104 protein-coding genes (2 of these 104 running past the window's edge) are annotated in these 112993 nt (G+C 66.1%); 55 read left to right on the plus strand and 49 right to left on the minus strand.

The window, feature by feature from the left end; genetic code table 11:
* The 4 genes from PNI01S_RS06660 to PNI01S_RS06675 all read right to left on the minus strand — a co-directional run.
* Positions 1-286: the 5' portion of a c-type cytochrome gene (locus tag PNI01S_RS06660; protein ID WP_084357661.1), read on the minus strand. 941 nt of this gene lie to the left of the window's left edge; only the first 286 of its 1227 coding nucleotides appear in the window; the start codon lies at positions 284-286; its stop codon lies off the left edge, out of view.
* Positions 283-2046, minus strand: coding sequence for a GMC family oxidoreductase (locus PNI01S_RS06665; RefSeq protein WP_024762364.1), 1764 nt, complete (start codon positions 2044-2046; stop codon positions 283-285). The genes PNI01S_RS06660 and PNI01S_RS06665 overlap by 4 nt, the downstream gene beginning before the upstream one ends.
* Positions 2047-2053: 7 nt before the next feature.
* Complete coding sequence (locus PNI01S_RS06670) at positions 2054-2800, minus strand: gluconate 2-dehydrogenase subunit 3 family protein (RefSeq protein WP_084357662.1); 747 nt, start codon at positions 2798-2800, stop codon at positions 2054-2056.
* A 395-nt stretch (positions 2801-3195) separates the two neighbouring features.
* Entirely contained in the window at positions 3196-3954 is a 759-nt protein-coding gene (locus PNI01S_RS06675; protein ID WP_037010652.1) for an SDR family NAD(P)-dependent oxidoreductase, read from the minus strand.
* 140 nt (positions 3955-4094) lie between these two features.
* Between PNI01S_RS06675 and PNI01S_RS06680 the strand changes: the two genes are divergently transcribed.
* On the plus strand, positions 4095-5018 hold the full coding sequence (locus PNI01S_RS06680; RefSeq protein WP_084357663.1) for a LysR family transcriptional regulator: 924 nt from the start codon (positions 4095-4097) through the stop codon (positions 5016-5018).
* Here the strand turns inward: PNI01S_RS06680 and PNI01S_RS06685 are convergent.
* On the minus strand, positions 5015-5656 hold the full coding sequence (locus PNI01S_RS06685; protein WP_084357664.1) for an HD domain-containing protein: 642 nt from the start codon (positions 5654-5656) through the stop codon (positions 5015-5017). The two genes, PNI01S_RS06680 and PNI01S_RS06685, sit on opposite strands and share 4 nt — an antisense overlap.
* Before the next feature lie 290 nt (positions 5657-5946).
* Here PNI01S_RS06685 and PNI01S_RS06690 point away from each other — a divergent pair, with 290 nt between their 5' ends.
* From PNI01S_RS06690 to PNI01S_RS06700, 3 genes are read left to right on the plus strand one after another with little or no spacing between them, the layout of a single operon-like run.
* The gene (locus PNI01S_RS06690; RefSeq protein WP_084357665.1) at positions 5947-7113 is read left to right on the plus strand and encodes an aromatic ring-hydroxylating oxygenase subunit alpha; all 1167 of its coding nucleotides are present in this window, start codon (positions 5947-5949) and stop codon (positions 7111-7113) included.
* Positions 7114-7116: 3 nt separating this feature from the next.
* Positions 7117-8775, plus strand: a complete 1659-nt coding sequence (locus PNI01S_RS06695) for a choline dehydrogenase (RefSeq protein ID WP_084357666.1) — start codon at positions 7117-7119, stop codon at positions 8773-8775.
* A gap of 9 nt (positions 8776-8784) precedes the next feature.
* Positions 8785-9807 (plus strand): GlxA family transcriptional regulator, encoded by a 1023-nt coding sequence (locus tag PNI01S_RS06700; protein ID WP_084357667.1) that lies wholly within the window; start codon positions 8785-8787, stop codon positions 9805-9807.
* Between the two features lie 206 nt (positions 9808-10013).
* On the opposite strand, the gene PNI01S_RS06705 is transcribed toward PNI01S_RS06700, so the two are convergent.
* Positions 10014-10769, minus strand: coding sequence for a class II aldolase and adducin N-terminal domain-containing protein (locus tag PNI01S_RS06705; protein ID WP_084357668.1), 756 nt, complete (start codon positions 10767-10769; stop codon positions 10014-10016).
* Between the two features lie 132 nt (positions 10770-10901).
* Positions 10902-12089, minus strand: coding sequence for a BaiN/RdsA family NAD(P)/FAD-dependent oxidoreductase (locus PNI01S_RS06710; RefSeq protein ID WP_024762309.1), 1188 nt, complete (start codon positions 12087-12089; stop codon positions 10902-10904).
* 202 nt (positions 12090-12291) lie between these two features.
* Between PNI01S_RS06710 and PNI01S_RS06715 the strand changes: the two genes are divergently transcribed.
* The 10 genes from PNI01S_RS06715 to PNI01S_RS06760 all read left to right on the plus strand — a co-directional run bounded on the left by PNI01S_RS06715 (position 12292) and on the right by PNI01S_RS06760 (position 26658).
* Entirely contained in the window at positions 12292-14490 is a 2199-nt protein-coding gene (locus PNI01S_RS06715) for an OsmC domain/YcaO domain-containing protein (protein WP_084357669.1), read from the plus strand.
* Between the two features lie 196 nt (positions 14491-14686).
* A complete protein-coding gene (locus PNI01S_RS06720; protein WP_065083849.1) occupies positions 14687-15187 on the plus strand; it encodes a VOC family protein in 501 nt (166 codons plus the stop codon).
* A 29-nt stretch (positions 15188-15216) separates the two neighbouring features.
* Complete coding sequence (locus PNI01S_RS06725) at positions 15217-15606, plus strand: VOC family protein (protein ID WP_024762307.1); 390 nt, start codon at positions 15217-15219, stop codon at positions 15604-15606.
* A 49-nt stretch (positions 15607-15655) separates the two neighbouring features.
* Positions 15656-16297, plus strand: coding sequence for a LysE family transporter (locus PNI01S_RS06730; RefSeq protein ID WP_065083850.1), 642 nt, complete (start codon positions 15656-15658; stop codon positions 16295-16297).
* Between the two features lie 147 nt (positions 16298-16444).
* A complete protein-coding gene (locus PNI01S_RS06735; RefSeq protein WP_054908929.1) occupies positions 16445-16765 on the plus strand; it encodes a hypothetical protein in 321 nt (106 codons plus the stop codon).
* Positions 16766-16909: 144 nt separating this feature from the next.
* Positions 16910-17410: a thiol peroxidase gene (gene tpx / locus PNI01S_RS06740; RefSeq protein ID WP_024762304.1), complete on the plus strand. Its 501-nt coding sequence runs from the start codon at positions 16910-16912 to the stop codon at positions 17408-17410.
* Between the two features lie 233 nt (positions 17411-17643).
* Positions 17644-18942, plus strand: coding sequence for an MdtA/MuxA family multidrug efflux RND transporter periplasmic adaptor subunit (locus PNI01S_RS06745; protein ID WP_065083851.1), 1299 nt, complete (start codon positions 17644-17646; stop codon positions 18940-18942).
* The gene (locus PNI01S_RS06750) at positions 18939-22061 is read left to right on the plus strand and encodes an MdtB/MuxB family multidrug efflux RND transporter permease subunit (protein WP_065083852.1); all 3123 of its coding nucleotides are present in this window, start codon (positions 18939-18941) and stop codon (positions 22059-22061) included. Before PNI01S_RS06745 ends, PNI01S_RS06750 begins: the two co-directional genes overlap by 4 nt.
* Entirely contained in the window at positions 22061-25177 is a 3117-nt protein-coding gene (locus PNI01S_RS06755) for a multidrug efflux RND transporter permease subunit (RefSeq protein ID WP_065083853.1), read from the plus strand. Before PNI01S_RS06750 ends, PNI01S_RS06755 begins: the two co-directional genes overlap by 1 nt.
* Entirely contained in the window at positions 25174-26658 is a 1485-nt protein-coding gene (locus PNI01S_RS06760) for an efflux transporter outer membrane subunit (protein WP_084357670.1), read from the plus strand. Before PNI01S_RS06755 ends, PNI01S_RS06760 begins: the two co-directional genes overlap by 4 nt.
* Positions 26659-26671: 13 nt before the next feature.
* Here PNI01S_RS06760 and PNI01S_RS06765 read toward each other — a convergent pair whose 3' ends face one another.
* The 7 genes from PNI01S_RS06765 to PNI01S_RS06795 all read right to left on the minus strand — a co-directional run bounded on the left by PNI01S_RS06765 (position 26672) and on the right by PNI01S_RS06795 (position 30568).
* The gene (locus PNI01S_RS06765) at positions 26672-26965 is read right to left on the minus strand and encodes a hypothetical protein (protein ID WP_037009208.1); all 294 of its coding nucleotides are present in this window, start codon (positions 26963-26965) and stop codon (positions 26672-26674) included.
* 32 nt (positions 26966-26997) lie between these two features.
* The gene (locus PNI01S_RS06770; RefSeq protein ID WP_037009206.1) at positions 26998-27591 is read right to left on the minus strand and encodes a C40 family peptidase; all 594 of its coding nucleotides are present in this window, start codon (positions 27589-27591) and stop codon (positions 26998-27000) included.
* 146 nt (positions 27592-27737) lie between these two features.
* The gene (locus tag PNI01S_RS28760; RefSeq protein WP_313463729.1) at positions 27738-28397 is read right to left on the minus strand and encodes a C40 family peptidase; all 660 of its coding nucleotides are present in this window, start codon (positions 28395-28397) and stop codon (positions 27738-27740) included.
* 116 nt (positions 28398-28513) lie between these two features.
* Entirely contained in the window at positions 28514-28939 is a 426-nt protein-coding gene (locus PNI01S_RS06780) for a VOC family protein (protein ID WP_084357671.1), read from the minus strand.
* Positions 28940-28959: 20 nt separating this feature from the next.
* Positions 28960-29421: a hypothetical protein gene (locus PNI01S_RS06785; protein ID WP_065083857.1), complete on the minus strand. Its 462-nt coding sequence runs from the start codon at positions 29419-29421 to the stop codon at positions 28960-28962.
* A 92-nt stretch (positions 29422-29513) separates the two neighbouring features.
* Positions 29514-29837, minus strand: coding sequence for an antibiotic biosynthesis monooxygenase family protein (locus PNI01S_RS06790; RefSeq protein ID WP_024762294.1), 324 nt, complete (start codon positions 29835-29837; stop codon positions 29514-29516).
* Positions 29834-30568 carry a CTP synthase C-terminal region-related (seleno)protein gene (locus PNI01S_RS06795; RefSeq protein WP_024762293.1) on the minus strand — a complete coding sequence of 245 codons (735 nt, stop codon included), beginning with the start codon at positions 30566-30568 and terminating at the stop codon, positions 29834-29836. The genes PNI01S_RS06790 and PNI01S_RS06795 overlap by 4 nt, the downstream gene beginning before the upstream one ends.
* 108 nt (positions 30569-30676) lie before the next feature.
* Between PNI01S_RS06795 and PNI01S_RS06800 the strand changes: the two genes are divergently transcribed.
* Positions 30677-31549: a LysR family transcriptional regulator gene (locus tag PNI01S_RS06800; RefSeq protein ID WP_024762292.1), complete on the plus strand. Its 873-nt coding sequence runs from the start codon at positions 30677-30679 to the stop codon at positions 31547-31549.
* Positions 31550-31595: 46 nt separating this feature from the next.
* On the opposite strand, the gene PNI01S_RS06805 is transcribed toward PNI01S_RS06800, so the two are convergent.
* Entirely contained in the window at positions 31596-31970 is a 375-nt protein-coding gene (locus PNI01S_RS06805) for a hypothetical protein (RefSeq protein WP_024762291.1), read from the minus strand.
* Positions 31971-32195: 225 nt separating this feature from the next.
* Between PNI01S_RS06805 and PNI01S_RS06810 the strand changes: the two genes are divergently transcribed.
* The gene (locus PNI01S_RS06810; protein ID WP_024762290.1) at positions 32196-32522 is read left to right on the plus strand and encodes an I78 family peptidase inhibitor; all 327 of its coding nucleotides are present in this window, start codon (positions 32196-32198) and stop codon (positions 32520-32522) included.
* Positions 32523-32588: 66 nt separating this feature from the next.
* Here the strand turns inward: PNI01S_RS06810 and PNI01S_RS06815 are convergent, their stop codons facing one another.
* Together PNI01S_RS06815 and PNI01S_RS06820 are read right to left on the minus strand one after the other, a co-directional pair.
* The gene (locus PNI01S_RS06815; protein WP_024762289.1) at positions 32589-32846 is read right to left on the minus strand and encodes a PA2433 domain-containing protein; all 258 of its coding nucleotides are present in this window, start codon (positions 32844-32846) and stop codon (positions 32589-32591) included.
* Between the two features lie 142 nt (positions 32847-32988).
* A complete protein-coding gene (locus PNI01S_RS06820) occupies positions 32989-33912 on the minus strand; it encodes a LysR family transcriptional regulator (RefSeq protein WP_024762288.1) in 924 nt (307 codons plus the stop codon).
* 122 nt (positions 33913-34034) lie between these two features.
* Between PNI01S_RS06820 and PNI01S_RS06825 the strand changes: the two genes are divergently transcribed.
* Complete coding sequence (locus PNI01S_RS06825; protein WP_024762287.1) at positions 34035-34787, plus strand: 3-oxoacyl-ACP reductase family protein; 753 nt, start codon at positions 34035-34037, stop codon at positions 34785-34787.
* A 31-nt stretch (positions 34788-34818) separates the two neighbouring features.
* On the opposite strand, the gene PNI01S_RS06830 is transcribed toward PNI01S_RS06825, so the two are convergent.
* Together PNI01S_RS06830 and PNI01S_RS06835 are read right to left on the minus strand one after the other, a co-directional pair.
* Positions 34819-35907 (minus strand): FUSC family protein, encoded by a 1089-nt coding sequence (locus PNI01S_RS06830; protein ID WP_024762286.1) that lies wholly within the window; start codon positions 35905-35907, stop codon positions 34819-34821.
* A 78-nt stretch (positions 35908-35985) separates the two neighbouring features.
* On the minus strand, positions 35986-37422 hold the full coding sequence (locus tag PNI01S_RS06835) for an ArnT family glycosyltransferase (protein WP_084357672.1): 1437 nt from the start codon (positions 37420-37422) through the stop codon (positions 35986-35988).
* A gap of 117 nt (positions 37423-37539) precedes the next feature.
* Between PNI01S_RS06835 and PNI01S_RS06840 the strand changes: the two genes are divergently transcribed.
* Complete coding sequence (locus PNI01S_RS06840) at positions 37540-38613, plus strand: metallophosphoesterase (RefSeq protein ID WP_024762284.1); 1074 nt, start codon at positions 37540-37542, stop codon at positions 38611-38613.
* Between the two features lie 91 nt (positions 38614-38704).
* Entirely contained in the window at positions 38705-40768 is a 2064-nt protein-coding gene (locus PNI01S_RS06845) for a putative bifunctional diguanylate cyclase/phosphodiesterase (protein ID WP_038803173.1), read from the plus strand.
* Positions 40769-40773: 5 nt separating this feature from the next.
* Here PNI01S_RS06845 and PNI01S_RS06850 read toward each other — a convergent pair whose 3' ends face one another.
* The gene (locus PNI01S_RS06850) at positions 40774-41640 is read right to left on the minus strand and encodes a LysR family transcriptional regulator (RefSeq protein ID WP_024762283.1); all 867 of its coding nucleotides are present in this window, start codon (positions 41638-41640) and stop codon (positions 40774-40776) included.
* A gap of 122 nt (positions 41641-41762) precedes the next feature.
* On the opposite strand from PNI01S_RS06850, the gene PNI01S_RS06855 reads away from it, so the two are divergent.
* Genes PNI01S_RS06855 through PNI01S_RS06865 form a run of 3 tightly spaced genes read left to right on the plus strand, consistent with a single transcriptional unit; the run spans position 41763 to position 44096 of the window.
* Positions 41763-42398 carry an ankyrin repeat domain-containing protein gene (locus PNI01S_RS06855; RefSeq protein ID WP_024762282.1) on the plus strand — a complete coding sequence of 212 codons (636 nt, stop codon included), beginning with the start codon at positions 41763-41765 and terminating at the stop codon, positions 42396-42398.
* A 25-nt stretch (positions 42399-42423) separates the two neighbouring features.
* Entirely contained in the window at positions 42424-42879 is a 456-nt protein-coding gene (locus PNI01S_RS06860; protein WP_024762281.1) for a nucleoside deaminase, read from the plus strand.
* Positions 42880-42893: 14 nt separating this feature from the next.
* Positions 42894-44096, plus strand: a complete 1203-nt coding sequence (locus PNI01S_RS06865; protein ID WP_051445545.1) for a CynX/NimT family MFS transporter — start codon at positions 42894-42896, stop codon at positions 44094-44096.
* A gap of 50 nt (positions 44097-44146) precedes the next feature.
* On the opposite strand, the gene PNI01S_RS06870 is transcribed toward PNI01S_RS06865, so the two are convergent.
* From PNI01S_RS06870 to PNI01S_RS06895, 6 genes are all read right to left on the minus strand, one after another.
* A complete protein-coding gene (locus tag PNI01S_RS06870; protein WP_024762279.1) occupies positions 44147-44347 on the minus strand; it encodes a hypothetical protein in 201 nt (66 codons plus the stop codon).
* A 118-nt stretch (positions 44348-44465) separates the two neighbouring features.
* Positions 44466-44660 (minus strand): hypothetical protein, encoded by a 195-nt coding sequence (locus PNI01S_RS06875; protein ID WP_024762278.1) that lies wholly within the window; start codon positions 44658-44660, stop codon positions 44466-44468.
* Positions 44661-44896: 236 nt separating this feature from the next.
* A complete protein-coding gene (locus PNI01S_RS06880; protein WP_065083889.1) occupies positions 44897-46324 on the minus strand; it encodes an efflux transporter outer membrane subunit in 1428 nt (475 codons plus the stop codon).
* 5 nt (positions 46325-46329) lie between these two features.
* Positions 46330-49530 (minus strand): efflux RND transporter permease subunit, encoded by a 3201-nt coding sequence (locus tag PNI01S_RS06885; protein WP_024762276.1) that lies wholly within the window; start codon positions 49528-49530, stop codon positions 46330-46332.
* 249 nt (positions 49531-49779) lie between these two features.
* Positions 49780-51015 carry a multidrug efflux RND transporter periplasmic adaptor subunit MexE gene (gene mexE, locus PNI01S_RS06890; protein WP_024762275.1) on the minus strand — a complete coding sequence of 412 codons (1236 nt, stop codon included), beginning with the start codon at positions 51013-51015 and terminating at the stop codon, positions 49780-49782.
* Between the two features lie 330 nt (positions 51016-51345).
* A complete protein-coding gene (locus PNI01S_RS06895) occupies positions 51346-52260 on the minus strand; it encodes a LysR family transcriptional regulator (protein WP_017517481.1) in 915 nt (304 codons plus the stop codon).
* Between the two features lie 314 nt (positions 52261-52574).
* On the opposite strand from PNI01S_RS06895, the gene PNI01S_RS06900 reads away from it, so the two are divergent.
* The 3 genes from PNI01S_RS06900 to PNI01S_RS06910 all read left to right on the plus strand — a co-directional run bounded on the left by PNI01S_RS06900 (position 52575) and on the right by PNI01S_RS06910 (position 56611).
* Positions 52575-53594: a zinc-dependent alcohol dehydrogenase family protein gene (locus PNI01S_RS06900; protein WP_037009194.1), complete on the plus strand. Its 1020-nt coding sequence runs from the start codon at positions 52575-52577 to the stop codon at positions 53592-53594.
* Positions 53595-53897: 303 nt separating this feature from the next.
* Positions 53898-54356, plus strand: a complete 459-nt coding sequence (locus PNI01S_RS06905; RefSeq protein WP_037009221.1) for a (2Fe-2S)-binding protein — start codon at positions 53898-53900, stop codon at positions 54354-54356.
* Between the two features lie 11 nt (positions 54357-54367).
* On the plus strand, positions 54368-56611 hold the full coding sequence (locus PNI01S_RS06910) for a xanthine dehydrogenase family protein molybdopterin-binding subunit (RefSeq protein ID WP_084357673.1): 2244 nt from the start codon (positions 54368-54370) through the stop codon (positions 56609-56611).
* 71 nt (positions 56612-56682) lie between these two features.
* Here PNI01S_RS06910 and ptrC read toward each other — a convergent pair whose 3' ends face one another.
* Complete coding sequence (ptrC, locus tag PNI01S_RS06915) at positions 56683-56880, minus strand: type III secretion system co-regulatory protein PtrC (protein WP_024762271.1); 198 nt, start codon at positions 56878-56880, stop codon at positions 56683-56685.
* A 206-nt stretch (positions 56881-57086) separates the two neighbouring features.
* Here ptrC and PNI01S_RS06920 point away from each other — a divergent pair, with 206 nt between their 5' ends.
* Positions 57087-57422, plus strand: coding sequence for a ribonuclease E inhibitor RraB (locus PNI01S_RS06920; protein WP_024762270.1), 336 nt, complete (start codon positions 57087-57089; stop codon positions 57420-57422).
* Positions 57423-57625: 203 nt separating this feature from the next.
* Here PNI01S_RS06920 and PNI01S_RS06925 read toward each other — a convergent pair whose 3' ends face one another.
* Positions 57626-58285, minus strand: a complete 660-nt coding sequence (locus PNI01S_RS06925) for a DsbA family oxidoreductase (RefSeq protein WP_084357674.1) — start codon at positions 58283-58285, stop codon at positions 57626-57628.
* A 457-nt stretch (positions 58286-58742) separates the two neighbouring features.
* Here PNI01S_RS06925 and fusA point away from each other — a divergent pair, with 457 nt between their 5' ends.
* Positions 58743-60851: an elongation factor G gene (gene fusA, locus PNI01S_RS06930; RefSeq protein ID WP_084357675.1), complete on the plus strand. Its 2109-nt coding sequence runs from the start codon at positions 58743-58745 to the stop codon at positions 60849-60851.
* A 409-nt stretch (positions 60852-61260) separates the two neighbouring features.
* Here fusA and PNI01S_RS06935 read toward each other — a convergent pair whose 3' ends face one another.
* Entirely contained in the window at positions 61261-62736 is a 1476-nt protein-coding gene (locus tag PNI01S_RS06935) for an ATP-binding protein (RefSeq protein WP_084357676.1), read from the minus strand.
* A 359-nt stretch (positions 62737-63095) separates the two neighbouring features.
* Here PNI01S_RS06935 and PNI01S_RS06940 point away from each other — a divergent pair, with 359 nt between their 5' ends.
* The 10 genes from PNI01S_RS06940 to PNI01S_RS06985 all read left to right on the plus strand — a co-directional run bounded on the left by PNI01S_RS06940 (position 63096) and on the right by PNI01S_RS06985 (position 71420).
* On the plus strand, positions 63096-64247 hold the full coding sequence (locus PNI01S_RS06940) for an acyl-CoA dehydrogenase family protein (protein WP_065083868.1): 1152 nt from the start codon (positions 63096-63098) through the stop codon (positions 64245-64247).
* A gap of 30 nt (positions 64248-64277) precedes the next feature.
* Positions 64278-64649 carry a hypothetical protein gene (locus PNI01S_RS06945; protein ID WP_017516776.1) on the plus strand — a complete coding sequence of 124 codons (372 nt, stop codon included), beginning with the start codon at positions 64278-64280 and terminating at the stop codon, positions 64647-64649.
* Positions 64650-64652: 3 nt separating this feature from the next.
* The gene (locus tag PNI01S_RS06950; protein WP_376784775.1) at positions 64653-65153 is read left to right on the plus strand and encodes a nuclear transport factor 2 family protein; all 501 of its coding nucleotides are present in this window, start codon (positions 64653-64655) and stop codon (positions 65151-65153) included.
* Positions 65150-66301, plus strand: a complete 1152-nt coding sequence (locus tag PNI01S_RS06955) for an amidase (RefSeq protein WP_084357677.1) — start codon at positions 65150-65152, stop codon at positions 66299-66301. The genes PNI01S_RS06950 and PNI01S_RS06955 overlap by 4 nt, the downstream gene beginning before the upstream one ends.
* A gap of 10 nt (positions 66302-66311) precedes the next feature.
* Positions 66312-67595 (plus strand): aromatic ring-hydroxylating oxygenase subunit alpha, encoded by a 1284-nt coding sequence (locus PNI01S_RS06960; protein ID WP_024762262.1) that lies wholly within the window; start codon positions 66312-66314, stop codon positions 67593-67595.
* Positions 67592-68089: an aromatic-ring-hydroxylating dioxygenase subunit beta gene (locus PNI01S_RS06965; RefSeq protein ID WP_084357678.1), complete on the plus strand. Its 498-nt coding sequence runs from the start codon at positions 67592-67594 to the stop codon at positions 68087-68089. The genes PNI01S_RS06960 and PNI01S_RS06965 overlap by 4 nt, the downstream gene beginning before the upstream one ends.
* A gap of 10 nt (positions 68090-68099) precedes the next feature.
* Positions 68100-68840, plus strand: a complete 741-nt coding sequence (locus PNI01S_RS06970) for an SDR family NAD(P)-dependent oxidoreductase (RefSeq protein WP_084357679.1) — start codon at positions 68100-68102, stop codon at positions 68838-68840.
* A gap of 409 nt (positions 68841-69249) precedes the next feature.
* Positions 69250-70200 (plus strand): PDR/VanB family oxidoreductase, encoded by a 951-nt coding sequence (locus PNI01S_RS06975; RefSeq protein WP_024762259.1) that lies wholly within the window; start codon positions 69250-69252, stop codon positions 70198-70200.
* 147 nt (positions 70201-70347) lie between these two features.
* On the plus strand, positions 70348-71052 hold the full coding sequence (locus tag PNI01S_RS06980) for a ferric reductase-like transmembrane domain-containing protein (RefSeq protein WP_084357680.1): 705 nt from the start codon (positions 70348-70350) through the stop codon (positions 71050-71052).
* Positions 71049-71420 carry a cytochrome c3 family protein gene (locus PNI01S_RS06985; RefSeq protein WP_084357681.1) on the plus strand — a complete coding sequence of 124 codons (372 nt, stop codon included), beginning with the start codon at positions 71049-71051 and terminating at the stop codon, positions 71418-71420. The genes PNI01S_RS06980 and PNI01S_RS06985 overlap by 4 nt, the downstream gene beginning before the upstream one ends.
* Before the next feature lie 141 nt (positions 71421-71561).
* On the opposite strand, the gene PNI01S_RS06990 is transcribed toward PNI01S_RS06985, so the two are convergent.
* Complete coding sequence (locus tag PNI01S_RS06990) at positions 71562-72350, minus strand: carbon-nitrogen hydrolase family protein (RefSeq protein ID WP_084357682.1); 789 nt, start codon at positions 72348-72350, stop codon at positions 71562-71564.
* An 87-nt stretch (positions 72351-72437) separates the two neighbouring features.
* Complete coding sequence (locus PNI01S_RS06995) at positions 72438-74120, minus strand: flavin monoamine oxidase family protein (protein WP_084357683.1); 1683 nt, start codon at positions 74118-74120, stop codon at positions 72438-72440.
* 79 nt (positions 74121-74199) lie between these two features.
* On the opposite strand from PNI01S_RS06995, the gene PNI01S_RS28610 reads away from it, so the two are divergent.
* Together PNI01S_RS28610 and PNI01S_RS07000 are read left to right on the plus strand one after the other, a co-directional pair.
* Positions 74200-74325, plus strand: coding sequence for a hypothetical protein (locus PNI01S_RS28610; protein WP_256204873.1), 126 nt, complete (start codon positions 74200-74202; stop codon positions 74323-74325).
* A 17-nt stretch (positions 74326-74342) separates the two neighbouring features.
* Positions 74343-74771 (plus strand): Lrp/AsnC family transcriptional regulator, encoded by a 429-nt coding sequence (locus tag PNI01S_RS07000; RefSeq protein ID WP_037006486.1) that lies wholly within the window; start codon positions 74343-74345, stop codon positions 74769-74771.
* Positions 74772-74895: 124 nt separating this feature from the next.
* On the opposite strand, the gene lysA is transcribed toward PNI01S_RS07000, so the two are convergent.
* From lysA to PNI01S_RS07060, 11 genes are all read right to left on the minus strand, one after another.
* Positions 74896-76140 (minus strand): diaminopimelate decarboxylase, encoded by a 1245-nt coding sequence (lysA, locus tag PNI01S_RS07005; protein WP_084357684.1) that lies wholly within the window; start codon positions 76138-76140, stop codon positions 74896-74898.
* Between the two features lie 79 nt (positions 76141-76219).
* A complete protein-coding gene (locus tag PNI01S_RS07010; protein WP_084357685.1) occupies positions 76220-77155 on the minus strand; it encodes a LysR family transcriptional regulator in 936 nt (311 codons plus the stop codon).
* Positions 77156-77269: 114 nt separating this feature from the next.
* Entirely contained in the window at positions 77270-77872 is a 603-nt protein-coding gene (locus PNI01S_RS07015) for a hypothetical protein (RefSeq protein WP_024762251.1), read from the minus strand.
* A 296-nt stretch (positions 77873-78168) separates the two neighbouring features.
* A complete protein-coding gene (locus PNI01S_RS07020; RefSeq protein WP_084357686.1) occupies positions 78169-81261 on the minus strand; it encodes an error-prone DNA polymerase in 3093 nt (1030 codons plus the stop codon).
* Positions 81258-82667 (minus strand): Y-family DNA polymerase, encoded by a 1410-nt coding sequence (locus tag PNI01S_RS07025; RefSeq protein ID WP_024762729.1) that lies wholly within the window; start codon positions 82665-82667, stop codon positions 81258-81260. The genes PNI01S_RS07020 and PNI01S_RS07025 overlap by 4 nt, the downstream gene beginning before the upstream one ends.
* 7 nt (positions 82668-82674) lie before the next feature.
* Entirely contained in the window at positions 82675-83289 is a 615-nt protein-coding gene (gene imuA, locus PNI01S_RS07030; RefSeq protein ID WP_024762730.1) for a translesion DNA synthesis-associated protein ImuA, read from the minus strand.
* 334 nt (positions 83290-83623) lie between these two features.
* On the minus strand, positions 83624-85939 hold the full coding sequence (locus PNI01S_RS07040; protein ID WP_065083878.1) for an ATP-dependent DNA helicase: 2316 nt from the start codon (positions 85937-85939) through the stop codon (positions 83624-83626).
* Positions 85936-87585, minus strand: a complete 1650-nt coding sequence (locus PNI01S_RS07045; protein WP_084357687.1) for a VRR-NUC domain-containing protein — start codon at positions 87583-87585, stop codon at positions 85936-85938. Before PNI01S_RS07045 ends, PNI01S_RS07040 begins: the two co-directional genes overlap by 4 nt.
* A gap of 190 nt (positions 87586-87775) precedes the next feature.
* Complete coding sequence (locus PNI01S_RS07050; RefSeq protein ID WP_084357688.1) at positions 87776-88714, minus strand: class I SAM-dependent methyltransferase; 939 nt, start codon at positions 88712-88714, stop codon at positions 87776-87778.
* A gap of 57 nt (positions 88715-88771) precedes the next feature.
* Positions 88772-89257 carry a P-loop nucleotide/nucleoside kinase family protein gene (locus PNI01S_RS07055; protein ID WP_084357689.1) on the minus strand — a complete coding sequence of 162 codons (486 nt, stop codon included), beginning with the start codon at positions 89255-89257 and terminating at the stop codon, positions 88772-88774.
* Positions 89254-89658 carry a YybH family protein gene (locus tag PNI01S_RS07060; protein WP_256576558.1) on the minus strand — a complete coding sequence of 135 codons (405 nt, stop codon included), beginning with the start codon at positions 89656-89658 and terminating at the stop codon, positions 89254-89256. The genes PNI01S_RS07055 and PNI01S_RS07060 overlap by 4 nt, the downstream gene beginning before the upstream one ends.
* A 271-nt stretch (positions 89659-89929) precedes the next feature.
* Between PNI01S_RS07060 and PNI01S_RS07065 the strand changes: the two genes are divergently transcribed.
* Positions 89930-90550, plus strand: a complete 621-nt coding sequence (locus PNI01S_RS07065) for an eCIS core domain-containing protein (RefSeq protein ID WP_024762737.1) — start codon at positions 89930-89932, stop codon at positions 90548-90550.
* Positions 90551-90552: 2 nt separating this feature from the next.
* Here the strand turns inward: PNI01S_RS07065 and PNI01S_RS07070 are convergent, their stop codons facing one another.
* The 5 genes from PNI01S_RS07070 to PNI01S_RS07090 form a co-directional block, all read right to left on the minus strand.
* Positions 90553-92040, minus strand: coding sequence for an efflux transporter outer membrane subunit (locus PNI01S_RS07070; protein ID WP_084357691.1), 1488 nt, complete (start codon positions 92038-92040; stop codon positions 90553-90555).
* A 10-nt stretch (positions 92041-92050) separates the two neighbouring features.
* Entirely contained in the window at positions 92051-93154 is a 1104-nt protein-coding gene (locus PNI01S_RS07075; RefSeq protein WP_065083883.1) for an ABC transporter permease, read from the minus strand.
* 147 nt (positions 93155-93301) lie between these two features.
* Positions 93302-94432: an ABC transporter permease gene (locus PNI01S_RS07080; RefSeq protein ID WP_024762740.1), complete on the minus strand. Its 1131-nt coding sequence runs from the start codon at positions 94430-94432 to the stop codon at positions 93302-93304.
* Positions 94429-96228, minus strand: a complete 1800-nt coding sequence (locus PNI01S_RS07085) for an ATP-binding cassette domain-containing protein (RefSeq protein ID WP_024762741.1) — start codon at positions 96226-96228, stop codon at positions 94429-94431. Before PNI01S_RS07085 ends, PNI01S_RS07080 begins: the two co-directional genes overlap by 4 nt.
* Positions 96228-97229 (minus strand): HlyD family secretion protein, encoded by a 1002-nt coding sequence (locus tag PNI01S_RS07090; protein ID WP_024762742.1) that lies wholly within the window; start codon positions 97227-97229, stop codon positions 96228-96230. Before PNI01S_RS07090 ends, PNI01S_RS07085 begins: the two co-directional genes overlap by 1 nt.
* A 255-nt stretch (positions 97230-97484) precedes the next feature.
* On the opposite strand from PNI01S_RS07090, the gene PNI01S_RS07095 reads away from it, so the two are divergent.
* Positions 97485-97715, plus strand: coding sequence for a hypothetical protein (locus PNI01S_RS07095; RefSeq protein WP_024762743.1), 231 nt, complete (start codon positions 97485-97487; stop codon positions 97713-97715).
* Positions 97716-97933: 218 nt separating this feature from the next.
* Here the strand turns inward: PNI01S_RS07095 and PNI01S_RS07100 are convergent, their stop codons facing one another.
* The gene (locus PNI01S_RS07100; protein ID WP_024762744.1) at positions 97934-98122 is read right to left on the minus strand and encodes a hypothetical protein; all 189 of its coding nucleotides are present in this window, start codon (positions 98120-98122) and stop codon (positions 97934-97936) included.
* A gap of 221 nt (positions 98123-98343) precedes the next feature.
* On the opposite strand from PNI01S_RS07100, the gene PNI01S_RS07105 reads away from it, so the two are divergent.
* The 9 genes from PNI01S_RS07105 (at position 98344) to PNI01S_RS07145 (ending at position 106194) form a co-directional block, all read left to right on the plus strand.
* The gene (locus tag PNI01S_RS07105; RefSeq protein ID WP_024762745.1) at positions 98344-98736 is read left to right on the plus strand and encodes a DUF3302 domain-containing protein; all 393 of its coding nucleotides are present in this window, start codon (positions 98344-98346) and stop codon (positions 98734-98736) included.
* Positions 98737-98739: 3 nt separating this feature from the next.
* Positions 98740-99699, plus strand: a complete 960-nt coding sequence (locus tag PNI01S_RS07110) for an HlyD family secretion protein (protein ID WP_024762746.1) — start codon at positions 98740-98742, stop codon at positions 99697-99699.
* A 194-nt stretch (positions 99700-99893) separates the two neighbouring features.
* Positions 99894-100874, plus strand: a complete 981-nt coding sequence (locus PNI01S_RS07115) for a quinone oxidoreductase family protein (protein ID WP_024762747.1) — start codon at positions 99894-99896, stop codon at positions 100872-100874.
* Positions 100875-100884: 10 nt separating this feature from the next.
* On the plus strand, positions 100885-101733 hold the full coding sequence (locus PNI01S_RS07120; protein ID WP_024762748.1) for a TauD/TfdA dioxygenase family protein: 849 nt from the start codon (positions 100885-100887) through the stop codon (positions 101731-101733).
* A gap of 34 nt (positions 101734-101767) precedes the next feature.
* Positions 101768-102820, plus strand: a complete 1053-nt coding sequence (locus PNI01S_RS07125; protein ID WP_024762749.1) for a beta-keto acid cleavage family enzyme — start codon at positions 101768-101770, stop codon at positions 102818-102820.
* Positions 102821-102909: 89 nt separating this feature from the next.
* Positions 102910-104199, plus strand: coding sequence for an MFS transporter (locus PNI01S_RS07130; protein WP_084357692.1), 1290 nt, complete (start codon positions 102910-102912; stop codon positions 104197-104199).
* Entirely contained in the window at positions 104199-104864 is a 666-nt protein-coding gene (locus PNI01S_RS07135) for a DsbA family protein (RefSeq protein WP_065086620.1), read from the plus strand. Before PNI01S_RS07130 ends, PNI01S_RS07135 begins: the two co-directional genes overlap by 1 nt.
* Positions 104861-105187: a Rieske (2Fe-2S) protein gene (locus PNI01S_RS07140; protein WP_065086621.1), complete on the plus strand. Its 327-nt coding sequence runs from the start codon at positions 104861-104863 to the stop codon at positions 105185-105187. The genes PNI01S_RS07135 and PNI01S_RS07140 overlap by 4 nt, the downstream gene beginning before the upstream one ends.
* A complete protein-coding gene (locus PNI01S_RS07145) occupies positions 105184-106194 on the plus strand; it encodes a YeiH family protein (RefSeq protein WP_065086622.1) in 1011 nt (336 codons plus the stop codon). The genes PNI01S_RS07140 and PNI01S_RS07145 overlap by 4 nt, the downstream gene beginning before the upstream one ends.
* 234 nt (positions 106195-106428) lie before the next feature.
* Here PNI01S_RS07145 and PNI01S_RS07150 read toward each other — a convergent pair whose 3' ends face one another.
* Positions 106429-107433, minus strand: coding sequence for an AraC family transcriptional regulator (locus tag PNI01S_RS07150; protein ID WP_051445555.1), 1005 nt, complete (start codon positions 107431-107433; stop codon positions 106429-106431).
* Positions 107434-107810: 377 nt separating this feature from the next.
* Here PNI01S_RS07150 and PNI01S_RS07155 point away from each other — a divergent pair, with 377 nt between their 5' ends.
* The 5 genes from PNI01S_RS07155 to PNI01S_RS07175 form a co-directional block, all read left to right on the plus strand.
* Positions 107811-108344 carry an RBBP9/YdeN family alpha/beta hydrolase gene (locus PNI01S_RS07155; protein WP_065086636.1) on the plus strand — a complete coding sequence of 178 codons (534 nt, stop codon included), beginning with the start codon at positions 107811-107813 and terminating at the stop codon, positions 108342-108344.
* A gap of 154 nt (positions 108345-108498) precedes the next feature.
* Positions 108499-110346 carry a DUF1302 domain-containing protein gene (locus PNI01S_RS07160; RefSeq protein WP_084357693.1) on the plus strand — a complete coding sequence of 616 codons (1848 nt, stop codon included), beginning with the start codon at positions 108499-108501 and terminating at the stop codon, positions 110344-110346.
* A gap of 41 nt (positions 110347-110387) precedes the next feature.
* The gene (locus PNI01S_RS07165) at positions 110388-111746 is read left to right on the plus strand and encodes a DUF1329 domain-containing protein (RefSeq protein WP_084357694.1); all 1359 of its coding nucleotides are present in this window, start codon (positions 110388-110390) and stop codon (positions 111744-111746) included.
* Positions 111747-111801: 55 nt separating this feature from the next.
* Positions 111802-112878: a WD40/YVTN/BNR-like repeat-containing protein gene (locus PNI01S_RS07170; RefSeq protein ID WP_084357695.1), complete on the plus strand. Its 1077-nt coding sequence runs from the start codon at positions 111802-111804 to the stop codon at positions 112876-112878.
* 44 nt (positions 112879-112922) lie between these two features.
* On the plus strand, positions 112923-112993 hold the 5' portion of the coding sequence (locus tag PNI01S_RS07175; RefSeq protein ID WP_084357696.1) for an efflux RND transporter permease subunit. Its footprint extends 2365 nt past the window's final position; only the first 71 of its 2436 coding nucleotides appear in the window; its start codon is at positions 112923-112925; its stop codon lies beyond the right edge, outside the window.

Consider the following 112993-nt stretch of genomic DNA (forward strand, 5'->3'; position numbering starts at 1 on the left):
TGGACATTACTGCCTGGAAGTCCTCGAAGCTCCAGCGTCCCAGGCCGGTGTCCGGGTCCGGGGTGATGTTGGCACCGACCAGTTTGCCGAACGGTGTCTCGATGGCCACGCCGCCGGCGAACGGCGCGCCGCCGGGCAGGGTGTGGCAGGCGGTGCAGTCGCCGACGACGGCGAGATAGCGACCCTTTTCCACCAGGTTGTAGGAGTCCGCGCCCGTTCCTGCACTGGCTTGCTGCAGGTTCAGGCCCAGCAGGGCGAGGGTGCCGATGCGAAGGAGAGTCTTCATGCGCTGATCATCTCCCCGGGGCGTTTAAGGTATAGCCTGCGGATCGCATCGGCGGCCTTGAAGGCCAGTGCGCCGACAGTGCCGGTAGGGTTGTAGCCGGGGTTCTGCGGGAAGGCCGAGGAGCCCACCACGAACAGGTTGGGCACGCCCCAGACCTGCAGGTGCTTGTTCACCGAACTGTTCTTCGGATCGGCGCCCATGATGAAGCCGCCGACGATGTGCGAAGACTGGTAAGAGGTATTCGACCAGGGGCCCTTGCGCGGAGCCGGGACTATCTGCTGCGGGTTCATGCTGCGGGCGATCTCTGCCACCTTGTCGGTGCAGTACTGCGCCATCCGCAGGTCGTTTTCCGGGAAGTCGAAGGTGATGCGCAGCAGCGGTCGACCGTGGGGGTCGTTGTAGTTGGGGTCCAGCGACAGGTAGTTGCTGCGCGTGGTGTAGCTGCTGGCCTCACAGCCGATGGACATGTTGCTCAGGTAGCTCTCTACAGTGGCTTTCTTCCATTGGGAGCCCCAGGCAGGCGTGCCGGGCGGAACCGGCCGCGAGTCGATGGGGGCGGCGCCGATCGGGGTCACTCGGGTGCTGCCGCCGCCGACGAAACCCAGGCCGGAGTGGTCGAAGTTGTCGTTGTTGAACTCGTCGATGCCCATGCCGATGGCGCCGCCACCGATGAAGGGATTGAAGTTCTTGTCCTTGAAGAACAGCTTGACGCTGTTGGCCGTCTGGTAGGCGAAGTTGCGCCCGGTGGTGCCGGTATTGGCGATCGGGTTGTAGGGTTCGCCGACGCCCGAAAGCAGCATCAGCCGCACGTTCTCGAAGATGAACGCGGCGACCACCACGATGTCCGCCGGCTGTTCCCATTCCTCTCCGCTGGAGTCGACGTAGACGATACCGGTGGCACGGGAACCGCTGCTGTCCATGGTCACCTTGAGCACTTCGGAGTTGGTCCTGGCGGTGAAGTTGGGTTTGCGGATCAGCGCCGGCAGGACGTTGACGATGGCGCTGGCCTTGGAATAGTTGGCGCAGCCGTAGTTGGTGCAGAAACCGCAGAAGGTGCAGGGCCCCATGGTCACGCCCAACTGGTTGGTGTAGCCCTGGGAGGCCAGTGCCGAGGGCACCGGGAAGGGTTTGTAGCCCAGGTTGCGCGCCGCTTCGGCGAACAGCGTCGGGGCGTAGGTCTGCGCGGTGGGCGGGTTGGGATACTCGCGCGAGCGCGCGCCCTCGAAAGGGTTGCCGCCTTCGACTATCTGCCCGCCCAGATTGCCGGCCTTGCCGGAAACGCCGGCGAGCCGCTCGAAGGCGTCGTAATGCGGCTCCATTTCCTCCCAGGTGGTGCCCCAGTCCTGCAGGGTCAGCTCGGCGGGCACTTCCTTGCCGTAGCGCTCCTTCAGGTGGCTGGCCAGGCGGAATTCCTCGGGCTGGAAGCGGAAGGTGATGCCGGCCCAGTGGTTGCCTGCGCCGCCGGTGCCGTTGCCGGGGTGGAACGAACCCCAGACGCGCATCGGCAGGGCGGTTTCCGACTCCTTGTTGCGCATCGTGCAGGTGTTCTGCCGGGTGCGCAGCATCAGCTCCTGGCGGCGGTTGTAGCGCAGTTCGTCGGCGGCCGAGGCGAGGTTGAAGTCGCTGGCGGTGTCGCGCCAGGGGCCGCGTTCGAAGCCGATCACATCGAGGCCGGCGTCGGCCAGTTCGTGGGCGATGATGGAACCCGCCCAGCCGAGCCCGACAACCACGACGTCGGTGGAAGGTAGTTTCTTGGCCATGGCGTTGTTAACCCTTCTTGGTCCAGGCGGAGCTGCCGACGATGGAGAGCGGCACGAGATTCAGCTTCTGGTTGTGCAGGCCGATGTAGTCGCGGTAGTCGTAGCGCGCGCCGGGGAAGCCGAGCATCTTCCACGACACCATGTCGCGATTGCCGCCATAGATGGGGTCGGCGAAGAAGCCTTCCATGGTGTTGTCCAGCACCTGCTGGAAGAACGCCCTGGCGTCGATGCCGTCGAGGGTGATGGCGCCTTTTTCCAGGTCGGTCAGCACCTGGTCGCGCTGTTCGCCGGGCAGGGCGCTGAACGGCTTCTGGAACTTGCCCTGGCAGTACTTGCCCAGTGCGGCCAGGCCGATGCGATAGCGCTCGCGCGGCACCAGTGGCGACTGGTCGGCCTGCGCGGGGGTGCCCGGCGTGAAGGGCCCGGTCATGTACAGGCGGCCGAAGTCGCCGTAATCGCTCACCAGCTGGCGGTCGATGAACACCGCGCAACCGGCGTCCTTGCCGCTGACGCTCAGGTCATCGGCGGGAATCAGTTGCTCGACAATGGCCTCCACCTCGGTGGCTTCCTCGGCGGTGAAGAACTGCCAGCCGGGGCTGTCGTAGTGCAGCGGGCCGTTGTGGTCGAAGGGCAGCCATTTCGGCGTGCCGATCACGGTGGCGGCCTGGCTGCTGGCGGCTGCGCCGACGGCCAGGGAAGCGGCGGAGGACTTCAGCAGCTGGCGCCGGGTGAAGCCCTTGGAGTGTTCGGTCATTTCGGCTCCTGAGGCAGCACCCGTCCGCCCGTTATCGAGGTGGCAGGAACGGGTAGTGCCAGGTCAGTTCACGGTGATCTGCGCTCGCGGCAGGTGCCGGATGAGCGGAGCGAGGGTGCGAAGTCGTCCCATCGGGGCGCTGTGCAGATCGGCTGAACGGGTCCTTCGCCCAGGCGGAATCTGCGATTCGTCTTCTCCACGCGCGTTTTTAGACTAGAGGCCGTAACAGAATGTTGCAGGAATTTTCGCGGTAAATGTTTATTGCGTATATCGAGAAAGTCCGCAGCCTAGGCGGTCGGACGGGGCAGGAACGGACTCTTTGCGCGATGGGGTCCGGCGCGTTGCGGACCCCATCGCGGACGAATTCCGCTCCCATGATCATGCTGTCGTCCGGATCAGAGGAACATGCCGCCAGACGCCTCCACGCGCTGGCCGTTGATCCAGCGGCCGCCATCGGAGAGCAGGGCGGCAATCACCGCGCCGATATCGTCCGGCAGGCCGACGCGGCCCAGGGCGGTGTTGCTGGCAATCTGCTGGTTCAGTTGGGCGTTGTCGCGCACCACGCCGCCACCGAAGTCGGTCTCGATGGCGCCGGGGGCGAGGATGTTCACCGCGATGCCGCGAGCGCCGAGTTCCTTGGCCTGGTACTTGGTCAGGGTCTCCATCGCCCCCTTCATGGTCGCGTAGGCGGCGTAGCCGGGCAGGGAGAAACGCGTCAGGCCGCTGGAGACATTGAGGATGCGGCCGCCATCGGCGATCAGTGGCAGCAGCTTCTGGGTCAGGAAGAACGGGCCCTTGAGCTGGATGTTCATCAGCTGGTCGAACATCTCCTCGCTGGTCTCGGCGAAGCTGGCGTAGAGGCCGATGCCGGCGTTGTTCACCAGGAAGTCGAAGTTCTGACGGCCAAACGCCTCGCCCAGGGTGGCGCGGATCTGCTCGGCAAAGGCGGTAAAGCTGGCACTCTCCGCCACGTCCAGGTGCAGCATCACGGCGCGGCCGCCGTGCTGTTCGATCTCGGCGGCGACGGCCTGGGCTTCGTCGGCCTGGCTGCGGTAGGTGCCGATGATGTCGACGCCTGCGGCGGCGAGGTGCAGGGCGGCGTTGCGGCCAAGGCCACGGCTGGCGCCGGTGATGAGAGCGATCTTGCGGGTCATGGCGAAGCTCCTTGTTTGCGGTAGCTGGCGGGTGGGGTTGAGGGATAGCTTATTGTTCGATTGAATGGTGATAAACCGGCGGGAATCGGAAATACTGGTCGGCATGAACGAACAATGATCCGCGAACAACAGGCCTGCCCATGATCCGCCCCGACCTCCTGCGTACCTTCGTCCGCGTTACCGAACTGGCCAGCTTCACCCAGGCTGGCGAGCAACTCGGCCTGCCGCGCTCCACCGTCTCCGAGCACGTGCAGGCGCTGGAGGAGCTGCTGGGCACGCGCCTGCTGCAACGCACCACCCGGCGCGTCACCGCAACCCAGGACGGGCTGGTGCTCTACGAGCGCAGCAAGGACATGCTGGCCCAGCTGGACGAGTTGCAGGGCCTGTTCCGCCAGGACGACGAAGCCCTCGGGGGCCGTCTGCGGGTGGACATGCCGACGGTGATGGCGCGCAAGCTGGTAATGCCGCGCCTCGGCGAGTTCCTCGCGCGGCACCCGGCGCTGGAGCTGGAGGTGAGCTGCACCGACCGCCGTGTCGACCTGGTGCGCGAGGGCTTCGATTGCGTGGTGCGGGTCGGTGCGGTGAACGATCCGTCGGTGGTGGCGCGCACCCTCGGGCAGTTCCCGCAGGTGACCTGCGCCAGTCTGTCCTACCTTGCCGAGCGCGGCGTGCCGCAGTCGCTGGACGACCTGGCGGGGCACCAACTGATCCACTACGTGACGGTGCTGGGCGCGCGGCCGCCGGGCTTCGAGTACCTGCATCAGGGCGAGGTGCGCTACATACCGATGGGCGGAGCGCTGTCGGTGAACAACGCCGAGGCTTACGAAAGCGCGGCGATGGGTGGGCTGGGGATCATCCAGGTGCCCATTCATGGCGTGCTGGATGACCTGGAGGCGGGGCGTCTGGTGCAAGTGCTGGGGCACATTCCGTTGCCACCCATGGAAATCTCCCTGCTCTACGCTCATCGTCGCCTGCCGCAGCGGGTACGGGCGTTCATGCAGTGGCTGACGCAGCTGCTGGGCGAGCCCGGTGTGCTGGGCACGCCCCTGGAGGCGAAGCCCTAGCTGGCCCAGTCGGAATTCAGGATCACTTCGCAGAAGTTGCCGCGCACGAAGTCCGCATCCTTCATGGCCAGCACGTCGGCCTTGACGTTGCCGAAGGTGGTTTCCGGCTTGGCTTTGATGCCGTCGTAGAAGGTTTGCAGGATGTCCTGCTTGAACTGCCCGCCGCGGGGGTGGGCGGCGACCACTGCGTCACGCTGGGCGTCGGGGAACTGGTCGTAGGCGATGCCCAGTACGTCCATTTCCACGCCGGCGGTGACCAGGGCGATCTCCGGCTTCATGTGCTGCGGAATGCCCGGCGTGGTATGCAGGGCTATGGCGGTCCACACGGTGTCGATATCACTTTCGGCGATGCCATGGCTGCGCAGGAACTGCGCCGCGCAGTCGGCGCCGTCCACTTCGAAGCGTTCGCACTGGCTGCAATAGCGCGGCATCAGGCCCATGTCGTGGAACATCGCGCCGGCGTAGAGCAGCTCGGCATCGAACTTCAGTTTCTTGCGCGCGCCGGTCAGCGCGCCCCAGTAATAGACGCGGGATGAGTGGTGGAACAGCAGCGGGGTGGCGTTGTCGCGGACCATCTCGGTGATGGCATTGGCGAGACTGCTGTCAGGGACTTTGACACCGTTCAGATCGAGGCTCATGGCGGGCTCCGGGGCAGGGTTTCCAGGGTGCGTCGCGGGCTGCGTCGCGGTCGGTTCCATTGGAAATCCACGGCCTTGTGCGGACAACGAGAGCGAGGGAGTGAATCCGGACAGCCGTCGTTCGTTTGCTGCCAATGGGGAGTCTTCAGGCGAACCGGTCTTGATGCGTCTGACGGAAAACTTGTCGTTTTTCATCAAGAGCCGCCGCAGGCGTGCCCCTAGATTTGTCCTCGAACCGAGCCGCCGGACCATGAGCCGGCCACGCCAGAAGAAGCCGAGGAGAGTCGAACATGTCGTCCATCGAGAGCCTGAAACTGCGTACTTCCATCGACGGCTGGGACCGCCAGGACCCGGAGCAGGCCTTCACCCTGCCGTCGCGCTATTTCTTCGACGAGGCGCTGTTCAAGGCCGAACGCGACAATATCTTCCTGCGCTCCTGGCACGTCGCCGGGCACCTGAGCGAGTTCGCGGAGGTTGGGCAGTACGTGGTCTGCGACCTGTTCGACCAGAGCATCGTCATCGCCCGCAGCCGCAGTGGGAACATCCGCGCCTTCCACAACGTCTGCCAACACCGCGGCAACCGCCTGCTGGAGGAGCGTCGCGGCAACACCGGCGGCATCGTGCGCTGCGCCTACCACTCCTGGTGCTACGAGATGGACGGCGCGCTGCGCAGTGCGCCGCGCTGCGAGCGCATCAAGAACTTCGACAAGGAAGAATTCGCCATCCCGCAGGTGCGCCTGGAGGAACTGGGCGGCTTCCTCTACTTCAACCTCGACCCGAACGCACCGTCGCTGGCCGAGCTGTTCCCTGGCGCCGACGAGGAGATGCACCGGGTGTTCCCGAACCTCGCCGACATGCGCCTGATCGAGGAGGCGGACGTGATCGTCCCGGCCAACTGGAAGGTGATCATGGACAACTCCATCGAGGGCTATCACTTCAAGCTCTCCGGGCCGTGCCACATCGACCTCGCCAAGCTGATCGACTTCAAGGGCTACCGACTGACCAAGCGCGACAACTGGTGGACCTACATCGCCCCGGCGAATCTTGAGGCCGGCGAAGCCTACGGCGTGAAACTGCGCAGCGACCTGAACCCCGACGAGTGCTTCTTCAACATCGGCCTGTGGCCGAACAACACCTTCTACACCTTCCCGTTTTCCGAGTTCCTCGGCACCTTCATCATGATTCCGCTGGACGCCGAGCGTTCGCTGCTGCGCTTTGGCTACTACTCGGCGAACGAGCAGACCGCCGAGGTGAGCAAGGCCTGCATGCGCTGGATGAACGAGGAGCTGGGACCCGAGGACATCTCCCTGAACATCAGCGTGCAGAAGGGCCTGCACTCCATGGGCTACGACCAGGGCCGCTACATGATCGACGCCGAGCGCAGCAACGAGAGCGAGCACCTGGTGCACCACTTCCACCGCCTGGTGTTCCAGGGCATCCACGGCGCGCAGCGCTGAGGAATGGCCATGGACTACGACTACGTCATCGTCGGCGCGGGCTCGGCCGGCTGTGTCCTGGCCAACCGCCTGGGCGCCGATCCGGCCGTGCGCATCCTCATGCTGGAGGCGGGCCCGGCGGACAGGAGCTGGACCATCGACATGCCCTCGGCGGTGGGCATCGTGGTCGGTGGTACACGTTACAACTGGAGCTACAGCAGCGAGCCGGAGCCGTATCTGGATGGCCGGCGGATCGCCACGCCGCGCGGGCGTACGCTGGGCGGGTCGTCCTCGATCAATGGCATGGTCTACATCCGTGGCCACGCCCGCGATTATGACGGCTGGGCCGCGCAAGGCTGCGCGGGGTGGGACTACCAGCATGTGCTGCCGTATTTCATTCGTTCGGAGAACCACGCCAATGGCGCCGACGATTACCACGGCGCGGCGGGGCACCTGCATGTCACTCCGGGTGATATCGACACGCCGCTGTGCGCGGCTTTCGTCGCGGCGGGCGAGGAGGCCGGCTACGGGCGCAGCAGCGATCTCAACGGTCATCGCCAGGAGGGCTTCGGCCCGGTGGACCGCACCACGCGTCAGGGGCGGCGCTGGAGCACATCACGCGGGTACCTGAGCGAGGCGCTGGGGCGCGGCAATGTCACTGTCGCCACCGGGGCGCTGGCGCTGCGTGTGCTCTTCGAGGGTGAGCGTGCCGTGGGCGTGGAGTACGAACAGAACGGCCAGGCACTGACCGCCCGCGCAAGCCGCGAAGTGCTGCTGACCGCGGGGGCGATCAATTCGCCGCATCTGCTGTTGCTCTCGGGCATCGGCCCGGCGGATGAGCTGCGCCAATTGGGCATCGCAGTGAAGCATGATCTACCCGGCGTCGGCCGCCGGCTCAACGACCATCCGGACAGCGTCGTGCAGTTCCGCTGCAAGGCGCCGGTGTCGATCTATCCCTGGACCCGCATGCCGGGCAAGTGGTGGATCGGCGCCCGCTGGTTCGCCAGCCATGACGGGCTGGCAGCGAGCAACCATTTCGAGGCCGGCGCCTTCATCCGCTCCCGCGCTGGAGTCGAGCATCCGGATCTGCAACTGACCTTCATGCCGCTGGCGGTGCAGCCGGGCAGCGTGGCGCCGGTGCCGGAGCATGCCTTCCAAGTGCACATCGACCTGATGCGCCCCACGAGTCTAGGCAGCGTGACCCTGCGCAGCGCCGAGGCACGGCAGGCGCCACGCATTCTCTTCAATTACCTGCAGACCGAACGGGACCGCGCTGACATGCGAGCCGGCGCGAGGCTGGTGCGCGAATTGATGCGCCAGCCGTCGATGCGCGGCCTGGCCGGCGAAGAGCTGACGCCCGGCCCGCTGGCATACAGCGACGCCGAGCTGGACGCCTGGGCGCGCCGGGTGACCGAGACCGGCTACCACGCCAGCGGCACCTGCAAGATGGGCCTGGTCAATGACCCCGAAGCGGTAGTCGATCCACAGTTGCGCGTGCACGGGCTGCAGGGGCTACGCGTGGTGGACGCGTCGATCATGCCGAACATCGTCAGCGGCAACACCAATGCGCCGACGGTGATGATCGCCGAGAAGGCCAGCGATATGATCCGGGGAATGCCGCCGCTGCCGGCGGCCAATGTCCCGGTGTGGCTGCATCCGCAGTGGCAGCACCAACAGCGCTAAGGAGCGTCGATGGCCAGTGTTGCACCGCCTTCCCGGTTCCGCCGCGAACCTTTGCGCGTGGGCCTGCTGTTGTTGCCGTCGTTCCCTGGCCTGGGGCTGGCGGCGGTGGTCGAGCCGCTGGCGATCGCCAACTGGCTGGGCGGCGAGGCGCTGTTCGAGTGGCAGTTGCTGTCGCTGGACGGCGAGCCGGTCACCGCCAGCAACGGCCTGACCAGCACGGTCCACGAGGCCATCGACCCGGAGCGGGGCTGGGATGCCTGCTTCGTCATCGCCAGCTTCGACGTGCACAAGCATGCGCGCAATCGACTGCTGAAGAGCTGGCTGCGCCGGCAGGCGGCGTTCGGCGCCACGCTGGCGGGCATCGAGACCGGCACCGAACTGCTGGCCGCCGCCGGGGTGCTCGACGGGTTTCCCGCAGCGGTGCACTGGGACAACCTGCAGGGCTTCCGGGAGAGTTACCCGAAGGTCCAGGCCCGCGCGCAGCTCTACACCCTCGACCGCCAGCGCCTGACCTGCGCCGGGGCCAGCGCCATCCTCGACCTGATGCTGGGCTGGATCGCCCAGCGGGTGGACACAGACCTGTCGCGGGAGATCGCCATGCACCTGCTGCTGGGCGAAACCCGCGAGCCCGGCGCGCACCAGTTGCAGGGCCGGCAGAGCGACGCTCATGCCCACGGTGGCAAGGTGCGCCGCGCCATCGCGCTGATGGAGCAGGCGCTGGAGGAACCACTGGAGTGCGATGCCATCGCCGAGCGCGTCGGGCTTTCCAGGCGCCAACTGGAGCGGCAGTTCAAGCAGCACACCGGGTTGTCGCCGCTCAAGTACTACATCGTCCTGAGGCTGGGCCGCGCCCACAGCCTGCTGCAGCAGACGCGCCTGAGCGTGGCACAGGTCGCGGCGAGTTCCGGTTTCGGTTCGCTGGAGCATTTCTCCCGCGCGTATCGAGCGCATTTCGGTTGCCCGCCCAGTGCGGACCGCACCCAGACCTATAGCGCTCCGGTGATGCGCCAGCCGTTGGGGCGCGATTCCTAGAAGCAAGGGCCTCTCTCGGACAGGCCATGCCCGGGCTTTCCCTCTCCCTAACCCTCTCCCTGAAGGGAGAGGGGACCGTCCGATGCAGGTTGAAGCAATTGTGTCAGTCGGCATGGACAGCTCCCTCTCCCTTCAGGGAGAGGGCGGGGGGAGAGGGCTGAGGCGCGCAGGGTTATCCCGACGGAGCCCCGGTGCTCCGTCGTATCTCAATCGACGAACGCCGGTTCGCTCTCCAGCAACATCTCCCGCAGCGCCGCGAAATGCCGCTCGGCGAAGCCCGGATACTCCAGCCACTGGTGCATGGTCTTGCGCGCGACCTCGTCGCTGGCGATGCGCAGCGGGCGGCCGGTGGCCAGGGCGGTGAGGTAGACCTCGCAGGCGCGCTCGAAGTAATAGAGGTCGTCGAAGGCCTGGGCCACGCTGGGCGCCGCGACCAGCACGCCGTGGTTCCCCATCAGCAGGATCGGCTTGTCGCCCAGCAGGCGGCTGACGCGCTCGGCCTCATCGCCCAGGCCCATGCCGTCGAAGCCCTTGTCGATGGCCACGCGCTCGAAGAAGCGCATGCTGTTCTGCTCGATGGGCGGCAGCCGTGAGTCGTCCAGGCAGGCGAGGGCGGTGGCGTACTTCGAGTGCACATGCAGGATGCAGCGTGCCTGCGGGTTGTTGCGGTGCAGTGCGCCATGCAGCGCCCAGGCGGTGATATCCGGTGCGTCCGGGCGGTTGATTGCCTCGGGGTCGTCTGCGTGCAGGCGCAGCAGGTCGCTGGCGCGCATCTGCGAGAAGTGCCGGCCGTAGGGGTTGATCAGGAAGTCCCGGCCATCGGCGGACAACGCCAGGCTGAAGTGATTGGCGATGGCCTCGTGCAGGTTCAGGCGTGCGGCCCAGCGGAAGGCGCAGGCAAGGTCGATGCGGCCCTGGCGTTCCAGGCCGGTGTCGAGGGTGCGGCTGGCGAGCGTTGGCATGGCGGCTCCGGGAGCGATGCCCGTGCCGGGCTGGCCGGGCCTGGCTTCCGAGTCTAGGGTTGTGGCGCCACTGGACTTGATGCGGAACGACCGGGCGTGCCGCTCGGCCGGTCGTCGAATGCGTCGCCAGCCCTAGACGAACTGCGCCGCCGCGTAGCCCGAGGCCCAGGCCCACTGGAAGTTGAAGCCGCCCAGGTGGCCGGTGACATCCAGCACTTCGCCGACGAAGTACAGGCCGGGGGATTTCAGCGACTCCAGGGTCTTGGACGACACCTCGCGGGTGTCCACGCCGCCTAGGGTGACTTCCGCCGTGCGGTAGCCCTCGGTGCCGGCGGGCACCAGTTGCCAGTCGCCCAGGCGTTCGGCGATGGCCTTGAGCTCGCCTGGCGTGTACTGCTTCATGGGTTTGGAGACGAACCACTGTTCGGCCAGCAGGCCGGCCATCTTCTTGGTGAACAGCTCGCCCAGCAACGTCTTCAGCTCGCTGTTGGGGCGCTCTCGCTGCTGCTCGGCGAGCCAGGCAGGCAGGTCGATATGCGGCAGGAGGTCGATGCTGAGGGTGTCGCCAGGCTGCCAGTAGGAGGATATCTGCAGGATCGCCGGACCGCTGAGGCCGCGGTGGGTGAACAGGATGTTCTCGACGAAGCTCTGGCCGTTGCAGCTGACCCGGCAGTCCTCCACCGAGGTGCCGGACAGCTCGGTGCACAGGGCCTTGAGTTGCGGATCGGTAAGGGTGAAAGGCACCAGGCCGGCTCGGGTCGGCAGCACGCTGTGGCCGAACTGGCGGGCGATCTGGTAGCCGAAGCCGGTGGCGCCCAGGGTCGGGATGGACAGGCCGCCGGTGGCGATCACCAGGGATTCACAACGCGCCGGGCCGAGGCTGGTCTGCAACTGGTAGCCGCCTTCGTCGAGGCGGGCGATCTCGCTCACCGAGGTGTCCAGGCGCAGGTCGACGCCGGCCTGGTCGCACTCGTCCAGCAGCAGGCCGAGGATGTCGCTGGACTTGTTATCGCAGAACAGCTGGCCGAGCTTCTTCTCGTGGTAGGGCACGCCGTGCTTGGCCACCAGAGCGATGAAGTCCCACTGGGTGAAGCGCGCCAGCGCGGACTTGCAGAAATGTGGATTGTGCGAGAGGAAGTTGACCGGCTCGCAGTACAGGTTGGTGAAGTTGCAGCGCCCGCCACCGGACATGAGGATCTTCTTGCCGGCCTTGTTGGCGTGGTCGATCAGCAGAACCTGGCGACCGCGCGCGGCGGCGCTCATGGCACACATCAGTCCCGCGGCGCCGGCGCCGATGATGATGACCTGGGAGGTGAGCACGGTGGTTTCCTTGTAGTACGGGTTGGCTGACGCTGGAGGCGGCGCATCTTACCCGAAGCACGGGCCTGCGCTCGACCATGCGTCGAGTACGCATCTGCCATGAGGGCAGGCGTCCAGACCGGCGCCGGGTACATCGGGATATCCCCGCGGCGCTTTTGTCCGGATAATGCCGGGCAGTTCGCTTTCTACTGGTAATGCCCGCATGGAAATCAAGGTCAATTTTCTCGACAACCTCCGACTCGAAGCCAAGTTCGACGACTTCACGGTGATTGCCGACCAGCCCATCCGCTACAAGGGCGATGGCTCGGCTCCCGGTCCGTTCGACTACTTCCTGGCTTCCTCGGCGCTGTGCGCGGCTTACTTCGTCAAGCTCTACTGCCAGACCCGCGACATCCCCACGGACAATATCCGCCTGTCGCAGAACAACATCGTCGACCCGGAAAACCGCTACAAGCAGATCTTCAAGATCCAGGTGGAGCTGCCGGCGGATATCTCCGAGAAGGACCGCCAGGGCATCCTGCGCTCCATCGACCGCTGTACGGTGAAGAAGGTGGTGCAGACCGGCCCGGACTTCGTCATCGAGGAGGTGGAAAACCTCGACGCCGACGCCCAGGCGCTGCTGATGCCGAGTGCGAGCGCGGATACCACCACCTACATTCCGGGCAAGGACCTGCCGCTGGAGCAGACCATCGCCAACATGTCGGAAATCCTCGCCGGCCTGGGGATGAAGATCGAGATCGCCTCCTGGCGCAACATCGTGCCCAACGTCTGGTCGCTGCACATCCGCGACGCGCAATCGCCGATGTGCTTCACCAACGGCAAGGGCGCCACCAAGGAAAGCGCGCTGGCTTCGGCGCTGGGCGAGTTCATCGAGCGGCTGAACTGCAACTTCTTCTACAACGACCAGTTCTGGGGCGAGGAGATCGCCAACGCGCCCTTTGTGCATTACCCCGACGAGCGCTGGTTCAAGCCCGGCCCCAAGGACGCGCTGCCGGAGGAAATCCTCGACGAGCACTGCCTGGAGGTCTACAACCCGGACGGCGAACTGCGCGGCTCGCACCTGTACGACACCAACTCGGGCAACACCGAGCGCGGCATCTGCTCGCTGCCGTTCGTGCGCCAGTCCGACGGTGAGACGGTGTACTTCCCGTCGAACCTGATCGAGAACCTCTACCTCTCCAACGGCATGAGCGCCGGCAACACCCTGGCCGAAGCTCAGGTGCAGTGCCTGTCGGAAATCTTCGAGCGCGCGGTGAAGCGTGAAATCCTCGAAGGCGAGCTGGCGCTGCCGGACGTGCCGCAGGAGGTGCTGGCCAAGTACCCGGGCATCGTCGCCGGCATCAAGGGCCTGGAGGAACAGGGCTTCCCGGTGCTGGTCAAGGACGCGTCCCTGGGCGGCGAGTTCCCGGTGATGTGCGTGACCCTGATGAACCCGCGCACCGGTGGCGTGTTCGCCTCCTTCGGCGCGCACCCCAGCCTGGAAGTGGCGCTGGAGCGCAGCCTCACCGAGCTGCTCCAGGGCCGCAGCTTCGAGGGCCTCAACGACCTGCCGCGGCCGACTTTCGAAAGCCAGGCGGTGACCGAGCCGAACAACTTCGTCGAGCACTTCATCGATTCCAGCGGCGTGGTGTCGTGGCGCTTCTTCAGCGCCAAGGCCGATTTCGAGTTCGTCGAGTGGGACTTCTCCGGCCACGGCGAGGACTCCAACGCGCAGGAAGCCCGGACCCTCTTCGGTATCCTCGAAGAGCAGGGCAAGGAGGTCTACATGGCCGTGTACCAGCACCTGGGCGCCACCGCCTGCCGCATCCTGGTGCCCGGCTACTCGGAAATCTACCCGGTGGAAGACCTGATCTGGGACAACACCAACAAGGCCCTGGCGTTCCGCGCGGACATCCTCAACCTGCACAGTCTGAACATCGTCCGCCTCAAATCGCTGCTCAAGCGCCTGGAAGCCTGCGAGGTGGACGACTACACCGACATCACCACGCTGATCGGCATCGAGTTCGACGACAACACGGTCTGGGGCCAGCTGACCATCCTGGAGCTCAAGCTGCTGATCAACCTCGCGGTGAAGCGTTTCGAGAACGCCAAGGAGCTGGTGGAGATGTTCCTCCAGTACAACGACAACACCGTCGAACGCGGGCTGTTCTACCAGGCGCTCAATGCGGCGCTGGAAGTGCAGCTGGACGAGGAACTGGAGATGGCCGACTTCGAGACCAACTTCCGCCGCATGTTCGGCAACGAGCGCATGGACGCGGTGCTGGGTTCGCTGGACGGCAGCGTGCGTTTCTACGGCCTGACACCGACCAGCATGAAGCTGGAAGGGCTGGACAAGCACCTGCGCCTGATCGAGAGCTACAAGAAGCTGCACCAGGCTCGGGCCAGGGCAGTGGCGCGCTGATCGGGCCTCTGAGCAGAAAGGCACCTTCGGGTGCCTTTTTCGTCTGCAGGGTTCCTGCGCGGCGAACCCGGCATACCGCCCGACCGGTCGTCCGGTGAGGCGCGAAAGTCCGCCTAGACTTGTCGATTCCGCCGTCGCCCAGGCGACCAAGCTGCATGCCGGTCACGCCGACCGCGTGAGAATCAGGAGAGTCACCATGTCCAGCCTGCAACGCGTCACCCCCTGCCTGTGGTTCGACGGCAAGGCCGAGGAAGCGGCCAAGTTCTACACCGGGATATTCCCCAACTCGCGGATCGTCCAGACCGCCTATTACCCCGAAGCCGAGAAGGACCGCCACGGCGGCGTGCCCGGCTCGGTGCTGACGGTGGAGTTCGAACTCGACGGCCAGACCTTCATCGCCCTCAACGGCGGGCCGGCGTTCAACTTCACCGAGGCGCTGTCGCTGCAGGTGATGTGCGACAGCCAGAAGGAGATCGACCACTTCTGGGACAAGCTCGGCGCCGGCGGTCCGGTGGAAGCACAGATCTGCGGCTGGCTGAAGGATCGCTACGGGGTGTCCTGGCAGATCTGCCCGCGCCATGTCGGCGACATGGTCGCCGACCCGGACAAGGCCAGGGCCAGCCGCACGCTGCAGGCGGTGATGGGTATGAAGAAGCTGGACATGGCCGCCATCGAGCGTGCCCACGCGGGTAATTGAGGCCGGCACGGAAGAAGAGGGCGCGCGACATGTTCAGCCATATCACCGTCGGCACCAACGACCTGCCGCGGGCCATCGCTTTCTACAGCAAGCTGCTCGAGCCGCTGGGGATCGTCCTCAAGGCGCACCGCCATGCGCCGGAGCGGGCGATCTTCGCCCATCCGGAGAGCGACGTGGTGTTCTGCGTCTACGAGCCCATCGACGGCCAGGCGGCGAGTGCCGGCAATGGCAGCCTGGTGGCCTTCGAGGCGCGTACGCGGCATCAGGTGGACAGTTTCCATGCTCGTGCCATGCAGTTGGGCGGCGTCGATGAAGGGCCGCCGGGCCTGCGTCTGCATTATTCGCCGACCTATTACGGTGCCTATGTGCGCGACCTGGATGGCAACAAGCTGTGTTGCGTCTGTCATCTGCCGGAGTGAGCGGCGAGCGAGGGCGCTAGAATGCGCACTTGCCATCCTGTCGACGAGAATGCCCATGACTGCTGCCAGCACTTTCGCTCCGCTGCTTTCCGTGGCCCTGTTATGGGCCGTGGCGGTGGTCACGCCGGGGCCGAACTTCTTCACCACGGCGCGCATCGCCGCTGTGCATTCGCGTCGCCATGGACTCATCGCCGCCCTGGGAGTTGCCTGCGGCACGGTGATCTGGGGGCTTGCCGGCGGCCTGGGAATCAAGTCGCTGTTCAGCGCCGCGCCCGCGCTGTACATGGGCTTCAAGCTGGCCGGCGGCGCCTACCTGATCTATCTCGGCATCAAGCTGCTCAAGCGCAGGACGCCGGCCGATGGTGGAGAGAGCCTCGCTGAAGTCAGCCGTGAACGCAGTGCCTTCTCGGCGTTCCGTCTCGGCCTGCTGGGCAACCTGACCAATCCGAAGACCGCGCTGTTCGTGGCGACCCTGTTCGCCACCACCATGCCGGCTGCGCCCTCGGCTGCATTGCTGGGCATGGCTATCGCGCTGATGGTGACGCTGTCGTTCAGCTGGTACTGCTGCGTGGTGCTGGTCTTTGCCAGCGAGCGCATGGCGGGCGTCTACCGCCGCTTCCGCCGGGCGCTGGATCGCTTTGCCGGCTGCTGCTACCTGCTGTTCGGCGCGCGGATGGTAGCGACCCACTGACGGTCGCATCTGGCAGATATTTCGAACCTCAGTGCGTAGCGGCCCGTCCAACTCCCTGAGCGCCACAGTCAACCGGCACGCACCGTTCGCCCGACTGCGGCACCGCCAAGCGGCGAGGGTGCGCTCGCCGGACAGGGAGAATCTGCGATGGTCACTCACTACAAGGTCAAAGGCCACCTGGCTTGCGGGCACGCGGGCAAGCACCTGGAATCCACCACCGAGCTGAACCGGGTGAAATGCCGGAGCTGCCGTAACACCGACGTTTACAAGGAGGCCCGCCGCGATGCACGCAACGCCGCGCGCCGTGCCCAGCGCAAGGCCCGCGCAGAAGCCGTGCACAACGACTGGCGCAGCTTCTGGGAGAAACGCCTGGCCGCGATGCCTGGCACCCAGCGCCTGCCGCGTGGGTTCCAGGACCAGGCATTCGTGGGCGCTGCTGCCGGCGCTCCTGTAGCGGCTGCCGCTTGAGCCGGGCCTGAGGGGAGGGTTGGCCGGATGCATGTCCGAGCATTGCGCTCGGGCAAGTCGTGCTAGCATCTGCTCCGGCCCCGAATCCTCCTGCGGCGCTGGCAACCCGCCAGCGCCGCCATCCCTCACAGAAGGACCCAAGCAATGGCTCAAGTCACCCTCAAGGGCAACCCGGTATCCGTCGACGGCAAGCTGCCGCAGAAAGGCGAGCAGGCTCCGGCGCTGTCGCTGGTCGCCGGCAACCTGTCTGACGTCACCCTGGAAACCTACGCTGGCAAGCGCAAGGTGCTGAACATCTTCCCCAGCGTCGACACCCCGACCTGCGCCACCTCCGTGCGCAAGTTCAACGCCGAGGCGAGCAAGCTGGCCAACACCGTGGTGCTGTGCATCTCCGCTGACCTGCCGTTCGCCCAGGCGCGCTTCTGCGGCGCCGAAGGTCTGGAGAACGTGGTGAACCTGTCCACCCTGCGTGGCCGCGAGTTCCTCGCCAACTACGGCGTAGCCATCGCCGACGGCCCGCTGGCCGGCCTGGCGGCCCGCGCCGTGGTGGTGCTGGACGAGCAGAACAAGGTGCTGCACAGCGAGCTGGTCGGCGAAATCGCCGACGAGCCGAACTACGCCGCCGCCATCGCCGCCCTGGCCTGATGACGCTGCTGCTTTCGTGAGAAAGCCGGGCCGGCCCATCCAGGGTCGGCCCACTGGCGGGGAACCCTGCCGGTCAATCCGGGTCGCAATGCCCCGGAATTTCGTAACTCCCGGTAAATCAAAGGTAAATAGCGGGTAAAGAGACTTTGCCTGCGGCCTGGCTGTGCTTATCGTTCAGCCTCGCTATTCTCACTTTTTTGCGTGAAGCCCTCTTTTCAACAAGACAGAGTCCCATGACTGCAAGCAACGGATCGCCCTCCAAACTCCGCAAACTGCGCCCCTGGCTTATCACGGCACTGCTGTTCGCCGCCGTGGTGGGGCTGATCATGTGGCTGCACTCGACCTCCACTGGTGCACCGGCGGCCCAGGGCGGGCGTGGCGGGCGACCGGGGCCGGGGCAGATGGCCGCGGGGCAGGGCGGTACGGCGGTGACCGTCAGCGTCGCGCCGGTGACCAGGGGCGACTTGCCGGTTCACTACCATGCGCTGGGTACGGTGACGGCCTACAACACCGTGAACGTCCGCGCGCGGGTCAGCGGCCAGCTGGTCAAGGTGCCATTCCAGGAAGGCCAGGAAGTGAAGGCCGGCGACGTTCTCGCGGTGATCGACCCGCGTCCGTTCCAGGCCGCGCTGGACCAGGCCCAGGGCACCTTGCTGCAGAACCAGGCACAACTGAAGAACGCGCAGATCGACCTCGCCCGCTACAAGGGCCTGTACGCCGAGGACTCCATCGCCAAGCAGACCCTGGACACCCAGGAAGCCCAGGTGCGCCAGTACGAAGGCACCCTGAAGACCAACCAGGGCCAGGTCGCCGACGCCAAGCTCAACCTCGAATTTACCCAGGTGCGCGCGCCCATCGCAGGCCGCGTCGGCCTGCGCCAGGTGGACGTGGGTAACCTGGTCACCTCCGGCGACACCACGCCGCTGGTGGTGATCACTCAGGTCAAGCCGATCTCCGTGGTGTTCAGCCTGCCGCAGCAGCAACTGGGTACCATCGCCCGCGAGCTGTACAGCAACAAGCCGGTGCCGGTCGAGGCGCTGGACCGCAACCAGAACCAGACCCTGGCCACCGGCGTGCTGAAGACTCTGGACAACCAGATCGACACCACCACCGGTACGGTCAAGCTCAAGGCCGGTTTCGAGAACGCCGACCACAAACTGTTCCCCAACCAGTTCGTCAACGTGCGCCTGCTCGCCGAGACGCTACCGGGCGTGCTGACCATCCCGGCCAACGCCGTGCAGCGCGGTAACGACGGCACCTACGTCTACCTGGTCGGCGAGGAGAGCAAGGCCAAGCGCCAACTGGTCACCCTGGGCACCAGCGAGAGCGAGCGCGTGGTGGTGGCCGAGGGCCTGAAGGAAGGCGACCGCGTGGTCGTCGAAGGCACCGACCGTCTGCGCGAAGGCACCCGCATGAACATCGTCGCCTCCGATGAAAAGGCCCGCGCGGCCGCGACGGAGGAGGGCGACAAGTCCACCGCCAAGCCGTTCGGCTCGGACACTCCGGTCCAGGACAGCGGTAAGAGCGAATGAACCCGTCCCGCCTGTTCATCCTGCGGCCGGTCGCCACCACGCTATTGATGGTGGCGATCCTGCTGTCGGGGATCATCGCCTACCGCTTCCTGCCGATCTCGGCCCTGCCGGAGGTGGACTACCCGACCATCCAGGTGGTGACCCTGTATCCCGGCGCCAGCCCGGACATCATGACCTCCTCGGTGACCGCGCCGCTGGAGAACCAGCTGGGGCAGATTCCCGGCCTGAACGAGATGTCTTCCACCAGTTCCGGTGGCGCTTCGGTGATCACCCTGCAGTTCAGCCTGCAGATCAACCTGGATGTCGCCGAACAGGAAGTCCAGGCGGCGATCAACACCGCGCAGAGCCTGCTGCCCAAGGACCTGCCGAACCAGCCGGTGTACAGCAAGGTGAATCCGGCGGACGCACCGATCCTGACGCTGGCGGTGATGTCCCCGGACATGCCGCTGCCGCAGATCCAGGACCTGGTGGACACGCGCCTCGCGCAGAAGATTTCGCAGATTTCCGGCGTCGGCCTGGTCAGCATCAGCGGCGGCCAGCGCCCCGCGGTGCGCATCCGCGCCAACCCCGGCGCCCTGGCGGTGGCCGGCCTGAGCCTGCAGGACCTGCAGACCACCGTCACCAACAACAACCTCAACGGTCCCAAGGGCAGCTTCGATGGCCCGACCCGTTCCTCGACCCTGGACGCCAACGACCAGCTCAAATCCGCCGACGCCTACCGCGACCTGATCATCGCCTACAAGAACGGCTCGCCTTTGCGCGTGCGTGACGTGGCAAGCGTGGAGGACGACGCCGAGAACGTGCGCCTGGCCGCCTGGGCCAATACCTCGCCGGCCGTGGTGCTGAACATCCAGCGCCAGCCGGGCGCCAACGTCATCGAGGTGGTGGACAGCATCAAGAAGATGCTCCCGCAACTGCAGGCGACCCTGCCGGGCAGCCTGGAAGTAACGGTGCTCACCGACCGCACCACGACCATCCGCGCCTCGGTGGCGGACGTGCAGTTCGAGCTGTTCCTCGCCGTCTGCCTGGTGGTGATGGTCACCTTCCTGTTCCTGCGCAATATCTCCGCGACGCTGATCCCCAGCTTCGCCGTGCCCCTGTCGCTGATCGGCACCTTCGGCGTGATGTACCTGGCCGGCTTCTCGATCAACAACCTGACGCTGATGGCGCTGACCATCGCCACCGGCTTCGTGGTGGACGACGCCATCGTCATGGTGGAGAACATTGCGCGCTACCTGGAGCAGGGCGATCCGCCGCTGGAGGCCGCGCTCAAGGGCTCGAAGCAGATCGGCTTCACCATCATCTCGCTGACCTTCTCGCTGATCGCCGTGCTGATCCCGCTGCTGTTCATGGGCGACGTGGCTGGCCGGCTGTTCCGCGAGTTCGCCATCACGCTCGCCGTGGCGATCCTGATCTCCGGTTTCGTCTCCCTGACCCTGACGCCGATGCTCAGCGCCAAGTTGCTGCGCCATGTCGAGCCGGAGCAGGAAGGGCGCTTCGCCCGCGCTGCCGGGCGCTTCATCGACAAGATGATCGAGCGCTATGCCGCCGCCCTGCGCGTGGTGCTGCGGCACCAGCCGCTAACGTTGCTGGTGGCCATCGCTACGGTCGTGCTCACCGCGCTGCTGTACATCTTCATGCCCAAGGGCTTCTTCCCGGTGCAGGACACCGGGGTGATCCAGGGCATCGCCGAGGCGCCACAGTCGATTTCCTTCCAGGCCATGGCGAGCCGCCAGCAGGACCTGGCAAAGATCGTGCTGCAGGACCCGGCGGTGGAAAGCCTGTCCTCGTTCATCGGCGTCGACGGCACCAACGCCACGCTCAATACCGGGCGCCTGCTGATCAACCTCAAGCCCCACGCCGACCGCGACGTCACCGCCACCGAGGTGATCCACCGCCTGCAGCCGGAACTGGACCAGATCGCCGGCATCAAGCTGTACATGCAGCCGGTGCAGGACCTGACCATCGAGGACCGGATCGCCCGCACGCAGTACCAGTTCACCCTGCAGGATGCCGACCCCGACGTGCTTGCCGACTGGGTGCCGCGCCTGGTGGACCGCCTGCAGCAATTGCCGGAGCTGGCCGACGTGGCCACCGACTGGCAGGACAAGGGGTTGCAGGCCTACATCAACATCGACCGCGACACCGCCTCCCGCCTGGGCGTGAGCCTGTCGAACATCGACAGCGTGCTGTACAACGCCTTTGGCCAGCGGCTGATCTCCACCATCTTCACCCAGGCCACGCAGTACCGCGTGGTGCTGGAAGTGGCGCCGGAATTCCAGATCGGCCCGCAGTCGCTGGAGAACCTCTACGTGCCGTCCAGCGACGGTACCCAGGTGCGCCTGTCGAGCCTGGCCAAGGTGGAGGAGCGCCACACCCTGCTGGCGGTCAATCACATCGCCCAGTTCCCGGCGGCGACCATCTCCTTCAACCTGGCCAAGGGCGTCGCCCTCGGCGAGGCGGTGCAGGCGATTCGCGACGTCGAGGCGCAGATGGAAATGCCCGTCAGCCTGCAGGGCAGTTTCCGTGGCGCCGCCCAGGCGTTCGAGGCCTCGCTGTCCAACACCCTGCTGCTGGTGCTGGCGTCCATCGTCACCATGTACATCGTGCTGGGCATCCTCTACGAGAGCTTCATCCACCCGGTGACCATCCTTTCCACGCTGCCCTCGGCCGGCGTGGGCGCGCTGCTGGCGCTGATGCTGTCGGGGCAGGACATCGGCATCGTGGCGATCATCGGCATCATCCTGCTGATCGGCATCGTCAAGAAGAACGCGATCATGATGATCGACTTCGCCCTGGACGCCGAGCGTAACGAGGGCAAGCCACCCCATGAGGCGATCTACCAGGCGTGCCTGCTGCGCTTCCGGCCGATCCTGATGACCACCATGGCCGCGCTGCTGGGCGCCTTGCCGCTGATGCTCGCCGGCGGCGCGGGCGCCGAGCTGCGCCAACCGCTGGGCGTCACCATGGTTGGCGGTCTGCTGGTCAGCCAGTTGCTGACGCTGTTCACCACGCCGGTGATCTACCTGTACTTCGATCGCCTTGCCGCACGCTGGGCTGCCTGGCGCGGCCGCCACGGCCTGGACGTGAACAGCATCGACCCGGCGGAGCGCACCTGATGGGCGGCCTCTCGCGCCTGTTCATCCTGCGCCCGGTCGCCACCTGCCTGCTGACCCTGGCGCTGATGCTGGCCGGCGCGCTGTCGTTCAGCCTGCTGCCGGTGGCGCCGCTGCCCAACGTCGACTTCCCGACCATCCTGGTGCAGGCCGCGCTGCCCGGCGCCAGCCCGGAAACCATGGCGTCCACCGTGGCGACGCCACTGGAACGCTCGCTGGGGCGCATCGCCGGGGTCACCGACATGACCTCCAGCAGCTCCCTGGGCAACACCACCATCATCGTGCAGTTCGACCTGTCCAAGGACATCGACGGTGCCGCCCGCGAGGTGCAGTCGGCGATCAACTCGGCGATGGGCCTGCTGCCCACCGGCATGCCGAACAACCCGACGTACCGCAAGGCGAACCCGTCGGACATGCCGATCATGATCCTCACGCTGACCTCGGACACCTACACCCGCGGGGAGATGTACGACCTGGCCTCGACCATCGTCTCGCCCAAGCTGGCGCAGGTGAAAGGCGTGGGGCAGGTGAGCATCGGCGGCTCGTCGCTGCCGGCGGTACGGGTCGACGTCAATCCGGACCAGCTCAGCCACTACGGCATCTCCCTGGACACGGTGCGCACGGCGATCAACAACACCAACGCCGATGGACCCAAGGGCTCGCTGGAGTTCGGTGAGCGCCATTGGCAGGTGGACTCCAACGACCAGCTGCGCAAGGCCAGCGAATACGCCCCGCTGATCGTCCATTACAACGCCGAGACTGGCGCAGCGGTGCGTCTGAAGGACGTCGCCACGGTCACCGACTCGGTGGAAGACGTGCGCAACGCCGGCTTTTCCGACGACCTGCCGGCGGTGCTGCTGATCATCACCCGGCAGCCCGGCGCGAACATCATCGAGGCCACCGATGCCATCCACGAGCAGTTGCCGATCATCCAGGACGTGCTCGGCCCGCAGGTGAAACTGTCGGTGATGGACGACCGCAGCCCGTCGATCCGCTCCTCGCTGGAAGAGGCCGAGCTGACCCTGATCATCTCCGTGGTGCTGGTCATCCTGGTGGTCTACCTGTTCCTGCGCAATGGCCGCGCCACGCTGATCCCCAGCCTCGCGGTACCGGTGTCGCTGGTGGGGACCTTCGCGGTCATGTACCTGTGCGGCTTCTCGCTGAACAACCTGTCGCTGATGGCGCTGATCATTGCCACCGGTTTCGTGGTGGACGACGCCATCGTCGTGGTGGAGAACATCGCCCGGCGCATCGAGGAGGGCGACCCGCCGATCCAGGCCGCTATCCGTGGTGCGCGGGAAGTAAGTTTCACCGTGCTGTCGATGACCCTGTCGCTGGTGGCGGTGTTCATCCCGCTGCTGCTCATGGGCGGCATCACCGGGCGGCTGTTCCGCGAGTTCTCGGTGACCCTGGCGGCGGCCATCCTGGTGTCACTGGTGGTCTCGCTGACGCTCACGCCGATGCTCTGTGCACGCCTGCTCAAGCCGGTCGAGCGCGGGCCGAAGAAGGCCTCGGTGGAGCGTCAGAGCAACCGCTACTTCGTCGCCTTCATGCGGCGCTACCGCGCCAGCCTGAGCTGGGCGCTGGAGCACTCGCGGCTGATGTTGGTGATCATGCTCGGCTGCATCGCGCTGAACCTGTACCTGTTCGTGGTGGTGCCCAAGGGCTTCCTGCCGCAGCAGGATTCCGGGCGCCTGCGCGGTTTCGCGGTGGCCGACCAGAGCATCTCGTTCCAGGCGCTGGACAAGAAGATGGCGCAGTTCCGCAGGATCCTCTCCGAAGACCCGGGCGTGGAGAACGTGGTGGGCTTCGTCGGCGGCGGCAAGTGGCAGTCGAGCAACACCGGCTCCTTCTTCGTCACCCTCAAGGACATCACCGAGCGCGACTCGGCAGAAGCCATCGTCAATCGTCTACGCAAGAAACTGGCAGAAGTGCCTGGCGCCAATCTGTTCCTGGTCGCCGGCCAGGACGTGCGCATCGGCGGCCGTCAGGGCAACGCGCAGTACGACTTCACCCTGCGCAGCGACGACCTCACGCTGCTGCGCGAATGGGCGCCGAAGGTCGAGGCGGCGATGAACAAGGTGCCGCAGATCGTCGACGTGAGCAGCGATGCCCAGGACAAGGGCGTGCAGAGCCGCCTGGTGATCGACCGCGACCGCGCGGCGAGCCTGGGGGTGAACGTTGCCGAAGTCGACGCGGTGCTGAACAACTCCTACGGCCAGCGCCAGGTCTCGACCATCTTCAACCCGTTGAACCAGTACCACGTGGTGATGGAGGTCGCCCAGCCGTACCAGGAAACCCCCGAGGAGCTGCGCCAGGTCTACGTGATCAACAGCGAAGGGCAGCGTATCCCGCTCTCGGCCTTCACCCACATCGAGCCGAGCCGCGCACCGCTGGAGGTCAACCACCAGGGCCAGTTCGCCGCGACCACCTTCTCCTTCAACCTCGCCCAGGGCGCGCAGATCGGCCCGGCCCGCGACGCGATCCTGGCGGCGGTGGAACCCATCCATCTGCCGATGGAAATCCAGGCCACCTTCGAAGGCAACGCCGGCGCGGTGCAGGACACGCAGAACGACATGCCCTGGCTGATCCTGCTGGCGCTGGTGTCGGTTTATATCGTGCTGGGCATCCTCTACGAGAGCTACGTGCATCCGCTGACCATTCTTTCGACGCTGCCCTCGGCGGGCGTCGGTGCGTTGCTCACGCTGATGCTGTTCCGCACCGAACTGTCGCTGATCGCGCTGATCGGGGTGATCCTGCTGATTGGCATCGTGAAGAAGAACGCCATCATGATGATCGACTTCGCCCTGGACGCCGAACGCACACTCGGTCTGTCGCCGCGCGATGCGATCCTCGAAGCGGCGATGAAGCGCTTCCGGCCGATCATGATGACCACCCTGGCCGCCATCCTCGGCGCGCTGCCGCTGATCTTCGGCATCGGCGGCGACGCCGCGCTGCGCCGCCCGCTGGGCATGACCATCGTCGGCGGCCTGATCGGCAGCCAGTTGCTGACCCTCTACACCACCCCCGTCGTCTACCTCTACCTCGACCGCCTGCGCCATTGGGTCAACAAGAAGCGCGGTGTGAAAACCGACGGCGCCCTGGAGACACCCGTATGATCCGTTCCCGTTCCCTGCTCACTCCGCTGGCTCTGGCGCTGGCCGTGGCCCTGGCCGGTTGTGCCATCGGTCCGGACTACCAGCGCCCCGAGCTGACGGTGCCCGCCAGCTTCAAGGAGGGCGAGGGCTGGCAACTGGCGAAGCCGCAGGACGGCTTCAACCATGGCGCCTGGTGGGAACTGTACGGCGATGCCACGCTGAACGACCTACAGACCCGACTGGTTGCCGCCAACCAGACCCTGGCGCAGTCGGTCGCTTCCTACCGCCAGGCCCAGGCGCTGGCCAAGGGCGCGCGTTCCTCGTTCTTCCCGACCATCAGTGCCGACGTCGGCAAGACCCGTTCCGGCCAGGGCACCGGCAGCGGCGGCAGCGTACGCCTGCCCGATGGCTCCACCGTCAGCAGTGGTGGCGGCAGCAGTTCGATCAGCAACAGCTATTCGGCGAGCCTGGGCGTGAGTTGGGAGCTCGATCTGTGGGGCAAGCTGCGCCGCCAGCTGGAAGCCGACACTGCCAGCATGGATGCCAGCGCCGCGGACCTGGCCAACTCGCGTCTTTCCCTGCAATCCCAGCTGACCCAGAACTACCTGCAGCTGCGCGTGATGGACCAGCAGATCAAGCTGCTCAACGACACGGTCACGGCCTACCAGCGCTCGCTCAAGCTCACCGAGAACCAGTACAACGCCGGCATCGTCACCAAGGCCGACGTCGCCCAGGCGCGCACCCAGCTGAAAAGCACCGAGGCCCAGGCCATCGACCTGAAGTACCAGCGTGCACAGCTTGAGCACGCCATCGCGGTGCTGGTCGGCGTACCGCCGGCGCAGTTCTCCCTGGCCGCCGTGAAAGGTGTGCCGAGCCTGCCGTCAGTGCCCGCGCTACTGCCGTCGGAGATATTGCAGCGCCGCCCGGACGTGGCCTCGGCCGAGCGCCAGGTGATCTCCGCCAACGCCAAGATCGGCGTGGCCAAGGCTGCCTGGTTCCCCGACCTGACCCTCACCGCCGCCGGCGGCTACCGCAGCGGCAGCTTCCAGAACTGGATCGAGACGCCTAACCGTTACTGGTCCATCGGCCCGCAGTTCGCCATGACGCTGTTCGACGGCGGGCTGATCGCCTCCCAGGTCGAGCAGGCCGAGGCGAGTTACGACCAGACCGTGGCCAGCTACCGGCAGACCGTGCTGGACAGCTTCCGCGAGGTGGAGGACTACATGGTCCAGCTCAAGGTGCTGGAAGAGGAGAGCGGGGTGCAGCAGGAAGCGCTCGACGCCGCGCGCGAGGCGCTGCGCCTGACCACCAACCAGTACAAGGCCGGGACCATCGACTACAGCGATGTCGTCACCACCCAGACCAGCGCGCTGTCCAACGAAAGGACGCTGTTGACCCTGACCGGCAGCCGCCTGACCGCCAGCGTGCAGCTGATCGCCGCGCTGGGCGGCGGTTGGGATGCGGCGAAGATCGCCGAGGAAGGGCAGGCGACGCGGGACTGAGCCCGCGCCGGATTCAATCTTCGATCAGGGCGCTCAGGGGAATCCGAAAACGGTTTTCCCCTTCCAGCGACTTGATGCCACGTGGGCTGGCGGTACTCACCAATACGCTGCCGTCTAGGCGCTCCAGTACTTCGCAATCGATGCGGCCAACGGCCGGCAAACGGTCATCGCTGCTGCCGGTGTGCAGCCGCGCACGCGGCTTGAGGAAGCGCCAGTCACGCCCACCCGCGTCGATCAAGCGGCATTCCGCCCATCCCGGAAAGCACTCTTCGGTGTAGCGCACTATTTCGACCAGCAGGCTGGGCATTGTTCGGAAGGTCCTGTGGTGGAAATTGAATATCAGCCGTTGAAGCGGCGGGCGGTGGTGAAGCTGCGTTCCCAATAATCGCTGTTCAGCGAGTCCATGCGGACTCGTTCGCCGCTGCTCGGGGCGTGAATGAACAGGTTATTGCCGATGTAGAGGCCGACGTGGCTGACATTGCCGCGCCCATTATGATTGAAGAACACCGCGTCACCAGGTTTGAGTTCATCGCGCGCGACATGACGCCCGGCTTCCTCGATCATTTCGCCGGTGGTGCGTGGCAACTGCATGCCAGCCTCCGTCCGGAAGAGGTAGACCAGCAGCCCGCTGCAATCAAAGCCGCTGGCCAGTGTGGTGCCGCCATAGCGGTAGGGCAGGCCAATGAGCTCTCGGGCTCTAGCGACCACTCGCCAGTTGGTCGATGGCACTGCCTTGTGCGCGCCGGTCCGCAGCGGACGCTTCAGTTCCCGGTGCGGGCGAACGTTGTTGCGATTGACCACCTTGGCATGGGTTGTGCGCGACAGGTGGGATGTCGCCTTGTGCGGCGCCGGACGCTTGACTTCGCGCGCTTCGGCAAAGGGCATGGCCAGGGTGAGCAGCAGGGTCGTGCTCAGCAGGGTAAGGAAGCGCATCGTCGACACATCGTGTGGCTAGTTAGCGAAACGGGGCGTTATCTTAGAAATCTCCTGCATCGGATTAACGTGGGGAACCTGCATAGTCTTGTGGGTTTTTTCCGATTAATGAATCTACGAGTGACTCGGTTCGAACGTCTGCCGCCTCAGCCGCTGAAACGACGCGCGGTGGTGTAGCTGCGCCGCCAGTAGCTGTTGTCCAGGGAGTCGATACGAATGGTCTTGCCGGTTCGCGGCGCGTGGATGAAGCGGTCGTCGCCGATATACAGGCCGACATGGCTGGCGCTGCCGCCGCCGTTGTGGTTGAAGAAGACCGCGTCGCCGGGTTGCAGTTCGGCGCGGCTGACTTCGTTCTGGCGCTGGGCAATCATCGAATGGGTGGTGCGCGGCAGCTTGCGGTTGGCGATGCTGCGGTAGAGATAGACGAGCAGACCGCTGCAGTCGAAGCCGTTTTCCTCGCTTTCACCGCCCCAGCGGTAGGGAGTGCCGATCAGCTCGTGGGCGCGCTCGACGATGCGCGAGGTGTCTACCGGGCTGAATTGCCGGCTGCCCAGGTCGTGGTCACGGGAGGCCAGGACCGCGGCGCTTCGTTGGTGTGCTTGTGAGAATTCCCCGTTGCGCTGCATGCGATGGGCCACGCCGCGTTGCTCGCCGCCACGCGAAGCGTGGCCAGCGGGCGAGAAGCTCCGGTCGATCACGGCGCTTTCGTAACGACGCCAGTCTGGCGCGTCGTAATCATCTGCCAGGGCGATGGACGCACCCAGGGTGCAGAACAGGTAAAACGGAATCCAGCGGATGGGGCGCACGTCGAGTCACCTCAGGGTGAGCGTTGGAGACGGGCGTTATCCTAGGAACTGGCTATCAGGTGCTATGTAGGAGATTTCCATGTGGCATGAAGGCGATTTCCACGCCTGACCGACGGTCAGGATGCGAACAGCTGGCCGATATCCTTGAACGACTTGAACTCCAGGGCATTGCCGCAAGGGTCGAAGAAGAAGAACGTCGCCTGCTCGCCCAGCTGTCCCTGGAAGCGCACGTGGGGCTCGATGACAAACTGCGTGCCGTGCTCGCGCAGGCGCTGCGCCAGGCGCTCCCAGTCCCCCCAGTCCAACACTACGCCGAAGTGCGGCACCGGCACATCGTGGCCGTCCACGGCAGTGGTATGCGCGGCCGTCTGGCTGGCTGTACGCGGGTGCAGGTGGATCACCAACTGGTGACCGAAGAAGTCGAAATCCACCCACTGAGCGCTGCTGCGGCCCTCGCCGAGGCCCAGTACCTCGCCATAGAAACGCCGCGCCAGTGCCAGGTCATAGACGGGGATGGCCAGGTGGAAGGGCGACAGGGTCATGGGCATGCTCCTTGTCGGTTTCAGGCCGGTACGGCCAGCAGGCGAGTGATGGTAGCCTTGGCCGCGCTTATCTGACCCTGGCGGGCGAGGCGGGTGAATTCCAGCAGGGCACGTTCGTGCTCGGCGAGTTCGTCGAGTATGTCGCGGTCATCGTCGTCACCCTCGATGGCCAGGCTGTCGTAGCGCTGGACGTAAGGTGCCACCAGGACTTCGAGTTTCTCCAGAGTCTGCGACCAGCCGAGCCCGAGCCAGTCGGCGGCACGTTGCCGGCCCTGGGCGGCGGCATGGGCGGTGTCGCCCAGCGGCAGGCCGTGGCGCTGCAGCAGGCGTGCCATGCGCAGGCCGGTCTGGCGCTCCAGCCGTGCCAGCAGGAGCATTGAGGCTGCGCCTTCGGGCAATTGCTCGGCCAGGCCGAGAAAGAAGTTTTCGCCGCGGACCTCGCCCAGGTAGGCGGCCTGCAGTTCACTGGCTTGTCGGTGCATGCGTCGGTCCCCCTTGCTCAATGGGGACCAGCCTAGACGATGTGTGCCGGGCATCGAACCCGGCATGTCGTGTCTGGGCCAGAACGGGTCGCTCAGCGTTCGAAACCGTACTCGCGCTCGATGCGGCTGATGCGCACGCGGAAGGCGCTGTACCAGTCGCGGCGGCCGGCCTGCTGCGCCAAGCGGTGTTCACTCTGCTGCTTCCAGCTGCGGATGGCGGCTTCGTCGCGCCAGTAGGACACCGTGATGCCCAGGCCATCGGCACCCCGGGCGGACTCGACGCCAAGGAAGCCGTCCTGCTGCGCCGCCAGCTCGAGCATGCGCTCGGCAGTGGCGCCGTAGCCTTCGTCCAGCTCGGTTCGGTAGGAAGTGAAGGTCACGGCGTAGTATGGCGGTTGCGGTGTGCTGGCGATCATGCGGGACTCCCTATTCGGCTGGAATGATGGCGGAACGCGGCGGACAGGAGCGCCTCGGCCAGCGGTACGGCGATGCCGGCCAGGGCCTTGCGCTCGGGTTGAAACAGGGTGGCGATGAAGAACGGATGGTCGGCGGCTTCCAGCGCGCGAATGCTGTCGTCCTCGCCGCGGGCACAGGCGCGCAGCGAGCCGCCGAACAGGACGTCCTGGAACTCGGGGTTCACGCCGTAGCGGCAGCGGTAACCTTCACGAATCTCCGGCAGCCCGTAGATGGCCGCCAGGTTCGAACCGGGCGTGAGACGGATGGTCTCGCTGACTTCCAGCAGGGAGCAGGGCAGCGCATGGACCACCTGTTGCGTCGCCTCCGGCTCCAATTCCCCATGGGCCGCGTCGCTCCAGGCCAGTACATGGCGAGCGCGCTCCAGCAGGGCATGCTGGAAGCCACCGCAGGTACCAAGGAAGGGCACCTCGCGCTCGCGGGCGAAGCGGATCGCGCGCAAGGCACCTTCGGTGTTCAGGTAGGGGCTGCCGGGGATGCACCAGAAGCCCGAGTACCCTTCCAACTCCAGGCCTTCGGCGAGGCGCGGGGTATCCAGCCAGTCCACGCGCAGGGTCCCCGAATGCGGCAGCAGCGATTGCTGCAGGGCCAGGGGTATCGCCCAGTGGGCGGTGACGCGGCTGTCGCGGTCGCCGATCAGGCCGATCCGCAGTGATTTACGACGTTTTCCCATCCGTTGTTCCCCCCGGCGTCGTGGCCCATTGGCGGGCCCATGGGAGGCAATTTATAGTTGCGCAGGCGCAATCGAAAATGGGCGGTTGCGCAACCTTGGAGTGCGTCGATGCAATACCGTCTGGAATACGCCGATCTCGCCCTGGTGCTGGCACTGGTGCGCGGGGGCAGCCTTGCCCGTGCCTCGGAATTGCTCGAGGTAGACGTTTCCACCGTATTCCGTGCCGTGCGCAGGCTGGAGAAGGCGTTGGGTACCGCGTTGTTCGAGAAGGGCCGCAACGGCTACCTGGCGACCGCCACCGCACAGCAACTGGCGACCCAGGCGGAACTGGCCGAGCAGGCGCTAGAAGCGGCACGCCTGGGGCTGGAGCAGGGGCACGACGTGCTCAGTGGCACCGTGCGCCTGACCTGTTCCGATACCGTGCTGCAGGGCCTGCTCCTGCCTGCGCTGGCGCGCTTCATGAAGCGCTACCCGGCGCTCAACCTGGAGCTGACCACTTCCAATGCCTTCGCCAACCTCAGTCGCCGCGATGCCGACATCGCCCTGCGTCTGACCAATGCGCCGCCGGAGCATCTGGTGGGACGCAAGCTGGGTGAGGTGCATTACGTCCTCTGCGCCCATCGCGATTACCTGGCCGAGCAGGGCGAACGTCCCTGGCAGGAAATGAGCTGGATCGCCCCGGATGACTTTCTCCCCGATCACTCCAGCGTTGCCTGGCGTCGCCAGGCTTACCCCTCGGTGCTGCCGGCCTACCGCTGCAACAGCATGCTGTCGGTGCTGGACCTGTGCCGCGCAGGCCTGGGCTTGGCGGCGCTGCCGGCGTTCCTGCTGCGCCCGGACGACGGCTTGCAGGTGCTGGAGCCGGAACTGCCCGGCTGCAGCATCCATCTCTGGCTGCTGACCCGGCCAGACTGCCGGGCCTTGCGGGCGGTGGTGACGTTGTTCGAGGAACTGGCCGGCAGCATTCGCCTGCCGGCCTGAATGAAAGACCCCGCCAGGAGGCGGGGTCTTTTGTCCGTAATGGCTATTACCAGTGACGGTAGTGTCCCGGCGGGCCGTAGTAGCCAGGGCCGTAATAGCGCGGCGGACCATAGTAGCGAGGCGGCCCGTAGTAACGCGGGCCCGGCACCACCACCACCGGGCGGTAGACCGGCTGGTAGACGGGTTGGTAGACCGGCGCCGGTTGGTAGTAAACCGGCTGCGGCGGGTAGTACGCCACCGGGGGTGGCGGCGCGTAATAGGGCGCTGGCGCGGGTTGCGAGCCGGCAACCACTGCACCCCCGACAACGGCACCGACCACGGCGCCGATGGCGGCGGCATCAGTGTTGCTGTTGGCCGCGGCTTGACCTGCGAGGGCTAGGCCAGCGCAGAGCAGGGCGATCTGGGGGAGACGGTGAAGCATGATGCACCTCCTGAGGAACCCGGCGAGGATCCCGGTATCTATGAGACATCGGCCTCGAAAGAATCGTAACGCCGCTGGTGTAAAGGTTGTGTAAATGGTGCTGCAAGGCTCTGCGACGGGCCTGCATGTATCAGCCTGCAATACATCCATCGCGCCGCCGCAGCCCTGGGGCTGGTAAGGTGGCGCCTTTCGCGTTTTTTCCATGAAGAACCAGGGAGACCTTCCATGCCCTTCAACCGAGTGACTCTCTTGTCGCTTCTCGCTGTCGCCGCGCTAGCCGGTTGCAGTTCCAAGGATTCCCCGTCCGATGCCGCCCAGCCGGCCGCGGACAGCTCGCCGGCGATGACCGGCACCTGCAATGCCAAGGCGGTGCAGTCGATCATCGGCAAGGTCGTTACCCCGACGCTGACCGAAGAGGCGCGCCGCGATGCCGGCGCCAGTGTCGCCCGCGTGCTCACTCCGCACCAGCCGGTGACCATGGAGTACAACTCGCAGCGCCTGAACATTGATGTTGACGACAATCAGGTGGTGAAGCAGGTTTCCTGCGGCTGAGCCGAGCACCTGTCAGCACCCATGAAAAAGCCCCGCCTAGGCGGGGCTTTTCCTGTCCAGTGATTATCAGCGGTTGGCGGGCTTCTTGATCACGCGTAGTGCCTGGCTGGACTGGTTGACGCACTCCTCGTAGTTGCCGGCCTTCTTCGCTTCCTCGGCTTTGGCGAGGTACTCATGGACCGCGTTGACCTTTACGCCGGTCGCGTTCTTGCTAGCGGTCTTGAGGAAGTCGTTGATCTGCTGCAGGTTGCCATCGCACAGCGCACTGTCAGCGAAAGCCGGTACGGAAAACACCATGGCCAGGAGCAGAGCGTACTTTTTCATGCAGGTTCTCCTTGCATCTCATTTGCCGAATCGAAGAAATTCGAAATTAAGTTAGCTTGCTAACAATCGACAAGCGCTTTCCCCGCGAATTCATTTCATTTCTGACGCTAGTCAGGAAAATGCCGATCCGCCGTGTCGCTGGTCAGATGGCGCTGAACTTCCGCTCCAGGCCCTGGGTGCGGAAGTGCTCGATGACATAGTCGACGAATACCCGCGTCTTGGCCGGCAGCAGTTTCTGCGCGGCATAGTAGAGCGCCGTGTTGCCGGCATCCACGTACCACTGCGGCAGCACGCGTACCAGGCGGCCGTCGTCCAGGTAGGGCACCGCGTGCTGCATGCTGACCAGGGTCACGCCCAGGCCCATGAGCGCGGCGACGCACGCCGCCTCCGGGTCGCTGAAGGTCATGCGCTCCTTCAGCGCGATCGGCGCCTGGGACTGCTGGCGGTTGGTCAGCGGCCAGGGGCGGACGCGCCCGGTCTGCGGCGAGCGGATGCGGATGCCGTCATGGCTGGGCAGGTCCGACGGATAGCGGATCGCCGGGCGGCCTTCCAGGTACGCCGGCGAGGCCAGCAGCACCAGGTGCGCCGGGCAGAGCTTGCGTGCGACAACGCCGGGCGGCAGTTCGAAGCCGCCTCCGATGGCCGCGTCGAAGCCCTCGGCGATCAGGTCGACCTGGCGATTGTCGAAGTGCCAGTCCGGGCGGATCGCCGGGTAGCGGGCCAGGAAGTCTCCCAGCAGCGGCAGGATGTAATCGCGGCCGAACACCAGCCCCATGCTCACCTTCAGCGCCCCGCTGGGCTGGCCATCGGCGCTGGCCAGGTTGGCGATGGCGCTCTGCAGGCTGGCCAGGCCGCCGCCGGCTTCATCGAGAAATCGCTCACCCGATTCAGTCAGGGTCAGGCTGCGGGTACTACGCTGGAACAGCCGCACGCCCAGGTTGTTTTCCAGGCGGGCGACGTTCTTGCTCACTGCCGCCGGGGTCAGGCCCAGACGCCGCGCGGCCGCCGCGAAGCTGCCGGCTTCGGCGCTGCGGACGAAGCATTCGATACTGATCAGGCTTTCCATGGGTGGTATTCCGGACGTTTGGTATCGACTGAATATAGCGATTGCTGGCTACCGAGTAACGAGTACGAAGGGGAAACTGGCCCCGTCGAACTTAATCCCACTTCCTGTTTCGGAGACGCATCATGACCACCACCACCCAATCCCTTGCTGGCAAAGTCGCTTTCGTACAAGGCGGTTCCCGCGGCATCGGCGCTGCCATCGTGCAGCGCCTGGCCCGCGAAGGCGCCGCCGTGGCCTTCACCTACGTCAGCTCGGCGCAGAAGGCCGAAGACCTTGCCGCCAGCATCGAAGCTGCCGGCGGCCGCGCCCTAGCGCTGAAGGCCGACAGCGGCGACGCGGCGTCCGTGCAGAGCGCCATCGATACCGCCGCCCAGCGCCTGGGCGGCATCGATATCCTGGTGAACAACGCCGGCGTGCTGGCCATCGCCCCGGTGGAAGAGTTCAGCCTGGAAGACCTCGACCGCACCCTGGCAGTGAACGTGCGCAGCGTGTTCGTCGCCACCCAGGCCGCTGCGCGGCATATGGGGCAGGGCGGGCGCATCATCACCATCGGCAGCACCAACGCGGACCGCATGCCCTTCGGCGGCGGCGCGGTCTACGCCATGAGCAAGTCGGCCATCGTCGGTCTGACCAAGGGCCTGGCTCGTGACCTCGGCCCGCGCGGCATCACCGTGAACAACGTGCAGCCCGGTCCGGTGGACACTGACATGAACCCGGCCGACAGCGACTTCGCCGCATCGCTGATGGACCTGATGGCGGTCGGCCGTTACGGCCGCGCGGAAGAAATCGCCGCCTTCGTCGCCTACCTGGCTGGCCCGGAAGCCGGCTACATCACCGGCGCCAGCCTGACCATCGACGGCGGCTTCGGCGCCTGATGGGCTCTTGGTAAGCGCAGCACGGCCGGGCTCAGGCCCGGTCGCGGCTCTGGATGTTCCAATGGGTGGAGGTGCTGGCGAGTTTTGCCGAGAGCATCTCCACCTGCTCGTAGAGGCGCAGAGTCAGCCAGTAGAAGCCCTGTTTCTCGAAGGAATCGGTCAGGTTGTGCGGCCGTGCCGGCAGGTTGTCCAGGCCCTGGCAGGCCTGGACCAGCTTGCTGGTGCGGCTGAACTTCAGGGCGTGGGCCGATTGCAGCAACAGGCGTCCGATGATCTGCCGGTGGGTGTCGAGGCTGGCAGGCACCGGTTCTATCTCCCCGGCCTGGGCGGCGAACTGCCGCGAGGCGATCAGCGATTCCAGGGTGCCCATGATGGCGCGATGGATGCGCTGGAGTATCTCCAGCTCGCGCAGCGGCATGCCCGTTTCCCGCGAGACCGGACCCAGGTGGGCACGCGAAGCCACCAGCCGATGGTCCAGTTCTTCCAGCTGGCGGGCGAAATGCTCGGCGGTAAAGTCGTGGTTGGACGACAACTGCCCGTACATTCGCGCACAGGCGCGCAGGTTGTCCGAGAGCAGGTAGCGCCAGACGTAGACCGCCCGCAACGGGTAGATCTGCGAGAAGACCAAGGCCACCGCGACACCGATCAGCACATTGGCCGAGCGCCACAACCCTTCGGTAAAGCCAGTCTCGCCGGGGCCGGCGACAATGCACATGGTGATCCCCGCCAGCAGCGCGACATAGCCGGGACGGCGAATCGCATAGAAGGCCGAGGCTGCGCCCAGCACCGACATCACCAGGTAGGTGAGGGCGAGCGAGCGCGTGCGGTCGTAGACCGCAATCACGCACAGACCCAGCGCCGCGCCAGCCAGGGTGCCGAGCACCCGTTCGTAGGACTTGCCGCGGATCGTCCCCTGGTGCACCAGCCCGCCCATCACCACCAGCACCGTCACCGAGGCCCAGAGCCCGTGCGGCAGTTTCAGCGCGCTGGTCAGCAGCATCGAGGCGAGCAGGGCGAGGCCGACGCGCACGCAGTGGATCCAGGCGGCGTAGCGATAACGGGTGTAGGGATTGGCCAGGCGGCGGAACGGCAAGGTCAGGATCGAGGGTTGCTTCGCCAAGGGAAGCGGCTCCTGTGCGGACGGTGGCGATGCAGCAAGGTTAGCCGCTCCCGACCGCAACGGTCGGCCCCGGGTCAATCATCTCGATGACTGCTGGCCGACGAAGTAGTAGTCGCGCTCGCCCACTCGGAAGTGCTGCAGCACGCTCAGTGGCGCCTGTGGCACGGTTTGGCTTTCCAGCAGGGCGATGTGCTCATCCGGCTGGCCGAGGAAGGTCGTCAGCTCCTCGCTGGTCTGCAGGGCCGGCAGCAGGCTGCGGCTGTAGAACACGCTGGCGCCGGCCAACCGCTCGCTGGGCTGGTACAGCGCCACCTGGCGCCCGAGCATCTGGTACTGGCGAATCTGCTCGGTCAGCGGCAGGAAGGATTCCTTCAGATCGGCGCGGGGTTCGACCCATATCGCGTATCCCAGGTAGCAGGCGGGTACCAGCAACGCCAGGAACACGGAGGCACGGCGCATCCACTGCGAAGCCCGGGCATGCCAGCGCGTCAGCAGGACATGACCGAACTCGGCGGCGATCACCGCCGCTGCCGGGGCCAGCGCCATCAGGTAGACCAGGCGCTTGCTGGAGGCGAAGCTGAGCAGGGCGAACTGTGCCGCTAGCCACAGGCAGAAGAACAGCAGGTAGCGGTCCCGCGCCAGGCGTTTGCGCAGGTGCCAGAGCCCGAGGTAGAGCAGGATGTTCCACGGCAGGAAGGCCTGCGGCAGACGCACCAGGTAGTAGTAGAAGGGTTCGAAATGCCCGGCTTCGCTGAACGAGCCGCTGAAGCGGCCGACGCTGTTGGTCCAGAGGATTTCCTGCAGGGCTGCAGGCCCGCCATCGTGATAGAGGAACAACAGCCAGGCCAGCAGCGGCAGCAGGCCCGGCAGTGTCCACAGCAGCGGTCGCAGCCAGGTGGAAACTGCCAGGCGGCGCCGCGCCAGGCTGTCCCACAGCAGGCAGGCGAAGATCACCACCCCCGGCAACGCCAGGCCCAGTACGCCCTTGCTCAGGGTGGAGAGGGCGATCCCTGCGGCGAACGCCAGCCAGTGCCCGGTGCGCCCCGGTGGCCTGAGCCAGGCCTGCAGGAAGGACAACAGCGCCAGGGTTACGCCCAGCGTGAGCAGGGCGTCTTCGCCCACCTGGCGTGCATTGGCCCAGAAACTCGCCAGGGTCATCAGCATCAGCGCGGCGAGTAGCGCGAGCGTCGCCGGTCGGCCGCTGCGCCGGAGCGCGCCGTAGAGCAGCAGCACGCAGAACAGCCCGGCAAATGCCGAGGCCAGCCGCACGGACAAGGTGGTCGGACCGAACAGTTGGATGGCGGCAACGTCCAGCCACAGGCTCAATGGTGGCTTTTCCAGGAACGGCTGGCCGTTCAGGCGTGGCGTCACCCAGTCGCGATCCAGGTACATTTCCATCGCGATGCCCGCCACCCTGGGTTCGGTGGAGCCCTGCAACTGGTGATTGCCCAGCGCGCAGAAGAACAGCAGGCCGCCCAGCACGAGCAGGAGGAGTAGATGGCGGCGCTGGTTCATGGCGGATCCCGGGCAGGGGGTTTTAGCCTGCATGTATAGGCGACATTTCGTTAACGCGAAATTAACCTTCTCGGTGCTTCACTGCGACCCTCACCCGGTACTCCCCTGGGGGTCGCCATGTCCGCTCGCCTGCCTGGTTCCCGCGTTACCCCGGCCCCTCGTTCGCGCCGGCGTTATCTGCTGCTGACTCTGTTCGTGCTGATCGTCGTGGCCGGATGCCTGGCCGGCTTCATGGTGCTGGTGCCACCGCCGCCCTATACGCCCTTGCTGGGCCAGAACCCCGCACAGGTCACCTTGCTGGCGCTGGGCGACCAGGGCAGTGGCGACCTGCAGCAATGGCGCGTGGCGGAGGGCATGGAGCGTGTGGCGGAGAGTGATAACGGGGTGAACATGGTCCTGCTGCTGGGCGACAACTTTTACGGCAAGGCGCTGAGCGGTGTCGACGATCCGGCCTGGCAGCTCAAGTTCGAACGCGTCTACCACGGCCGCTGGCTCAGCCATGTGCCGTTCTACGCGGTACTGGGCAATCACGACTTCCCGGCCTCCGCCGCCGTCGAACTGGACTACGCCCGGCAGCGCGCGGGCTCCGGCCGCTGGCAGATGCCTGCTCCCTTCTATACGCGCGATTTCGGCGAGGCAGAGGGGCGCCCGCTGTTACGGGTCGCGTTCCTCGATACCAATGCCGATGCCGCCGGCCGCCAGCGCCAGGCAGACTTCCTGCAGGCGGCCTTTGCCCGGCCGGGGCCTGCACCATTGTGGAAGATGGTGGTGGCACACCACGCGATCCGCAGCAGTGGCGGCAAGCACGGCGATGACGACGCGTTGCTGCAGCAGTTGCTGCCGGCGATGCAGCACAGTGGGGTGGATCTCTACCTGTCCGGCCACGAGCACAACCAGGAGGTGATAGTCCGCCCTGGCGAGCCCGCCTGGCTGGTCTCCGGTGGCGGCGGCCAGACGCTCGACGGCATCAGGCCCGGTGTGCCGGCCGATGGCACCTTGTTCGCGGTCGAACAGCACGGCTTTGCACGGTTGGCCTTCAGCGCGGACCGACTGCAGCTGGCCTACTACAACCCGCAGGGAGACCGCGAGCAGGGCTTTCTCTGGGCGCGGGCCTGCCCCTGGCTGGCCCAGGGCTGCCTGAAGCGGGACGACGTTGCCCAGTTGAAGACGAGCACGGCCACTGGCCAGTAGTTGAGCCATGGGGGTTTTCGCTAGAATCCCGGACTTTTGCGTGCATGGACCGCGCGCGGCCATCAGCGCTTGAGTCCATTAGAGAGCCCCCATGCTTACCGGTAGTTACGATCCCGCCCTCGTCCTGATCTCGCTGTGCGTCGCCATGCTGGCGTCCTACACCGCCCTGGACCTGGCCGGGCGCATCGCGACTACCCGCGGCTGGCCGGTGCTGCTGTGGATCGGTGGCGGCGGGGTGGCCATGGGAATCGGCGTGTGGTCGATGCACTTCATCGGCATGCTTGCCTTCAGCCTGCCGATCCCGCTGGGTTACGACCTCACCCTGACCCTGCTGTCGCTGGCCATCGCCGTACTCAGTTCCGGCTTCGCCCTGGCGCTGGTCAGCCAGGAGCGGCTACCGCTCTGGCAGCTGATCTGCGGCGCGCTGGCCATGGGCGCCGGGATCAGTTGCATGCACTACCTGGGCATGTACGCAATGCTGATGCAGCCGGGCATCGACTACGACCCGACGCTGTTCGGGCTCTCTCTGGCGATCGCCGTGGCGGCGTCCGGCGCCGCATTGTGGATCGCCTTCAAGCTGCGGCAGAACACCCCCTATGTGCGCCTGGCCCGGGGTGGCGCAGCGTTGGTGATGGGCCTGGCGATCGTCGGCATGCACTACACCGGCATGGCCGCGGCGCGCTTTCCCGAGGGCAGCTTCTGCGGCGCATCCCCCAACGGGCTGAGCAGCGACTGGCTGGCGATGCTGGTCGTCATCGTGACCCTGGCGGTCATTGGCATCGCGCTGCTCACGTCGGTGCTGGATGCGCGCCTGGAGTCGCGCACGGCACAGCTCACCTCGTCGCTGGCCCAGGCCAACCAGGAGCTGACCCAGCTCGCCCTGCACGACAACCTCACCCGTCTGCCCAACCGCATCCTGCTGGAAGACCGCGTCGAGCAGATGATCGGCAAGGTCCAGCGCAACGGCGGCTACTTCGCGCTGATGTTCCTCGACCTCGATGGCTTCAAGCCGGTCAACGATGCGTTCGGCCACCATGTCGGCGACCTGTTGCTCAAGGATGTGGCGTTGCGTCTGTGTGGCAACCTGCGCAGCGACGACACCGTGGCGCGCATCGGCGGCGATGAATTCGTGATGTTGGTGGCGCTCGCCGAAGCCGAAGACGCGGTGAGCGTCGCCAGCCAGCAGGTCAACCTGCTGGCCCAGCCGTTCCAGGTGGCCGGGCAGGAGCTGCGCATCGCCGCCAGCATTGGTATCGCGCTCTATCCGGGCGACGGCACCAGCCAGCAGGAGCTGCTGCGCAACGCCGACGCAGCCATGTACCACGCCAAGGGCAATGGCAAGAACGGCTACAGCTTCTTCGAACAATCGATGAACACCAATGCGCGCAACCACCTGCAGCTGCTGCACGACCTGCGCGCCGCCCTGGACCGTCGTGAATTCATCCTGCATTACCAGCCCAAGTTTGCCGCCAGCGGCGAACCCATCGGCGCCGAGGCGCTGCTGCGCTGGCAGCATCCGCAACGCGGGCTGCTGATGCCCGATACCTTCATCGCCCTGGCCGAACGCACCGGGCTGATCATCCCCATCGGCGACTGGGTGCTCGACGAGGCCTGCCGGCAGATGCGCGAGTGGTACCTGCAGGGCCACGAAAGCTGGCGGGTGGCGGTGAACCTCTCGGCCCTGCAGTTCTGCCATGCGGCGCTGGTGCAATCGGTGGCCGATGCGCTGCAGCGCCATCATTTGCCGGCGCGCTGCCTGACCCTGGAAATCACCGAGACCACGGCGATGCGCGATGCCGATTCCAGCCTGGAAATCCTCGGCAAGCTGTCGGAGATGGGCGTGGACCTGTCCATCGACGACTTCGGTACCGGCTATTCCAGCCTGCTGTACCTCAAGCGCCTGCCGGCCAACGAGTTGAAGATCGACCGCGGTTTCGTCCGCGACCTGGAGCAGGACAGCGACGACGCCGCCATCGTCTCGGCCATCGTCGCCCTGGGCCAGGCGCTGGATTTGCGCATCGTTGCCGAAGGGGTGGAAACCTCCGGCCAGCAGAGCTTCCTCACCCGCCTGGGTTGCGATTCGCTACAGGGCTTCCTGCTCGGCAAGCCCGTGCCGGCCGAGCAATTCTTCGAGCGTCTCGGCGCTCCGGGCTGAGTGGCTCAGTACTCCGCTGGCAGCGCCGCCAGCTGGGTACACAGATCACGCAGTTGCTCGCACAGGCGGCGCCCGGCACTGCCCAGTTCCGGGCGGGCGTAGAGTGCCAGCTCCAGCCCCTCGATGGGCGCAAAACCCTCCTCGGCGGTCAGCACCCGGTGGCCTTCGTGGCGCCCGCGCAGTGGCAACAGGCTGACGCCCATGCCGGCCGCCACCGCGGCTGACAAGCTGGCCAGGCTCGCGCTGCTGTAACTGATGCGCCATCGCCGGCCGCTGGCTTCCAGCGCGTGGATCATCTCCTGGCGGTACAGCGCGCCCAGCGGAAATACCACCAGCGGCAACGGGTCGCGCGCGGCGGCGGGGGTGGCGGCGCTGTCCTGCCAGGCCAGTGGTTCGGGCCAGTGCGCCAGGCAATCGGCATCGGCGCCCCATTGCTTGACCAGCGCCAGGTCCAACTCGCCGCTGCGGTACTGGCGCAACAGCTCCTGGCTGAGACCGCTGGAGACCTCCAGGCGCAGCCGCGGGCGTTCGGCGCTGAAGGCCGCCAGCAGCGGCATCATCCGCTCGCCGGCGAAGTCTTCCGGCATCCCCAGGCGCAGCACGCCCTCGCTGTGCTCACTGCTCAGAGCCTCACGGGCCTCCGAGCCCAGTTCGAGGATGCGCCGCGCATAGCCCAGCAGCCGTTCGCCCTGTTCAGTGGGCAGCACCTGGCGCTGGCTGCGGTCCAGCAGACGACAGTCCAGGCTCTGTTCAAGGCGCAGGATCTGCTGGCTGACGGTGGACTGGGTGAGGTGCAGCAATTCGGCGGCGCGGGTGAAGTTGCCGGCGTCCACTACCATCACGAAGCTTCGCAGCAGGTTGGGGTCAAGCATTTGGATTCCCACTGAAACTCATGTTTCTATTTAATTTCAGCATAGAAAATCCCTTTGTCATACTGCGACTGCTCATTATCGAGAGTGATTCGAGGCACGACAGCCATCGCGGGGGAGCGCCCATGGACATGCCGACCATCCAGACCGAGGACGTGCACAGCCGTGCCGCCGCGGACGCACTGCTGGGCGCCGCCAGCGACGGCCGGGAAGCCGAGGTGGCGACGCTGCTCCAACGCGGTGTGCCAGTGGATGTGACCGACGGGCAGGGCAACACGCCGCTGCTGCTGGCCACCGCCCAGAACCGCGTGGAAGTCGCGCGGCTGCTGATCGCCACCGGCGCCGACGTCAACCGGCAGAACCGCATCCACGACAGTGCCTACCTGCTGGCCGGTGCGGCGGGACGTCTGGATATCCTCCAGCTGACCCTGGCCCACGGCGCCGACCTGCGCAGCACCAACCGCTATGGCGGCACGGCGCTGATACCGGCCTGCGAGCGTGGCCATGTGGACGTGGTAGCGACCCTGCTCAAGGCCGGCGTCGACCCCGATCACGTCAACAAGCTGGGCTGGACCGGGTTGCTCGAAGCCATCCTGCTCAGCGACGGCGGCCCGCGGCACCAGGCCATCGTGAAACAACTCATAGAAGCCGGGGCGAACCTGAACCTGGCCGACAACGACGGCGTCACGCCGCTGCAACACGCCCGCCAGCGCAACCAGACCACCATCGCCAGGATGCTGGAAGTCGCCGGCGCGCATTGATCGAACCGATTCGCTGGAAACTGCCATGTCACACGAAGTCTTCATGCGCGAGGCCCTGCAACTGGCCCGCGACAACATCGAGGCCGGCGGCCGCCCGTTCGGCGCCGTGCTGGTCAAGGACGGCCGGGTGATTGCCCGCGCCGCCAACTCCATCCACCTGGATTTCGACCCCACCGCCCATGCCGAGCTGCTGGCGATCCGCCGCGCCTCGGCGGTGCTGGGCATGTCGCGGCTGGACGGCTGCGTGATCTACGCCAGCGGACACCCTTGCCCCATGTGCCTGGCGGCCATGCACCTGTGTGGCGTGGAAGGCGCGTACTTCGCCTATTCCAACGACGATGGCGAGCCGTTCGGGCTGTCGACTTCCGCCGTGTACCAGCAGATGACCCAGCCGCCGCAATGGCAGGCGGTGCCGCTGCGGGCCCTGCGCCCGAGCGGCGAGGAAGGCCTCTACGATCACTGGCAGGAGCTCCGCTCGTGAGTCGCAGCATCGCCATGGCGAGCGCGCAGAGCGGCAGCGAGCAGAACGTGCGCGCCGGCTGGATCGGCTTGCTGGTGATCGTCGCGCTGGGCATCAACCTGCGGCCGATCCTCACCTCCATCGGCCCGCTGCTGGCCGACATCCACGACGCCACCGGCCTGGGCTTCCAGGGCCTGTCGATGCTGACGGTACTGCCAGTGCTGTGCATGGGGCTGTTCGCCCTGGGGCTGCCGTGGGTCGGCCCGCGCCTGGGCGAGAGCCGGGGCATGGTGCTCGGCCTGCTGGCCATCGGCGCGGCATGCTTCTGGCGGCTGCTGCTGGACAGCGGCTTCGCGCTGATCGCCAGCGCGGTGCTGGCGGGCTGCGGCGTGGCGGTGATCCAGGCGTTCGTGCCGGGGGTGATCAAGCGCTGGTTTCCGCACAAGGTGCCGTCCGCCATGGGTCTCTACTCGGCATCGCTGATGGCTGGCGGCGGTAGCGCCGCAGTCCTGGCACCGGTGGTTTCGGAACACTTCCATCGCTGGCAGGACGGTCTCGGCGCCTGGCTGCTGCTGGCCATTGTCGGCCTGGTGCTCTGGGCGCTGGCCCGCCCGCGGGAAACGCCGGTGGCGGCGCCGCCCCGGCAGAAGGCGCAGCACTATTTCGGCAGCCGTCGCGCCTGGCTGCTGGCGCTGTACTTCGGCCTGATCAATGGCGGCTACACCAGCATGGTGGCCTGGCTGCCGGTGTATTACCGCCAACTGGGCTGGACGGCCCAGGCCAGTGGACAGCTGATCGGCCTGATGACCATCTTCCAGGTGATCGCTGCGCTGACCATCCCGTTGCTGATCCGCCGCTCGCTGGATCGCCGCGGCTGGCTGTGTCTGTGCCTGCTGATTCAACTGGCGGGCTTCATCGGGTTGATCTCGGCGCCGCTGTACCTGCCGGGTATCTGGGTGGCGATGATCGGCTACGGCCTGGGCGCCTGCTTTGCGCTGAGCCTGACGCTGACCCTGGATCACCTCGCCGATGCCGGCGCGGCCGGTCGGCTGGCGGCCTTCGTACAGGGCATCGGCTTCATCGTTACCGGCATCGTGCCCTACGTCACCGGTTGGCTGCGTGACAGCACCGGGAGCTTCCAGGCGTCGTGGATCCTGCTGGCGGTGTCGGTGGTGCTGATGCTGGGCGTGACGTTGCGCTTTTCGCCCAAGGGATACGCGCGGGCAATGCAGCGCTGAGGCTGGAAGAAATGGAAATGGCGCCGGAGGGCGCCATTTTTTTGCCTGCGTTACACGGAGGTAGCGATGTAGATGCGGTAGGCGATGATCGACAGCATGCTCAGTGTGCCGACCCACATCAGGAACACACCCACCGGGCGCTGGCGGATGGTGAAGCCGATCCCCAGCATGAACATGCCGAAGACGAGGATGCCGAGGGTGATGAAGAGGGACGTGGGGTCCAGGGGGATGAAGTGGGCGGTGGCGTCCATGGCGAATCCTTGTCTGAAAATTCCGAAATAGAAAGTCTAGGCGAGGGCGAGGGCGAACTCTTTTGATCCCTGGCAAGTCGCGCTGGATCATAACGGCACGAACCGCTCAGCCCAAGGCTCAAGACTGCGCCAGCAGTTGCCCCTTGTTCGTCAGCACCAGTTGCAGGCCGCGGAACTCAGCCAGCTGCAGGTGCACGAGCCATCTTTTCAGGTCCGGGTGAAAAACGTCGCCGCGCCGCACGCGCCGCAGGAGATCATTCAACTCGTTACCGCGGCGAGGGGCTGGGATTCTGGTTTCATCGGCGTCGGACACTGAGCGGTATTCCTTAAACCTGGCGTCAGTGAATTCTGAATTCGAACGAGCTTCAGCTTATTTTCTATTGCTATCAGAAAATACTGATCAGCATCTAAGTATCTGACAGATTCCGGAACCGGGTTGCCAATAGCTAGGAAGCGCCGCTGAAGCATGGCCATAAAAAAGCCCCGCGGTCCGGAGCGTCAGACCGCAGGGCCAGAACGGTCGAGAAACTCTCGACCGGGGAGGATCGATCAGGCCGCAGGCGTCGGCTGCCAGCCGCCGCCAAGGGCCTTGTAGATCGCCACGATGCCGCGGTACACGTCGACTTCCGCGAGGGCCTGGGCGTCCTCGGCGGCCAGCTGTTCGCGCTCGGCGTCCAGCAGGTTGAGGAAGTCCACGGTGCCCTCGCGGTATTGCAGGCCGGCCTGTTGTGCGGCATTGCGGCTGGCTTCGGACTGGCGCACCAGCGAGACCAGGCGCTGCTGGCGCTTGCCGTAGTCGCTGAAGGCGTTCGACGATTCTTCCAGGGCCAGCAGGACCTGCTGCTCGTAGGTCGCCAGGGCGCCGTCGGCATCGGCCTTGGAGGCGCGCAGGCGAGCCCGCACACTGCCCAGGTCGAAGGCCGCCCAGGTGATGCTCGGGGCCACGCCCCAGGCGCTGGCGGCGGACGAGCCGATCTGCGAGCCACGGCCGGCGGTGTAGCCGAGGAAGCCGCCGAGGCTGACCTTCGGGAACAGGTCGGCGGTGGCCACACCGACATCCGCGGTGGCGGCCGCCAGGCGGCGTTCGGCGGAGGCCACGTCCGGCCGACGGCGCAGTAATTCACCCGGATCGCCGATGGGCAGGGCCTTGGCGATGGCGGGTAGCTTTTTCGGCGACAAGTCCACCGTCAGCGCATCCGGGCGCTGGCCGAGGAGGGTGGCGATGCGGTTGCGCTGGCGCACTTCCTCGGCTTGCAGTTGCGGCACGCTGGCTTCGGTGGAAGCCAGGCGCGCTTCGGCGCGTTGCACGTCCAGTTCGCTGCCGACGCCGGCGTCGCGCAACTGGATGGTCAGGTCGCGGGATTCGCGCTGGTTCTCCAGGTTGCTCCTGGCGATGCTCTCGCGAAGCTGCGCACCGCGCAGTTGCCCGTAGGCATCGGCGAGCTCGGCGATCAGGCTGACCTGTAGCTGCTGCAGGTCGGCCACGGTGGCTTCGCTCAGCGCGTCGCTGGATTCCAACTGGCGGCGCACGCGGCCGAACAGGTCGACTTCCCAGATCATGTCCAGGCCCAGGTCGTAACGCTCCTGGTTGACCCGGTCCTCGGTCTGGCCGGGCACCTGGCCCTTGCCGACCTGGCCTTCGGCGCGGCTGGTGACCGTGGGGAAACGGTCATTGGCGACGTCGTCGCGGATCGCCCGCGAAGCCAGCACGCGGGCGTAGGCCACGCGCAGCTCGCGGTTTTCCTTGAGGGACTGGTCGACCAGCTGGGTCAGCACCGGGTCGTCGAACTGCTTCCACCAGGCGTCTTCGTAACGGCTGCGGTCGTAGTTCTGTACCTGGGCATTGCTGTCCAGTTGCGCCGGCGCGGTGTCCGGTTTCTGGTAGTCGGGGCCGACCATGCACGCGCTGAGGGCCAGCGCGAGCAGGGAGGGGACGAACAGTTTCACGGCACTCTTGCTCACAGCATTGTTGATCATGACGCTCATGCCTGATGGGCCTCGTGGTTCTGGGCGATGCGCGCTTGCTGCGCCTGTTTCTTCGCTTCACGGGCTTCCATGAAGCGGCGGATCAGCACATAGAAGACCGGGGTCAGCAGCAGGCCGAAGAAGGTCACGCCGAGCATCCCGGAGAACACTGCGACACCCATGGCATGGCGCATTTCGGCGCCGGCGCCGGACGACAGCACCAGGGGCACCACGCCCATGATGAAGGCGATGGAGGTCATCAGGATCGGCCGCAGACGCAGGCGGCAGGCTTCCAGTACCGCGCTCAGGCGGTCCATGCCTTCGTCCTGCTTGTCCTTGGCGAACTCGACGATCAGGATCGCGTTCTTGCACGCCAGGCCCACCAGCACGATCAGGCCGATCTGGGTGAAGATGTTGTTGTCGCCACCGGACAGGATCACGCCCGCAATGGCCGACAGCAGGGTCATCGGCACGATCAGGATCACCGCCAGCGGCAGGCCCCAGCTCTCGTACAGCGCGGCCAGCACCAGGAAGGCGAGCAGCACGCAGAGCGGGAACACATAGATCGCGGAGTTGCCGGCGAGGATCTGCTGGTAGGTCAGTTCGGTCCACTCGTAGGTCATGCCATTGGGCAGCTCCTGCTTGAGCAGGCGCTCGATGGCGGCCTCGGCCTGGCCGGAGCTGTAGCCCGGTGCAGCGGCGCCGTTGATCTCGGCGGTGATGAAGCCGTTGTAGTGCATCACGCGGTCGGGGCCGGCGGTGTCGCTGATCTTGATGAAGGTGGCCAGCGGGACCATTTCACCCTGGTTGTTGCGCACCTTCAGCTGGCCGATCTGCTCGGGTTCGAGGCGGAACTGCTGCTCGCCCTGGACGTTCACCTGGTAGGTGCGGCCGAAGCGGTTGAAGTCGTTCGCGTACAGCGAACCCAGGTAGACCTGCAGGGTGTCGAAGATGTCGCTGATCGCCACGCCGTGGGTCTTGGCCTTCTCGCGGTCGATGGCGGCATCCACCTGCGGCACGTTCACCTGGTAGCTGGTGAACACCGACATGGGGTTCAGCTCCGGCAGGGCGCGGGCCTTGTTGAGGATGTTCTGGGTCTGTGCGTAGAGCTCCTCGTAACCGGCGTTGCCGCGGTCTTCGATCTGCAGGCGGAAGCCACCGATGGTGCCCAGCCCCTGCACTGGCGGCGGCGGGAAGATGGCGATGTAGGCGTCCTGGATGTCGGCGAACTGCTTGTTCAGCTCGGCGGCGATCTCGTTGGCCGACATGCCCGGGCCTTTACGCTCGCTGAAGTCTTTCAGCGGGGTGAAGACAATGCCGCTGTTGGGGCTGTTGGTGAAACCGTTGATCGACAGACCCGGGAAGGACACGGTGTGCTCGATGCCCGGGTGCTTGCCGGCGATGTCCGACATGCGCTTGATCACCGCTTCGGTGCGGTCCAGCGTAGCCGCGTCGGGCAACTGGGCGAAGGCCACCAGGTACTGCTTGTCCTGTTGCGGCACGAAGCCGGTGGGGGTGCTGGAGAAGCCCAGGTAGGTCAGGCCGATCAGCCCCGCATACAGCAGCAGCGCGATGGAGCTGCCACGCAGCACGCGGGTGACGGTTCCGACATAGCCATGGCTGGCGCGGTCGAAGAAACGGTTGAACGGACGGAACAGCCAGCTGCCGAGCAGCTTGTCGAGGATCACCGAGAAGCGGTCCTTCGGCTCGTGGTGCCCCTTGAGCAGCACGGCGGACAGCGCCGGCGACAGGGTCAGCGAGTTGAACGCCGAGATCACCGTGGAGATCGCGATGGTCAAGGCGAACTGCCGGTAGAACTGCCCGGTGAGGCCGGAGATGAACGCAGTGGGGATGAACACGGCGCACAGCACCAGCGCGGTGGCGATGATCGGCCCGGTCACTTCCTTCATGGCGCGCTTGGTCGCCTCGACGGGCGTGAGGCCCAGCCCGATGTTCCGCTCAACGTTCTCCACCACCACGATGGCGTCGTCCACCACGATACCGATGGCCAATACCAGGCCGAACAACGACAGCGCGTTGAGCGAGAAGCCGAAGGCGTGCATCACCGCGAAGGTGCCGATCAGCGATACCGGTACGGCAGCCAGCGGGATGATCGAGGCGCGCCAGGTCTGCAGGAACAGCACCACCACCAGCACCACCAGGATCAGGGCTTCGAACAGGGTGTGCACCACCGCTTCGATGGAGCCGCGAACGAAGATGGTCGGGTCATAGACGATGGAGTAGTCCACGCCCTGCGGGAAATCCTTCTTCAGCTCGGCCATCTTCTCGCGCACCAGGTTGGAGATGGCGATGGCGTTGGAACCGGGACGCTGGAAGATCGGGATGGCGACCGCCGGCTGGTTGTCCAGCAGCGAGCGCAGAGCGTACTGGCTGGAGCCGAGTTCGACGCGGGCGATGTCCTTCAGGCGGGTGATCTCGCCGTCCGGGCCGCTGCGGATGATGATGTTCTCGAACTCTTCCTCGGTGACCAGGCGACCCTGGGTGTTGATCGACAGCTGGAAGCTGGTATCGCTCGGCGAGGGCGGGGCACCCAGGGCACCGGCGGCGACCTGGCGGTTCTGCTCGCGGATCGCGGCGACCACGTCGGTGGCGGTCAGGTTGCGCGAGGCGACCTTGTTCGGGTCCAGCCACACACGCAGCGAATAGTCGCCCATGCCGAACAGCTGTACGTCGCCCACGCCGTCCAGGCGCGCCAGCTCGTCCTTGATGTTGAGGATGGCGTAGTTGGACAGGTAGAGCATGTCGTAGCGGTTATCCGGCGAGGTCAGGTGCACGACCATGGTCAGGTCGGGCGAGGCCTTGTCGACGGTGATGCCGATGCGGGTGACTTCCTCGGGCAGCTTGGGCTGCGTACGGGTCACGCGGTTCTGCACTTGCACCTGCGCGTTGTCCAGGTCGGTGCCCAGGGCGAAGGTGATGGTCAGGGTCATCTTGCCGTCGGCGGTGGATTGCGAGGACATGTAGAGCATGTTCTCGACGCCGGTGATGGCCTGTTCCAGCGGCGCGGCGACAGTCTCGCCGATCACCTTGGGGTTGGCGCCGGGGAAGTTGGCGCGTACGACCACGGTGGGCGGCACCACTTCGGGGTATTCGCTGATCGGTAGCTGGAACAGCGAGATGGCCCCGCCGATCAGGATGATCAGCGAAAGCACGGCGGCGAAGATCGGCCGCTGGATGAAGAATTGCGAAAAGTTCATGGCTGGTTCCTGTCGCGAACGCTGCGGTTCGCCAAACCCGGGACAAAGGTCACCCAAGGCCCTGGTGGGAGAAGGGCCTGGTACATCGATTCAGGGTGAGTTCGTCGATGATCCGCCTGCGCTTGCCCAGGCTGCGTTGGAAGCCGGCTCGGAATGCTCATTCACTACAGTGAACTGCGCTTCCTCACCGCCTTCCGCCTTGCCTGGCCTGCGCTCGGCAGGATCCTCGCTGAACTCGTACGGGTTGGGTCAGCCGCGAGGCGCGCCCGGTTTGACGGACTTTTCGGCCACCTTCGGCGCCTCGAAGCTCTCCAGCGCACGGCGCTGATTTTCGAGGTTGGCGAGGGTTGACTGGCTGGCCATCTCGACACCCTGGGCGTCGACCTGGGCACCGGGGCGAACCCGTTGCAGGCCGTTGACCACGATGCGGTCACCCTTGACCAGGCCGCTGCGGACGATGCGCAGGCCTTCGAGTTTCGGGCCCAGCTCGATGCCGCGGTACTGCACCTTGCTGTCCTTGTCGAGCACCAGTACGAACTTCTTGCCCAGGTCGGTGCCGACCGCTTCGTCCTTGATCAGCGCGGCGGGGTAGGTGCCGCTGCCGACCAGCTTGATGCGGGCATAGAGGCCGGGGGTGAACTGGTTGGCGTCGTTGTCGAACACGGCGCGGCCACGGATGGTGCCGGTCTTGGGGTTGACCTGGTTGTCGAGGAAGTCCAGGCGGCCCTGGTGGGGGAAGCCGTCCTCGCCGGTCAGGCCCAGGTACACCGGGCTGCTGCCACGGGCGTCCGGACCACCCTTGCGGGCGAGGTCGACGTACTTCAGGTAGACACGCTCGTCGGCGTCGAAGTAGGCGTAGACCTTGTCGGTGGAGACCAGGGTGGTCAGCACGCTCTGGCCGCTGTTCACCAGGTTGCCGGCAGTGACTTCGGCCCGCGAGACGCGGCCGTCGATGGGCGCGGTGATCTGGGTGAACGACAGGTTCAGGCGGGCGTTGTCCAATTCCGCCTGGGTCGCGGCGACCACGGCCTTGGCCTCGGTGGCGGCGGCGGTACGGGCGTCGGCGAGTTCCGCGGAAATGGCGTTGGTGGCGCGCAGGCGATCGCCCCGGGAGGCTTCGTTGACGGTACGGGTCTGGTTGGCGCGAGCCTGCTGCAGCTGGGCTTCCAGGCGATGCACCTCGGCCTGGAATGGCCGTGGATCGATCTGGAACAGCAAGTCGCCTTTCTTCACCAGGGCGCCTTCACGGAAGGCGACGCGGTCGATGTAGCCGGAGACGCGTGGGCGCAGTTCGACGGATTCCGGCGCCTCCAGGCGACCGGTGAATTCGTCCCATTCATTGATTGGCTGCTCGATGACATCCGCCACGCTGACCTTGGGCGCGGCCATGTTCTGGGCCGCGTCCTGGCCTTTGCCGCAGGCGCTGAGAACCAGCACGGCGGCCAACGCCAACGGAATACGCAAGGTGTTCAGATTTCGCTCCATGGAAAAGACTCCGGCGATCTAATTGGTTTTGGGATTTCTGATGGAGCGGAGTCTGCGCAACAGGGCGCTTGGGAACTAATCGAACGAGCAGATTTTGATTATCACGCGCAGTGATAAATGCTTTTGCACTATGCGCAGGAATAGATAGAAGGAGTGGGCACGGGGATTGCCCGAAAGCGCTACTGGATAGTTTGGTGTGCTCGGGCTGCCCTCTCACTAACCCTCTCCCTCGGGAGCGGGGCGCGCAGCCAGCGCCGGAGTGAGGGAGTCGCCTCGCACCGAGGTACGGCCTAAGAGGGTTTCTGGAGGAGCGAGTTAGGTGGGGCGGTGTCAAAGGCTGTCCGGGTCACCCACGAACATGGTGATCCGCGAACGCAGCCAGCGCTCGGCCGGGTCCTGGTCCTGGGCGCCACGCCAGACCATGGACAGTTCGGCCAGGCGGGTGGGGAAGGGCGGTTCCTCTGCGCGCAGGCCGCCGGCGGCGGTGAGGGCCAGGGCCACGTACTCGGGGACGGTGGCGATGATATCGGTGCCGGCCAGCAATTGGGCGAGGCCGACGAACTGCGGCACCGCCAGCACCACCTGGCGCTTGCGGTCCATCTCGGCCAGGGTCTGGTCGACGAAGCCGTCCAGGTCGCCGGCGTAGGACACCAGCGCGTGTGGGCGCGCGCAGTAGTCATCGAGGGTCAGCGCGCCGGGGATCGAGTCGGCCCGCAGGATCTTCCAGGTACTGCGGCGCAGGGTCTTGCGCTTGGCGTTGGCCGGCAACTCGTCGGTGTAGCTCACACCCACGGAAATCTCCCCGGACGACAGCAGTTGCGGCATCAGCAGGTAGTTGGCGCGGCGCACCACCAGGGTGATGCCCGGCGCCTCGGAGCGCAGGCGGCGCAGCAGCGGCGGCAGCAGGCCGAATTCCACGTCATCGGACAGGCCGATGCGGAACACCGCCTTGCTGGTGGCCGGGTCGAAGTCGGCGGCGCGGCTCAGCGCGGTGGAGATGGAGTCCAGCGCCGGCGAGAGGTGGCCGAAGATTTCCTGCGCCCGCGCGGTGGGCTCCATGCTGCGCCCGGTACGCACGAACAGCGGATCGTCGAACAGACCGCGCAGGCGCGCCAGGGCCGCACTGATCGCCGGCTGGCCGAGGAACAGCTTCTCGGCGGCGCGGGTCACGCTGCGTTCATGCATCAGCGTCTCGAAAACGATCAACAGGTTGAGATCAACCTTGCGAAGGTCGTTGCGGTTCATGGGGACTCCCTGGCGATGGGGGAAAAGTGAGGCCGAGCGTGTCCTGAGTCAAGTCTGTCAGATAAGTCCTTGATCAATTTCTACTTTTTTAATGAGAATCTCGTCCCGGCGGTGTGGTCTGACTCTGTATGAACAGAGCCACCCCGGTCCCGTGGACAGTCCCGGCGCAGAGCCTTGCAGCCGCGCAGGGCAAGGCTTGTAGCGCGGGCCGAATCATCGCCATTTATGTCAACTATCAATGGTGAACGGTGGCGTCACCCCTAAAGCCCGGATAGAGTCCGTGGCTATGAAGCACTACAAAGGCGAGGTATGTGATGTCCCGCATGATCCGTTTCCACCAGTTCGGTGACGCCTCGGTCCTGAAGATCGAGGAGATGCCGACCCCGCAACCGGGGCCGGGTGAAGTACTGATTCGCACCCAGGCATTGGGCGTCAGTTGGCGCGACGTGCTTTGGCGGCAGAACCTCGCCCCGGATCAGGCCAAGTTGCCGGCGGGCATCGGCTATGAACTCTCCGGTATCGTCGAAGCCGTGGGCGAGGGTGTGGAAGACCTCGAGCCCGGCGTGGCGGTGGCCAGCTTCCCGGCGAATTCGCCGAACCTGTATCCGGCCTGGGGTGACCACGTCATCCTGCCGCGCACGTCGCTGACCCGCTATCCGGATGTCCTGACCCCGGTCGAGGCGGCGGTGCACTACACCGGCCTGATGTACTCCTATTTCGCCCTGGTGGAGCTTGCCCAGATCAAGCCCGGCCAGCGCGTGCTGATCACCGAGGCCGGCCATTGCCTGGCCCCGCAGGCGGTGCAGCTCGCCAAGGCGCTCGGCGCCCAGGTGATCGCCACCACCAGCCATGAGGAAACCCGCGAGTTCCTCAAGGGCCTGGGGGCGGACAAGGTCATCTATACCGAGGAGCAGGACCTGGTCCTTGAAGTCGAGCGCTTCACCAAGGGTGAAGGCGTCGAGATCGTCCTCGACCAGTGCGCCGGCCCGCAGATGAAACTGCTGGGTGACGTCGCGGCCCCGCGCGGCAAGCTGATCCTGTACGGCATCAACGGTGGCAACGATGCAGCCTTCCCGGCCTGCGCGGCCTTCAAGAAGCACCTGCAGTTCTTCCGCCACTGCGTGCTGGACTTCACCGGGCAGCCGGAGATCGGCCTGACCCGCAACGACGAAGCCGTGCAACGGGCGCTGACCGCGATCAACCAGATGACCGCCGACCAGTTGCTCAAGCCGAGCATCGACCGGGTGTTCGATTTCGCCCAATACCTGGACGCCAACACCTATATGGAAACCTGCCCGGGCGGCGGCCGTGTAGTCATCAAGATGCCGGAGTGATCCGGCCTCCCTGAGGCGAGAAAGCCACTCTTCGGAGTGGCTTTTTTGTGCGCACGAGATTCTGCGTTGTCCCAGCGGGAATTGGCCTGCCCGCTAGCCCTCGATTCAGGCCGCACGGCTCATATGCCGTCACACCCTGGGCAGTATCAGGCAAGCCTCAAGAGAACCAGGCAAACCGCTCGGCGCCTTCCTGGCGTATCGTCGCGGCACTGATCGGCGCTTGCGCCTAGGCTGAATCCATTGCGTGACGAAGCGGCTGTGCTTCGCCCCATTCCATCACCCGCAGAAGAGGTGAACACCCTGATGATTACCGTGAACCTGAACGGCAAGGACCACGAACTCGACGCTCCCGGCGAGATGCCGCTGCTCTGGGCCTTGCGCGATGTCGCCGGCATGACCGGCACCAAATACGGCTGCGGCATGGCGCTGTGCGGTGCCTGCACCGTGCACGTCGACGGCCAGCCGACGCGTTCCTGCGTTACTCCGCTGGCGGCGGTGGCCGGCAAGAAGATCACCACCATCGAGGCGGTGGCCGAACAGCCCGCCGGCAAGGCGGTGCAGGAAGCCTGGCGCAAGCTCGATGTGGTGCAATGCGGCTACTGCCAGTCCGGGCAGATCATGTCGGCCACCGCGCTGCTGGCCTCCAACAAGGCGCCCAGCGATGCGGACATCGATGCCGCGATGAGCGGCAACATCTGCCGCTGCGCCACCTATGCGCGGATCCGTGCGGCCATCCACGACGCCGCCCAGACCCTGGCCTGAGGACCGACACCATGCTCGAACCCCGTATCGACCAGCAGCCGGCCGAGGCCGGCAGCATCCTCAACGTCAGCCGCCGCAGCTTCCTGCGCGGCGCCGGCGGCCTTGCGCTGGGCATCTACTTCGCACCGTTGCTGGGAAAATTGGGCGACGCCCAGGCGGCCAGCGACTTCGAACCCAACGCTTTTGTCCGTATCGCCCCTGACGGCACCGTCACCGTGATCGCCAAGCATGTCGAAATGGGCCAGGGCAGCTACACCGGTCTCGCCACCCTGGTGGCCGAGGAGCTGGATGCCGACTGGAATCGCGTGCAGGTCGAAGGCGCTCCGGCCGATGCCAAACGCTACGCCAACCTGGCTTTCGGCAATCTGCAGGGCACTGGTGGCAGCAACGCCATGGCCAACTCCTTCGAGCAGATGCGCAAGGCCGGCGCCAGCGCCCGCGCCATGCTGGTGGGCGCGGCGGCGGAGCAGTGGAAGGTGCCGGCGGCCGAGATCGAGGTGCACGACGGCGTCGTCAGCCACGCTGCTTCCGGACACAAGGCCAGCTTCGGCGAGTTGGCCGAGGCGGCGGCGAAACAGCCCGTGCCGACAGACGTTAAGCTCAAGGACCCGAAGGACTTCAAGCTGATCGGTCAGGTGCAACTGCCACGCAAGGACAGCCCGTCCAAGACCGACGGCACCGCCCAGTTCACCCAGGATGTGCACCTGCCGGACATGCTGGTTGCCGTGGTCGCCCACCCGCCGCGTTTCGGCGCGGTGCCGGCCAAGGTTGATGCCAGCAAGGCCAAGGCGGTGCCAGGCGTGGTCGATGTGGTCCAGTTTCCGGGGAGCGAACGCCGTTTCGCTGGCGTTGCCGTGCTGGCGAAGAACACCTGGGCTGCGCGTCAGGGCCGCGATGCGTTGCAGGTCGAGTGGGATGAGAGCAAGGCCTTCAAGATGGGCAGCAAGGAAATCTTCGCCCAGTATCGCGACATGGCCAGCAAGCCGGGCCTGGTGGCGCGCAATGACGGGGATGTCGCCAAGGCGCTGGAGAAACCGGCGCACCTGATCGAGGCCGAGTATCAGTTCCCCTATCTTGCCCACGCCGCCATGGAGCCGCTGAACTGCGTGGTCTTCCTCAAGGAAGACGGCTGTCAGATCTGGAACGGCGAGCAGTGGCAGACCGGCGACCAGATGTCGGTGGCGCAGTTACTGGGCATGGAGCCCGAGCAGGTGAACATCACGCAGCTGTACGCCGGCGGCAGCTTCGGCCGCCGCGCCAACCCGCACTCGGACTATGTGCTGGAAGCGGCAGCCATCGCCAAGGCGGCTCGCGACCAGGGTGTGAAGGTGCCGATCAAGATGGTCTGGACCCGCGAAGACGACACCCGTGGCGGCTATTACCGTCCGGCCTTCCTGCACCGCGCGCGACTGGCGGTGGACGCCCAGGGCAATCTGGTGGGCTGGGAGCAGCGGTTGGTGGGGCAATCCTTCATCGTCGGCACGCCGTTCGAGAAGTTCATGGTCAAGGATGGCGTCGACAAGATCGCCGTGGAAGGCGCCGCCGATCTGCCCTACGCCGTGCCCAACCTGCGTGTCGAGCAGGCGCTGGCGGATAACGTGACGGTGCCGACCCAATGGTGGCGCTCGGTGGGCCACACCCACACGGCGTTCTCCACCGAAACGCTGATCGACGAAGCGGCCATCGCCGCCAAGCAGGACCCCTACGAGTTCCGTCGCAAGCTGCTGGAGAAACACCCGCGGCATCGCGGCGCGCTGGAGCTGGTGGCGCAGCGGGCCAATTGGCTGGCGCCGCTGGACAAAGGCAAGGACGGCGAGCAGCGGGGCCGCGGCATCGCCGTGCACGAGTCATTCGGCAGCTTCGTCGCCCAGGTGGTGGAGGTGACCTACAAGGCGGACAAGAGCTTCAAGGTGGACCGCGTGGTCTGCGCAGTGGACTGTGGCCTGGCGATCAACCCGGACGTGATCAAGGCGCAGATGGAGGGTGGCATCGGCTTCGCTCTGTCGGCGGCGTTGCACAGCGCCATCACCCTGACCGACGGCAAGGTCGACCAGTCCAACTTCCACGACTTCCAGGTATTGCGGATCAACGAGATGCCGGTGGTGGAGGTGCATATCGTGCCATCCGCCGAGCCGCCCACCGGCGTGGGTGAACCGGGGGTTCCGCCGCTGGCGCCTGCATTGGCCAATGCGCTGTTCGCGGCGACCGGCAAGCGCATCCGCAACCTGCCGATTGGCAATCAGCTACAGGCGTGATGCCTGATTGGTAACACAAATGCCCCGCACGAGCGGGGCATTTGCTTGGCAGGGTCTAGACTTTCCCGAGATCAGGCGACCAGGGCCTGCTGTTCGTGCCCTTCGCAGATCAGTTCGCGCAGCACCCGGCGTTCTTCGGGCAGGGTGGCGGCGTTGTGCAGCGCCAGGCCGCCTTCCTCGTCGAGCACAGCGATCTGGGTCTCGAAGTGCAGCTGCAGCTCGTCCAGAGTGATGTAGGTGATGCGGTACGCCGCCTCGGTGCTGTGCATGGTCGCAGGCTCGATGTGGGAGGGCGCAGGCCCGATGGAGGCATCGTCGCGCCGAGCGGGCAAGGGCGGAAGTGAAACACCGTGATGGTGAACATCACCAAAGGCGATGGTGCCGGCGAGATTTTCCGGCATCTGTCATGCAGGACGGGTATCCTGCGCGGGCGTGCCCACACCGGGCATTTTGTAAATCGAATTGGAGCAGTGACATGAGCCGCGACAAGCAGCTTTTCCCGGAAGACGAAATCGGCGATGCCCTGTGGGCCCTGCAGGAAGACGGCGAAGACCTCTCCCTCGAGCATGAGGTGGAGTTCGCGGTGATCTTCCCGGACGAGCAGTCCGCCCTGGACTTCGCCATCATGCTGCTGCAGAACGGGCAGAAGGTGGCGTACTCCGAGTACGACGGCAACGACAAGCTGCCCTGGCAGGTACTGGCCTACCCGGTGATGGAGCTCTCCCACGAGCACATCAGCGGCTACGCGGCGCTGCTGTCCGAGCACTCCGCTGACCTGGGCGGTCAGATGGACGGCTGGTCGGCGCTCTGATTGGTTGATGCAGCATGAAAGACGGCGCCTTCGGGCGCCGTTTTTCTTTGGTCGTTTGAGCATTGGCAGTGGGACCACTCTCCCCTCAGAGAGAGGGTGGGTAAGTGGCTGGCCCGGAGTACAAATCTTCCCGCAGGAGACGAACGTCCGTACGCGGCGCATCACCCGCCAGCGTTATCCCTCCTACGTTCCTGCAAAGGTAGTCACTCCGGTAGTGGCGCCTGCCGCGCGACCTGGCGCAGTACCTGCTCGTAGTAGTCGGTACTCTGCGCCCCGGATATCAGCTGGCGGCCATTGAGGATCACCGCTGGCACGGCGCGAATGCCTCGACTGGTGTAGAAATCTTCTTCGGCCACCACCTCGTCGCCATAGGCGTCGCTATCGAGGATTTCCCGGGCGCGCACGGCGTCCAGCCCGACGCTGACAGCCACTTCCAGCAGCACTTCCGGGTCGCTCGGGTCGCGGCCTTCGCCGAAGTAGGCATGCAGCAAGGCCTGTTTCAACGCCACGTCGCGATGCGACTCGGCGGCCCAATGCAACAGGCGGTGGGCGTCGAAGGTATTGTAGATGCGGTTGCGCTTCTTCAGATCGAAGTGCATGCCGACTTCCTCGCCCATGGAACGCAAATGCTCCTGGTTGCGGGCGATTTCCTCGGCGCTGCTGCCGTACTTGCGCTGCAGGTGCTCCACCAGGTCTTCACCCTCGGCAGGCATGTCGGCGTTGAGTTCAAAGGGCTTGATGTGCAATTCCACGGTCAGTTCGCCATCCACCCGGCGCATGGCCTCCAGCAGGCCATTGAGGCCGATGGCGCACCAGGGGCAGACGATATCGGAGACGAAATCAATGGTGATGGCGTCGCTCATGGGGGCGAACTCCGGCAAATGGGCGAGCGCCTAGCATGGACCCGGATGGGCGTTCCAATCCAGTGGCGATAGCGCCGGGCGGTGATTCGGCCCGTTGGCCAGGCCTTGGCGCCCTTGTCTCGGGCGTGGGGCTTCCATCGGGGCGACATCCCTGTCGCGAAGGGCGTATCAGGGGGCGGGAGAGGGCGACGACGAACGCATTGGCTGCTTCGGGTTATCACCTGAGAACTACAATCATTTCATGGGTTTCCCGCCATGCGGTGAAATGCCGGAGCGACGCAGCCGGTCGGACTGCGACATCCGCGACGCTCCGGCACTGGAATTGCCACGAAGACGCGCTACCTTGAGCCTGTTGCGCTCAGAAAATTCTGATGCCGCACTCCCTCCCGCCGTCCCGCGCAGGCAACGGACCCGCAGCAGCAAGCCCGGCAGTCAACCAGCAGAAACGGAGCACACCATGGCTCGCAATACGCCCATCGAGCTTTACCGCAATATCGGCATCGTCGCCCACGTCGACGCCGGCAAGACCACCACGACCGAGCGCATCCTTTTCTATACCGGTGTGAACCACAAGATGGGCGAGGTGCACGACGGCGCGGCGACCATGGACTGGATGGTGCAGGAACAGGAGCGTGGCATCACCATCACCTCGGCGGCCACCACGGCGTTCTGGCAGGGCTCCTCCAAGCAGTACCCCAACAAGTACCGCTTCAACATCATCGATACCCCCGGGCACGTCGACTTCACCATCGAGGTGGAGCGCTCCCTGCGCGTGCTCGATGGCGCGGTGGTGGTGTTCAGCGGCGCCGATGGCGTCGAGCCGCAGTCCGAGACCGTCTGGCGCCAGGCCAACAAGTACCACGTGCCGCGCCTGGCCTACGTGAACAAGATGGACCGTCAGGGCGCCGACTTCCTCCGGGTGGTGGCACAGATCAAGCAGCGCCTGGGCCACACCCCGGTGCCGATCCAGTTGGCCATCGGCTCGGAAGAAACCTTCTCCGGGCAGATCGACCTGGTGAAGATGAAGGCCATTGTCTGGAACGACGCCGACCAGGGCACCAGCTACACCGAGGAGCCGATCCCGGCGGAGTTGCAGGCGCTGGCGGACGAGTGGCGCGCGCACATGGTCGAGGCTGCCGCCGAAGCCAACGACGATCTGATGAACAAGTACCTCGAAGGCCAGGAACTGACCGTCGAGGAAATCAAGGCCGGCTTGCGCCAGCGCACCCTGGCCAACGAGATCGTTCCGGCGGTGCTGGGCTCCTCGTTCAAGAACAAGGGCGTCCCGCTGGTGCTCGACGCGGTGATCGACTACCTGCCGGCGCCCACGGAAATCCCGGCGATCAATGGCACCGATCCGGACGACGAAGAGAAGCACCTGGAGCGTCACGCCGACGACAGCGAGCCGTTCTCCGCGCTGGCCTTCAAGATCGCCACCGACCCCTTCGTCGGTACGCTGACCTTCGCCCGCGTCTATTCCGGCGTGCTGAGCAGCGGCGACGCGGTGCTCAACTCGGTGAAGACCAAGAAGGAACGCGTCGGCCGGATGGTGCAGATGCACGCCAACCAGCGCGAGGAAATCAAGGAAGTGCGCGCCGGCGACATCGCCGCGTTGATCGGCATGAAGGACGTCACCACGGGCGACACCCTGTGCTCCATCGACAAGCCAATCATCCTCGAACGCATGGACTTCCCTGACCCGGTGATCTCCGTGGCCGTGGAGCCCAAGACCAAGGCCGACCAGGAGAAGATGGGCATCGCCCTGTCCAAGCTGGCCCAGGAAGACCCCTCGTTCCGCGTCAAGACCGACGAGGAAACCGGGCAGACCATCATCTCCGGCATGGGCGAGCTGCACCTGGACATCATCGTCGACCGCATGCGCCGCGAGTTCAACGTCGAGGCCAACATCGGCAAGCCGCAAGTGGCCTACCGCGAGGCGATCCGCAAGAAGTGCGAGATCGAGGGCAAGTTCGTCCGCCAGTCCGGCGGCCGTGGCCAGTTCGGTCACTGCTGGATTCGCTTCGAGCCGGGCGACGAGGGCAAGGATGGGCTGGAGTTCGTCAATGAGGTGGTCGGCGGCGTGATCCCGCGCGAATTCATCCCGGCGATCCAGAAGGGCATCGAGGAACAGATGCAGAACGGCGTGCTCGCAGGCTACCCGCTGATCGGCTTGAAGGCCTCGGTGTTCGACGGCTCCTACCACGATGTCGACTCCAGCGAGATGGCGTTCAAGATCGCCGCGTCCATGGCCACCAAGCAGCTCTCGCAGAAGGGCGGCGCGGTGCTGCTGGAGCCGGTGATGAAGGTCGAGGTGGTGACGCCGGAGGACTACATGGGCGACGTGATGGGCGACCTCAACCGCCGGCGCGGGCTGATCCAGGGTATGGAAGACACACCGGCGGGCAAGGTCATCCGCGCCGAGGTGCCACTGGGCGAGATGTTCGGCTATGCCACCGACGTGCGCTCGATGTCGCAGGGGCGGGCGAGCTATTCGATGGAGTTCACCAAGTACGCCGAAGCGCCGGCGAACATCGCCGAGGCGATTATCAAGAAGGCCCACGGCTGAGGTTTCCCTGAGCCAATGACGGCGCCTGCGGGCGCCGTTTTCGTTGGTGTGGTCCGGTATGACTCTTTTGGTAGGGCGCATAACGCGCCAGCGTTATCCGCCGCATGGCCATCGGCGCATAACCCGTTCCGGGTTATACGCCCTACGGTGCTGGTGTTTAGCGCCGCATTTGAGTGTTCGGATGTATTGGGTTTCGCCCCCTCGGGCGAGTCACTTTTCCAAACGCCGAAAAGTAACCAAAAGGCTTGCCCCGGACATCCGGTTTTTCGCTTGGGGCGAAAAATGCCCTCGTTGAACGGGGCACTCGGAGTGTGTGGGCGTTTCTCTGGAAGTCTTCGAGTGCCAAAATCCGATCTTCCCGTGTTGGAGCGGGCCACGCCCGCGATCCGCCGGCAAGGCAGGCGGCCGCTCACTCCGCCAACGGCAACCCAAAGCAGAACATCGCCCCGCACGGCTCGACGTTCTCCGCCCAGATATCCCCGCGATGCCGCGAGACGATGCTCTGGCACAGCGCCAGGCCGATGCCGTTGCCGCTCACCTTCGAGGTGAAGAAGCCATCGAACAGGCGCTCCTTGGTCCCGGCATCGATGCCGGGCCCCTGGTCCAGCACGCACAGCCGCGCGCTGTCGCCCTCGCGCGAAGTACGGATGCGCAGCAGGCGGCGCTCCTCGGGGAGGTTGAGCATCTCTTCGATGGCGTTGAAGGCAAGGTTGAGGATCACCTGGCCGACCAGCACCTTCTCGCAACTCACCCAGAGCGGTTCGTCGCAGCGCTCCAGCTCCACCCGCACGTTGCTTGGCTGGGCTTTCAGACTGATGAAGTACAGCGTCTCGCCCAATAGCTCGTTGAGGTCGATGCGCTGTTCGGCCTGCTCCAGTTTCACCACGTACTCGCGCACGCTCTTGATGATCAGCGAGGCGTGCTCGATCTGTCGCACGGCGCTGTCCAGGCCCCAGGCGGCGGAGGCTTCGGCCTTCTGCTCGCGGTCCAGGCGGATCAGCGCGCCTTCGATGAAGTTGCGCGTCGCTGCCAGCGGCTGGCTGAGTTCGTGGGCGATCGCCAGGGCCATCTCGCCCATGGCGTTGTAGCGCGCCAGGTATTCCAGCTTCTGGTCGCTCTGCCGTTGCGCCTGTGCGGCGCGGACCTGCTCGGTGACGTCGCGGAACAGCAGCAGGTGGCCGACCAGGTCGTCCTCGATCTCGATGTAGCGGCAGGTCGCGTGGTGCCAGCGCCATTCGCCGTCCAGACGTTGCAACTGATAGCTGACGGAGTACGGCTCGCGGCTGGGCGGCTGCATCGCCAGGTGGTGTTCCAGGCGCGGGCGCGTGGCGCTGTCGCAGCGGCCGAGGAAGTTGTGCGCCAGCCAGTCGTCCTGGCTGCCGCCCAGCAGGGGCAGGGCGGATTCGCTGAGGAAACGCAGGTTGCCGTCGGCATCCAGCACCGCTACGCCTTCGGCGAGGTCCTGCATGAAGGCCTTCAGGCGGCTCTCGAAACGTTGCAGGTCGCGCTCGACCTGCTTCTCCCGGGAGATGTCGCGGAACTGCACCATCAGCACGTCGCGCTCCTGCAGGTGCACGCGGGTGGCGACGGCTTCGGAAAGGATTTCCACACCCTGCTTGGAGCGGTAGCACCACTCGATGGTGCGCTGGCCGGTACGCGCCGCGCCTTCCAGCCAGCGCAGGCCCACCGAGCGGCGGTACTGCGGGGCCTTGGCGGTCATGTCCGGGGCTTTGAGCGGCACCAGCTCTTCCAGGGTGAAACCGAGCACCGCCAGGGCGGCGTTGTTCGCCCAGAGGATTTCCTTGGTCTGCGCATCGTGAAGGATTACGCACAGCGGCATGGCCTGGAGCAGGGCGAGGAAGTCGTCGGGCCGGGGCTGGAACATCGGGGAGTGGTCTCGGTGGGCAGTGGCGCCTTTATACCTTGCAGCGTAGCGCGATGGGACTGCGGAGTAACTCGCCGCCGACTAGGGGATTCCCTTAGTCATGGGGCTGCACGCACCAATGGTTGGCCGGGCAGGGCGGTTCATACACTGGCCCCAACGACGACCTGCCCGCATCGAACGGGCCGATGGCCTACACGACCTGTTCCAGGTCTCGCCGAGCGCAGTTCAGGCAAGGCGGAGGCGCGCGAGGAAGCGCAGTTTGCATTTGCAAATGAGCATTCCGAGTGCGCCTCCAACGCAGCCTGAGCAAGCGCAGGCAGACCGGGAGCAGGTCGATAAGAACAAACGGAGATAATGCCATGCTGCGTGCCGCCCTCGCCGAACCGCTCGATGCGGACGGCCGTGCCCTCGAATTCCAGCGCGTACTCGATGAAGTGCGCCAACGCCGCGACGAGTTCGACAGCCGCTCCCACGTTCCCCGCGACATGATCGAACGCTTCCGCGACGTGGGCATCTACCGCGCCGCGACCCCGCGCTGCTTCGGCGGCGACGCGCTGCCGCCGGCGCAGTTCCTGCGCCTGGTCGAACGCATCGCCGAAGCCGACGGCTCCGCCGGCTGGGTGGCCAGCTTCGGCAGCGCCAGCACCTACCTCACCGCGCTGCCGCGCCATACCCTCGCCGAGCTCTATGCCGACGGCCCGGACCTGGTGTTCGCCGGCGGCCTGTTCCCGATCCAGCCAGCCACGCAGGTGGAAGGCGGCTGGCGCGTCAGCGGCACCTGGAAATTCGCCAGCGGCTGCAAGGGCGCCGACGTGCTCGGCGTCGGCATCGGCATCGGCGGTCCGGGTGGCAAGCCACGCACTGCGCTGCTGCGTGCCAGGGACGTGGAGATCGTCGAGAACTGGAACGTGGTCGGCCTCAAAGGTACCGGCAGTCACGACCTGAAGCTGGACAACGCCTTCGTTGCGGACGACTGGACGTTCATTCGCGGCGGCGAATCGAACATCGACGAACCGCTGTACCGCTATCCGACTATCGCCTACGCCGCCCAGGTGCTGGCCGTGGTCAACCTCGGCCTGGCCCGTGCAGCGCTGGACGAGATCACCCGCATGGCGTCTTCCAGCGGCGTGACCGGCGCGCCCAAGCTTGGCGACCGCGCCTACGTACGCATCGAAATCGGCAAGGCCGAAGCCGAATTACAGGCTGCGCGCGGCTTCTTCTATGACGCCACCGAGACCGTCTGGGATTCCATCCTCGCCGGCAACGCCGTCAGCCCCGAGCAGGTCAGCCAGCTGCGCCTGGCCGCCGTGCATGTGTCCCGCGCCGGTGCTGACGTGGTGCGCCGCGCCTACAGCCTGGCCGGCACCACGGCGATCTACCTGAACCACCCGCTGCAGCGCTACCTGCGCGACGCCATGGTGGTCACCCAGCACGCCTTCCTCAGCGATGGCATGTACGACGGCGCCGGTGCGGTGCTGCTCGATGTGCCGCCGTTCCCCGGATACATCTGATTCAAACCCATAAGAACAAGGACTCGAAGCATGACCCGTCCAACCACCGAACCCTTGCGCGTACTGTTCTGCATCGGCATCGCTCAGCCGTTCTTCGACCTGCCCACCGGTGAAGGCATCACCGTGTGGAAAGGCTTCTCGCAGATGATGAGCGACCTCGGCGCGCTGCCGGGCATGAACGTGCTCGGCGTGCTGGACGACGACCGCCTGATGGTCGGCCCGTCCACCACCTCGCCCTGGACCGTCTACATCATGGCCGATGTGGATTGCCACCAGACCGTGATCGATGCCTGCAACCTGTTCCGCACCACGCCGGTGGGCGAGTACAGCCTGTGGAAGTACGCCAAGGTCGAGGCGCGCATCGGCCGCCCGCTGACCATCCCCGAAGCCGCGCGGACCTGAGCCATGAACAGCCTGAGCATGGCCGAGCTGAACCGCCGCCTGGAGGTCCTCGAAGGGGAAAGCCAGGTGCGTCGGTTGATGGCCCGCTACATGGACCTCTGCGACGTGCCGCACGCGCCGGTGGCGATGAGCGAGCTGGCCGAGCTGTTCAGCGAGGACGCGGTGTGGGAGGGCATCGGCACTTCCACCGCGCAGACCTTCGGCCATCACCAGGGCCGCGAGGCGATCGCCGCGTTCGTCTTCGGCTACCTGCCGCCGTCGCCGCACTTCACGCTGAACCTGCATTTCCTCACCAGCGAGTCGATCCGCGTCGACGGCCGCACCGCGCGCGGGCAATGGATCATGCAGCAGCTCTCGACCTATGCCGAGGGCCACACCGAGCTGTTCGGCACGCGGCTGGACATCGATTTCCGCGAGATCGACGGGCGCTGGCAGATCAGCCATTTCCGCACGCAGCGCCTGTCGCAACGCGCGCTGGGTGGTGCAGGGGAGGGCCGTTCGTGAGCACTTTCGTCAGCGAATTCATTCTCGGCGGCGACGGCAAGCGCGTCGCGGTCAAGGACAGCATCGACATCGCCGGCTACCCGACCCGTTGCGGCACCCGCGCACTGGCCGATGCCGCGCCGGCCGAATGCAACGCCTTCGTGGTCGACGCCGTGCTGAACGCCGGCTGGCAGATCGTCGGCAAGACCAATCTTCACGAACTGGCCTTCGGCGTCACCGGCATCAATGACTGGACCGGCACGCCGGTCAACCCGATGGCGCCGGACCGCGTACCCGGCGGCTCGTCCAGTGGCTCCGCGTCCGCCGTGGCGGCGGGCCTGGCGGATATCGCTTTGGGTACCGATACCGGCGGGTCGGTCCGTGTACCGGCGGCCTGCTGCGGTATCGCCGGGCTGAAGCCGACCTTCGGCCGCGTCAGCCGCGACGGCGTCCATCCGGCGCAGAGCAGCCTGGATTGCGTCGGCCCATTCGCCGCCAACATGGCCGACCTGATCGCCGCCATGCAGGTGATCTGCCCCGGTTTCGGCGACGTGCAGTTGCCGGGCGAAGGCGCCCGCGTGGCCTTCCTCGAAGTGCCGTCGGCGCCGCACATCCAGGCCTGCCTGGGCGCTGCCGCCGACCGCGCCGGCTGGCGTCGCAGCCACCTGTTCCTCGGCGAGTTCGAGGCGGCCTTCCAGGCCGGTCTGGTGGTGATCAATCACGAGAACTGGGCCGCCTACGCGGCGCTGACTGGCAAGGGCCTGATCGGCGCCGATGTCGAGCAGCGGCTGCTGCTGGCCAGCCGCACCACCGACGCCGAGCGCGCCGAGGCGGAGAAAGTGCGCGAGCACTTCACCCGTGCCATCGACGCCGCGCTGGAGGACTTCGAAGTGCTCTTGCTGCCGACCATGCCCGACCTGCCGCCGCTGCTCAGCGATGCGCGCAACGGTAAATCGGTGGCCGGCATGACGCCCCTGGTGCGGCCTTTCAACCTCAGCGGACACCCGGCGCTGACCGTGCCGGTGGACCTGGATTGCGGCGGGCTGAGAGTCGGCCTGCAGATCGTCGGCCGCAAGGGCGACGACGAACGCGTCTGCGCCTTCGGTGCGCAACTCGAACACAGCCTGGCTGCCACGCGGCCTGCGCAAAAACATAAGAAATCGGCATGAGGAGATGGGCATGAGCGCTCACGAATACCGGCTGATCGCCCGGTCGCGCAGCGTCGAAGAGCTGGTCGGCGACGACCGCGTCGATGTCTCGCTGTACAACGACCCGCAACTGTTCGAAGCGGAAATGGACAAGATCTTCTACCGCACCTGGGTGTGGGTCGCCCACGAAAGCGAAGTGCGCAACGCCGGTGACTTCAAGACCACCAGCGTCGGCCGCCGCCCGGTGATCGTGGTACGCGACAAGAAGGGCAACATCAACGTCCTGGAAAACCGCTGCCGCCACCGTGGCGCCACCGTCTGCGAGAAGCACAAGGGCAACGCCACCGGCTTCACCTGCCCGTACCACAGCTGGTCCTACGCGCTGGACGGCAAGCTGCGCGCGCTGCCGTATCCGGACGGCTACGAGGACATCCTCGACAAGGCCGAGCTGCCGCTGACCAGCCTGCGCGTGGAAAGCTACGCCGGCATGGTGTTCGCCACCTACAACGACGAGATCGAGCCGCTGGAGGACTTCCTCGGCGGGGCGAAGCACTGGATGGACCTGTTCATGAAGCAGGGCGCCGGCTACCCGATCAAGACCCAGGGCGAACACAAGTTCACCTTCCGCGGTAACTGGAAGATCCAGCTGGAGAACACCACCGACGGCTACCACTTCCCCATCGTGCACAAGTCGTTCATGTCCTCGGTGGATGAAGAGACCGAGGAAATGCTCTCGTTCATGAGCGACGAGCAGGCGGTGACCCACGCCCTGGGCAACGGCCACAGCGTGATGGTGATGGTCCCCGAGCACGTCGACCTCGACCACGACGACGGCACCGAGCAGCTCCAGGAGCGCTTCGCCCACGTCACCGCGGAACTGTCGAAAACCATGGAGCCTGCCCAGGTGCGCCGCATCGTCCGCTCGCTGCACGGCGCCGGCTTCAACCTCAACCTGTTCCCCAACGTGGCCATGTCCATGTCGTTCTTCCGCGTGCTGCGGCCGATCTCCGTCACCGAGACCGAGATTCGCCACGTCGCCCTCGGTATGGACGGCGGCCCGGAGATCGCCAACCGCGAGCGCATGCGCATCCACGAGCACTTCCAGGGTCCGTTCGGCTTCGGCAGCCCGGATGATGCAGAGGCCTGGGACCGCGTGCAGCGTGGCTCCTACGCCGGCGTCGACGCGCCGATCCTGGTCAACCGCGGCCTGAACCGCGAAGTGGTCGCCGAGAACGGCGACAAGGTCTCCCACGCCACCGACGAAGGCGGCATGCGCGAGGCGTACCAGATGTGGAAAAGGATGATGAGCCAATGAGCAACGACACCCTGAACGGCTTCTCCGGCCCGCTGGCCAAGGCCATCGAATTCGTCTGGCGCGAGGCCGAACTGCTGGACCGCAAGGACTACGCACAGTGGTCGCAGCTGTGGAGCGAGGACGGCATCTACGTGGTGCCGATCAACGCCGAGGGCGACGACTTCGCCGCCAGCCTGAACTACGTCTTCGACGACGCGCGCATGCGCGCCCTGCGCATCGAACGCCTCACCGGCGGCCATTCGCCGTCGGCGGTGGACGCGGCGAAGACCGTGCGCACCGTCTCGCGTTTCACCCTGGTGGAAGCGGCGGGCGATGTGGTCGAGGTGAATTCGGCGCAGGTGCTCTACGCCTACAAGCGTGGCGTGGCGACGCCGTTCATTGCCGACCTGAACCACCGCATTCGCTTCACCGACGGGCAAGCCCGCCTGGAGCGCAAGGTGATCCGCCTGATCAACGCCGAAGACGCGCTCAACGCGCTCGGCTTCCTGCTCTGAGGGCCGCGCCATGCAACGAGTAGCCCTGGTAACCGGCGCCGCACGCGGGCTCGGCGAAGTCATCGCGCGTCGCCTGCACGCCGCCGGCCTGCGCGTGGCGCTGGCCGACCTCAACGAGGAGGCTGTGCAGCGCCTGGCCGACGAGCTGGATCCGGAAGGCCAGACAGCTCTCGGCTTGAAGCTGGATGCACGGGAGAAGGCCGACTTCGAAGGTGCCCGCGATGTGCTCGCCGAACGCTGGGGCGGCACCGACATCCTGGTGAACAACGCCGGGATGTCCAAGGTTGCCGCGCTGATGGACATCAGCCCGGAGGACTTCGACGCCTCCATGGCGGTGAACCTGCGCGGCACTTTCGTCGCCTGCCAGGTGTTCGGCACGCACTTCGCGGCACGCGGTTTCGGCCGCATCGTCAACATTGCCTCGCTGGCCGGGCAGAACGGCGGCACCGCCACCGGCGGCCATTACGCCGCAGCCAAGGGCGGCGTGGCAACGCTGACCAAGGTGTTCGCCCGCGAACTTTCGGCGCAGGGCGTGACCGTCAACGCCATCTCGCCGGGGCCGCTGGATTTGCCGGTGGTCTACGAAAGCGTCGCGCCCGAGCGCCTGGAACAGATCCTCAAGACCATCCCCGCCGGCCGCCTGGGCGATCCGACCTTCATCGCCGACAGCGTGCTGTTGCTGTGTGCGGAGAATGCCGGGTCGGTGACGGGCGCCTGCTGGGATATCAATGGTGGGTTGTTCATGCGCTGAGGTTTGGGCTGGGCGGACGGCGGATAACGCTGCGCGTTATGCGCCCTACGCTTGGCCTGAGCTTGAGTGGGGGAGCTGAAGAGCCCCTCTCCCTAACCCTCTCCCGCAAGCGGGAGAGGGAACTGATCGGCAGGGCTGGAAACACCGCGCGCTCCAGGCACTGCGAACCGCTCTCTCCCTGCAAAAGAGGGGACCGTACGGCGCAGGATGGCACTTCCGCATCAGCCGGCACGGACCACTCCCTCTCCCTTCAGGGAGAGGGCGGGGGAGAGGGAACAACCGTCCACTCCCAAATTTTCCGAGTGGGCCCCGGCCCGCTCCATTAACCAACCGAAACACCCGTCCGCTCGTAACAAAGAGGCCGGAAAGGGGCCACAGAGCCCGCAATCAACGCCTTGCAGGTAACGCCATGATGAAGGTCAGAATCGAAAGGATCGTCGAGGAAGCGCAGGACATCCGTTCCCTGCGTCTCGTACGTTGTGATGGCCAGCCGTTCGACGCCTATGAGCCCGGCGCCCACGTCGACGTCACCGGACCCACCGGGGTGACGCGTCAGTACTCGCTGTGCAGCCCGCCGGACGACTGCACCGCCTACCTGGTGGCGGTGAAGAAGGAGGGCGCGTCCCGTGGCGGCTCCAGTGCCCTGCACGACGTGCAGGAAGGCGCGGAGCTGGACATCGGCGCGCCGCGCAACCTGTTCCGCCTGGCAGCGGAAGCCCGCGAGCACGTGCTGTTTGCTGCGGGCATCGGTGTCACACCGCTGCTGAGCATGGCCTACCGGCTGAATGCCAAGGGCGAGCCGTATCGCCTGCATTACTTCGCCCGGTCCGCCGAGCATGCGGCATTTGTCGAGCTGCTGGCCAGCGAGGCGTTCACCGGCAAGGTCGAGCTGCATTACGGTGTTGAGCCTGCTGACCTCGACAGCGTGCTGGGCGAGTGCCTTGCGCGTGCGCCGCAGCAGGCCCACGTCTACACCTGCGGCCCGGCGCCGTTCATGAACAAGGTGGTGGAGATCGCCGCGCGCAGCCGCCCGGAAGATGCCATTCACCTGGAGCACTTCCAGGCCGACCCAGCCGCCAACGCGGCGCCGGCCGGCTCCTTCGAAGTGGAACTGGCCAGCTCAGGTGTGGTGCTTCACGTACCGGCGGACTCGACGCTGGTGGACGTGCTGCAGGCCCATGGCTGCGACATCGATACCGAGTGCCGCGAAGGCATCTGCGGCACCTGCATCGTCGAAGTGCTGGAGGGCGAGCCGGAGCACCGCGACAACTGCCTGTCGAACAAGGAGAAGGCCTCCAACAAGCAGATCTGCGCTTGCGTCTCGCGGGCGAAGTCGGCGCGGTTGGTGCTGGACCTCTAGTGGGGATCGGCCTTTGTAGGACATGGCTCCTACAACATCAGATCGGCGGGTGATGGCAGCGCTGGCAATTCGTCTGGCAGGCAGCGACACTCGCGCGCCGCCGGCGCTTGCTAGCCTGCGGCGATAGTCCCCCGTTCGGAGTCCCCCATGCCTGCGCTGATCGCGCGCCTGGCGCTCGGCTGCCTGCTGCCGGTCGCCATCCTGCTCGGCCTCGGCGCCATGCCGGGGCTCGGCTATGCCTGGGATTTCGCCAACGCTGCCGGGTTGCTCGGCGCCTGCCTGCTGGGGCTGCTGTTCGTCATCGGCGGCCGCCCCCAGCCGCGCCCGCTCTATGAAGGCAAGTTCTTCCTGCGCCTGCATCGCGACCTGGGCTTCGCCGCCATCGCGTTGCTGCTGGTGCACATCGTCGTGTTGCTGGTCGATGAGCCGTTGCTGATCGAGGACCTGCTTCCCTCCGCGCCGGGATACATGTTGGCCGGGCTGGCGTCGGCCATCCTGATGCTGCTGCTGGCGATTTCCAGTCTGAATCGCGTGCGTCCGCGCTGGAGCAGCCATGCGGCGTCGTTCCGTCGCTGGCACTACGGTGGCAGCCTGCTCGCCCTGTTGCTGATGGCCGTGCACGTGCTTGGCGCGGGTTACTACAGCGCAGGAGTCTGGAAGAGCGCGTTGCTGACAGCTCTGATGCTGGTGGCCGCCGCCTGGCCACGCCTGCCCAGACCAGCCAATGGCCTCAGCGGACGCAAGCGCAACACCGCCCGGCGCGCCACCTGGTTCGCACTGGCAGCCAGCGGGGTGATCCTCGGAGTGTCGGTGCTCTACAGTTTGTTGGCGAATGTGGAGCTGCCGTTGTGAAGCGCACCTGGATCGGTCTTTCCGTCGCCGCCGTCTTGCTGCTGTCATCGGGGGCGTGGTTCGCCCACGGGCACTGGCAGCGAAGCCGCCCGCTGATGCCGCTGGCGTTCCCCCATGAGCCGCACGCTTCGGTGAACTGCATCACCTGCCACCACGACTACAAGGACCAGTCGCCTTCGGTTTCCGGCAACCGCACCTGCATTCTCTGCCACAAGCAGAGCCCGGCGCTGGCCGTGCGAATCGAGGCGGATTTCCATCAGCTCTGCCAGAGCTGCCATCTCGAACGCTTGCAGGCTTTCCACGCCAGCGGGCCGGTGCGCAGCTGCCAGGCGTGCCACCGCAATACTACGGAAATGCCGAACCTGTAGGAGCGAGCTTGCTCGCGAACCCGCCTGACGCCGAAGCTGCTGAAGAGTCTGCTCGCGAGCAAGGACTAGGCATCCCCCTCGGTCCTACAAGAGAAGTTGCAGCACCGATGGAGAAAGCCCGGCGGAGTGCCGGGCTTTTTATCAGCTGCGATAGAGCACCGGCCGCCGCAGGTGCACATAGCTGTACCCCTCGCGCGACAGGGCGATGCGCTGCGGGTCCAGTTCGGCCACCAGCAATTCCTCGCTGTGCTTGGCCTTGGTCAGCACCTGGCCATCCGGGGCGACGATGCTGCTCAGCCCGCAGTACTCGATTTCGCCCTCGCTGCCGACGTAGTTGGCGTAGGCGAGGAACACCTGGTTCTCGTAGGCGCGGGTCGGCACCAGCACCTGGGCGACGAATTCGTAGGGGTGCATGTTGGCGGTGGGCACCAGCACCAGGTCGGCGCCGGCCAGGGCAAGGGTGCGCACGGCTTCGGGGAATTCCACGTCGAAGCAGATCAGCAGGCCGATCTTCCAGCCGTCCAGCTCGAAGATCGCCGGCGGCTCGTCGGAGGCGCTGAACTGGCTGCGGTCGAGATCGCCGTAGAGGTGGGTCTTGCGGTAGTTGGCGCGGCGTTCGCCCTGGCGGTCGATCAGTTGCACGCTGTTGAAGATGGCGCCGTTGGCGCCACGTTCGGGGTAGCCGTAGAGGATGCCGAGCTTGTGCTCACGGGCGATCTCGGCGATGCGCAGGGCGGACGAGCCGTCGCAGCTTTCCGCCAGCTCCGCGACACGCTTGGCGCCGATGTTGTAGCCGGACAGGAACATCTCCGGCAGGACCAGCAGGTCTGCGCCGTTCTGCACCGCCTGCCGCGCTGCCTGTTCCAGACGCTGCAGGTTGCCGGCGACGTCTTCGGGGCCGGGAGGGCACTGGTAGAGGGCGAGGTACATGAGGGTCTCCTTGAAAAAAGCACGAGCGGGTCAGGCAGTTTGCACCCGATCCCACTCGTGCGCGAGGCGGTTTTTGTCAGCCGGGCTTCAGTCCGGCAGCGCCATCGGGCCCAGCTCGGCGAAGCGATCGCCAGGGCCGGGGTTCTCCGGATGAGTCGCGCCGCCGAAGTGCTTCATGATGCCCCACACGGCGTTCAGCGAGGTCTGCACCGCGCCTTCCACCCAGGCCGGGGTCCAGGACACATCGTCGCCGGCGATGAAGATGCCGCGCTGTTCGGCGGGCAGGTCGTCCTGCATGAAGTGCGCGTACATGCGCTGGTTGTAGCGGTAGTGGCCCGGCAGCGCGCCCTTGAAGGCGCCGAGGAAGTGCGGGTCGGCCTCCCAGGACACGGTGATCGGATTGCCGATGATGTGCCCGGCGATGTCGACCTTCGGGTAGACCTTCTTCAGCGCGTCCAGGGCCAACTGCACGCGCTTCTCCACCGGGTGCGGGAGCATCTTCATGGCGTCGCTCATCCAGGAGTAGGACAGGCAGATCACCCCCGGCTTGTCGTCGCCGTTGTCGAACAGGTAAGTGCCGCGGGTGAGGCGATCGGTGAGGGTCATGCTCATCACATCGCGGCCGGTTTGCGGGTCCTTGTCCTTCCAGAACGGCCGGTCGACCATCACGAAGGTCTTCGACGACTGCATGTAGCGGGTGCGGTCCAGGGCCATCCACATCTTCTGCGAGAACAGCGCTTCCTCGCACTCGATCTGGGTGGTCAGCAGCCAGGTCTGGCAGGTTGCCAGGACGGCCGCATAATGGCGGGTATCGCCCCAGTAGTCGGTGACGGCGAAGGTGCCGTCGTCGGCGCGGGCGATCTTCTTCACGCCCGGACGCGGCGCGCCGTTGTGCAGCGAGGCGAGGGAGGTGCCGGCCGGCCAGTGCGCGCAGTTTTCCGGCACATGGCTCCAGATGCCGCGCGGCACCTGCTCGACGCCGCCCACCACCAGATGCTGGTGGTCGTCGCAGTTGGTCATCACCACGCGGAAGATTTCCAGCATGGAGTTGGGGAAGTCCGAGTCCCAGCCGCCGGTGCCGAAACCGACCTGGCCGAAGATTTCGCGGTGGCGGTAGGACAGACGCGAGAAGGCCTTGGAGCTGGCGACGAAGTCGTAGAAGGTGCGGTCGTCCCACTTGGGCACCAACTCGTCCCACAGGGCCTTGAGCTTGACCGTGTCGCGCTCGCGGATGGCGTCCTGGATCTCGGAGAAGCGTGCGCCGTCTTCCAGCGCGTCGGCCCAGGCCTGGGCGACTTCGCGGAAGATTTCCGGCAGGTCGTCGATCTTCTCCGCGTAGTGGCTGGTGCCTTCCAGGTCGACCACGGTGCTGCCCGACGCCGGGGTCAGCGGGTTGGGGAAGGGTCTGGTTTCCAGGCCCAGCTTGTCGACATAGTGGTAGAAGGCCGTGCTGGACACCGGGAAGCGCATGCCGCCCAGCTCGGCGATGATGCCGTCAGCGCCTTCGAAGGTCTCCGAGCGCAGGCGACCGCCCATCTTCGAGGCTTCGTAGACCACGGGCTTCAGGCCCATTTTCATCAGCTCGTAGGCCGCCACCAGCCCGGAAATGCCGGCGCCGACGATGGCCACTTCCTGGCCGTGCTGCTCGGCGGGGATGCTGCCCAGGCCGGCGGGGTGCTCGATCCAGTCGTCGAAGGCAAAGGGGAAGTCCGGGCCGAAGATGGTCACCGGTTTCTTGCCGGGGGTGTGGGGATGGCGGTTCTTGTGCATTGGAATCTCCCGGTTATCAGTCTGCCGGTCTGTCTCGACCAGCTTGGCAAGGCATCGCGTGGCCCGCAGGAGCCAGTCGATGAGCGGCGCGCGGGCAAAGAAATGGCGAGCTGGTGGGCTCGCCTTGGCGATCACTATTGCAAAGCTGGTCGTTGAAATGAATCCGGCAATCTGCAAGATTGGCGAGAGCTTTCAGGCAGATTGATCAATCCAATGAGCAATATGACGAAAAACGCTGATGCGGCCTTGTTGAACCTGTTGCGCGCCAATGCCCGCGAGTCGATTTCCGAGCTGGCGCGCAAGCTCGGCGTGTCCCGCTCCACGGTGCAGAGCCGTATCGAGCGGTTGGAGCAGCAGGGGATCATCAGTGGCTATTCGATCAAGGTGTCGGACAGCTACGCCCAGTCGCTGGTGCGCGCCCACGTGCTGGTGACGGCGCTGCCCAAGCTCTCGCACCAGGTGGTGCAGGCGTTGGAGAAGATCATCGAGGTGAAGACACTGCATTCGGTGAGCGGCAACTTCGACATGATCGTGATCGTCGAGGCGCTGTCGATCCGCGACCTGGACGCCGTGCTGGACCGCATCGGCGCGCTGGATGGGGTGGAGCGGACGATGTCGTCGATCATTCTGTCGACGCGGATCGATCGGTGAGAAGGGTGCAATCCTGTAGGTTACGGATTACTCGTGCCAGATCTCCCTCTCCCTTTAGGGAGAGGGCGGGGGGAGAGGGTATGCCCAGCCGCAGAGCTCGGGCGGAGATGGCTTACATCCGGGCTCAGCCCAGCTCTTCTTCCAGCGCCAACAGCTCTTCCACCCGCTGGCGGCGGCGGATCAGCTTCGCTTCGGCGCCTTCGAGCAGCACTTCGGCGATCAGCGGGCGACTGTTGTAGTTCGACGACATGGACGCGCCGTACGCGCCGGTGTCCTCGATCAGCAGCAGGTCGCCGACCTGGGCGCGCGGCAGGGCGCGGGGGATGACCACGCCGCCGTCACCCTGGGTGAACACGTCGCCGGACTCGCACAGCGGGCCGGCCACCACGGTGTCGATCACCTCGCGGCTGGCCACGTCGCCGGCCAGCACGCGGATGCCGTGGTAGCTGCCGTACATGGACGGGCGCATCAGCTCGTTGAAGCCTGCGTCTACCAGCACGAAGTGGTTGCGGCCGGCGTCCTTGGTGGCGCGCACTTCGCTGAGCAGGCAGCCGGACTGGGCGACCAGGTAGCGGCCTGGTTCGATCTCCAGGTGCAGCGAGTGGCCGACCACGGCCTCGGCGGCCTTGCGCGCCTTGTTCCACAGCTGGAAGTAGTGTGCGGTGTCCACTTCCGGGTCGCCGGCGCGGTAGGGGATAGAGAGGCCGCCGCCGGCGGAGATGCCCGACAGGTCGTGGCCGGCGTCCTTCACCTGCTGCACCAGGCCGAGCATGGCTTCGCCGACCTGGGCCAGGTGACCGTAGTCCACGCCCGAGCCGATGTGCATGTGCAGGCCGACCAGGCGCAGGCCGCGTTCGCGGATCACGTCCAGGGCGGCGCGCAAGTCGCTGTGCCAGATACCGTGCTTGGAATGCTCGCCGCCAGTGTTGGTCTTGTTGCTGTGGCCGTGGCCGAAACCGGGGTTGATGCGCAGCCACACCGGGTGGCCGGGAGCGACTTCGCCCAGCTGGCGAAGCATGTCGATGGAGCCGGCGTTCACCGGGATGCCGTGCTCGACCACGGTTTCCAGGGTGGTGCGGTCCAGCAGGTCGGCGGTGAAGACGATCTCGGATTCATCCTCGCGGCACGAATAGCCGGCGGCCAGGGCGCGCAGCAGTTCGCCCTGGGAGACAGCGTCGACCTTCACGCCCTGTTCGCGCATCAGGCGCAGGATGTGCAGGTTGGAGCAGGCCTTCTGGGCGAAGCGGATGATGTCGAAGCTCTTCAGACGCTCGATCTGACCGCGGATGGTGGCGGCGTCGTAGATCCACAGCGGGGTGCCGAATTGCAGGGCGAGCTGTTCGGCGCGGGGCAGGGCGAGGAAAGTCATGAATGGGCTCCGAATATAGATGGCGCTAGTCTACCGGGCCTTTGATTGGCTGAATAATGCCGCTTGTTATTCAATCAATTCATTTTTGATATAGGGTGCAGCCCACACCGGCTTCGCGCAGGCGCTGTACCAGCACGCCCGCTTCTGCCTGGAGTGCCGCGACGAAGCGCTCGCGCAGCGGGGTAGCAGGGCGATACAGCGGCTTCGCCACGCTCACCTGGAACGGCAGCGAGAAGGCCAGCGGCCGCAGCTGGATGCCCTGGCCCTGGAACATCAGCGCGGTGATCGGGTTGACCACGGCCAGGCCCAAACCGGCGCGGACCATGCTGCACACCGAGACGGCGCTGTGGGTTTCCACCTGCATCTGCCGTTGCACGCCGACGCCGAGGAACACGGCGTCGATCAGGTGCCGGTAGCGGTCGCTGGTGGCCAGACTGACGAAGGGCAGGCCGGCGAAATCCGCCGTCTCCAGGCGCTCGCGGGCCAGCAGCGGATGGCCGTCTGGAAGGATGCATACTTCGTCCACCGCCAGTAGCGGCTGCAATTCGGTGCCGCGCGGGGCGTCGTCGTTCTCGATCAGGCCGATATCGTGGTGCTGGGCGCTGAGGGCTTCCTCCAGGTGCGGCGATTCCAGGGCCGCCACTTCCAGGCTGATGGCCGGGTTCTCCCGGCTGAAGCGCTTGCAGGCTTCCGGCAGCAGCGCCTGGGACAGCGCCGGCAGGCAACCGATGGAGAACTTGCCCTCGGCGAACTGCCCCAGGCTGTCGGCGAAGGCGACGATGCGGTCGAGTCCGGTGAAGGAGCGCTCCACCTCCTCGAACAGCATCAACGCCCGCGCCGTCGGCGCCAGCCGCCCGCGCTCGCGCAGGAACAGCTCGAAGCCGACCAGTTGTTCCAGCCTCGCCAGTTCGCGGCTGACGGTGGGCTGGCTGGTATGCAGGAACGTTGCTGCGCGGGTGACGCTGCCGGTGGTCATGACCGCGCGGAAGACTTCGATGTGGCGGAGGGTGATCATGGAACTCGTACTGGCAGTGGAGGAGAGCAGGTTGCCAAGCTGCAACCTTCAAATCAATCCACCGATGGGTATTCGCCTGGTTGTCGCTCTTCGCGTGTGAACCGCCGGAAGGAGCTACAGGCCGGCTCGACAGAAGTTCTTCATGAAGTCTTCATCGGGCTTGGTAATCCGTCTTTTGAGCTCGTGGCTGATCGATTTGATGTAGTTCAGCTCTTCCGGGGACTGGGTCGTGGGAATCGAACGATAGGCTGACTTGGTCAGGAGCTTGAGCTTGGATACGGATGGTGCATCGATGTTTCGCAGATCGACGACGAGGAATGGGGTTCTGTCCATTATCCCGGGGGTGAGCAGGTCAGCGAAGAATTCATAGACCCGTCCATCCGTGAGAATGGAAAGGCTAGCGGCGCAGGCGTTGTGGGCTCGGGAGAGGGCGTTGCGCTGGAATGCACCCATGCGCGTTCCATGCTCGACCTGTTTGACCAAACAATGGATGGACTGATCCAGGACGATAGCGTAGGCGAGCTGTTCAACCCGATTTTCGCCGATCCGGCAGGAGTAGTCGCAGATGATCTCGTCGGGGTTGTCTATGCCGTACTCCAGGATGGAGCGGAGGAAGGCGTGAACCGAGCGAGTGCCTGTCGTGTTGGAGTTTTTGTTGGAGATACTTTCCTGACGGGCCTTGCCCGCGAACGCATCGAGTTTCTCGAAGAACTTCATACCACATCCCTTCGCAGCCGCTATTTCTTCGGCGTTTAATCTTCTTGATGGTGATCCTAGACGAAGCTGGATTATCGGCCGTCGATCTCGATGTGAGGGCGGAGATATTGTTCAATCCGCTTTTTCCTACCGGCGCCTCTCTATATTCGGATGATGTCTGATATCAAAATGATGTTTCGTTTTGTCGGCACGGTGCGGGTAAATGCATCTTTTTCTTTCGCTGAACGTTTGGTTCGAGAAACTCCAGTACGGCTCTTGAAAGTTCCAAGCCTGAGCTGAGGCCAGGATGCAAGCGGTTAGTGGAAGTCCCGACTCCGCACATCCAACCCCTCCAGCAGTCTACTCAAATCCGTCAACCGCCCGGCGATCACATGGCGCACGCCGTCCTTGGCTTCCAGGGTGCCGTCCACCTGCATCAAACGGGCGCTGAGGAAGGGGCGGCGCTGCTGTTCGGCGAGGTCGCGCCAGACGATCACGTTGATCATGCCGAACTCGTCCTCCAGGGTGACGAAGGTGACGCCGCTGGCGGTGCCGGGGCGTTGGCGGCCGACGACCAGGCCGGCGACGCGCACCGGGCGGTCGGCTTCGAGCTTGAGCAGGTCCCGCGAGCTGCGGCAGCGGCGGGCCTTGAGGGAGCCGCGCAGCAGGGTCAATGGGTGCGGGCCGAGGGTGGTGCCCAGGGTCGCGTAGTCGGTCAGCAGGTCTTCGCCGCGGCTGGGCAGCGGCAGGCTGACCGGCGCTTCCTCGGTGACCTGGCCGGCGAACAGCGGCAGTTGCGGCTCGACCCCGGCAATCGCCCAGCGCGCCTTGTGCCGGTGGCCGGCGAGGCCCCGCAGGGCGCCGGCGTCGGCCAGCTGTTCACGGGCACGGTGGTCCAGATGGGCACGCAGGCAGAGGTCGGCGACGTCGACGAAGGGACGTAGTTCGCGCGCCTGGGCGATGGTGTTGGCGACATCCTCGCGTAGCCCACGCACCAGACGCAGGCCAAGGCGGATTGCCGGCTGGCGTTCGGCGATGGGTTCCAGGGTGCAGTCCCAGTGGCTGTGGCGTACGTCCACCGGGCGGATATCCAGGCCGTGGCGGCGGGCGTCCTGCAACAGTTGGTCGGGGCTGTAGAAACCCATGGGCCAACTGTTGATGAGGGCGCAGGTGAAGGCCGCCGGTTCGTGGCATTTCAGCCAGCAGCTGGCGTAGGTGAGCAGGGCGAAGCTGGCGGCGTGGGATTCGGGGAAGCCGTAGCTGCCGAAACCCTTGATCTGCTCGAAGATGCGGGCGATGTATTCCTGCTTGTAGCCCTTGGCGGTCATGCGTTCGAACAGTTTCTTGCGGTGCGGCTCAAGCCCGCCGTGGCGTTTCCAGGCGGCCATGGAGCGGCGCAGGTGATCGGCTTCGCCGGGCGTGTACTCGGCGGCGATGATCGCCAGTTGCATGACCTGCTCCTGGAACAGCGGCACGCCGAGGGTGCGCTCGAACACCGGCTTGAGCTCCTCGGAGGGGTAGACGACCGGCTCTTCCTTGTTCCGCCGCCGCAGGTATGGATGCACCATGTCGCCCTGGATCGGGCCGGGGCGGACGATGGCCACTTCGATCACCAGGTCGTAGAAGGTCTCGGGCTTGAGGCGCGGCAGCATGGCCATCTGCGCGCGGGATTCGATCTGGAACACGCCCACGGTGTCGGCGCGGCTGATCATGGCGTAGGTCTTTTTGCACTCCTGGGGCAGCGAAGCGAGGGTGTAGCGTTCCCCGCGATAACGCTCGATCAGGTCGAAGCAGCGGCGCAGGGCGCTGAGCATGCCGAGGGCGAGCACGTCGACCTTGAGCAGCCCGACGGCGTCGAGGTCGTCCTTGTCCCATTGGATCAGCGTGCGCTCGGGCATGGCGGCGTTTTCCACCGGCACCAGGGTTTCCAGCGGCTGCTGGGAGATCACGAAGCCGCCGGGGTGCTGGGACAGGTGCCGGGGGAAGCCGACCAGTTGCCCGGTCAGGGCCAGCACGCGGCGCAGGATCGGGTTTTCCGGGTCGAAGCCGGCCTCTCTCAGGCGCTCGGGCGGCGGCGCTTCGCGGCTCCAGGCGCCGCAGCAGTCGGCCAGCGCGCCGACCTGGTCCGGCGGCAATCCCAGCGCCTTGGCCACGTCGCGCACCGCGCCGGCGCCGCGGTAGGTGCTGGCCACGGCGGTGAGCGCCGCGCGCGTGCGGCCGTAGCGGCGGAACACGTACTGGATGACTTCCTCGCGGCGGTCGTGCTCGAAGTCGACGTCGATGTCCGGCGGCTCATTGCGTTCGCGGGAGATGAAGCGTTCGAACAGCAGGTGTACGTGTTCGCGGGTCGGGTCCAGCTCGGTGATGCCAAGGGCGAAGCAGACCACCGAGTTGGCCGCCGAGCCGCGTCCCTGGCAGAGAATGCTCTGGCTGCGGGCAAAGGCGACGATGTCGTAGACCGTGAGGAAGTAGCTGTCGTACTCAAGCTCGGCGATCAGCGCAAGTTCATCCTCGACACGCTGGCGGACGGCGGCATCGGCGCCGTCTTTCCAGCGGCACAGGATGCCTTCCTCGGTCTTCTCCCGCAGCCAGGTGGTGGGCGTGTGACCTTCGGGCACCAGCTCGCGCGGGTACTGATAATCCAGTTGACCGAGATCGAAGGTGCAACGCTCGGCAATCTTCAAAGTCTCCGCCAGCAAATCGTCCGGATAGATCGCCGCCAGCGCCTCCCTCGGCCGCAAATGCCGCTCGCCGTTGGGATAGAGATACTGGCCGGCCTCGTGCACCGGCAGGTGCTGGCGGATGGCGGTCATGCAGTCCTGCAGGGCGCGGCGGCCGCGGATATGCATGTGCACGTCGCCGCAGGCCACGGCGGGGATGGCCAGGCGCGCGGCCTGTTCGCGCAGGCGATGCAGCTTGCCGGCGTCGTCCGGGCCCTTGTGCAGCTCGACGCCCAGCCACAGGCGCTCGGGGAAGCTTTCGCGCAGCCACAGGCCGTCCTGATCCTGGTCGTCTCGCGGCAGCCAGATCGCCAGCAGGTAGTCGAGGTTGCCGTCGAAGTCCGCGCGTACCAGGCGGTAGCTGCCTTTCTCGGCGCGGCGCCGGGCGTGGGTGAGCAGGCGGCAGAGGTTTTCGTAGCCAGCGAGGTTCTCCGCCAGCAGCACCAGTTTCGGGCCCTGCTCGATGTTCAGTTCGCTGCCGGTGATCAGGGGAATCTCGGTTTCCTTCGAGGCCTGCCAGGCGCGGACGATGCCGGCCAGGCTGCATTCGTCGGTGATCGCCAGGGCGCGGTAGCCCAGCTTCTTCGCCCGCTCGAACAGCTCGGCCGCGCTGGAGGCGCCGCGTTGGAAGCTGAAGTTGGACAGGCAGTGCAACTCGGCATAGTCGATGCCTTCGACCGGCGCGCTCATGCGAACCAGCCGTGCAGCAGCAACGGGCCGTCGTCGCCCACCGGGCGGAACACCCAGGCGCGCTGCCCGCTGCGGGTGCGTACCTGGTAGTAGTCGCGGCGGATGTCCTCGCCGTCCCACCAGCCGGACTCGATGCGCTCCGGGCCGGCCAGCAGGGTGGGGGCGAATTCGCGCAGCGGTTGCGGTTCTGCCAGCAGCCAGCCGGGGCGCGGGACCTCGGTAATGGACAGACGCGGTGTGGAGTTGCCCTGCCAGGCGCGCTCCGGGCGGTGTTCGGCGCAGGCGCCGAGGCCGTGCACGGCGTCGTCGCCCAATCGAGCGCGCAGGCGTTCACGCAGCTGTTCCCAGGGTTGGGATTGCTGCGGACGGTCGTCGAACAGCTCGCGGTGTTGCGGCACGAAGGGCGGCAAGTCGTCGGCGATGAGCCGCACGCTGTGTACCGGGGCGCGCAGTTGCAGTTGTTCCAGGCGGCCCCGGCTCAGCTCGAAGAGCATCGCCGCCTCGCGCTCGGCGCTGAGCAGGCCCACCGGCATCTGGGTGTCCGGGCCGTCGTGGTGCTCCAGGTGCAGGACGAAGCGCTGCACGCCGCTGTCGCGCCCGGCGAGGAAGGCGCCCAGGTCGCCGGTCAGGCGGTGCAGCGGGAAGAGCAGGGCCTGGGTGGATTCCACGTCGAAGTTCAGCTCGATGCGCGACTCGAAGCTGTCCGGTGGCCGGTGGAACTCCAGGGCCAGCGGGCGCTGGCCGAGCAGGGTGTCGACCTGGCGCAGTACCTGCGGCGGGAAGCGCCGGGCCAGGCTCTCGCGTGGCAGGGCAAGCAGTTGCTGCAGGCTGCGCAGGCCCATGCGGTTCAGCGAGGTGGCGGCGTTGCGCTCCAGGCCGAGGCGGTCCAGTGGCATCCTGCCCAGGTACTGACGCAGTTGCTCGTTATCGTGGATGGCCAGCCCATCGTGGCCATTGGCGAGGATGCGCGCGGCGGCCGGATTGGGCGCAGCGGTGATGCGGTGGCGAAAACCCAGGGCGTTCAACTCTTCGCGCAGGCGCGCCTCGAAGCGTGGCCAGGGGCCGAACAGTTGCAGGCTGGACTGCACTTCCATCAGCAGCGCACGCGGGTAGTGCTGGCTGACCTGCGAGCTGAAACCATAGGCCCAGGCGGCCAGAAGGTCCTGCCAGCGCTGCACTTCGCGCAGGTCGTACTCGGCGGTTTCGAAATCGCGGCTCAGGGCCTGGGCGGCGGTGAGCGACTGGCCGGGCTTGAGCCCCAGCGCCCGTGCCGCCGGGTTCACCGCTTGCAACACGCGGCGTTGCGCTGGTCCGGTGAGCAGTGCCAGGGCGGCGTCCGGCTCGGGACGGCCACGGAGCGCGCCGTCCATTGCCAGCTGTGGCAGGAGAATGCAGGCCCAGAGCATGACGGCCTCAGTGCCAGGGCAACGGGATGGGCCGCGTCGGCGCCAGGCCGCCACGGCACTTGAGCACGCGCAATTGCGCCGGGTTGGCGTCCAGTGCCAGGCGCAGGGCGGCGGGCGAGGGATTGAACCCTTCACGCTGCGAGCGGTAGGCGATGGCCAGCGTCTGCCCGGTTTCGGCAGCCACCTGCAGGCGACGCAGGGCACGGTCGTCGGCCTGTTGCGGCCAGCACAGCACGGCACCACAACTGCCCGAGCGCAGGCACTGTTCGGCAGCCCAGAGAGCGTCACGGCCAGCGGCGCGGACGATACTCATCTGATCTAGCTCCACGCCAGCCGCCTGCCAGGCGGCCGGGTAGGGGATGTGGGGCGGTGCGACCAGCACGATACGTTCGCCGGCTGCGCTGAGTCGTGCCAGGGTCGGCCAGATCAGTTGCAGTTCGCCGACGCCTTCTGCTGCCAGAAGGATTTCGCTGAGGGCGGCTTCCGGCCAGCCACCGGTGGGCAGGGCCTGATCCAGCGCGGCGTGGCCGGTGGGTTGCTGGCTGGGCGGCAGCCCCTGGGGCTGACCTTTCCAGACCTGCCGCCGGTGGAACAGGGTGTCGAGCGCAACCACGCTGCCCATCATGCACTCTCGACCGGCGAACGGCGACGGTCATGCGCCTGGCAGGAGTGCCAGGGAAGAAGATGGTATGGATAGTGCATGGGATGGCTCGAAAATAACTGTATGGATATACAGTTTATCGAGTGGGGAGATGCCGTCAATGGCGGTTGGTCCGATGGTTGTTCGGACGCGCCGGATCTCTTCGAAGGGCCGGCTCCAGCGTTTCTGCTCGCGTTGGAGCGGAGCTTCTCCGCGGATGGTCGACAGGCGATGTACTGAAGAAGATCTCTGTGGCTGCCATATCCGCCGCGACGGCCTTCGCGGATAAGGACCGTCTAGGGAGAACAGTGCAGGGTCAAAGCAGCAAAAAACCTTGCGGCGTTTTCGAGCGCGGCGGATCGGCAACGAACCTCAGCCGCTCCGGCTTCCACCACCCCGGCAGCAGGCGCCGCACCGCCGGCTGGTTGAAACGGTCATCGAGCAGGTAGATCACCCCCGAATCCGTGGGCGTGCGGATCACCCGTCCGGCCGCCTGGACGACCTTCTGCAGGCCGGGGAACAGGTAGGTGTAGTCGTAGCCGTCGCCGAACATCGCCTGCATGCGTTGCTTGATTTCCTCGTTGACCTCGTTCACCTGCGGCAGGCCCAGCGTGGCGATGAAGGCGCCGATCAGGCGCTCGCCCGGCAGGTCGATGCCCTCGCCGAAGGCGCCGCCGAGCACGGCGAAGCCGATGCCCTGCGAGTGCGTGGTGAAGCGGTCGAGGAAGGCCTGGCGCTCGAGCTCGTTCATGCTGCGCGACTGCACCCAGCGCGGAATATCCGGGTGCTCGGCGGCGAAGCGTTCCAGCGCCTGCTGCAGGTAGGCGTAGCTGCTGAAGAAGGCCAGGTAGTTGCCGGGGCGCGTGCGGAACTGCCGGGCCATCAACGTGCTGATCGGCGACAGGCTGGCCTCGCGGTGCTGGTAGCGGGTGGACAGGTTGCTCAGCGCATGGACTTCCAGTTGCTCGGCGCGGAAGGGCGATTCCACTTCGCGCCAGGTGGTGTCTTCCGGCAGGCCGAGCAGGTCGGCGTAGTAATTGGCCGGGTTCAGCGTGGCGGAGAACAGCGTGGTGCTGTGGGCCGCCTCGAAGCGCGGTTCGAGGAAGGGCGCCGGCACCACGTTGCGCAGGCACAGGGTGGAGAGCGTGCGCTGGCCGCTGCCGTCGTGGCGGGTGATGTCGAACAGCGAGTGCGGTCCGTAGGCTTCGGCCAGCCGGCAGAACAGCATGGCGTCGAGGTAGAAGCGCAGCAGTTCGGCCTCGTTGCCGGTGGGCTGGTCGGTGAGGTGGTCGGTGATGGCGCTGACGGCTTTCTGCAGCGCGGCGATGAACAGGTCCGGCACCGTCGGGTAGATCTGGTAGTCGACCTCCTGGTCGCGGTGCATCTGGTTCCAGTGGCGGCCGACGCGCTCCAGCACGCCTTTCAGCCCGGCCGGGGCGACCTTGCGCAGGGCGTTGAACTCGGACTGGTCCAGCTCGGCGCTGTACATGCCGCGGCCGCGCTCGATGAGGTTGTGCGCCTCGTCCACCAGCAGGGTGACCTTCCACTCGTTGAGCACGGTAAGGCCGTAGAGCAGGGCGCTCATGTCGAAATAGTAGTTGTAGTCGCCCACCACCACGTCGGCCCAGCGGCACAGTTCCTGGCTCAGGTAGTAGGGGCAGACCTGGTGCTGCAGCGCCACGTCGCGCAGTGCTTCCTGGGTCAGCCAGCGATGCTTGAGCGCGGCCTCGCGGGCGGCGGGCAGACGGTCGTAGAAACCCTTGGCCAAGGGGCAGGAGTCGCCATGGCAGGATTTGTCCGGGTGCTCGCAGGCCTTGTCGCGGGCGACGTGCTCCAGCACCCGCAGCGGCTGCGCGGCGTCCTGCTGGCGCAGCGTCGCCAGGGCGTCGAGGGCCAGGCGCCGGCCGGGAGTCTTGGCGGTGAGGAAGAACAGCCGGTCCAGCTTCTGCCCGGGGAACGCCTTGAGCTGCGGGAACAGCGTGCCGAGGGTCTTGCCGATGCCCGTGGTGGCCTGGGCCATCAGCGTCTGGCCGTCGCGGGCGGCGCGGTAGACCGATTCGGCGAGCATGCGCTGGCCCTGGCGGAAGTCCGCGTAGGGGAAGCGCAGCGCCTCCAGGCCTTGGTCGCGTTCGATGCGGTGGGCGCTTTCCTGCTCGGCCCATTTCACGAAGCGGCTGCATTGCAGCTCGAAGAAGGTGCGCAGGTCATCGGCGACGAAGCGCTCGCGGAATACCGTTTCCTTCTGGGTGATGACGTTGAAGTAGACGACGGCGAGATCGATGGCGTCGGTCTCCAGCGTCTGGCACAGCAGCCAGCCGTACACCTTCACCTGTGCCCAGTGCAGCAGCCGGTGGTTCTGCGGGATGCGCGCGACGTCGCCGCGGTGGGTCTTGATCTCTTCCAGCAGGTTGGCGTCGGGGTCGTAGCCATCGGCGCGGCCGCTGACCACCAGCCCCGGATACTCCCCGCGCAGCGGCAACTCGGCGATATAGCCAAGGCCCCGGCGCGAGACCACCGTGGCGTGCCCGGCCATGCCTTCCTGGGCAGTGGGCGCGGGGGTGAAGCGCAGGTCGAGGTCACCTTCCTTGGCGGTGAATTCGCACAGCGCGCGCACGGCGACGGCGTAGCTCATTGGCTTTCGTCCGCCTCACCCTGCCAGCGCACGTAGCAGACTTCTACCGGCATGCCGTGCTCGGCGCAGAACGCCAGCCAGCGCTTTTGATTATCCTGCAGGCGGTCGCCGGGGCCTTTCACTTCGATCATCCGGTAGCGCGCCTCACTGGGCCAGAACTGGATGAGGTCGGGCATGCCGGCGCGGTTGGCCTTCGGGTCGGCCAGCAGGCGCGCGAACCACAGCTTCAGGTGTGCCGCCGGCAGGCAGTGCAGGGCCTGCTCCAGCAGGTTTTCATCCAGCAGTTCCCAGTGCACGAAAGGCGAGAGGATGCCGGACTTGGTGGCGTAGGTGTCGCGGATGGCCGAGAGATACGCGTCGCTATCCAGCAGTGCCAGGCGGGCGGCGAAGGCTTCGGCGCGGCGGCTGACGAAATCGCCGCGATACAGATCGCTGGGCCCGGCCTGGAAGGGGTGGAAGAAGGCGCCGGGCAGCGGGGCGAAGATCACGTCCCAGCAGAGCAGGCCGAACAGGCTGCAGACCAGCGCGTTCTCCACGTAGTGCACTGGCGCCTCTTCCTCGTGGAGCACGGATTGCACGGCGAATTCGACGTTGACGTCGGGGCGCGGCAGTTCCAGGTCGATACGCAATGGTGGTACGGGCTTGGCCGCTTTTTCCTTCGGCAGGCCAAGCTGGCGGACCAGTCGCGTCAGCGCGCGCTCCACAAGCTGCAGCTCGCCGTCGCTTTCCGGCGCGGTCAGTGCGGCCTGGGCCAGTGCATGCGCTTCATCGAAGCGCTGCAGGCGTTCCAGCACGCGGATCTGCCGCTGTCGTGAGCCCCCGGCAGTGGTCCGCCGATAGAGCGCCAGGGCGGCGTCCAGCTCGCCTTCACGCTCCAGCTGATAGGCCATGCGGTACAACAGGCGGGCGTGGCGGGCTTGCAGGTAGGCGTTGTCGCTGCGGAACTCGCCCAGTTCGACCAGCAGCTCGGCGATGGATTCGCCGGCGTCGAAGCGGACGGCGCCATTCCACAGGTGGATGTAGGCCTCCAGTTCATCGCGGCGGCGGAAGGCGCGGGAATCGGGGGTGAAGGGGACGGTTTCGTAGCGGAAGATGCCGAGGTCGGCGAGGACGAATTCGGACCAGTCCTGCTGCAGGTTGCCGAAGAACAGCAGGCGCAGACGGTCGCACAGCGGCGTCGCCATGAGGGTATAGAGGCGGTCGAGGTCCGGGTACCAGCTGTCGAATGGCTGCACCTGCTCGTGATAGGCGTGCAGGTGCTCGTACAACTCGGCCTTCTTCAGCGAGCCGCGCGGCAGGTCGTCGCGGAAGCGCGCGAGCAGTTCATCCTTGAGCAGCAACGGCAGCAGTTCGTCCAGTGCCAGCGGGTAGTCATCGCTCAGCCAGCCCAGCTCCAGCAGCGGCGCGGCGGCCTCGGGGATATCGCCGATCTCGGCATAGCTCAGTTTGCTGGCGCGAAAGTGCGGCCCCTTGCGCATGACCAGGCGTACCAGCAGCGCCCGCGAGGGCAGCGGCAGCGCGCGGAAGTCCGCGATGAACCGGGCTTCCTCGGCGTCGAGCAGGTCGGCGTAGCGCTCGTCGATCCAGTCGAGGGCGCGGTGGAAGTTGGTCAGGTAATAGAGGCTGGGGTCGAGCGGCGCAGACATCGGCGGGCACTGGTTTTACATACAGTGCCAAGGATGGCGTGGTGAAGGCTTGGCCGCAAGGGGTAGTGCGGCCTTTCATCGGGAGGTATGGCATGCGTAGGGCGAATAACCGTTCACGGTTATCCGCCGTTCAGGTGCCCCGGAGCGATGAAACGGCGGATAACGCCGTTGGCGTTATGCGCCCTACGGATCAATCGAGACGAAATACCAGTGCCTTCAATCCGCTGTCTTCCTCGATGTCGGCGAATTCCGGCGGGTTCTCCAAGCGCTCGATGAAACGCAGTTGCGGCGCCTCGGTGGCCATGCCCTGGAGCAGGAAGTCGACGCCAACGGCCGGGTCGTTCACGCAGGCCAGTACGGTACCGCTGCCGTCCAGCAGTTCCGGCAGGCGGCGCAGGACGCGGGCGTAGTCCTTGTCGAGGACGAAGCTGCCTTTCTGGAAGCTCGGCGGGTCGATGATGATCAGGTCGTAGGGGCCGGACTTCTTCACCTTGCCCCAGGACTTGAACAGGTCGTGGTCGAGGAAGCTCACCCTGGACAGATCGTGGCCGTTCAGACGGTGGTTGTCGCGGCCACGGCTGAGCGCGGCGCGGGCCATGTCGAGGTTGACCACCTTCTGCGCGCCGCCGGCGATGGCCGCCACGGAGAAGCCGCAGGTGTAGGCGAACAGGTTGAGTACGCGCAGGCCGCTGGCGTTGGCCTGTACCCACTGGCGACCGTAGCGCATGTCGAGGAACAGGCCGTTGTTCTGCTTGCGGCCCAGGTCCAGCTGGTAGCGCAGGCCGTGTTCGCTGATCTGCCAGCCGTCGAAGGCGTCGCCATGAAGCACTTCCATGGTGCTTTCCAGGGTGTAGCGGTGCTGCAGCATCAGGCTGCGGGCGCCGGTGGCGCGCCAGGTTTCGCTTTGCGCCAGTTCGACCAGCATCGCCCTGAGTGCCGCCAGCTCGCCTTCGGCAGGCTCGCGGAACAGCGAAACCAGCAGCACGCCTTCCAGCCAGTCGGCGGTCAACTGCTCCAGCCCCGGCCAGCGCCGACCGCGGCCGTGGAACAGGCGGCGGGTCTCCGCGGGGGCGGGGTTCAGGGCCGCAAGCAGTTGCTCGCGCAGGGTAGCGATGGCGTCGGTGTTCATGCTTCGGGTCTTTCTACACAGGCTGATTCGGCGGATCGGGGCGGCGATTCTACGCGCTCAGCCGCCATGGCGCTGCACCCGCAGTTTTTCCTCCGGGCGCGGGGCGACGAAGTAGCGGTTGAGCGCCTCGTAGCCGGCCGGGTCCAGCGGGGCCGCCAGCGGGGCGATGGCATGGCGCGCCAGCAGGCGGCTGCGGCAGGTGGCCGGGTCGATGTCGAGGAAGTGCAGGCAATGCGCCGCGCCGGCCTGTTGCGCGAGGTCGATCAGCCAGCGGCGGTCGGCCAGGGTATTGGCGGGAATATCCAGCACTACGCTGGTGCCGGCGCGCAGCAGGCCGACCACGTGCGGCCCCATCACCTTGCGTACACGGCGGGCGTAGAGCTGGTAGTCGTCGGGGCTGCTGATGCCCCAGGGGAACAGTTCGGCCAGCCACTGTTCCTCGGCCAGCATCACGGTGCCCGGCGCCTCGGCCAGCTCCCGCGCCAGGCAGGACTTGCCCGAGGCCGCCTTGCCGCACAGCAGGTGCAATGTGCCGGTATTCATGTCGTCGCCTCCAGCAGGTCGGTGCCGTAGGAGTTGTCCACGGCGCAGCGCCAGGCGCCGTCGGCCTCGCGGCGAAAGACGTAGGTGGCGCGGCGGGTCAGTTTGCCGTGGCTGGTGTCGAGCAGGGTCTGCGCCACGACCAGGGCGGTGTCGCCGGTCTCGAGGATTTCCAGGCGCCCCTGGCGCACCCGCAGGTTGTGCCCGAAGTGCTCGGCGATGGCGACGAAGGCCTGGCGGATCTGCCCCTTGCCGCGTGCGAACAGGCCGGGCTTGACCACCAGCAGGGCGTCGTCGGTGTAGAAGTCGATCAGCGCGTCGAAGTCCTCGCGGCCGATGGCTTCGTCGGCGGCCTGGATGAGCGCTTGCAGCGGGTGCTGTGGTGGGGGGAATACCTGGTCCATCGGTGTCTCCATGATCGGAGCCTCGGACGGCGGGCATTAAAAAACCCGCCGGGAGGCGGGTTTGGTTGTTCGCGGAATGCGCTAACCCACCATCGGAGCGATGGTGGTAATAATCTGCTGGAAGGTACGGTTGGCGGCATTCATGGGGCAAAAGCTAGCAGAAGTCTCACCGGTCGCGCCAGCCCTCTTTTTTTGCCGGCGGCATGGCATGATCGCGCCGGCCTGTGGTCCAAAAGGCCATGCCTTCCTCCACGTTGTAGCGGAGCCATTCATGTCATCCCTTTGCCCAACCCGCATCCTGCGCGCCCTGGCGCTGCTTGCCGGATTGGCCGTTTCCGTCGATGCCCTGGCGGTGACTTGCCCGTCAGGGCAGCGCCAGGTCTGCCTGGATACCTGTATGTGCCTGCCAGACCTCGGCGCCGTGCTCGGCCCAGTACTCACCGACACCCGCAAGGTGGCGGCCCAGGCGCTGGGCGTGTGGCTCCAGCAGTCCCGCGATCAGGCTGTGCAGGGCGGCACCGAACCGATGCCGCTGGAAATCCGTGCTCAGTTGCAGCCCTACTTCGCCGATGACGTGCTGATGGCAGCGCGTTATTCCATTGGCGCACTGGACGACCTGAACGCCGGCCAGGCGATCATGCAGAACCCCGACACCGAGGCTGTCACCCTGGTGGACGTGATCGTCTTCCGCAGCGAAGAGGACGCGCAGAAGGACGTCGCTCTCTGGGCCCACGAGCTGTGGCACGTGAAGCAGTATCAGGAATGGGGTGTGCAGGGCTTCGCCACGCGTTACACGGACGATTTCGACGCCGTGGAGGCTCCGGCCTACGAGATGCAGCGGCGGGTCGCCAAGGACCTGCGCGACGGCAAGGTCACCGCACAGAAGAACTGACCTCAGCGGCTGGCGCTGGCCTCGGGCGTCGGCGTGCCGCCGCCCAGTGCCTTGCACAGGGCAATCAGCGTCAGGCGCAGCTGGGTATCGCTGTCCACCACGTCGCGGCGTGATTGCAGGTAGGCGCGCTGGGCGTCCAGTTCCACCAGGAAGTCGGTCATGCCGCCGGCATAGCGCGCCTTGGCCATGCCATAGGCGATATCGCTGCTGCGCAGTTTTTCCTGCAAGCGCTGGTTGCGCTGGCGTTCGGCGCCGTAGTGGCTCAGCGCGTCGTCGACTTCCTGCCAGGCCTTGAGCACGGTCTGCTGGTAGGACACGGCGGCTTCCTGCTGTTCCAGCTTGCGCAGATTGATCTGCGAGCGACGCCGGCCGTTGTCGAAGATCGGCAGAGAGAGGCTCGGGCCGACCGTCCAGGTCCGGCTTCCCCAATCGCCGAATTTGCTGTCTTCCACCGACTCGTAGCCGAAATGTGCGCCCAGGCGGATGGTCGGATAGAGGTCGGCCACGGCCACGCCGATGTTGGCGGTGGCGGCGTGCAGTTGGGCTTCAGCGGCGCGGATATCCGGGCGCCGGCGCGCCACTTCCGAGGGCAGGCCGAGGCTCAGGTCCGGTGCCTGCGGCGCAGTCTGCGCGACGGGTTTCAGGTCCTCGCGCAGGCTGCCCGGCTCGGCGCCGATCAGTACGCCGATCTGGTTGATCGCCGCGCTCTCGCTGGCCTGCAGTGGCGGCAGGCTGGAACGCAGCTCGGCGAGCTGGCCGCGCTGGCGTTCGACGTCGAAATCATCCACCAGCCCGCCATCAGCCCGCACCTGGATCAGCTGCATGGATTCCTCGGTGGCGGCGATGTCCTGCTGCGCCACGGCGATCTGTTGCTGCACGCCGCGCAGCTCGAAGTAGCTGCGGGCCAGTTCCGCCGAAATGCCCAGGCGGGTTTCCTCCAACATCGCCTGCTGCGCATCGACACTGGCATCGGCGGCCTCGATGGAGCGACGGATGCGACCCCACAGGTCGGGCTCCCACGAAGCGTCGAAGCCGGCCTGGTAGAGCGTGAAGGGTTCGGCCAGGACCTTGGCGATCTGGCCGCTGTCACCGGTCGGTGCGATGCGCTGGATCATCAGCGCGTTGGAGCCGTTCTCGCTCAGGCGCTGGCGATTCACAGCGGCCGAAGCGTTGACGTCGACGCCGCGCTGGGCCGCCACCATCTGCCGCTGCAGGCGGCTCTGGGCGAAGCGCAGCACGGCAGTCTTGAGGTCCGGGCTGGCCTTGTCGGCGCGGCGTTGCAGGTTGTTCAGCACCGGGTCGCTGAACAGGGTCCACCAGTCCTCGCTGAGCCGGGTACTGCCCTCCACCGGGTGCAGTTGTCCGGCGCCGGCGTGGGCGGCCTGCCAGCTCGCCGGTGCCTGGGTTTTCGGCGCTTCGTAGTCGGGGCCGACGGCGCATCCACCAAGGGTGATAACGACAATTGCAGCGGGAGTGAGGTTGCGCTTCATCTTCTTTCTCTCACGCAAGCCGGTGGCGGAACAGCCACGAGGCGAGTGGCAAGGTGACCGCAGCGACCACCAGCATGGGGATCAGGTTGAGCCCCACGTCGGCCAGGGTCGCGCCTTCGAGGTACACCCGCTGGATCAGGTCGATGCCGAAGCGCAGCGGGTTGGCGTAGGTCACGATCTGCAGGAACTCGGGCATGTTGCGCACCGGCGTGGCGAGGCCGGACAGCAGCGTCAGCGGCATGATCAGCACGAAGGTGTAGAGCATCGCCTGCTGCATGTTCAGCGACACGGCGCTGATCGACATGCCCAGCCCGACGCAGGCGATGGTGAAGACCGTCAGCCCGCCATAGAGGTTGATCAGCGAGCCGGCCATGGGTATTCGGAACCAGAACAGCGCCATCAGCAGCACCAGCGTGGCCTGCACCAGGCCGATGAGTAGCGGCGGGATGGCCTTGCCGAACATGATTTCCAGCGGCGTGTAGGGTGTCACCAGCAACTGGTCGAAGGTGCCCTGTTCGCGTTCGCGGGCGACCGAGAGTGCGGTGAGCATCAGCGTCTGCATCATGCTCAGGGTGGCGATCAGCGCGGGGATCAGCGGCCAGCGGGTTTCCAGGTTGGGGTTGTACCAGGAGCGGCTGACCACGCTGATGGGCGCCGAGGCCAGGCCCTGTTCGCGGTTGAACTGGTCCACCACCACGGCGAGCCCGGCAGCGGCGGAGCCGGCGGTGTTGGAGTTGCGGCCGTCGAGGATGACCTGTATCGGCGCCGGGTCGCCCTGGGTCAGGCGGGTCTGGAAGTCCGACGGGATGTGGATCACCAGCAGCGCCTTCTGCTCGTCGATCACCGTCTGGATTTCCTCGACGCGGGTCAGGGTCGCCACCCGGTGGAAGATGCCGCTGCCGTCCAGGCGCGAGGCGAGGCGGGTGGAGGATTCGCTGTGGCTGAGGTCGAGGATGGCGTAGGGGGCGTCGTTGAGGTCGAAGGTCACGGCGTAGCCGAACAGCACGCTCTGCATCAGCACCGGCGCCACCAGCACGATGCGGTTGGCCGGGTCCTTGAGGATCACCAGCAGTTCCTTGCGCCAGAGGTTGAGGATGCGCCAGAGAAATTCCATGTCGTCAGAACCTGCTCAATGTCTGCCTGCGCTTGCCCATACTGCGTTGGAAACAGGCTCAAAATGCTCATTTACAGCACGTAAACTGCGCTTTCTCGCCCGTTTCCGCCTTGTCTGGGCTGCGCTCGGCGAGACCTTGAACACGTTCTAGTCCAGCCGCTTGCGCGTCACCAGCCGCGCCAGGCCCAGCAGCGCGACGGCGTAGGCGGCGAGGATGGCGCAGTTCTTGAAGATCATCGGCCAGAAGTCGCCGGCCAGGAACAGGGATTTCACCAGCTCCATGAAGTAGGTCGCCGGCAACAGGTTGCCGATCACGCGGATGGCGGTCGGTACGTTGCGCAGGTCGAAGATGAAGCCCGAGAGCATCATCGCCGGCAGGAAGCTGGCGAGCAGGGCGATCTGGCTGGCGAGGAACTGGTTCTTGGTCACCGCCGAGATCAGCAGGCCGATGCCCAGCGCCACCAGCATGTAGAGCATGGAGGAGATCACCAGCACGATGAAGGAGCCGTAGATCGGCACGTCGAACAGGAAGCGTGCGGCGAGCAGGCACAGCGCCAGGCCGATCATGCCGATGCCGAAGCAGGGGATGATCTTCGCCAGGAGGATTTCCACCGGGCGCACCGGCGTGACGAACAGTGCTTCCAGCGTGCCGCGTTCCCATTCGCGGGCCATCACCAGGGCGGTGAGGAAGGCGCCCACCAGCGTCATGATCAGCACGATCAGCCCCGGCACAAGGTACCAGGTGCTGGTGTTGGCGGCGTTGAACCACATGCGCTGGACGATGGTGACCGCGCCAGCCTGGCTCGCTGAGCCGGCGCCACGGTCGGCCTGCTTCTCGGCGTAGCCCGCCAGTGCGCTGCTGACGTAGGTGGAGACACTGGCGGCGCGGGTGGCGTCCGAACCCTGAACCAGGACCTGGATCTGCGCATGGCCATCGTTGAGATTGCGGGTGAAATCGGAAGGGAACTGCACCACCGCGTCGACCTCGCGGGCTCGCATCAGCTTCTCGCCTTCGGCGAATGAACGCACCAGGTGCGGCTCCAGGTATTCGGTGCGGCTGATCCCGGCGGCCACATCGCGGGCCACGGGGGAGGGATCGTCGAGGACGATGGCGACGATGGCGCGTTTCACGTCCAGCGACAGGCCGTAGCCGAAGATCAGGATCAGCGCGATGGGCAGGCCGATGCCGATCAGCAGGTTGCTGCGGTCGCGCACCAGTTGCCGCACTTCCTTGCGGGTCAGCGAGGCCAGGCGCCGCCAGAAGCCGCCGGCGCTCATGCCGTGCCTGCCTTGGCGTGCTGGCGGTTGGTCTCCACAATTTCGATAAAGGCCTGCTCCATGTTCAGCGTGCTGCCCTTGCCGCCGGCCTGTTCGCGCACTTCCCGCGGCGTACCCATGGCCAGCAGCTTGCCGGCGTCCTGGATGACGATGCGGTCGCAGTACTCGGCCTCTTCCATGAAGTGCGTGGTGATGATGATGGTGGTGCCGGACGCCGCCAGCGCCGTGATGCGCTGCCAGAAGCCGCGGCGGGCGAGGGGGTCGGCGCCGCTGGTGGGTTCGTCGAGGAAGAGGATTTCCGGCTCGTGAAGCAGGCCCACCGCCATCGCCAGGCGCTGCTTGAAGCCGCCGGGCAGCTGGCCGCTGGGCGAATCCTCCTGCCCGGCGAGGTCGAATTGGCGGGAAACCTCGGCCATCCGCTGCTTCAGCTGCCTGCCGCCCAGGCCATAGGCGCCGCCGAAGAAGCGCAGGTTCTCCGCCACCGAAAGGTTGCCGTACAGGGAAAACTTCTGCGACACGTAGCCGACCTTGCGCCGCGCCTGGGCCCGCGCGTGGCGCAGGTTGACCCCGGCCACCTGCAGCGTGCCGCTGGTGGCCGGCAGCAGCCCGCAGAGCATGCGGAAGGTGGTGGTCTTGCCGGCGCCGTTGGGGCCGAGCAGGCCGAAGATTTCCCCGCGGTGCACGCTGAAGCTGGTGCTGGCCACGGCGGTGAAGTCGCCGAACTTGCGCACCAGGTCCTTCACTTCGATCACCGTTTCGTCGCTGTCGGCGTGGCCCTCTCCGTGGCGACGGGTGCCGGCCTTGAGCGATTCCATGTCGACTTTCTCGGCATCGCTGCGGGCGCGCAGCAGGAACATGAAACCGTCTTCCAGGCGCGCGTCCACCTGGTGTACCGGGGCTCCATCGAGTAGCTGGTCGAGCTTGCCCTGATCCGCGTCGGGCTGGCGGATGAAGCGCACTTCGCCCGATTGCGGCACGGCATCGACGATGTTCTGGTGGTCGTCCAGCAGCCGCGCCTGCAAGGTGCGCGCAGGTTCGTCCGGGGGCGGGGTGGCGATGAAGCAGAGGTTGTCGGCGTGCTCGCGGATCGATGCCGGGTCGCCCTTGGCCATCAGTTGGCCCTGGTGCAGCAGGAAGACTTCGGCGCAGCGCTCGGCCTCGTCCATGTAGGAGGTGGAGACCAGCACGCTGAGTTGTTCCTGTTCGATCAGTTGCTGGATGATTTCCCACAGCTCACGGCGCGACAGCGGGTCGACGCCAACGGTAGGCTCATCGAGCAGCAGCAGGTCCGGTGAGCGCACCAGGGTGCAGGCCAGCCCGAGCTTCTGCTTCATGCCGCCGGAGAGCTTGCCCGCCGGGCGGTCGGTGAAGCGGGCCAGGTCGGTCATCTCCAGCAGGCGCTGGTAGCGTTCCTGGCGCGCCTTGTGCGGCACGCCGTGGAGGTCGGCGTAGAGGTCGAGGTTCTCCTGCACGCTCAGGTCTTCATAGAGGCCGAAGCGCTGCGGCATGTAGCTGATGCGGTCCTGAACCTGCTGCGGGTGGGCGTGGACGTCCAGGTCCAGCACGGTCAGGGTACCGGAATCGGCTTGCAGCAGCCCCGCAACCAGGCGCAGGAAGGTGGTCTTGCCGGCCCCGTCCGGACCGACCAGTGCGGTGAGCTGGCCGCGCGGGATGTCCAGGCTGATGTCCTTGAGTGCCTGCACGGCCTTGCCCGACTCCTTCACCAGGAAGTGCTTGGCCAGGCCCTCGGCGCGGATGACCGGGCCTTCTTCGCGGCCTGCCGGAGTCGTGGTCATCAGCGTTGCTCGTCGGCGAAGCGCACCGTGGCCGGCATACCCAGGCGCAGGCGATTGTCCGGATCGGCCACCAGCACACGGACTTCGTAGACAAGGCTGGTGCGTAGTTCTTCGGTCTGCACGGATTTTGGAGTGAACTCGGCCACCGAGGAGATGAAGCCGACGTGGCCGTCGATGGCCTGGTCCGGATGGCTGTCGGTGAACACCTGTGCCTTGAGCCCCGGCTTGATGCGGCCCAGGTTGGTTTCGCTGACATAGGCCCGGATCCATTTCGGATCGGTCAGCGCCAGGGAGTACACCGGGCGTTGCGGCGAGGCCAGGTCGCCGGGCTCCAGCAGGCGCGAACGTACGGTGGCGTTCTGCGGCGCCTTGAGGTCGGCCTCGTCGAGGTTGTGCTGCAGCAGCGCCACATCGGCGCGGGCGGCGGCGAGCTGGGCTTCGGCCTGGGCGATGTCTTCCGCGCGCGGACCGATCTGCGCCAGGCGCAGGGACTTCTGGCGGTCTTCCAGCTCGGCCTGGGCGACCTTCTGCTGCGAGGTGGCGCTGTCGATGTCCTGCTGGCTCACGGCACGGCCGCCCGGGCTGCTGGCGCGGATATTCTGCAGGCGGCGCAACTGTGTGTTGGCGAGGTCGAGCTGGGCGCGGGCGGCCTTGTCCTGGGCCTTGGCGCGGTCGATGTCCTCGGGGCGCGAGCCATTCTTCAGACGCAGCAGGTTCTGTTCCTGGGCGGCGATCTGCGCCTGGGCCTTGTCGATCTGCAGGCGCAGGGTGCGGGTATCGAGGCTGGCCAGCACGTCGCCGGCTTTCACCGGGTCGCCTTCCTCGACATTCATCTTCGCGATGCGCTCGCTGCCGGTGAAGGCCAGCGACACCTGGCGGATGTCCACGTTGCCGTAGAGCACCAGGCGTTTGTCGTCACTGGCGCGCGAGTGCAGGTACCACCACACTCCGCCCCCCAGCAGCAGCGCAACCAGCGCCACCAGCACCAGCTTCTTAGGCATTCAGGCCTTCCCTGTTTCGTAACAGCCCGATGAAGGATAGACAGTTCCACGCCAAGCATGGGGACCTGTATCAATGGCGAAACGCTCTGGCCTGCTGGCCCGGCCGTTTCGATGAGCATTCGGCAGCGACAGGGGATGAAGGTTTCAATTCGATGGCGCCGCCGTACGGGCTTCCCTTGTACGTTTCGTCAGTTCCCGCGTCATGGGGCGGATTGCCTGTTAGCGTGGTGTGACACCCCTCATGGAGATGCCGCCATGGGCAACCAGAAGACCGTCCTGAGCCAGCATCCTGGGTCGTGGCGCCTGCGCGCCCTGCGGATGCAGTGGTTTGGCCTGGTGTTGCTGTTCCTGGCCGCAGCCCTTGCGGCGTTGACCGATTTTCTGCAGCAGGACGGCGGCGTGGCGACCATCATCGCTTTCGCCGTGGTCGGGTTGCTGGCGTTGGTGGTGGCGCGGGTGATCCTGATGACGCCCACGCCCGCGTAGGTGCCACTGTCTTCTTCTGGGAAATTGCTGCCCGTGCATGCCCTTACCCCGCTTCTCAGTGAGTGGGGCAGTCCGAGCAGACTGAGGCAAAGGTTTCATTCTGCACCGAACGGCCCACTCGCCATGAGGGCGAGGGTTGGGGTGATAGCCGGGCCAGGCGCAGAGGCTTCTCGCAAGAGCGGACCCTGGCTTGAGCCAACGCCGGCATTCGGACTGCTTCAGCGTTGCGCAATCGACTGCCCCTGGGGCTGGATCTGCTGCTGCGGAATCCGCTGGTAGCCCATCTCCCCATCGTCCATGGGCGGTCTGGGTGGGGCGTCATGGCGGTCGTTGTGACCGACGCAGGACGAGCCGCCGAGCAGCACGGCCAGCGCACCGATCAGCAGCAGGAGGGTGGACTTTCGCATGTCGTTTCTCCCGGCGATCCCCTTGATAAGTGAACGCGAAATCCCGGCAGCTGGATGGCTGGCCTGACGAATGGGAGCTGTTGCAACCCAGCGCCCAGGGCGGCCTGGCGATTGCTCTAAACTCCGCCACACGGGCCTGAGCACTATCGTGCAGATCGCCGGGGCTAAGCCATACTCATCCGGACTTCCCAGGCATTGGGCCCGGGATCAAGGAGTGTGGGATGCTCGATTACGTTGCCCTGGGAATACTGATCTTCGCCGCCGTGGTGTTGTTCTACGGGATCATCGTACTGCACGACATTCCCTACGAGATTGCCGTTCACCGCGACCATCCGCATCAGGACGCGATACATGCGGCGGGCTGGGTCAGCCTGTTTACCCTGCACGCCCTCTGGCCGTTCCTGTGGATCTGGGCCATGTTGTACCGCAAGGACCGTGGCTGGGGCTTCCACCACGGCAGGACGCCACAGGCCGAGGCGGAATATCTCGAAGGGCAACTGGCCGAGTTGCGCCAGCGGCTCGAGGTACTTGAAGGGCGCGCTCCCGCTGTCATTGCCGAACCGCCGCCAGTTCCGCCAGCAGCCCCGCCGTCACGACCCGGCGGGGAGGGCTGAGCCATGGACCTGTTGCTGATCCTGACTTACACCGCGATCTGCATCGCCATCTTCAAGATCTTCCGCATCCCGCTGAACAAGTGGACAGTGCCTACCGCCGTGCTTGGCGGCGTAGTGCTGATCGGCGCGCTGATCTTCACCATGAACTACAACCACCCGTATTCCGAGGTGGCTCGCACCTATTTCGTGACCACGCCGGTCATCCCTGTGGTGACCGGCCAGGTGATCGAGGTACCGGTGAAGGGCAACGAGATGCTCGAGAAGGGCGCCGTGCTGTTCCGCATCGACCCCAGGCCTTTCCAGCTCAAGCTGGATTCGATCAAGGCGCAACTGGTATCGGCGCGCGCCGACCAGGCCCGCGCCCGCGAGCTGGCCCTGCGCAATGTTGGCAACAAGCGTGATGTCGACCTCACCACTGCCCGCGTCGACGACCTGAACGCGCAATTGGCGCTGGCCCAGTTCAACCTCGACAACACAGTGGTGCGGGCGCCTTCACGGGGGTTCGTCACTCACGTCTCACTGCGCCCGGGAATGATGGCGACACGCCTGCCGCTACGCCCCTCGATGGTCTTCGTCCCGGACGAAGGCCAGTATTTCGTCGCCTGGATGCGCCAGAACAGCCAACTGCGCCTGACTTCCGGGGATGAGGCGGAGATTGCCTTCGACGGCATTCCCGGCAAGGTCTTCAGTGGCAAGGTCAAGCAGGTCATCGGGGTGATCGGCGAGGGCCAGGTCCAGCCTTCCGGGACCTTGCTCAGCTACACCGGCTCACCGCCGGCCGGCCGTGTGCCGGTGTTCATCGAGATCACCGACCCCGACTATGCCCAGTACGCCAGCTTGATGCCCGGTGGCTCCTACGGCCAGGCAGCGCTGTACAGCCAACATTTCCACCACGTGGCGATCATGCGCAAGATCCTCCTGCGCATGGCGGCCTGGATGAACTACATCTTCCCGTTCCACTGATCCGAACCCGCGCTGCGGCCGCCCGGCCGCAGCCGCCTTCCGTCCACCGGCGCCGCGCGCCTGTCACGAAATGAAAAGCCCCTGTCGCACGATGTGAAGCTGCCCGCCGGCCCCCTGCCTATTGTCCGCTCAAAGGCGCTTGTCCGCTCCAATCGAAAGCGCCCACGACAACAAGACAACTGGAGATTCCGGCCATGGCCAAAGCCGTTCGTTTCTATGAAACAGGGGGACCCGAAGTCCTGCGTTACGAGGATGTGGAGGTCGGCGAGCCCGGCCCGGGGCACGTGCGCATCCGCCATGTGGCGGTGGGCCTGAACTACGCCGACACCTACTTCCGCAATGGCACCTACGCCGTTCCGCTGCCCAGCGGCATGGGCGTGGAAGCCGCCGGCGTGGTGGTCGCGGTGGGCGAGGGCGTGACCAACGTCGTGCCCGGTGACCGCGTGACCTACACCGGCTTCATCAACACCCTCGGCGCCTACAGCACCGAGCGCCTGGTTCCGGCGGCGCCGCTGATCCGCCTGCCGGAGAACATCGCTTTCGAGACCGCCGCCGCCATGACCATGCGCGGCCTGACCTCGGCCTACCTGCTGCGCCGCATTCACGACTTCAAGCCGGGCCAGAGCATCCTGCTGCACGCCGCCGCCGGCGGTGTCGGGCTGATCGTCGCGCAGTGGGCGAAGCTGCTCGGTCTGCGGGTGATCGGTACCGTTTCCAGCGATGCCAAGGCCGAAGTGGCCTTCGCCCACGGCTGCGAGCAGGTCATCAACTACAGCCATGAAAGCGTCGCCGAGCGCGTGCGCGAACTCACCGACGGACGTGGCGTGGACGTGGTGTTCGACAGCGTCGGCAAGGACACCTTCATGACCTCTCTGGAGTCGCTCAAGCGCCGCGGGCTGATGGTCTGCGTCGGTACCGCGTCCGGCCCGATCCCGCCGTTCGATCCGGTGCTGCTGGCGATGAAGGGCTCGATCTTCCTCACCCGTCCGGCCCTGGCCGACTACATCGCCGACCCGGCGGAAAAGGCGGCGCTGCTGGACGAGCTGTTCACCCACGTGGGCAACGGTGACATCCGCATCGAGATCAACCAGCACTACGCACTGGAAGATGCCGTGCAAGCCCACCGCGACCTCGAGTCGCGCAAGACCACCGGCTCGTCGATCTTCGTCATCTGAGGGCGTCGCCATGCACGTAGAACGTCTGACCTGCAGCATCGGCGCCGAGATTTCAGGCGTGAACCTGGGCGATGCGTCGCGCGACGAAGGGCTGTTCGCCGAGCTGCGCGAGCTGCTGCTCAAGCACAAGGTGCTGTTCCTGCGTGACCAGGACATCAGCCGCGCCGAGCACGTCGCCTTCGCCCGTCGCTTCGGCGAGCTGGAAGACCACCCGGTGGCCGGCAGCGACCCGGAGCATCCGGGCCTGGTGCGCATCTACAAGACCCCGGACCTGCCCAACGACCGCTACGAGAACGCCTGGCACACAGACGCCACCTGGCGCGAGGCGCCGCCCCTGGGCTGCGTCCTGCGCTGCGTGGAGTGCCCGCCGGTCGGGGGCGACACCATGTGGGCGAACATGGCCTTGGCCTACGACATGCTCCCGGCTGAGATCAAGGAGCGCATTGCCAAGCTGCGCGCCCGCCACAGCATCGAAGCCAGCTTCGGTGCGGCGATGCCCATCGAGAAGCGCCTGGCACTCAAGGCCATGTACCCCGACGCGGAGCACCCGGTGGTGCGCACCCATCCCGAGACCGGCGAGAAGGTGCTGTTCGTCAATGCCTTCACCACTCACTTCAGCAACTACCACACCCCGCAGAACGTGCGCTTCGGCCAGGACGCCAACCCCGGCGCGTCCGACCTGCTGCGCTACCTGGTGAGCCAGGTGTACATCCCCGAATTCCAGGTGCGCTGGCGCTGGAAGAAGAACGACGTGGCGATCTGGGACAACCGCTGTACCCAGCACTACGCAGTGATGGACTACCCGCCCTGCGTGCGCCGCATGGAGCGCGCCGGAATCATCGGCGACAAGCCGTTCTGAGCCCTCTCGACAACAACAATTCCAGGAGACAGACATGCAATTCTTCGACGATTCGCTGCACCCCGAGAACCAGGAAAAGGTGGTCATCACTACCGCTCCCTACGGCCCGGAATGGATGCCCGAGGACTTCCCCGAAGACATCCCGGTGACCATGGACGAGCAGGTGCAGAAGGCCGTGGACTGCTACGAAGCCGGCGCCACCGTGCTCCACCTGCACGTGCGTGAGCTGGACGGCAAGGGCTCCAAGCGCCTGTCCAAGTTCAACGAGCTGATCGCAGGTGTGCGCGAAGCGGTGCCGGACATGATCATCCAGGTCGGCGGCTCGATCTCCTTCGCCCCGGAAAGCGACGGCGAAGCGGCCAAGTGGCTGTCCGACGACACCCGCCACATGCTCGCCGAGCTGACCCCCAAGCCCGATCAGGTGACGGTGGCGATCAACACCACCCAGATGAACATCATGGAGCTGCTCTATCCGGAGTACCTCAAGGGTACCTCCCTGGAAAACCCGCTCTACCAGGCGGCCTACAGCGAGATGACCGTGCCGGCCGGCCCCGCCTGGGTCGAGGAGCACCTCAAGCGCCTGCAGGCATCGGGCATCCAGCCGCACTTCCAGCTCACCGGCATGCATGCCCTGGAAACCCTCGAGCGCCTGGTTCGCAAGGGCGTCTACAAGGGCCCGCTGAACCTGACCTGGATCGGCATCGGCGGCGGTTTCGACGGCCCCAACCCGTTCAACTTCATGAACTTCGTGCACCGTGCACCGGACGGCGCCACCGTCACCGCCGAGTCGCTGCTCAAGAACGTCCTGCCGTTCAACATGATGGCGCTGGCCATGGGGCTGCACCCGCGGTGCGGCATCGAGGACACCATCATCGGCCAGCATGGCCAGCGCATGACCTCGGTCGAGCAGATCCAGCAGTGTGTCCGCGTTGCCCACGAACTGGGCCGCGAGGTCGCCAGTGGCAAGGAAGCGCGCGCCATCTACAAGATCGGCGTGCAGTACGACAGCGTCGAGGAAACCCTGCGCATGAACGGCATGGCGCCCAACCGCCAGCCGGGCCAGAAGTCCGTCCCGCAACGCGCGTGACAGGCTCCAGTGCGGGTTCTGCCAGTAACCCGCACTGGCTTTATCCAAGAACAACAAGAATCCACTGACTCCCCCGGAGAGCTAGCACCATGGCCATCCACTCCGTCGCCCTGGGCGACATCCCTGCCACCGCGCCCAGCGTGCCGCGCCGCTATGCCTGGGTGGTGTTCGCCCTGACCTTCGGCCTGCTGATCTCCGATTACATGTCGCGCCAGGTGCTCAACGCCGTGTTCCCGCTGCTCAAGGTCGAATGGGCCCTGAGTGACGCGCAGCTCGGCCTGCTCAGCGGAATCGTCGCGGTGATGGTCGGTTTGCTGACCTTCCCCCTGTCGCTGCTCGCCGACCGCTGGGGCCGCGTGCGCAGCCTGGCGCTGATGGCCATGCTGTGGAGCCTGGCGACCCTGGGCTGCGCGGTGGCGCAGAACTTCCCGCAGATGTTCGCCGCGCGCTTCTTCGTCGGCGTCGGCGAGGCCGCCTATGGCAGCGTCGGCATCGCCGTGGTGATCTCGGTATTCCCGGCGCACCTGCGCGCCACCCTGACCGGCGCTTTCATGGCTGGCGGCATGTTCGGCTCGGTGCTCGGCATGGGGCTGGGCGGCGTGCTCGCCGCGCACCTGGGCTGGCGCTGGGCCTTCGCCGGCATGGCGCTGTTCGGCCTGCTGCTGGCGCTGCTCTATCCGCTGATCGTCAGTGAGAAACGCATCGCCCCGGTCGCCGCCGCCGAAGCGCCGCGCCAGGTGGGCGGGCGTTCCCTGCGCAGCCTGTTCGGCAGCCGTTCGGTGATCGCCGCCTACCTGGGCAGTGGCCTGCAACTGTTCGTCGCTGCCGCCGTCATGGTGTGGATTCCCAGCTACCTGAACCGCTACTACCACCTGGACACCGGCAAGGCCGGACTGATCTCGGCGGTGATCGTGCTGGTCGGTGGCAGCGGCATGGTGCTCTGCGGCATCCTTTGCGACCGCCTGGGCCGCGCCAACCCGCCGCGCAAGATCATCCTCGCCATCGGCTTCTGCCTGGTCAGCTGCGTGCTGCTGTCCATCGCCTTCCACCTGTCACCGGGCACCACGCAGCTGAGTCTGATCTGCCTGGGCATGCTGGTCGCCGCCGGTACTTCCGGGCCGTCCGGCGCCATGGTCGCCAACCTCACCGCGCCGGCGGTGCATGGCACCGCCTTCGCCACCCTGACCCTGGCCAACAACTTGCTGGGCCTGGCCCCCGGCCCGCTGCTCACCGGTGTGTTGGCCGATCATATCGGCCTGGATCGCGCCTTCCAGCTCATCCCGCTGCTGAGCATCCTCGCCGCGCTGGTGTTCATCTATGCCCGCCGCCACTACCACAACGACATGCGCCGCCTGCGCGGTGAAGAGGAGGGCGCCTGATGCCGACTCTGAACCTGGAAATGACCTTCGACTTCATCTGTCCCTGGTGCCTGATCGGCAAGCGCAACCTCGACGCCGCGTTGCGACTGCTGGCACGCCAGCGTCCGGAGCTGAACGTGCGGGTGAGCTGGCTCGGCCTGCAGCTGCTGCCGCAGATTGCCATGGAGGGCGAGCCCTTTGCCGAGTTCTACCAGCGCCGCCTGGGCGGCAAGCGTGCGGTGAAGGCACGCATGGGCGAGGTGCGGCGGGCGGCGGAGGGCGCGAAGGTTGATCTTGACCTCGAACGCATCCTCACCATGCCCAACACCACCTATGCGCACCGGGTATTCCAGCGCGCGGTGCACGTGGGCAGCGACAACCAGAAGGAACAGTTGCTGGAGATGATCTTTCGCGCGCACTTCCAGCTCGGCCAGGACATCGGCCAGCGCGATACCCTGCGCCGCCTGCTGCGCGCCTGCGATTTCAACGTGGTCGACTTCGACGACGCGCTGGCCGATGGCGCGCGGCAGTTCATCGGCCGCCGCGTGGCCCTGGCCGACTCCAGCGTGCCGATGTTCCTCCTCGAGGGCCGCGCGTTCGCCCTCGGCGGGCAGAGCCCGGAACAGCTGCTGGCGGCGCTCTATCGTGCGCTGGAACGGCAGTTCCCGGAGGCGATTCCGGCATGAGCGGTGTGGTCCGTATTCCCGCTGAACGCCTGCCGGCGCGCGGCGGCAGAAGCCTGTTCCATCATGAGAACGGCATCTTCCTGTTGTTCGATATCGACGGTGAGCTGCATGCCATCGAAGACAGCTGCCCCCACGCCGGCGCGTCGCTGTTCAGCGGGCGCCTGGATGGCCCCTGGTTGCAGTGCCCGGCCCATGGCCTGCGCTTCGACCTGGCCACGGGTTGCCCGGCGGGCATCAAGGGTTTCGGCCTGCGCCGGCACGGGATTTCCTGGATTGCCGGCGAGTGTCATGTGGTGATCGCCGATCAGGAGGTGCCTGCATGACCGTGCTGACGATTTCCGCACTTGGCACGCGCAGCCGCACGCTGCTGCCGGGCCTGCTGGTCAGCGCCATGGTGGCGGCGGCCGCGACCTTCCTCTCCGAACACTACGGCGCGCCGGTGATGCTCTTCGCGTTGCTGCTCGGCCTGGCGATGAATTTCCTCGCGGCCGACAGCGTGTGCAAGGCCGGCATCGAATTCACCGCCCGTGAAATCCTGCGCCTGGGCGTGGCGCTGCTCGGTATCCGTATCACCTTCGGGCAGATCGCCGAACTGGGCTGGCAGCCGGTGGTCATGGTGGTGGTGCTGGTGACGGTGACGATCCTGGTTTCCATTGCGGCGGCGCGCGCCATGGGCTTCAACTTCCTCTTCGGCCTGCTCACCGGTGGCGCCACCGCCATCTGCGGCGCCTCGGCGGCCCTGGCGCTGGCCGCGGCGCTGCCGGCGCACACGCAGAAGGAAAAGGCCACGCTGTTCACCGTGCTTGGCGTGTCGGCATTGTCGACCCTGGCGATGATCCTCTACCCGATGATCGTCCGTGCACTGGGCCTGCCGCCACTGCAGGCGGGGATCTTCCTCGGCGGCACCATCCATGACGTGGCCCAGGTGGTCGGCGCCGGTTACAGCATCTCGAAGGAAGTCGGTGACAGTGCCACGGTAGTCAAGCTGATGCGTGTGGCCATGCTGCTGCCGGTGATCCTCTGCGCGGCGATGATCACCCGCGCCCGCGGCGTAGAACCGGGCGACAAACGTCCGCCGCTGTTGCCGTGGTTTGCCGTGGGCTTCGTGCTGCTGGCGGCGGTGAACAGCACCGGCTATCTGCCGTCGATGCTGGTAGAGGCCGGCGGGAAGCTGTCGCAGTGGTGCCTGGTGATTTCCATCGCGGCGCTGGGCATGAAGACCCAGCTCAAGGCTTTGGCGACGGTGGGGGTGAAGCCGATCCTGCTGATGGTGGGGGAGACGGTGTTCCTGGCCCTGTTGGTGTTGGGGATGTTGAAGGTCGCGGGGTGAGCCGATCCGCCCTACGTACTTTGCTCTTGAAGATTTCCAGAGAAACTTCCGCGTACGCCGAGGCCTCCTGAACGGGGCGTTCGAAGCGCGCTGACGTTTATCTGGAAGTCTTGCAAAGCCAAAGCCAAAGCCAAAGCCAAAGCCAAAGCCAAAGCCAAAGCCAAAGCCAGGGCGTGCTCTTGCAGGAGCGAGCTTGCTCGCGAACCGCACGGCACCGTTCCCCTCAGGGAAAAATTACTCCCCCTCCCGCCCCAGATGCTCCTTGCGCCACGCCGCCGGCGACATCCCGTACTGCACGGCGAACCAGCGGGTGAAGGAGCTGGGCATCGAATACCCCAGCAAATCCGCGATGCGCCCCAGCGAATAGCGCGGGTTCTCCATGTAGCGCAGCACCAGCTCGCGGCGGACCTCGTTGATCAGGTCGGAGAAGGTCACCCCGTTGTCTTCCAGGCGCCGTTGCAGCGTGCGCACGTTCAACCCCAGCGACTGGGCGATCTGCTCGATGGTCGCGCGGCCCATGGGCAGCAGCAGGTAGATGGACTTGCGCACCTCGTTCAGCGTGCTGCCGTCGGTGGCGCCGGGCAGGGAGTCGACGAAGCTGCGCGCATGCCGGGCCATGGCCGGGTCGGCCATGGGGTTGGCGGCGTCCAGGTCGGCGGCGGGGATGACGATGCCGTTGAACTCGCTGCCGAACTCGATCTTGCAGCCGAACAGCCGGCGGTGCACCTGCAGGTCCGCCGGGGCGTCGTGGCTGAAGTTGACGCTGATCGGTCGCCAGTGCGGGCCGAGGAGGGCGGCGCAGAGGCGGTAGAGGGTGCCCAGGGCCAGCTCCAGGCCCTGGCGCATGGGCATTGGCGGTACGGTGAGGAGCTCCTCGCGCAGGATCGCCATCTTGCCTTCCTGGTCGACGTACAGCGCCAGGGATTCGTTGAGCAGGTGCCGATAGCGAATGATGGTATCCATCGCCTCGCGCAGCGTCGCCTGGTGCGACAACAGCAGGCTGATCACGCCAAAGTCGGCGAGCTGGCGCGATTCGGCCATGCGCAGGCCGAAGGTTTCGCAGCCGCTGATGCGCGCCGACTCTTCCAGCAGGGTCACTGCCGTTGCAACGGGAATGCGCTGCTCCGGGTGCTCGAGCATGGATTGGGAAAGGCCCACCGCACTCAGTTGTTGCTGCGGGTTGAGGCCCAGGTGCCTGGCCACTTCCAGGTAGTTGGTGAGGGCCGCAATGCGAACCATTGGGGTCATGCGTGAATCGCCTTCTTGTTCTTGTGGTTGCTCCGTGTCGGCAGGGTTCATGGACACCTGGCGACCGGGGCGCACGCTGGCTGGGTCGATGACATCAGATTCTAGCGACAGCTGTAACCAAGCGTGTACGAAAGTTCGTGCTTCGGCCAGTGCTTCCGGCGCTCTGGAATGCACCGTACGTCCCGTAACGCACGGCCCCTGGCTCAGCGACGACATGCCGGGTGGGGGGCAGGCTGTCATCAAATGCGAAGTGCCTGACGCTCAATGCAAAGCACCGCCACCGGGGCATCTCTACTGTCTGTCCAACAAGTTCGAAATCACTGAAAGGTGAACCGGTGAACAACAATAAATCTTCCACCACCGTCCTCATGGTTCCCGGCCTGCGCGACCACGTGGCCGAGCACTGGCAGACCCTGCTCCAGCAGCGCCTGCCCAATGTTCGCAGCGTGCCGCCACTGACCGAGAACAAACTCGACCTGAACGCCCGTATCGAAGCCATTCAGTGCGAGCTTGAAGGCATCGACGGCGAGGTGATCCTGGTGGCCCACAGCGCCGGTGTGCTGATGGTCGCGCACTGGGCGGCGCGCTACAGCCGGCCGATCAAGGGCGCGCTGCTGGCAACCCCGCCGGACCTGGACGGCGACTGGCCGGCCCACTATCCCAGGCCTGCCGTGCTTGCCGAGATGGGGTGGGCACCGCTGCCGCAGCAGCCTCTGCCGTTCCCGACCCTGGTGGCGTGCAGCGACAACGATCCGCTGGCCACGCCCGATGCCGTACGGCGACTGGCCGAGGCCTGGGGCGCGAGCCTGGTAGAGCTGGGCCGTGTCGGCCACCTCAATCCCGCTTCGGGGTTCGGCGACTGGCCAGAGGCCGAAGCACTGATCCAGATGCTGGACCACTGATCCACCACACCTGACTCAACGACAACCCCCGGTTCCGGCGTTCGCGCCGGGGCAGGCCCTCGTGCGCCCCGGCGCACGCTCTTCCAGAGCAAAGAAGGGGCTGCGGGACGGGCCCGGAAAGCGTCCCGACCACAACAAGAAACGGAGCACACGCATGCATCACCAGAGCAATCCGAATCGTCCCCTGCAGCGCTGCCTGCTGGCGACCGCAGTCCTCGCCGCCATGGCTGGCCAGCCCCTGCAGGCCTTCGAACTGGACACCGGCAACCCGGACCTGTCGATCCGCTTCGACAACACCGTCAAGCTCAGCTACGGGCAACGGGTCGAGTCGCCCAACAGCAAGATCGCCGGCACCGCCAACACCAACGACGGCGACCGCAACTTCTCCTCCGGCACCCCGGTGACCCAGCGCTTCGACCTGCTCAGCGAACTGGACTTCGTCTACCGCGACAGCATGGGCTTCCGCCTCAGCGCCGCCGGCTGGTACGACCATGCCTACGATGATGTCGGTTCCGACAACCCGTTCCCCGGCCAGAAGGGCAACGCCGGCCACCTGGTCAGCCGCAACGGCACGGTAATCGCCCCGCGTGGCGCGCAGCCGGCCACCCACGGCCTGAGCACCTTCGCCGACCGTTACTACAACGGTCCATCGGGCGAGCTGCTCGATGCCTTCGTCTTCGCCAGCCACCAGGTCGGCGACGACATGCAGCTCAGCGGCAAGCTCGGCCGCCATACCATCTACTGGGGCGAGACGCTGTTCAGCGCCGCCAACGGCATCAACTACGGCCAGTCGGCCCTGGACCTGGGCAAGCTCTACAACGTACCGGGCACCGAGGCGAAAGAGCTGTTCATGCCGCGCAACCAGCTGTCCGCCTCGCTGACGGTAAACCCCGAGCTGACCCTGGCCGCGCAGTACTTCCTCGAGTTCGAGAACTCGCGCTTCCCCGAAGGCGGCACCTACATGGGCCCCTACGACATGCTCAACGACGGCGGCAACGTCTTCTGGCTGCCGCTGCCGGCGCAGAATGCTTTCTACGCCGCGCCCCGCGGACACGACCGCGAACCGAACAACACCGGCGACTTCGGCCTGATGGCCAAGTGGAGCCCGGAGTGGCTCGACGGCACCCTGGGCTTCTACTACCGCAAGACCTCGGACACCCTGCCGGCGGTACTCATCGACGCACCGAACCTGCACAAGCCCGGCCTCGCCGGCCTGCAGGGGATGAACTACATCACTGCCTACGCCGACGACATCGATATCTACGGCATCAGCCTGTCCAAGGAAATCGCCGGCGTGAGCGTCGGCATGGACCTGAACTACCGCGAGAACATGCCGCTGGCGAGCAACTTCACCACCGTCAACTCGACCCTCTACGCGGCCGCCAAGCGCGGCGCGGTCAATGGCGCCAACCTGATCGGCGAGCTGCCCAGCGACGGCGACACGGGCCTTGCCCGAGGCAAGACTTTCCACCTCGTGCTCAACGGCCTGGTGACCTTCGGCGCCACTCCGCTGTGGGACGCCTCGTCGCTAGCGGTGGAAGGCACCCTGACGCACCTGATCGACGTCACCGAAGGCGAGCAGACCTTCAAGGGCGACTCCAGCTACCACGGTGTCGACAAGGTCACCACCAACGCCTACGCCATGTCGGCCAACTTCACTCCGACCTGGTACCAGGCTTTCCCCGGCGTCGACCTGTCCATGCCCATGTCCTACAACGTCGGCCTGCACGGCAACTCGGCGGTGCAACTGGGCGGCAACGAGGACGCCGGCAGCTACTCCGTTGGCGTGGCCGCGGACTTCCACCAGAAGTACCGCCTGGACCTGAAATACGTTGACGCCTTCGGCCCCTTCGATACCTGCGAGAGCGGCCGCGACAACAACACCCCCGGCGCCAACGGCCAGTACCAGTGCATCCCCGGCCAGATCACCTCGCAAGGCGGCCTCGCGCCCCTGCTGAAGGACCGCGGCATGGTCACCGCCTCCCTGAAGGCCACCTTCTGATTTCACGTAAGGCTTCGCTCTCGAAGCAGGAGAAACCCAGCATGAAATTCAAACCCACCCTGATCGCCACCGCCCTCGGCCTGACCCTCTGCGGTCTGGCCCAGGCCGCTGTCTCCCCGCAGGACGCTGCCCAGCTGGGCAGCACCCTGACCCTGGTCGGCGCCGAGAAAGCCGCCAGCAGCGACGGCTCGATTCCCGCCTACGCCGGCGGTCTGACCAACGCCCCGGCCGGCTTCAAGGCCGGCGATTCCATGCGCCCGGACCCATTCGCCGGCGAGAAGCCGCTGCTGGTGATCGATGGCAAGAACGTCGAGCAGTACAAGAACCAGCTGTCGGCCACCACCGTCGAGCTGGCCAAGCGTTATCCGACCTTCCGCGTCGACGTCTATCCGACCCACCGTAGCGCCGCGCTGCCGGATACCGTGCTGGAAAACAGCAAGAAGAACGCCGTCACCGCGCAGTCCCTGGAAGGCGGCACGGCCATCGACAACGCGCTGCCGGGCGTGCCGTTCCCGATTCCGCAGACTGGCGCGGAAGCCATGTGGAACTTCCTGCTGCGCTACCAGGGCGTGAACATCAAGGCCAAGTACGACTCCTGGAACGTCGACGCCTCGGGCAGCGCGAACCTTGCCACCACCGGCCAGGCCTTCATCAACTACCCGGTGTACGAAGACCTCACCCAGCCGGTGAAAGGCTCCGAGGTCTACTACCAGATGAAGCTGTACTACAGCGGCCCGGCCCGACGTGCCGGCGAGGCGATGATGCTCAAGGACGCCGCTAACCCGCTGCAGCAGCCGCGCCGCGCCTGGCAGTACCTGCCCGGCCAGCGTCGCGTGAAGCTCGCGCCGAACCTCGCCTACGACACGCCGAACCCCGGCATGGCCGGCGCCGGCACCTACGACGACGTGTTCGTCTTCAACGGCGCGCTGGACCGCTACGACTGGAAGCTGGTGGGCAAGCAGGAAATGATCGTGCCCTACAACACCTACCGCCTGACCTATGCCAGCGACATCAAGCCGGTAGTCACGCCCAACCACCTCTCACCCGACTACGTGCGTTGGGAGAAGCACCGCGTGTGGGTCGTCGAAGGCACGCTGAAATCCGGCGCGCGGCACATCTACGCCAAGCGTCGCTTCTACCTCGACGAAGACAGCTGGGTGGCCCTGGCTTCCGACCAATATGACGCTCGCGGCCAGCTCTATCGCGGCTCCTTCGCCTTCCTCAGCCAGAGCTACGACAAGCGCATCCCGGACGCGACGCCGTTCATGATCTACGACCTGACTGCCGGCTCCTACAACATCAACGGCGTCGTCGGCCCGTATGGCGGCATCAGCTACATCGACCCGCTGGCCAAGACCCAGTGGTCCCCCGAGGCGCTGGCCGGTAGCGGTATTCGCTGACGAAAGAAGTGGCGGCTCCCCCGGAGCCGCCGCTGCTCTACCCGAGGAAAGCTCCATGCAGATCCCCTTCAAGCGCCTGTTATTCCTGGGCGCGTTGCTGCTGGCGGGCGGCGTCCAGGCTGGCGAACAGGCTGATGGTTTCGTCGACGTGCTCGACCTGCCGGCGGCCTACAGCAACGCACCGAGCCGCGTACCGCTGCTGGCCGTCACCCGTGCCGGCAACAGGCTGGTGAGCGTCGGCCAGCGCGGCCATATCCTGTACTCCGACGACGGCGGCAGCCACTGGCGCCAGGCCGAAGTGCCGGTCAGCTCGGACCTGACTGCCGTCTACTTTCCGACGCCGAACGAGGGTTGGGCCGTGGGCCACGATGGCGTGGTGCTGCACAGCGCCGACGGTGGCATCCACTGGGAGCGCCAGCTCGATGGCCGGCAGATCGGCCAGCTGATGCTCGACTACTACGCCGCCCATCCGCAGCCGGACAACGCTACCTGGCTGGAGCAGGCGCGGCGATTCAAGGAGGAGGGCGCCGACAAGCCGTTCCTCGACCTGTGGTTCCGCGATGCCAATGAAGGCTTCGTGGTCGGTGCCTTCAACCTGATCCTGCATACCCGCGACGGCGGGCGCACCTGGGAGCCCTGGAACCATCGCATCGACAACCCCCAGGCGTTGCACCTGACCGCCATCGCGGCCAGCGGCGATGACCTGTTCATCGTCGGCGAGCAGGGCCTGTTGCTGCGCCTTTCCCACCAGCAGGAGGGCCAGCAGGAACGCTTCGTCGCCCTGCCATCGCCCTATGCCGGCAGCTTCTTCGGCGTGGTCGCGCAGCCTGGCCTGGTGTTCGCCTACGGCCTGCGCGGGCACGCGGTGCGCAGTGTCGACGGTGGAGAGAGCTGGAGCGCGGTCGACACCGGCCTGCCGGTGAGCCTGACCGCCGCCAGCTTCGACGCCAGCGGCCGGCTGTACCTGTTCAGCCAGGCTGGCCAGGGGCTGGTCAGCGATGACCGCGGTGTCAGCTTCAAACCGCTGGAACTGGCCGAGCGCCTGCCCGTCAGCGGCGCCGTGGCCGGCCCCGGCCGCCTGCTGCTGGTCGGCACCCGCGGCGTTCGCGAGAACGCCATGCCGGTGCGCTGAGTGCGCCGGCCCTTCATAAGAACAAGAGAAAGAGAGACAGCCTGATGGTCGACCTCAAGCAAGGCGAGATGCCTGTAGTCCGCGAACTGCGGGACTTCGACGCCCACAGCGGCAA

It is taken from the genome of Pseudomonas nitroreducens NBRC 12694 (genome assembly GCF_002091755.1).
Lineage (GTDB): Bacteria > Pseudomonadota > Gammaproteobacteria > Pseudomonadales > Pseudomonadaceae > Pseudomonas > Pseudomonas nitroreducens.

Coding starts and splice junctions, on each gene's coding strand:
- PNI01S_RS06665 (WP_024762364.1), bottom strand. CDS start 2,046: ATGGCCAAGAAACTACCTTCCACCGACGTCGTGGTTGTCGGGCTCGGC.
- PNI01S_RS06670 (WP_084357662.1), bottom strand. CDS start 2,800: ATGACCGAACACTCCAAGGGCTTCACCCGGCGCCAGCTGCTGAAGTCC.
- PNI01S_RS06675 (WP_037010652.1), bottom strand. CDS start 3,954: ATGACCCGCAAGATCGCTCTCATCACCGGCGCCAGCCGTGGCCTTGGC.
- PNI01S_RS06680 (WP_084357663.1), top strand. CDS start 4,095: ATGATCCGCCCCGACCTCCTGCGTACCTTCGTCCGCGTTACCGAACTG.
- PNI01S_RS06685 (WP_084357664.1), bottom strand. CDS start 5,656: ATGAGCCTCGATCTGAACGGTGTCAAAGTCCCTGACAGCAGTCTCGCC.
- PNI01S_RS06690 (WP_084357665.1), top strand. CDS start 5,947: ATGTCGTCCATCGAGAGCCTGAAACTGCGTACTTCCATCGACGGCTGG.
- PNI01S_RS06695 (WP_084357666.1), top strand. CDS start 7,117: ATGGCCATGGACTACGACTACGTCATCGTCGGCGCGGGCTCGGCCGGC.
- PNI01S_RS06700 (WP_084357667.1), top strand. CDS start 8,785: ATGGCCAGTGTTGCACCGCCTTCCCGGTTCCGCCGCGAACCTTTGCGC.
- PNI01S_RS06705 (WP_084357668.1), bottom strand. CDS start 10,769: ATGCCAACGCTCGCCAGCCGCACCCTCGACACCGGCCTGGAACGCCAG.
- PNI01S_RS06715 (WP_084357669.1), top strand. CDS start 12,292: ATGGAAATCAAGGTCAATTTTCTCGACAACCTCCGACTCGAAGCCAAG.
- PNI01S_RS06720 (WP_065083849.1), top strand. CDS start 14,687: ATGTCCAGCCTGCAACGCGTCACCCCCTGCCTGTGGTTCGACGGCAAG.
- PNI01S_RS06725 (WP_024762307.1), top strand. CDS start 15,217: ATGTTCAGCCATATCACCGTCGGCACCAACGACCTGCCGCGGGCCATC.
- PNI01S_RS06730 (WP_065083850.1), top strand. CDS start 15,656: ATGCCCATGACTGCTGCCAGCACTTTCGCTCCGCTGCTTTCCGTGGCC.
- PNI01S_RS06735 (WP_054908929.1), top strand. CDS start 16,445: ATGGTCACTCACTACAAGGTCAAAGGCCACCTGGCTTGCGGGCACGCG.
- tpx (WP_024762304.1), top strand. CDS start 16,910: ATGGCTCAAGTCACCCTCAAGGGCAACCCGGTATCCGTCGACGGCAAG.
- PNI01S_RS06745 (WP_065083851.1), top strand. CDS start 17,644: ATGACTGCAAGCAACGGATCGCCCTCCAAACTCCGCAAACTGCGCCCC.
- PNI01S_RS06750 (WP_065083852.1), top strand. CDS start 18,939: ATGAACCCGTCCCGCCTGTTCATCCTGCGGCCGGTCGCCACCACGCTA.
- PNI01S_RS06755 (WP_065083853.1), top strand. CDS start 22,061: ATGGGCGGCCTCTCGCGCCTGTTCATCCTGCGCCCGGTCGCCACCTGC.
- PNI01S_RS06760 (WP_084357670.1), top strand. CDS start 25,174: ATGATCCGTTCCCGTTCCCTGCTCACTCCGCTGGCTCTGGCGCTGGCC.
- PNI01S_RS06765 (WP_037009208.1), bottom strand. CDS start 26,965: ATGCCCAGCCTGCTGGTCGAAATAGTGCGCTACACCGAAGAGTGCTTT.
- PNI01S_RS06770 (WP_037009206.1), bottom strand. CDS start 27,591: ATGCGCTTCCTTACCCTGCTGAGCACGACCCTGCTGCTCACCCTGGCC.
- PNI01S_RS06780 (WP_084357671.1), bottom strand. CDS start 28,939: ATGACCCTGTCGCCCTTCCACCTGGCCATCCCCGTCTATGACCTGGCA.
- PNI01S_RS06785 (WP_065083857.1), bottom strand. CDS start 29,421: ATGCACCGACAAGCCAGTGAACTGCAGGCCGCCTACCTGGGCGAGGTC.
- PNI01S_RS06790 (WP_024762294.1), bottom strand. CDS start 29,837: ATGATCGCCAGCACACCGCAACCGCCATACTACGCCGTGACCTTCACT.
- PNI01S_RS06795 (WP_024762293.1), bottom strand. CDS start 30,568: ATGGGAAAACGTCGTAAATCACTGCGGATCGGCCTGATCGGCGACCGC.
- PNI01S_RS06800 (WP_024762292.1), top strand. CDS start 30,677: ATGCAATACCGTCTGGAATACGCCGATCTCGCCCTGGTGCTGGCACTG.
- PNI01S_RS06805 (WP_024762291.1), bottom strand. CDS start 31,970: ATGCTTCACCGTCTCCCCCAGATCGCCCTGCTCTGCGCTGGCCTAGCC.
- PNI01S_RS06810 (WP_024762290.1), top strand. CDS start 32,196: ATGCCCTTCAACCGAGTGACTCTCTTGTCGCTTCTCGCTGTCGCCGCG.
- PNI01S_RS06815 (WP_024762289.1), bottom strand. CDS start 32,846: ATGAAAAAGTACGCTCTGCTCCTGGCCATGGTGTTTTCCGTACCGGCT.
- PNI01S_RS06820 (WP_024762288.1), bottom strand. CDS start 33,912: ATGGAAAGCCTGATCAGTATCGAATGCTTCGTCCGCAGCGCCGAAGCC.
- PNI01S_RS06825 (WP_024762287.1), top strand. CDS start 34,035: ATGACCACCACCACCCAATCCCTTGCTGGCAAAGTCGCTTTCGTACAA.
- PNI01S_RS06835 (WP_084357672.1), bottom strand. CDS start 37,422: ATGAACCAGCGCCGCCATCTACTCCTCCTGCTCGTGCTGGGCGGCCTG.
- PNI01S_RS06840 (WP_024762284.1), top strand. CDS start 37,540: ATGTCCGCTCGCCTGCCTGGTTCCCGCGTTACCCCGGCCCCTCGTTCG.
- PNI01S_RS06845 (WP_038803173.1), top strand. CDS start 38,705: ATGCTTACCGGTAGTTACGATCCCGCCCTCGTCCTGATCTCGCTGTGC.
- PNI01S_RS06850 (WP_024762283.1), bottom strand. CDS start 41,640: ATGCTTGACCCCAACCTGCTGCGAAGCTTCGTGATGGTAGTGGACGCC.
- PNI01S_RS06855 (WP_024762282.1), top strand. CDS start 41,763: ATGGACATGCCGACCATCCAGACCGAGGACGTGCACAGCCGTGCCGCC.
- PNI01S_RS06860 (WP_024762281.1), top strand. CDS start 42,424: ATGTCACACGAAGTCTTCATGCGCGAGGCCCTGCAACTGGCCCGCGAC.
- PNI01S_RS06865 (WP_051445545.1), top strand. CDS start 42,894: ATGGCGAGCGCGCAGAGCGGCAGCGAGCAGAACGTGCGCGCCGGCTGG.
- PNI01S_RS06870 (WP_024762279.1), bottom strand. CDS start 44,347: ATGGACGCCACCGCCCACTTCATCCCCCTGGACCCCACGTCCCTCTTC.
- PNI01S_RS06880 (WP_065083889.1), bottom strand. CDS start 46,324: ATGATCAACAATGCTGTGAGCAAGAGTGCCGTGAAACTGTTCGTCCCC.
- PNI01S_RS06885 (WP_024762276.1), bottom strand. CDS start 49,530: ATGAACTTTTCGCAATTCTTCATCCAGCGGCCGATCTTCGCCGCCGTG.
- mexE (WP_024762275.1), bottom strand. CDS start 51,015: ATGGAGCGAAATCTGAACACCTTGCGTATTCCGTTGGCGTTGGCCGCC.
- PNI01S_RS06895 (WP_017517481.1), bottom strand. CDS start 52,260: ATGAACCGCAACGACCTTCGCAAGGTTGATCTCAACCTGTTGATCGTT.
- PNI01S_RS06900 (WP_037009194.1), top strand. CDS start 52,575: ATGTCCCGCATGATCCGTTTCCACCAGTTCGGTGACGCCTCGGTCCTG.
- PNI01S_RS06905 (WP_037009221.1), top strand. CDS start 53,898: ATGATTACCGTGAACCTGAACGGCAAGGACCACGAACTCGACGCTCCC.
- PNI01S_RS06910 (WP_084357673.1), top strand. CDS start 54,368: ATGCTCGAACCCCGTATCGACCAGCAGCCGGCCGAGGCCGGCAGCATC.
- ptrC (WP_024762271.1), bottom strand. CDS start 56,880: ATGCACAGCACCGAGGCGGCGTACCGCATCACCTACATCACTCTGGAC.
- PNI01S_RS06920 (WP_024762270.1), top strand. CDS start 57,087: ATGAGCCGCGACAAGCAGCTTTTCCCGGAAGACGAAATCGGCGATGCC.
- PNI01S_RS06925 (WP_084357674.1), bottom strand. CDS start 58,285: ATGAGCGACGCCATCACCATTGATTTCGTCTCCGATATCGTCTGCCCC.
- fusA (WP_084357675.1), top strand. CDS start 58,743: ATGGCTCGCAATACGCCCATCGAGCTTTACCGCAATATCGGCATCGTC.
- PNI01S_RS06935 (WP_084357676.1), bottom strand. CDS start 62,736: ATGTTCCAGCCCCGGCCCGACGACTTCCTCGCCCTGCTCCAGGCCATG.
- PNI01S_RS06940 (WP_065083868.1), top strand. CDS start 63,096: ATGCTGCGTGCCGCCCTCGCCGAACCGCTCGATGCGGACGGCCGTGCC.
- PNI01S_RS06945 (WP_017516776.1), top strand. CDS start 64,278: ATGACCCGTCCAACCACCGAACCCTTGCGCGTACTGTTCTGCATCGGC.
- PNI01S_RS06950 (WP_376784775.1), top strand. CDS start 64,653: ATGAACAGCCTGAGCATGGCCGAGCTGAACCGCCGCCTGGAGGTCCTC.
- PNI01S_RS06960 (WP_024762262.1), top strand. CDS start 66,312: ATGAGCGCTCACGAATACCGGCTGATCGCCCGGTCGCGCAGCGTCGAA.
- PNI01S_RS06965 (WP_084357678.1), top strand. CDS start 67,592: ATGAGCAACGACACCCTGAACGGCTTCTCCGGCCCGCTGGCCAAGGCC.
- PNI01S_RS06970 (WP_084357679.1), top strand. CDS start 68,100: ATGCAACGAGTAGCCCTGGTAACCGGCGCCGCACGCGGGCTCGGCGAA.
- PNI01S_RS06975 (WP_024762259.1), top strand. CDS start 69,250: ATGATGAAGGTCAGAATCGAAAGGATCGTCGAGGAAGCGCAGGACATC.
- PNI01S_RS06980 (WP_084357680.1), top strand. CDS start 70,348: ATGCCTGCGCTGATCGCGCGCCTGGCGCTCGGCTGCCTGCTGCCGGTC.
- PNI01S_RS06990 (WP_084357682.1), bottom strand. CDS start 72,350: ATGTACCTCGCCCTCTACCAGTGCCCTCCCGGCCCCGAAGACGTCGCC.
- PNI01S_RS06995 (WP_084357683.1), bottom strand. CDS start 74,120: ATGCACAAGAACCGCCATCCCCACACCCCCGGCAAGAAACCGGTGACC.
- PNI01S_RS28610 (WP_256204873.1), top strand. CDS start 74,200: ATGAGCGGCGCGCGGGCAAAGAAATGGCGAGCTGGTGGGCTCGCCTTG.
- PNI01S_RS07000 (WP_037006486.1), top strand. CDS start 74,343: ATGACGAAAAACGCTGATGCGGCCTTGTTGAACCTGTTGCGCGCCAAT.
- lysA (WP_084357684.1), bottom strand. CDS start 76,140: ATGACTTTCCTCGCCCTGCCCCGCGCCGAACAGCTCGCCCTGCAATTC.
- PNI01S_RS07010 (WP_084357685.1), bottom strand. CDS start 77,155: ATGATCACCCTCCGCCACATCGAAGTCTTCCGCGCGGTCATGACCACC.
- PNI01S_RS07015 (WP_024762251.1), bottom strand. CDS start 77,872: ATGAAGTTCTTCGAGAAACTCGATGCGTTCGCGGGCAAGGCCCGTCAG.
- PNI01S_RS07020 (WP_084357686.1), bottom strand. CDS start 81,261: ATGAGCGCGCCGGTCGAAGGCATCGACTATGCCGAGTTGCACTGCCTG.
- PNI01S_RS07025 (WP_024762729.1), bottom strand. CDS start 82,667: ATGCTCTGGGCCTGCATTCTCCTGCCACAGCTGGCAATGGACGGCGCG.
- imuA (WP_024762730.1), bottom strand. CDS start 83,289: ATGGGCAGCGTGGTTGCGCTCGACACCCTGTTCCACCGGCGGCAGGTC.
- PNI01S_RS07040 (WP_065083878.1), bottom strand. CDS start 85,939: ATGAGCTACGCCGTCGCCGTGCGCGCGCTGTGCGAATTCACCGCCAAG.
- PNI01S_RS07045 (WP_084357687.1), bottom strand. CDS start 87,585: ATGTCTGCGCCGCTCGACCCCAGCCTCTATTACCTGACCAACTTCCAC.
- PNI01S_RS07050 (WP_084357688.1), bottom strand. CDS start 88,714: ATGAACACCGACGCCATCGCTACCCTGCGCGAGCAACTGCTTGCGGCC.
- PNI01S_RS07055 (WP_084357689.1), bottom strand. CDS start 89,257: ATGAATACCGGCACATTGCACCTGCTGTGCGGCAAGGCGGCCTCGGGC.
- PNI01S_RS07060 (WP_256576558.1), bottom strand. CDS start 89,658: ATGGACCAGGTATTCCCCCCACCACAGCACCCGCTGCAAGCGCTCATC.
- PNI01S_RS07065 (WP_024762737.1), top strand. CDS start 89,930: ATGTCATCCCTTTGCCCAACCCGCATCCTGCGCGCCCTGGCGCTGCTT.
- PNI01S_RS07070 (WP_084357691.1), bottom strand. CDS start 92,040: ATGAAGCGCAACCTCACTCCCGCTGCAATTGTCGTTATCACCCTTGGT.
- PNI01S_RS07075 (WP_065083883.1), bottom strand. CDS start 93,154: ATGGAATTTCTCTGGCGCATCCTCAACCTCTGGCGCAAGGAACTGCTG.
- PNI01S_RS07080 (WP_024762740.1), bottom strand. CDS start 94,432: ATGAGCGCCGGCGGCTTCTGGCGGCGCCTGGCCTCGCTGACCCGCAAG.
- PNI01S_RS07085 (WP_024762741.1), bottom strand. CDS start 96,228: ATGACCACGACTCCGGCAGGCCGCGAAGAAGGCCCGGTCATCCGCGCC.
- PNI01S_RS07090 (WP_024762742.1), bottom strand. CDS start 97,229: ATGCCTAAGAAGCTGGTGCTGGTGGCGCTGGTTGCGCTGCTGCTGGGG.
- PNI01S_RS07095 (WP_024762743.1), top strand. CDS start 97,485: ATGGGCAACCAGAAGACCGTCCTGAGCCAGCATCCTGGGTCGTGGCGC.
- PNI01S_RS07100 (WP_024762744.1), bottom strand. CDS start 98,122: ATGCGAAAGTCCACCCTCCTGCTGCTGATCGGTGCGCTGGCCGTGCTG.
- PNI01S_RS07105 (WP_024762745.1), top strand. CDS start 98,344: ATGCTCGATTACGTTGCCCTGGGAATACTGATCTTCGCCGCCGTGGTG.
- PNI01S_RS07110 (WP_024762746.1), top strand. CDS start 98,740: ATGGACCTGTTGCTGATCCTGACTTACACCGCGATCTGCATCGCCATC.
- PNI01S_RS07115 (WP_024762747.1), top strand. CDS start 99,894: ATGGCCAAAGCCGTTCGTTTCTATGAAACAGGGGGACCCGAAGTCCTG.
- PNI01S_RS07120 (WP_024762748.1), top strand. CDS start 100,885: ATGCACGTAGAACGTCTGACCTGCAGCATCGGCGCCGAGATTTCAGGC.
- PNI01S_RS07125 (WP_024762749.1), top strand. CDS start 101,768: ATGCAATTCTTCGACGATTCGCTGCACCCCGAGAACCAGGAAAAGGTG.
- PNI01S_RS07130 (WP_084357692.1), top strand. CDS start 102,910: ATGGCCATCCACTCCGTCGCCCTGGGCGACATCCCTGCCACCGCGCCC.
- PNI01S_RS07135 (WP_065086620.1), top strand. CDS start 104,199: ATGCCGACTCTGAACCTGGAAATGACCTTCGACTTCATCTGTCCCTGG.
- PNI01S_RS07140 (WP_065086621.1), top strand. CDS start 104,861: ATGAGCGGTGTGGTCCGTATTCCCGCTGAACGCCTGCCGGCGCGCGGC.
- PNI01S_RS07145 (WP_065086622.1), top strand. CDS start 105,184: ATGACCGTGCTGACGATTTCCGCACTTGGCACGCGCAGCCGCACGCTG.
- PNI01S_RS07150 (WP_051445555.1), bottom strand. CDS start 107,433: ATGGTTCGCATTGCGGCCCTCACCAACTACCTGGAAGTGGCCAGGCAC.
- PNI01S_RS07155 (WP_065086636.1), top strand. CDS start 107,811: ATGGTTCCCGGCCTGCGCGACCACGTGGCCGAGCACTGGCAGACCCTG.
- PNI01S_RS07160 (WP_084357693.1), top strand. CDS start 108,499: ATGCATCACCAGAGCAATCCGAATCGTCCCCTGCAGCGCTGCCTGCTG.
- PNI01S_RS07165 (WP_084357694.1), top strand. CDS start 110,388: ATGAAATTCAAACCCACCCTGATCGCCACCGCCCTCGGCCTGACCCTC.
- PNI01S_RS07170 (WP_084357695.1), top strand. CDS start 111,802: ATGCAGATCCCCTTCAAGCGCCTGTTATTCCTGGGCGCGTTGCTGCTG.